Source organism: Streptomyces sp. C (assembly GCF_000158895.1).
In the GTDB taxonomy this organism is placed as follows: domain Bacteria; phylum Actinomycetota; class Actinomycetes; order Streptomycetales; family Streptomycetaceae; genus Streptomyces; species Streptomyces racemochromogenes.
On sequence record NZ_GG657750.1, the window covers coordinates 3,919,802 to 4,010,317 of the forward strand.

Genomic DNA, 90,516 nt, shown 5'->3' on the forward strand with positions numbered 1-90,516 from the left:
GCGGGTCGCCGCCCTGGATCATGAAGCCGCTGATGACGCGGTGGATATGTACGGTGCCGTCGTAGAGCGGGGCCGTGGTCTTCTGGCCGTCGGTGGGACGGGTCCACTCACGCTTGCCCGTGGCGAGCTCGACGAAGTTGCGGACGGTCTTCGGAGCGAAGTTCTCCAGCAGCTCGATCTCGATGTCGCCGTGGTTGGTCTTCAGGGTGGCGTAGAGCTTCTCGGCCACGGATCTGCCTTCCATAGTCATCACTGTCGGCCCCGATCCTCCCACGGAGGGCGGAAGGCCACGGAAATCCTCCACCCGTATGCCCTGTCGCGCATGCGCGGGCGGCGCTGCGGGGGGCATGATCCGACAAAGGGTGGAAAGGTGAGCTGTGTCCGCCACCGAGGAGGAGGATCCCGTGACCCGCAAGGACCATGTGCGCCTGGCCGCCGAGAACGCCAAGGACGCCGTGAAGCACGCAGCGGAAGTGGTGGCGCCGTATGCGGAGACCGCCAGGGACGCGGCCGCGCACTACGCGCACGAGGCGAACGAGCGGCTGGCGCCCAAGGTCTCCCACGCGGCCGGCCAGGCCTCGCTGCACGCGCGCGCGGCGTACGACAACCACTTTCATCCCAGGATGCAGGCGGCGCGCACGCACGTGCCCCCGAACGTGGACCGGGCAGCGGTGAAGGCCGTCCACCACACGCGCCTCGCCGCGCGCCAGGCGGCCGACTACACGGCGCCCCGGTTCGAGAGCGCCCTCGCGGCGAGCCGGCCGATGGCCGAGGAGGCCGCGTCCCGTTCGACGGCGGCCCTCGCGGCGCTGCGCGGCCAGGTCTCGGCGAAGGAGGTGCAGCGCCTGGTGCGGCGGCACGAGCGCAAGGCGCGGTGCGGCCGCTGGGTGAAGGGAGCCGCGCTGGTGGGGCTCCTGGCGGGCGGCGCCTTCGCGGCGTGGAAGTGGTGGGACCAGCAGTCGAACCCGGACTGGCTGGTGGAGCCCCCGGCGGCCACCGAGCTGTCCGCGCAGGACGCCGCCCCGGCCTCCTTCGACGACGAGCTGGCGGAGAAGGAGCGCGAGTCGAACGGCGGCAAGAGCGCCTGACCCGCACCGCGTGCAGGAGGGGCCCGGATCCACTCGCGGATCCGGGCCCCTCGCGCGTGCACCGCGCTAGTTCGGCAGGGTCAGCACCATCCCCGGCCGGATGAGGTCCGGGTTGGAGCCGACCACGCCCCGGTTCATGGCGTACAGCTCGCGCCAGCGGGCCTCGTTGCCGAGCTCGCGGCGGGCGATCGCGGAGAGCGAGTCGCCGGGCTTGACGGTGTACGTGCGCTTCGTGGCGGCCTGCGTCGGCTTCGGCGCCTGCTTCGGCGACACCGGGACGGCCTTGTGCGCCGCCGAGGCGGGGCTCGGCGCTGCGGGCGCCATGGGCTTGGCCGCCGGCGGGGTCGCCGCCTTGGGCGGAGCGGCGGCGGCCATCCGCTCGGCGGCCGCCTTGGTGGCGGAGGCGGCGTCCGCGTAGGAGTCCGCGTACTTGGAGCCCATGTCGGAGCCCGTCTTCGGCCCCTGCCGCTCCATCTCCCGCTTCGCCTTCTCCGCGGCCTCGTGTTCCTTCTTCTTGTCCGACTTCAGGAAATCGAAGAGTCCCATTGCGTGCGCCTCCGGCGTGCTGTTGCCCCCCTGGCCTCATGACCTCCCCCCACTGTCGTCCACCGTCGGCCGCACGGCCGGGTGACTGGGCCGTACGGGGGACGCCGGCGGCTACTGCTGCCGGGCGCGCCGGGCCGGGCGGGAGGTCTCGGCGGGCACGGCCAGCGGCCCCTGCGCGAGGCGTCCGAGGACCCGCAGCAGACACGCGCGGTCCTCCTCGGCGAGGTCGGCGAGGGCCTCGGCGTGGACCGTGTCGACGATCCGCCGGCTCTCCACGGAGACGGCGGCACCCTTCTCGGTGACCGCGATGATCCGGGCCCGCCGGTCCTTGGTGGAGGGCCGGCGCTCGGCCAGTCCGGCCTTCTCCAGGGCGTCGACGGTCACGACCATCGTCGTCTTGTCCATGTCGCCGATCTCGGCGAGCTGGGCCTGTGTGCGCTCTTCCTCCTGCGCGTGCACGAGGACGCAGTGCATGCGGGCGGTCAGCCCGATCTCGCCGAGGGCCGAGGCCATCCGGGTCCGCAGGACGTGGCTGGTGCGGTCCAGGAGGAAGGACAGGTCGGGCTCGGTCGAGGTGGATCCCATCGCAGTCATGGGACCAGCCTAACAATTCGATCCGAAAAAAATAGTCTGCAACAAAACCATCTGCTACGGTCATATCAGTTCCAGCTGAATGGCCCGCCGACGCCCGCCGATGCCCGCCGACGACGAACCGGAGAGACCCATGACCACCGCAGTTACGGAATCCCCCGCCGGGGCGGCCGCTCCGGCCCGCGGCCCGCGCTCGCGCCGCACCGCCCTCGCCGTGCTCTCGACGGGCATGCTCATGACCGTCCTCGACGGCAGCATCGTCACCGTCGCCATGCCGGCCATCCAGGACGACCTCGGCTTCAGCCCCGCCGGCCTCAGCTGGGTCGTCAACGCCTACCTGATCGCCTTCGGCAGCCTGCTGCTCCTCGCCGGCCGGCTCGGCGACCTGATCGGCCGCCGGCGCATGTTCCTCGCGGGCACCGCCGTCTTCACGGCCGCCTCGCTGCTCGCCGCCTTCGCCGGGTCCCCCGCCCTGCTCATAGCCGCCCGCTTCCTCCAGGGCGTGGGCAGCGCCATGGCCTCCGCCGTCAGCCTCGGGATCCTCGTCACCCTCTTCCCCGGGACCCGCGAACGCGCCAGGGCCATCGCCGTGTTCTCCTTCACCGGAGCGGCCGGGGCCTCCCTCGGGCAGGTGCTCGGCGGGGTCCTCACCGACGCCCTCGACTGGCACTGGATCTTCTTCATCAACCTGCCCATCGGCATCGCAGCCCTGCTGGCCGCCCTGCCCGCGCTCCCCGCCGACCGGGGGCTCGGACTGCGCGCCGGTGCCGACGTACCGGGCGCCGTACTCGTCACCGCCGGGCTGATGGCCGGGATCTACGCCGTCGTACGCGTCGAGGAGTACGGCTGGACCTCCGCGCACACCCTCGGCCTCGGGGCGCTCTCCCTGGCCCTGCTCGCCGGCTTCGCCCTGCGCCAGGCCAGGACCCGCACCCCGCTGATGCCCCTGCGGATCCTCCGCTCGCGCACCGTGGCCGGCGCCAACCTGGTCCAGGTGCTGATGGTGGCCGCGCTGTTCTCCTTCCAGGTCCTGGTGGCCCTCTACCTCCAGCAGGTCCGGGGCTACGGAGCCGCGGAGACCGGCCTCGCGATGCTGCCGGCCGCCCTGGCGATCGGCGGCATCTCCCTCGGCGGCGCGGCGAAGCTGATCGCCCGCTTCGGCGAGCGCCGCGTCCTGCTCACCGGCCTCGCCCTGCTGGTCGCCGGCCTCGCCCTGCTGACCCGCCTGCCGGTGCGGGCCGACTACGTCACCGACCTGCTGCCCGTGATGCTGCTGGCCTCCGGCTTCGGCCTGGCCCTGCCCGCGCTCACCACCCTGGGGATGTCGGGCGCCGACGAGCGGGACGCCGGGCTGGCCTCGGGCCTCTTCAACACCACGCAGCAGATCGGCATGGCCCTCGGCGTCGCCGTCCTGTCCACCCTCGCCGCCTCGCGCACCGAGGCCCTGACGGCCGCCGGTACCGCCCGGCCCGAGGCCCTCACCTCCGGCTACCACCTGGCCTTCGCCACCGGCGCCGGCCTCCTGCTGGCGGCCACCGCCGTCGCGGCCGCCCTCCTGCGCTCCCCGCGGACCCGCTGAACACGGCCCGCCGCGCCCACGAAAAAAGCCCCCCTGACCAGCGTTTGCGCTGGTCAGGGGGGCTTTCCTGAAGTGGAGCCTAGGAGATTCGAACTCCTGACATCTGCCTTGCAAAGGCAGCGCTCTACCAACTGAGCTAAGGCCCCGAGCAACTGGACGCGGACGTCCCCCGGGAAGGAGTGTCCGTTCCGCAGGACAGAGTACCCGGTGCACCCCCGCATCCCGCAAAATGATAGGGACTCCCGCCCCGCGACCACGCTCCGTAAGATGCTCGCGAGGTTCGCACCAGCGAAGGGGAGTAGGAAGAGTGGACGCAGTACAGCAGGAGGCCACGGCCAGAGCCCGGGAACTCCAGCGCAGTTGGTACGGGGAGCCGCTCGGCGCGCTGTTCCGTCGGCTCATAGATGACCTCGGTCTCAACCAGGCCCGCCTCGCTGCCGTGCTCGGGCTTTCGGCGCCGATGCTGTCCCAGCTGATGAGCGGGCAGCGCGCCAAGATCGGCAACCCGGCCGTGGTCCAGCGGGTCCAGGCCCTCCAGGACCTCGCCGGCCAGGTGGCGGACGGCAGCGTCAGCGCCGCCGAGGCCACCGACCGGATGGACGAGATCAAGAACACCCAGGGCGGCTCCGTCCTCAGCAACAGCGGCCAGACCAGCACCGGTTCCGGAGCCCCCACCGTCAAGCGCGTCGTCCGCGAGATCCAGTCGCTGCTGCGCTCGGTCGCCGCGGCCGGCGACATCATCGAGGCGGCGGACACACTCGCCCCCACCCACCCGGAACTGGCAGAGTTCCTCCGGGTCTACGGGGCGGGCCGCACCTCCGAGGCGGTGTCCCACTACGAGGCCCACCAGAACTGACACACGCGGGTGACGGGGGACGGGCGCAGCCATGGGTGAGGTCTTCGCCGGCCGGTACGAGCTGGTCGATCCGATCGGGCGGGGCGGCGCGGGCGCCGTCTGGCGGGCGTGGGACCGGCGCCGCCGAAAGTACGTCGCCGCGAAGGTCCTCCTCCAGGGCGATGCCCACATGCTCCTGCGGTTCGTGCGCGAGCAGGCCCTGCGCATCGACCACCCGCACGTCCTGGCCCCCGCCAGCTGGGCGGCGGACGACGACAAGGTCCTGTTCACCATGGACCTCGTCGCCGGCGGCTCCCTGGCCCACGTGATCGCGGACTACGGGCCGCTGCCGCCCCGTTTCGTGTGCGCGCTGCTCGACCAGCTCCTGTCGGGGCTGGCGGCGGTGCACGCGGAGGGCGTCGTGCACCGCGACATCAAACCGGCCAACATCCTGATGGAGGCCACCGGAACCGGGCGGCCGCACCTGCGGCTGTCCGACTTCGGGATCTCCATGCGCAAGGGCGAGCCCCGGCTCACGGAGACCGACTTCGTCGTCGGCACCCCGGGCTACTTCGCCCCGGAACAACTCGCGGGTGGGGAGCCCGACTTCCCCGCGGACCTCTTCGCCGTCGGCCTGGTCGCCCTGTACCTCCTGCTGGGCCGCAAGCCCGACGCGCAGGCGCTGGTGGAGCGGTTCGGGGCGCACGGCACGCCGGACGCCCCCGAAGGCGTCCCCGCGCCCCTGTGGGGCGTGATCTCGAACCTCCTGCAACCGGACCCCGGGAACCGGTTCCGGACCGCCACAGGGGCGCGCAAGGCCCTTGCCGAGGCCGCCCAGTTGCTGCCCGACCCCGTGCCCGGCGAGGAGCCGGTGGAGGTGTTCGACCAACTCGGTCCGCTTCCGGCCGGTTTCGGCCCCCAGGGGCCTGAAGTCGCCGCCGCAGCAGCACCGGTGGGTTTCGGGCCGCCGCCGGCCGCGTACGGTCCCGGGCAGCCCGCCGCGGCCTCCCCGGAGACGAGCGGCTTCCACCTGACCCCGCCCGCGGTCGCGCCTCCCGCGGCCACCCCGCCCGCCGCGTCCCCGGCGCCGCGGGCCGTCCGGTCCGGCCGGATCGCCCCGCCCCCGGCGAAGGTCACCGCCGGCATCCTCACCGCGGCCCTGCTGTGCTTCGCGGTCGGCGTCTGGGCCCTGACGCGGCTCTAGGGGGCGCCCGCAAAGTCTCGCCTGCCCCGCGACGCCCGGCACGCGCTCTCGCCGCACCGGACGAAAGCCCAAGTACGTCCAGTACGCGGGCTTCCGCCCGGCACGCCGAGAGCACGCACCTGGGGGCACCTCCCAGCGGTAGCTGGGGGAGACGCGGGGCCCGCCCTCCGGGCGGACGGCGCCACTTTGCGGACACCCCCTAGGAGGTGCCCGCCGCCCCGCCCCGGCGGGCCAGCAGGATCCATCCCCCGAGCACGAGCAGCAGCACCGCCCCCGTCCCGAAGCCGGCCCCGGCCACCACCCGCATCGCCGAGGCGTCGTCCCGCGCGGCCGCCGCCTCCGGGGCGGTGAGCCCCTCCTTCGCGGCGGCCCGGTCGGCGGCGCCGACCCCGAACCCGGCCGCGGCCAGGCCCTCCTCGTACGCCGGGGCCTTGGCCGGGCCGCCGGTCACTTCCATCCGCAGCGTGAGCGGCACCGGCGTCGCGTCCTCGGTGAACTCCCGGACCTTCCCGCCCAGGGTGACGGCGATGTAGTACCAGCCGGCGACCCGGACCGGCTCCACCTCCCGCACGCTGGAGAAGCGGTTCTCGTAGGCCACCGGCGCGGTCTTCGGCAGCGTCAGCGCCGCCTGCTTCCCGTCGTACGAGGTGCCCTCGGCGTCCACGAGCCCCCGGTACGGGCTGTACAGCGCGACGGTGAGCCCTTCGGAGGCGGAGCCGTACTCCTTGGTCATCCGCGCCCCGGCCACCTCGGCGCCGATCCCCAGCTGCTGCCCCCAGTCCAGCGGCACCCGGTAGAACCGGGTCTGGCCGGGCCGCAGGTGGTCGCGCCACACCCCCGGACCCACGGCGCGCGCGTCGTTGAAGCCGGTGCCTCCGGTACGGGCCACCGGGTTCGTGCCCGGCAGGGCCGGGGAGGCCGAGGGCCGGACGCTGGGCGCGGCGGTGGGGGCGGTGCCGGCGGCCGGGGCCGGCTCGCGCATGACGAGGAGTTCCACCGGCCAGGCCGCCCGGTCGGAGTCCTTGCCCGCGGTCCGGGTGACCTTCGCGTAGTACGTGCCCGCGCCCTGGCACTCGGCGTCCTCCGCCAGCCTCCGCTGGCCCACCGCGCCGAGCGGGACCGGGTCGTAACCGAAGGACGCCCGGCCGGGGTTGCGGGGGCAGGCCCGGCCGCCGCTGGTCATGACCTCGACCTCCAGGTGGTCCCCGTAGCCGACCCTGGCACCCGCGGGCGGCCGCAGCACGGCGGAGACGTAGACGGTCGAGGCGTCGTCGAGGCCGAGCCGGTAGACCCGCTCGCCCGGACCGAGGGTGTCCTCGTAGGGCGTACCGGCCTCCAGCAGCGGGGCGTCCGCCGTCGAGGACGCACCCCGCACCGGCTTGGCACCGGCCGCGGGCCGGTACTCCGGCAGGGCCCCGCCCGGCCCGGAGACCGCCGCCGACGGCCCTCCCGACGGCCCGGCGGCCGGGGCCGCGTAGGCCATCCCGGGCAGCCCCGCCGAGAGCGCCAGCAGCCCCAGGGCCGCCGCCCCGGCCGACGCCGTCCGGAGCCCGGGCCGCACCCGATCCATCACACCCACCCCAAATTCGCTACAGCAACCATAATCTTTGCGTAACTGAACTTCCCCGACCGGGACTTCCCCGACCGGACCTCCCCGACCGGACTTCCCCCGACCGGACTTCCCCCGGCCGGACTTGCCGCCGGAACAGCACGAAGCCCCGGCAGCAGCGGCAGCCGGGGCTTCATGGAATCAATCGTGGGGCTCACACACCGGAACCAGAGGGCACGGAGTCGGTTGCCTCCGTCCACAGGTCCTGCTCGGCACGGTCCGCCTGGATCTGGCGGTACACGAGGAGCCCGCCGATGGCGGCCAGTGCGACCAGGAGCAGCTTCTTCACGGCGCGACCTCGTCTTTCGTAGACGTTGGGGACTTCTGGCCGCCAACAATACACACCGACCGATACCGATCGGTTACCTGGGACCACCCCGGACGGCCCAACGAAGAAGACCCCCAGGCCTTGGCCTGGGGGTCTTCGACTCTGTGGGGCTAACAGGATTTGAACCTGTGGCCTCATCCTTATCAGGGATGCGCTCTAACCAACTGAGCTATAGCCCCTCCGCGCCTGCGCGCTGACTCCTGAAGATTAGCGCACAGACGCAGTGGAACCCAAATCCGCTCCCGTGGGGCTTTCCCGCAGGTCAGTCAGCGGGTCATTCGTCCTCGGCCAGCGTGAGCTCCACGCCGCCCACGAAGCCCGCCGACAGGTTGTAGATGAACGAACCCAGCGTCGCCAGAGCCGTCATCAGCACCACGTCGATCACCGCGATCACCGAGGTGAAGATCAGCACGCGCGGCAGCGACAGGAACGACTGGAGGTCGAACCCGTTGCCCTCGTTCGACCCGGTCGCCTCGCTGATGGTGCCGCCGACGGTCGAGAAGATGCCCATGGCGTCCATGACCATCCACAGCACCGCCGCCGCGACGACGGTGCACAGGCCCAGCGCGATCGACAGCAGGAAGCTGACCTTCATCACGGACCACGGGTCGGCCTTCGCCACCCGCAGCCGCGCCTTGCGCGTCCTGGGGGCCGTACGGACCCCCGGGACGGCCCCGCGCTGCGCACCCGGGCCCGTGGGCGCGGCGTAGGCCTGCGGGGGCTTCTGGGGCTGCCCGGCCCGGTTCTTGACCGGCCCCTTGGGCTGGTCCTTGGCCACTGCCTTGGGCTGGTCCTTCGGCTGGTCCTTCGGCTGGTCCTTGACCTGGTCCTTGACCTGGTCCTTGGTGCCGGCCTGGTTCTCGGTGGCCTGGTCCTCGGCCGTCTCCTTCGCCTTCGGCTGCGTCTTGCTCTGCGCCGCCGGCTTGGGTTCCGGTTCTCGGGTGTCCGTCACGGTTCCCCCCTGGGAGTCCGCGGCGGGGCCACGGGCACCGTTCGCTCCAGTCTTGGCCGGTCCGGCGCCCGTGGCTCCACTCACGACTTACTCCTCGTGCTCCCCGACCGAGGGCTCCGTGCCCCCGGCCGCCCCGGCGGCCGGTGCGTCGGCCGCCGCGGCCTCGATCTCTGACTCGATCTCGTCGGCCTCGTCAGCTTCCTGACCGGCCTCGGCGTTACGAGCGATGCCGACCACGGCATCGCGCTTGCCCAGGTTGATCAGCTGGACGCCCATGGTGTCACGGCCGGTCTCCCTGACTTCGCTGACGCGCGTGCGGATCACACCACCGCCGAGCGTGATGGCGAGGATCTCATCCGACTCGTCGACCACCAACGCGCCGACCAGCGAACCGCGGTCCTCGACGATCTTCGCCGCCTTGATGCCCAGACCGCCACGGCCCTGGACCCGGTACTCGTCCACCGCCGTCCGCTTCGCGTAGCCGCCGTCGGTGGCGGTGAAGACGAACGTACCCGGCCGGACAACGCTCATCGACAGCAGTTCGTCACCCTCGCGGAAGCTCATGCCCTTCACACCGGAAGTGGCACGGCCCATCGGACGCAGCGCCTCGTCGGTCGCCGTGAAGCGGATCGACTGCGCCTTCTTGCTGATGAGCAGCAGGTCGTCCTCGGCGGACACCAGCTCGGCGCCGATCAGCTCGTCGGCAGTGCCGTCGGCGCCGTCGGCGCCGGTCTCCCGGAGGTTGATCGCGATGACACCGCCCGAGCGCGGGGAGTCGTAGTCCTTGAGCGCCGTCTTCTTCACCAGGCCGCCCTTGGTGGCCAGGATCAGGTAGGGCGCCGCCTCGTAGTCGCGGATGGCGAGCACCTGGGCGATCTTCTCGTCCGGCTGGAAGGCCAGCAGGTTCGCCACGTGCTGGCCGCGGGCGTCGCGGCCGGCGTCCGGGAGCTCGTACGCCTTGGACCGGTACACGCGGCCCTTGTTCGTGAAGAACAGCAGCCAGTGGTGCGTGGTGGAGACGAAGAAGTGGTCGACCAGGTCGTCCTGCTTCAGCTTCGTGCCGCGTACGCCCTTGCCGCCGCGCTTCTGCGAGCGGTAGTCCTCGGTCTTGGTGCGCTTGACGTAGCCGCCGTGCGTGATGGTGACGACGATGTCCTCTTCGGCGATCAGGTCCTCGATGGACATGTCACCGTCGAAGGGCACCAGCTTGGAGCGGCGGTCGTCGCCGTACTTCTCGACGATCGCGGCCAGTTCCTCGCTGACGATCGAGCGCTGCTTCTCCGGCGAGGCCAGGATCGCGTTGTACTCGTTGATCTTCGCCTGGAGCTCGTCGTGCTCGGCGACGATCTTCTGGCGCTCCAGGGCGGCCAGGCGGCGCAGCTGCATCTCCAGGATCGCGTTCGCCTGGATCTCGTCGATCTCCAGGAGGCCCATCAGGCCCTCGCGCGCGATCTCGACCGTGTTGCTGCGCCGGATGAGGGCGATGACCTCGTCGATGGCGTCCAGCGCCTTGAGCAGGCCGCGCAGGATGTGGGCCCGCTCCTCCGCCTTGCGCAGACGGAAGCGCGTACGGCGGACGATGACCTCGATCTGGTGCTGCACCCAGTGGCGGATGAACGCGTCGATCGACAGGGTGCGCGGCACCCCGTCCACCAGCGCCAGCATGTTCGCGCCGAAGTTCGTCTGCAGGTCGGTGTGCTTGTAGAGGTTGTTCAGCACGACCTTGGCCACGGCGTCGCGCTTGAGCACGATCACCAGGCGCTGGCCGGTCCGGGACGAGGTCTCGTCGCGGACGTCGGCGATGCCGCCGATCTTGCCGTCCTTGACCAGGTCGGCAATCTTCTGCGCCAGGTTGTCCGGGTTGGTCTGGTACGGGAGCTCCGTGACCACCAGGCACTGGCGGTTCTGGATCTCCTCGACCTCGACCACGGCGCGCATCGTGATGGAGCCGCGCCCGGTGCGGTACGCCTCCTCGATGCCCTTGCGGCCCACGACGAGGGCGCCGGTCGGGAAGTCCGGGCCCTTGATGCGCTCGATGAGCGCGTCCTGGAGCTCCTCGTGCGAGGCCTCCGGGTGCTCCAGCGCCCACTGGGCGCCGGCCGCGACCTCGCGCAGGTTGTGCGGCGGGATGTTGGTGGCCATGCCGACCGCGATACCGGCGGAGCCGTTGACCAGCAGGTTCGGGAACCGCGCCGGCAGGACGGTGGGCTCCTGGTTGCGGCCGTCGTAGTTGTCCTGGAAGTCGACGGTCTCCTCGTCGATGTCCCGGAGCATCTCCATGGCCAGCGGCATGAGCTTGCACTCGGTGTAGCGCATGGCGGCCGCCGGGTCGTTGCCCGGGGAGCCGAAGTTGCCGTTGGAGTCCACCAGCGGCATGCGCATCGACCACGGCTGGGCCAGGCGGACCAGGGCGTCGTAGATGGAGCTGTCACCGTGCGGGTGGTACGTGCCCATGACGTCGCCGACGACGCGGGCGCACTTGTAGAAGCCCTTCTCGGGCCGGTAGCCGCCGTCGTACATCGCGTACAGCACACGACGGTGGACGGGCTTGAGGCCGTCGCGTACGTCGGGCAGGGCGCGGGAGACGATGACGGACATCGCGTAGTCGAGGTAGGAGCGCTGCATCTCCGTCTCGAGCCCGACGGGCTCGATGCGCAGCACGGGCTGCTCCTCCGCGGAACCTTCGGCGGTGGGGGTGGTTTCGTCGGCCATTGCTGGTCAGGAATCCTTTCAGGCGGCGGTCAGCGTCGGGCCGACTCAGATGTCGAGGAAGCGGACGTCCTTGGCGTTGCGCTGGATGAAGGAGCGCCGCGCCTCGACGTCCTCACCCATCAGCACCGAGAACAGGTCGTCGGCCTGAGCCGCGTCGTCCAGCGTGACCTGGCCGAGCACGCGGTGGTCCACGTCCATGGTGGTGACGCGCAGCTCCTCGGCGTTCATCTCGCCCAGACCCTTGAAGCGCTGGATCGAGTCTTCCTTGATGCGCTTGCCGTTCTGCTTGCCGAGCTCGACCAGGGCGTCGCGCTCGCGGTCCGAGTACGCGTACTCGAAGTCGTCGCGACCCCACTTGATCTTGTACAGCGGCGGGCGGGACAGGTACACGTGACCGGCCTCGACCAGCGGGCGCATGAAGCGGAAGAGGAAGGTCAGCAGCAGGGTGTTGATGTGCTGGCCGTCGACGTCGGCGTCCGCCATCAGGATGATCTTGTGGTAACGGAGCTTCTCGATGTCGAAGTCCTCGTGCACACCGGTGCCGAAGGCGCTGATCAGCGCCTGGACCTCGGTGTTCTGGAGGATCTTGTCGATGCGGGCCTTCTCGACGTTCAGGATCTTGCCGCGGATGGGCAGGATGGCCTGGTACATCGGGTTGCGGCCGGACTTCGCGGAGCCGCCGGCGGAGTCGCCCTCGACGATGAAGATCTCGCACTTGGTCGGGTCGTTCGACTGGCAGTCGGACAGCTTGCCCGGCAGCGAGGCGCTCTCCAGCAGGCCCTTGCGGCGGGTCAGGTCACGGGCCTTGCGGGCCGCGACGCGCGCCGTCGCCGCCTGGATGGCCTTGCGGACGATGTCCGCGGCCTCGACCGGGTTGCGGTCGAACCAGTCGTTCAGGTGCTCGTGGACGACCTTCTGCACGAAGGTCTTGGCCTCCGTGTTGCCCAGCTTGGTCTTCGTCTGGCCCTCGAACTGGGGCTCGCCCAGCTTGACCGAGATGATCGCCGTCAGACCCTCGCGGATGTCCTCGCCGGCGAGGTTGTCGTCCTTCTCGCGGAGCAGCTTCTTGTCACGCGCGTAGCGGTTGACCAGGCCGGTCAGCGCCGCGCGGAAGCCCTCTTCGTGGGTGCCGCCCTCATGCGTGTGGATCGTGTTCGCGAAGGAGTACACGCCCTCGGTGTACTGCGAGTTCCACTGCATCGCGATCTCGACCGAGAGCATGCGCTCCTTGTCCTCGGACTCGACGTCGATGACGGTCGGGTGGATCAGCTCGCCCTTGCGCGAGTTGAGGTACTTCACGAAGTCGACGATGCCGCCCTCGTAGAAGTACTTCACCGTGCGGGCGCTGGGCTCCGCCGCGTCCGCGTCGGGGTCGTCCGCGCCGACGGTGGCTTTCGCCGACTCGCGCTCGTCGGTCAGCGTCAGGGTCAGGCCCTTGTTGAGGAAGGCCATCTCCTGGAAGCGCCGCGACAGCGTCTCGAAGGAGTACTCGGTGGTCTCGAAGATGTCGCCGTCGGCCCAGAACGTCACCGACGTACCGGTCTCGGCGGTCTCCTCGTTCTTGGCCAGCGGGGCCGTCGGGACGCCCAGCTTGTAGTCCTGGGTCCAGCGGTGGCCGTCCGTCTTGACCTCGACCGCGACCTTGGTCGACAGGGCGTTCACGACGGACACGCCGACGCCGTGCAGACCGCCGGAGACGGCGTAGCCGCCCCCGCCGAACTTGCCGCCCGCGTGCAGGACGGTCAGGACGACCTCGACGGCCGGCTTGCCCTCGGACGGCACGATGCCGACCGGGATGCCTCGGCCGTTGTCGACCACGCGCACCCCGCCGTCGGCGAGGATCGTCACGTCGATGGTGTCCGCGTGTCCCGCCAGCGCCTCGTCGACCGAGTTGTCGACGACCTCGTAGACGAGGTGGTGCAGACCACGCTCGCCCGTCGAGCCGATGTACATACCCGGCCGCTTGCGCACTGCGTCCAGGCCCTCGAGGACCTGGATCGCACTGGCGTCGTAATTCTTCTCGTTGGAGTCGCCGGAATCGGCCACGAAGCGCCCTTTCTGGCACAGCGCAGCCCGTACTCCGGACCAGCGTGTGCGCCGGCGGGAGCGGCCGCGTCGATCTGCGTTGTCTGCGTTGTCGTGCTGTCTCCCGCGGATCGGGCGGGATTGCTTCCAGTCTACCGGTACCACTGACACGAATGGGGGTTTGCCGGTGCCTGAGTCCGCATGTGCCGCCCTGAACCTCCTCTCCGAGACTCCCCATATTCGGGGAGGGGCTCAAAGAGGCTCACGCGGGCGTCCAGCGCTTCGGCCTGTCAACCTCCCACTACCGTGAGGGACGCCACCCGCGCCGGCCCCGCCGGGACGCTCCGGACCGGCCCGTGAAGGGGGCTCCGAGGGGCCCGCCGGAGGGCGCCGCCAGGCCCGTCACAGGCCTGGCGGCGGCCGTGTGCGGACCGTGCGGCGGCCTCGCGCGGGCCGTCGCCGCTGGCCGGAACCCGTACGGTCGCGGAACCGGCCGGGGCCGGAACCGGCCGGGGCCGGGACCGCCGGGGGCCGGGACCCGGTCAGCCGTAGGTGTCGCCGGGGCCGGTGCTGCCCGGGGCCCGCCACGGCCCGTACCGCTTGGGGCGCCCGCCCGGTCCCTGCACCTTGATCAGCCGGACCGTGCCCTGCCCCAGTTCCGCGTTCAGCCGCGCCACCAGCTGCGGGGCCAGCAGCTTCAGCTGCGCGGCCCAGGCCGAGGAATCGCACCGCACGAGGAGTTCACGCTCCTCGTAGCGCTCCGGTTCACAGTGCGCCGCGATCTCCGGGCCGACGATCTCCGCCCAGCGCTCCATCACCCCGGCGACCGCGATCGGCATCTCCCAGCCGCGCTCGGTCCGCAGCCGGTCCAGCGCGGCCATCAGCGGCATCGGGTCCCGGCCGTCGGCGCGGGCCCCCGAGCGCAGCCCGGGCTGCTGTCGGCGCTGCTTCCCGCCCACCGCGTTGCCCCGCGCGCGGGCCTGCTCGCGCGCGGCCGCGAGGGCCTGGCGGGCCAGGTCCACCCCGGAGGGCTCCGGAGCCTTGCGCTCGTGCCGGTCGCCGTCGGTCACAGCCGGGTCACCTCACCGCCGGACACCCCGAAGCGGGTGCCCGTCAGCACGCCCGGGACGTCGTCGTCGACCGCCGCCGTCACCAGTACCTGTTCCCCGCCGGCCACCAGTTCCGCGAGCCGCTCGCGGCGGCGCGCGTCCAGCTCCGCGAAGACGTCGTCGAGGATCAGCACCGGCTCCGCCCCCTCCGAGCGCAGCAGCTCGTACGAGGCCAGGCGCAGGGCCAGCGCGTACGACCAGGACTCGCCGTGGCTGGCGTACCCCTTGGCGGGGAGGTCGCCGAGGCGCAGCAGGAGGTCGTCGCGGTGGGGGCCGGCCAGGGTCACCCCGCGCTCGATCTCCTGCTTGCGGACCTGGGACAGGGTGGCGAGCAGGACCTCGTAGAGCTCCTCGCGGGTGCGGGCTGCGCCGTTGTCGACCGGGTCGCCCGCGGAGGACTTGTACGCGAGCGCGAGCGGGCCGCCGCCGGGCGCGAGCTGCTCGTACGCCTTGTCGGCGAGCGGCAGCAGGGTGGCGATCAGGTCGAGGCGCTGGGCGAGGAGCTCGGCGCCGGCGCGCGCGAGGTGCTGGTCCCAGACGTCGAGGGTGGACAGGTCCATGGAGCGGCCGCCGTGGCGGCGGGCCATCGCGGCGGACTTCAGGAGGGTGTTGCGCTGCTTGAGGACGCGCTCGTAGTCGGAGCGGACCGCCGCCATCCGCGGGGAGCGGGCCGTCACGAGCTCGTCGAGGAAGCGGCGCCGCTCGCCGGGGTCGCCCTTGACCAGGGCGAGGTCCTCCGGGGCGAACAGCACCGTGCGTACGATTCCCAGCACGTCGCGGGGTCTGACCTGCGAGGACCGGTTGATGCGGGCGCGGTTGGCGCGGCCCGGGTTCAGTTCGAGCTCGACCAGCTGCTGGCGTTCGCCCTGGGTGACGGCGGCGCGGATGACCGCGCGGTCGGCGCCCATGCGGACGAGCGGGGCGTCCGAGGAGACGCGGTGGCTGCCCAGGGTGGCCAGGTAGCCGATGGCTTCGACGAGGTTCGTCTTGCCCTGGCCGTTGGGGCCCACGAAAGCCGTGACGCCCGGGGCGAGGGGGACCTCGGCCCGGGCGTACGAGCGGAAGTCGGCCAACGAGAGATGCGATACGTGCATACGGCGCCGACCTCCCCCGGCTTCCTGCTGTGCTCTGTGGTGCGGTGTTGCTGTGTTGCTCTGCTGCTGTCGTGCTGTGGTGCGCTTACTTCTTCTCGACCGCGTGGCCGCCGAACTGGTTGCGCAGCGCGGCGATCATCTTCATCTGCGGCGAGTCGTCCTGGCGGGACGCGAACCGGGCGAACAGCGAGGCGGTGATCGCCGGCAGCGGCACGGCGTTGTCGATGGCCGCCTCGACGGTCCACCGGCCCTCGCCGGAGTCCTGGGCGAAGCCCTTGAGCTGGTCGAGGTGCTCGTCCTCGTCCAGCGCGTTGACGGCGAGGTCCAGCAGCCAGGAACGGATGACCGTGCCCTCCTGCCAGGACCGGAAGACCTCGCGGACGTCGGTGACCGAGTCGACCTTCTCCAGGAGCTCCCAGCCCTCGGCGTAGGCCTGCATCATGGCGTACTCGATGCCGTTGTGGACCATCTTCGCGAAGTGGCCCGCGCCGACCTTGCCGGCGTGCACGGAACCGAAGTCGCCCTCGGGCTTGAGGGCGTCGAAGATCGGCTGGACCACGGCGACGTCCTTCTCGTCGCCGCCGTACATCAGCGCGTAGCCGTTCTCCAGACCCCAGACGCCGCCGGAGACGCCGCAGTCGACGAAGCCGATGCCCTTGGCCTTGAGCTCCTCGGCGTGCTTCTCGTCGTCGGTCCAGCGCGAGTTGCCGCCGTCGACGACGATGTCGCCGGGGGAGAGCAGCTCGGCCAGCTCGTCGACGGTGGACTGCGTCGCGGCCCCGGCCGGGACCATCACCCACACGACGCGGGGGGACTGCAGGCTGTCCACAAGCTCCTGCAGGCTGTGGACATCGGCGAGGTCCGGGTTGCGGTCGTATCCGATGACGGTGTGGCCTGCGCGGCGGATGCGCTCGCGCATGTTGCCGCCCATCTTGCCGAGACCGACGAGACCGAGCTCCATCAGGTGGGTTCCTTAAGCGTTGGGGCCGTCTGTACGGGGCTTCCCCGGTACCGGTGGGTTCCGGACGGTTTTCCTGGGTCGCCCGCCGGGTCCGAGCCTACGCCGGGCCATGGCTGCGGGCCGCTCCGGACGGCGCCGGGCCCGGTACTCGCGGCTGCGAGACCGGGCCCGGGGCCGGTGTACGGCGGGAGCGGGTCAGCCGGAGAGGCGGACCGGCATGATCAGGTACTTGTAGGCCTCGTCGGCCTCCGCGTCCACCGCGGGCCGGCCGCTGAGCAGCGCGGGCTTGGTGGACGTGGTGAAGCTGAGCTGGGCGGCGGGCGAGTCGATGGCGCTCAGGCCGTCCAGCAGGAACGTGGGGTTGAAGGCGATCGAGATGTCGTCGCCCTCCAGGTTCGCGTCGACGCGCTCCACAGCCTGTGCATCGTCGCTGGAGCCCGCTTCCAGGATCAGCACGCCCTGCTCGAAGCTGAGGCGGACCGGCGTGTTGCGCTCGGCGACCAGGGCCACGCGCTTGACGGCCTCGACGAACGGGGCGGTCTCGATCACGGCGACGGAGTTGAACTCCGTCGGGAAGAGGGTGCGGTACTTCGGCAGGTCGCCTTCGAGCAGGCGGGTGGTGGTGCGGCGGCCCGCGCCCTCGAAGCCGATGAGGCCCTCGCCCTGGCCGGAGCCGGAGAGCGCCAGGGTGACGGTGTCGCCGCTGGTCAGCGACTTGGCGGTGTCCAGGAGGGTCTTGGCGGGCACCAGGGCCACGGCCGAGGCCTCCGGGTTCTCCGGCTTCCACAGGAACTCGCGGACCGCGAAGCGGTAGCGGTCGGTGGAGGCCAGGGTGACGCGGTCGCCCTCGATCTCGATGCGGACACCGGTCAGCACGGGCAGCGTGTCGTCACGGCCGGCGGCGATGGCGACCTGCGCGGCGGCGGAGGCGAAGACCTCGCCGGGCACGGTGCCGGTCGCGGTCGGCATCTGCGGGAGCGCCGGGTACTCCTCCACAGGCAGGGTGTGGAGTGTGAACCGCGAGGAGCCGCAGACCACGGTCGCCCGTACACCGTCTGTGGAAATCTCCACCGGGCGGTTGGGGAGGGCGCGGCAGATGTCGGCGAGGAGCCGGCCGGAGACGAGGACGGTGCCGTCCTCCTCCACGTCCGCCTCGACGGAGACGCGGGCCGAGACCTCGTAGTCGAAGCCGGAGAGGGACAGGGTGCCCTCCTCGGCCTTCAGCAGCAGGCCCGCGAGTACGGGCACCGGCGGCCGGGCCGGGAGGCTGCGTGCAGCCCAGGCCACCGCCTCCGCGAGTACGTCGCGCTCCACCCGGATCTTCACCGGAACCGCCTCCTGCTGTTGCTCGCTCGTCTGCCGGCCTTCGTCGTCGGCCCGTCGATGCCTCGACCGATGCCGGGGACCAGTCTGACGTACGGCGCCGACAGTCGTCGCGGTTGGCGGTCAAGTCGGGAGCGAGGAGGCGGGACGGCCGTCCGGCGAGTTGTGCACAGGGCCCGCTTGAAAACCGAAACCGGCCTAACTCTCCATGGGGGTAGTAGTAGGGCCTGTGGAAACGGTGGATAAGCCCGTTCTCCCAGGTCAGCCCGCGTTTTTTATCCCCACACCCTGTGGGTGGGACCGGTGGACAACCGGGGGTGTCTGTGGAGAACGGAAAGTTCTGCACAGGCCGTCCCCAGGTGACCCTCACTACTCCACAGGTGTGTCCCCAGCTTTTCCCCAGAAGTCCACAGGGCAAACGTCGACATCCGTGTGACCGCTTTCACTCGGGGCGGTGACCGGGGGTGTGCTGTTGCCGAACAGTGGACAACGGTGTGGAGAACCGCCGGGAACCTGTGCACAGGATGCGAGAACCTGTGGGTCGGCGGTGGACAGAGGCGTGGATGAGCCTGTGGATGATTCTTCTGTCCACAGCCTGTGGATGACGCTTGCTCACAATTCCACAGGGGGTTGACCTGCCCTGATGGTTCCTCAACAGCCGCCCCTGTGGACAGATTGTGGGCGATGTGGACTGTCCTCAGGCTGTGGACGGAAGAAAACCGGGGAATCTGTGGATGACGGGCCCTCCCGGGGGCGCATTCGAACAGAGCAGGGGCGCACGGACGAAGAAGGGCGCCCCCGGTTCGATCCGGAAGCGCCCTGTCCTGAGGTTTGAGGGACCGCCAGCCGGCCCCCGTGAGGCCCGCGTCAGCCGTTCTTGATGCGGTTGGTGAGCTCCGTGACCTGGTTGTAGATCGAGCGCCGTTCCGCCATCAGGGCGCGGATCTTGCGGTCCGCGTGCATGACGGTGGTGTGGTCCCGCCCGCCGAACTGGGCACCGATCTTCGGCAGCGACAGGTCGGTGAGCTCCCGGCACAGGTACATGGCGATCTGCCGGGCGGTGACGAGGACCCGGCTGCGCGAGGAGCCGCACAGGTCGTCCACGGTCAGTCCGAAGTAGTCGGCGGTGGCCGCCATGATGTCGGAGGCGGTGATCTCGGGCGCGCTGTCCTCGCCGCCCGGGATCAGGTTCTTGAGGACGTCCTCGGTGAGCCCGAGGTCCACCGGCTGCCGGTTCAGGCTCGCGAAGGCGGTGACGCGGATCAGCGCCCCCTCCAGCTCGCGGATGTTGCGCGAGATGCGGGAGGCGATGAACTCCAGTACCTCCGGCGGGGCGTTGAGCTGCTCCTGGACGGCCTTCTTGCGCAGGATCGCGATCCGCGTCTCCAGCTCGGGCGGCTGGACGTCGGTGATCAGGCCCCACTCGAAGCGGTTGCGGAGCCGGTCCTCCAGGGTGACGAGCTGCTTGGGCGGCCGGTCGGAGGAGAGGACGATCTGCTTGTTGGCGTTGTGGAGCGTGTTGAAGGTGTGGAAGAACTCCTCCTGCGTCGACTCCTTGCTCGCGAGGAACTGGATGTCGTCGACGAGCAGGATGTCCATCTCCCGGTACCGCTTGCGGAAGGCGTCGCCCTTGCCGTCGCGGATGGAGTTGATGAACTCGTTGGTGAACTCCTCCGAGCTCACGTACCGCACGCGGGTGCCGGGGTAGAGGCTCCGCGCGTAGTGCCCGATGGCGTGCAGCAGGTGCGTCTTGCCGAGGCCCGACTCCCCGTAGACGAAAAGGGGGTTGTACGCCTTCGCCGGCGCCTCGGCGACGGCCACCGCGGCGGCGTGCGCGAAGCGGTTGGAGGCACCGATGACGAAGGTGTCGAAGAGGTACTTGGGGTTCAGCCGGGCGGTCGGCTCCAGGGGACCCGAGGTGGAGCCGCCGGAGGGCGCCGACGGCGGGGGCGCGGGCGTCGGCCGGCCGGGCGCGGGGCGCGGGGACGGCTGCTCGTACTGCTGCGGCTCGTAGCCCTGGGGCTCGTACGGCTGGGGTTCGTACGACGGGGAGTCGTACTTCTGGGGCTCGTACTTCTGGGGTTCGTAGGAGGAAGAGGACTCGTAGCCGCCCTGGTCGTACCCGCCGGGCTCGGGCTGCTGGAGGTAGCCGGGCTGCGGGGTGGCGTAGGGGTCGCGCTCGGGGAAGCCGCCGAGGCGCTGCTGCTGCCAGCCGTACTCGTCCTGGCCGCCGCGGGGCCAGGAGCCGGGCTCCTGGCGCGGCTGCTGGTACTCCGGGTAGGCGGGGCGCGCGGCCGGGAGCTGGTCCTCGCCGGCGCCGGGGCGCTGGCCGCCGTACGGCTCGTACCCCTCGCGCGGGGACGGAGCGGGCGGGGCCGGCGGCGCGGGCTCACCCGCGGAGTCGTCCACGGTGATCGCGATCCGGATCGGCCGGCCGCACTCGCGGCTCAGGGCGTCGCTGATGAGCGGGGCGAGACGGCCCTCCAGGACCCGCTTGCCCCATTCGTTGGGGACGGCGAGCAGGGCGGTGTCGGCGACGAGGGCGAGCGGCTGGCATCGTTCCACCCACTGCTTGTCCTTGGGCTCGATCCCCTGCTGGCCCTCCCCGAGCAGCTTCTCGAGCACGCGTGGCCACACTGCGGCAAGATCGGCAGGTACGTCAGCCACAGAGCACGCTCTCTCACAGGTCCCGGTCCCACGAATGTGTGGTTCTTTGGGACGGTCGGGACAAAAAATCCGGGATCAGGCAACGGTAGTCAGGCCGGTGGGTAGGGTTCAAGTCGTTGTCCACAGCCTGTGCACAGTGTGGGGCAGGGGACGCTCGGTTTGACCGGATGGCGTAGCCGCGCGTACCGTAACGAGGTCGAGTTGTCGATGGCTGCTGCCGCCTGCCTACCGATGGGCGAAGATCACTGTTTGTGATCATTTAGCGGTGTCCACTCGGGCGAACACGCGAGTTCCTCGTGGGCGCACGGTGACAGCCAGGCGATGTACCGCCACAACGATTCATTCTCTGGAGCCCCCGAGTGAGCAAGCGCACCTTCCAGCCGAACAACCGCCGTCGTGCCAAGACCCACGGCTTCCGTCTGCGGATGCGTACCCGTGCCGGTCGCGCGATCCTCGCGAACCGTCGCAGCAAGGGCCGTTCCGCCCTTTCCGCGTAACAACGCGCAGGTCGTGACGTCGTGCTGTCTCCCGAAAATCGGCTGAGGCGGCGCGAGGACTTCGCGAGCGCGGTGCGCCGAGGACGTCGGGCAGGTCGCCCGCTCCTCGTCGTCCACCTACGTACAAGCGGTGCAACGGACCCGCACGAGCCGGGGGATGCAGATCCCTCGCCGCGTGCGGGTTTCGTCGTCAGCAAGGCTGTCGGCATCGCGGTCGTCCGCAACCGGGTCAAGCGCCGGCTCCGCCATCTCGTACGTGATCGGCTGGCCCAGCTGCCCGCCGGTAGCCTGGTGGTGGTGCGGGCCCTGCCCGGAGCCGCTGATGCCGGCGTCGACGAGCTGGCCCGTGACCTGGACGCCGCCTTGGCGCGGCTGCTGGGAGGCGTGGCTCGATGAAGTACCCGCTGCTCGCTTTGATCAAGCTGTACCAGTGGACGATCAGTCCGCTGCTCGGGCCGGTGTGCCGCTACTACCCGTCGTGTTCGCACTACGGGTTCACGGCCATCGACCGGCATGGTGCGGTGAAGGGGACGGCTCTGACCGCCTGGCGGATCCTGCGGTGCAATCCGTGGTCCCCAGGTGGTGTGGATCATGTCCCACCCCGGAAACGCCCGCGTTGGCACGAGCAGCTGCGCAGTGCGTTGCGTAGATCTCGCAATGCTCAAGGAGCCTGATTAGTGGACACGATTGCCAGTCTGTTCAGCTTTATCACCACACCCGTGTCGTGGATCATCGTCCAGTTCCACAAGGTCTACGGCGCGATCTTCGGTGCGGACAGTGGATGGGCCTGGGGCCTGTCCATCGTGTCCCTGGTGATCCTGATCCGCATCTGTCTGATCCCGCTCTTCGTGAAGCAGATCAAGGCGACGCGAGGCATGCAGGCACTCCAGCCGAAGATGAAGGCGATCCAGGAGCGCTACAAGAACGACAAGCAGCGTCAGTCCGAAGAGATGATGAAGCTGTACAAGGAGACGGGTACCAACCCGCTCTCCTCGTGCCTTCCCATCCTGGCGCAGTCGCCGTTCTTCTTCGCGCTGTACCACGTGCTCGCGAGCATCGCCAACGGCAAGACCATCGGCGTGATCAACCAGCCGCTGCTGGAGAGCGCCCGCCAGGCGCACATCTTCGGTGCCCCGCTGGCCGCCAAGTTCATGGACAGCGCCGAGAAGGTCGCCGCCCTGGACGCCTCGATCACCAACGTGCGCATCGTGACCGCGGTCATGATCGTCATGATGTCGCTGTCGCAGTTCTACACGCAGCGCCAGCTGATGCAGAAGAACGTCGACCTCTCGGTCAAGACGCCCTTCATGCAGCAGCAGAAGATGCTGATGTACATCTTCCCGGTGATCTTCGCGGTCATGGGCATCAACTTCCCCGTCGGTGTCCTCGTCTACTGGCTGACCACCAACGTGTGGACCATGGGCCAGCAGATGTACGTGATCAACCAGAACCCGACGCCGGGCAGCAAGGCCCAGGACCAGTACCTGACCCGCCTGCTGAAGCACGTCACCACCCACGGCGACGTCAAGGGCCGGGGCAAGAAGAAGATCGTCGCGGCGATCGTGGCCAAGGGCCCGGACCGCAACGACAACGAGCGGAAGTTCATCACCGCGCTGACGAAGCAGGGCATGGCCGCGCAGGCGGACGGCTCCGTGATCAAGAGTTCTGAGGCCACGGCCGACTCGGACGCGGCGAGCGGCGGTGTCGCCACCAAGCGGCAGCAGCCGAAGCGGCAGTCGAAGTCCAAGCGCCAGACGCCCCCCAGCAAGCCCTCCAAGAAGTAGAAGGAGTCCCTCCCGTGACGGAAGGCACCACCACCGCCGCCGCTGAGAGTGGCGACACCCTGACCCGCCTCGAGCAGGAGGGTGAGATCGCGGCCGACTACCTTGAGGGTCTGCTGGACATCGCCGACCTGGACGGCGACATCGACATGGACGTCGAGGCCGACCGTGCCGCGGTGTCGATCGTCAGCGACTCGGGCGGCCGCGACCTGCAGAAGCTCGTGGGCCGCGACGGTGAGGTCCTGGAGGCCCTCCAGGAGCTGACCCGCCTCGCCGTGCACCGGGAGACCGGCGACCGCAGCCGGCTGATGCTGGACATCGCCGGCTTCCGGGCGAAGAAGCGCGCGGAGCTGGCGGAGCTGGGCGCGAAGGCCGCCGCGGACGTGAAGGCCTCGGGCGAGCCGCTGAAGCTGGCCCCGATGACCCCCTTCGAGCGCAAGGTCGTCCACGACGCCGTGGCGGCTGCCGGCCTGAAGAGCGAGTCCGAGGGCGAGGAGCCGCAGCGCTTCGTCGTCGTGCTCCCGGCCTGACCGGGAACGTTGTGTGTCGGCCCCGCCTGTGTCGCAGGCGGGGCCGAAGTTTGTAAGCCTGGCAGTTGAACGACACGGTTGAACGACACGGTTTTGGCGTGAGCGGTTCTGTACGGAAGGACGGTCCCCGTGACGGAGGCAGCGGAGCTTCCCGCGGCGCCTGAGGAGGCGCCCCCGGCGCCCGAAGAGGCGCGCGCGGTGTTCGGTGAGTTTTTCCCGGAAGCTGTGCGGTACGCGGAGCTGCTGGCGGACGCGGGGGTCAAGCGGGGCCTGATCGGGCCGCGTGAGGTTCCCCGGCTGTGGGAGCGGCACCTGCTGAACTGCGCGGTGCTCTCCGAGGTGGTGCCGGAGGGCGTCACCGTGTGCGACGTGGGCTCTGGCGCCGGTCTGCCCGGTATCCCGCTCGCCCTGGTGCGCCGGGACCTGAAGATCACCCTGCTGGAGCCCCTGCTGCGCAGGACGACCTTCCTCCAGGAAGTCGTGGAGCTGCTCGGGCTGGACCACGTCACCGTGGTGCGCGGCCGGGCCGAAGAAGTGCTTGGCAAGCTCCAGCCGGTGCACGTGGTGACGGCCCGCGCGGTGGCACCGCTGGACCGGCTCGCGGGCTGGGGCGTACCGCTGCTGCGTCCCTACGGCGAGATGCTGGCCCTGAAGGGCGACACCGCGGAGGAGGAGCTGGTCTCGGCGAAGGTCGCGCTGACCAAGCTGGGTGTGGTGAAGACCTCGGTGCTCCACGTGGGCGAGGGCGTCGTCGACCCGATGTCCACGGTGGTCCGGGTGGAGGTCGGAGAAAGCCCCGGTGGGGTGAGGTTCGCGGCCAAGCGGGCTAAGGCGGCGCGAGTGGGACGGGCGCGCAGGCGCCGCTGAACCCGTCGCCGAGGGTGCGTTTTGGGGCGGGTTGGGCCCTATAGGTATGGATTTCGGAGTGTCGTAGCGGGCTGAAGACTCCGTCCGGGCATCGTGTTTCACGTGAAACGTCGCTCTCTGCTGCACGGAATCATCAGCCGCGGACGTGCTGCTGCGGCCCCCCGCCCCCGCAAGGACGCGGGGGTGACGGAGTTGTCCACAACGGTGGATTCATCCACAGGAGTACGGGCCCCGCTGGTTCGCGACCCGGGTGGCATGGCAGGCTCTGTTCATCGCGAGCCCGCTGCCGAGGAGAGTGACACCGTGCGGTCCGACGCCAACCTCGCGGGGCCGATGGCCGATCCGGTCCCCGGTCCCCGCTCTGAATCGCCGGGTGAGGATGTTTCACGTGAAACATCGTCCCCGCCCCTCGTGGACAACGACGACATCGAGGACACCCCGCTCGCCCGCGCCGCCCAGCAGGCGGTCCAGTCCCTGGGGCACGCCGGCGCCGCCCTGCCGCGGCCCGCACAGACCCGGATCATGGTCGTGGCCAACCAGAAGGGCGGCGTCGGCAAGACCACGACGACCGTGAACCTGGCGGCCTCGCTGGCCCTGCACGGTGCGCGCGTCCTGGTCATCGACCTCGACCCGCAGGGCAACGCCTCCACGGCGCTGGGCATCGACCACCACGCGGATGTGCCGTCCATCTACGACGTGCTCGTGGACAGCCGTCCCCTGCTGGAGGTCGTCCAGCCGGTGGTGGACGTGGAGGGGCTCTTCTGCGCCCCGGCCACGATCGACCTCGCCGGCGCGGAGATCGAGCTGGTGTCGCTGGTGGCCCGTGAGAGCCGGCTCCAGCGGGCGATCCAGGCGTACGAGCAGCCGCTCGACTACATCCTCATCGACTGCCCGCCCTCGCTGGGCCTGCTGACGGTGAACGCCATGGTGGCCGGCGCGGAGGTGCTGATCCCCATCCAGTGCGAGTACTACGCGCTGGAGGGTCTGGGACAGCTGCTGCGCAACGTCGACCTGGTGCGGGCCCACCTGAACCCGGCCCTGCACGTCTCGACGATCCTGCTGACGATGTACGACGGCAGGACGCGACTGGCCTCGCAGGTGGCGGACGAGGTGCGCACCCACTTCGGCAAGGAGGTGCTGCGTACGAGCATCCCGCGGTCGGTGCGCATCTCGGAGGCCCCTAGCTACGGGCAGACGGTTCTCACGTACGACCCGGGTTCCAGTGGAGCCCTTTCCTACCTGGAAGCAGCGCGGGAGATCGCGCTGCGGGGGGCCGGAATCCATTACGACGCCCAGCACGCCCATCTGGGCGCGGGCATGAACAGCACGCAGAGTATGGCGGAGGGGATCCAGTGAGCGAGCGACGTAGGGGTCTGGGGCGGGGGCTCGGCGCGCTGATTCCGTCCGCTCCCCAGGAGAAGACGCCGGTGGTGGGTACCGGGTCGACGAACCCGTCCGCGGTGCCGGTGCTCCAGTCGGAGCGGGGGATCGCCGCGGCGAAGCTCGCCGCGTTGGTCCAGGCGGATGTTTCACGTGAAACATCAGTGCCGGTGGAAGTGGCGGCTGTGGAGCCGGCGAGCAAGGAGGTGGCGGGAGCGACGTTCGCGGAGCTTCCGCTGAACGCGATCTCGCCGAACCCGAAGCAGCCGCGCAACATGAAGCACCTCGACGAGGACGCGCTGGCCGAGCTGGTGACCTCGATCCAGACGGTGGGCCTGCTCCAGCCGGTGGTGGTCCGGGAGACGGAGCCCGGCCGCTATGAGCTGATCATGGGCGAGCGCCGTTTCCGTGCCTGCGGGCTGGCGGGGCTGGAGTCCATCCCCGCGATCATCCGGGCGACGGACGACGACAAGCTCCTGCTGGACGCCCTCCTGGAGAACCTGCACCGCGTGCAGCTGAACCCGCTGGAGGAGGCCGCCGCGTACGACCAGCTCCTCAAGGAGTTCAACTGCACGCACGACCAGCTGGCGGACCGGATCGGGCGCTCGCGTCCGCAGGTCACCAACACCCTGCGGCTGCTGAGGCTCTCTCCCGACGTGCAGCTCAAGGTGGCCTCCGGTGTGCTGCTGGCGGGTCATGCGCGGGCGCTCGTCTCCGTTGAGGACTTCGGGGAGCAGCTCCGCCTCGCCGAGCGGATCGTGGCCGAGGGGCTGTCGGTGCGCTCGGTCGAGGAGATCATCCAGCTGATGGGCTCGGAGCCGTCGAGCACCGTGAAGCCCAAGGGCCCGCGAGCGGGGGCGCGGGTGTCCCCGGCGCTCAGCGAGCTGGCGACCCGTCTGTCCGACCGGTTCGAGACCCGGGTGAAGGTGGATCTGGGCCAGAAGAAGGGCAAGATCACCGTCGAGTTCGCGTCGATGGAGGATCTGGAGCGCATCCTGGGAACGCTGGCCCCGGGTGAGGGCCGCGTCCTCGAACAGGGTCTCTCCGGGGAGTAGTACCCCCGCCTCGTTCCACTCGCTGCCCCCTGCTTCTTCGAGATGTCCACACTCGAAGAAGCAGGGGGCAGTGCTTACGATGTGGGCATGGGTCGTCGGCTGGTACCGCTCACGCTGGACAACCTCCAGGACCTGCCCAGGCGTTGCCGGAGCTGTGTGTTCTGGGAGCTGGATCCCGTCACCGGCGAGGCCGCCGTGAAGGCGGGTACTCCGGAGCTGGAGAAGGAGGCATGGATCTCGGCCGTCCTGCTGGACTGGGGCTCCTGTGGCCGGGTGGTCTACGTGGACGAGGTCCCGGTCGGGTTCGTGCTGTACGCCCCGCCCGCCTATGTGCCGAGGGCCGCTTCCTTCCCGACGAGCCCGGTGTCCCCGGACGCGGTGCAGCTGATCACGGGATGGATCATGCCGGGGTACCAGGGGCAGGGCCTGGGGCGGGTGATGGTCCAGACGGTCGCGAAGGACCTGCTGCGACGGGGGTTCAAGGCGATCGAGGCGTTCGGCGAAGCGCGGTGGGAGCGGCCCGCCTGTCTGCTGCCGGCTGACCATCTGCTGTCGGTGGGTTTCAAGACCGTACGCCCCCACCCGTCCCACCCCCGGCTGAGGCTGGAGCTGCGCACGACGCTGTCGTGGAAGGAAGACGTGGAGCTCGCCCTGGACCGCCTGTTGGGCGGAGCGAGGGCCCGCAAGGAGCCGGCACTGCGCCCGCTGTGAGCGCCTGGGCTTCCGGACATGCGAACGGGGCCGCCCCTTCAGGGGCGGCCCCGTTTCACGTGGTCACTGCCGACCGCACGGGGCGGCTTATCAGGCCTGCACCTCGACGAAGTCCGACAGGTCGCGCAGGATGGCGGCCTTGGGCTTCGCGCCGACGATGGTCTTCACGACCTCGCCGCCCTGGTAGACGTTCAGGGTCGGGATGGACATGACGCCGTACTTGGCCGCGGTGCCCGGGTTCTGGTCGATGTTGAGCTTCACGATCTCGATCTGCTCGCCGTACTCGGCCGCGATGGCCTCCAGCGAGGGCGCGATCTGGCGGCACGGGCCGCACCACTCGGCCCAGAAGTCGACCAGCACGGGCTTGTCGCTGCGCAGGACGGCTTCGTCGAAGTCCGCGTCGGTCACATTCTTGAGGGTGCCGGCCACAGCGGCCTCCTTCTTTTCTACGGGGTGTGGGGTGTGGGGATGGAGCCGGGTCAGACGGTCGCGGCCGCCGGCTCGGCGTCCGAGAGCGCCGCGAGGAAGCGCTCCGCGTCGAGGGCTGCCGAGCAGCCGGTGCCGGCCGCGGTGATCGCCTGACGGTAGGTGTGGTCCACGACGTCGCCGGCGCCGAACACGCCGGTGACGTTGGTGCGCGTCGAGGGGGCGTCGACCTTGAGGTAGCCCTCGTCGTCCAGGTCGAGCTGGCCGGTGAACAGCTCGGTGCGCGGGTCGTGTCCGACGGCGATGAACAGGCCGGTCACGGGCAGCTCGGAGGTCTCACCGGTCTTGGTGTTGCGCAGGGTGAGGCCGGAGAGCTTCTGCTCGCCGTGGATCTCGGCGACCTCGCTGTCCCAGGCGAACTTGATCTTCGGGTCGGCGAAGGCGCGATCCTGCATGGTCTTGGAGGCGCGCAGGCTGTCACGACGGTGGACGATCGTGACGGACTTGGCGAACCGGGAGAGGAAGGTGGCCTCCTCCATCGCGGTGTCGCCGCCGCCGACGACGGCGATGTCCTGGTCCTTGAAGAAGAACCCGTCACAGGTGGCACACCAGGAGACACCGCGGCCGGACAGGGCGTCCTCGTTGGGCAGACCGAGCTTGCGGTGCTGGGAGCCGGTCGTGACGATGACGGCCTTGGCGCGGTGCACCGTGCCGGCGGTGTCCGTGACGGTCTTGATCTCACCGGTGAGGTCCACGGCGACGACGTCGTCCGGGACGAGCTCGGCGCCGAAGCGCTCGGCCTGGTCGCGCATGTTGTCCATGAGGTCCGGGCCCATGATGCCGTCCCGGAAGCCGGGGAAGTTCTCGACCTCGGTGGTGTTCATGAGCGCGCCGCCGGCGGTGACGGCACCTTCGAAGACCAGGGGGTTGAGCGAAGCGCGTGCGGTGTACAGGGCGGCCGTGTAACCGGCCGGCCCGGAGCCGATGATGATCACGTTTCGTACGTCGCTCACGGGTTCTTTCCTCGTCTCTGCGGACTTCGTGCTGCCTACCGGGGGCCGGTGCGGACTCTCACCCCACCCAACGGATCCTACGGCGCGCACATTCCCCGCTTGGCCCCTCCAGTCCCGCAACGCGCGGCGGGCCACCCCGTGACCCCGTCAGTTGCGGGGATATGTACTGGTCAGCAGGGGCTTGTTCGGTGTTTGCGCGGGATTGTCCGCGCAGCCGGCGGCCATGAGATACGCGTCCACCAACGCGGGGTCACCCGGGTGGGGCAGTACGACGAGGTAGACGGGAGTGCCCTGGTAGCTGCCGCGCTCGGCGGCGACCGGCGGTTCGGTCCGGCCGGTGCCCAGCTGGACGCAGGGCGGGACAGCGGTCGGCTCCGGAGAGGCGAGCCGGTCGGCGGGAGCCAGCCCGGGGGAGGCTTCCTGGATCCCCATGCTTCTGTCGGTCTCGCCCGGTGCGGTCTTCGGGGTGTTCGCCGCGGCTTCCCCGGCGAGCAGCTGCCGGACGCTCTGCCGGAGTCCCTGGGCGGTGTACTCGCCGGGGGTCGCGGAGCCGGCGGAGGCCCTCGCCGTGTCGTTGCGCGTGGCGGTGTCGTGCGAGCCGGTGCCGCCCAGTCCGTTGAAGAGGACGACGGCGAGCGCGCAGGCGGCCGCCCCGGCCAGCCCGGTGAGGACGGCGATGCGGCGCCGGGCGCGCCGACGACCGGGACCGGTTGGGCCAGACGGGTGACCGGTGGGCCGGTGGGTCTCGCTGCGGCCGGAGCCGCCCGCGTTCGTCCGCGGTGTTTCACGTGAAACATCGCCCGCGGGGTGCGTCTCCGGGACGGTGGCCCCGGCCCGGGGGGTCGTCGAGTCGAGGAGCGCCTCGGCGGCGAGGGCCGCGTCGATCCGGCCTGCGATGGACGAGGGCATGCGCGGCGGCCCCGGGAGGGTGCCGAGGAGGGACCGGATCTCCTCCAGGGAGGCGAGCACGTCGGCGCAGAGCGCACAGTTCCCGAGGTGGCTGCGCACCTCGGCGCTACGGGAGGGGGAGAGCAGTCCTTCGGTGAGGTCGGAGATCTCCGATACCTCCGGGTGCCAGGTCGTGCCGGCAGTGCCGGTCATGCCGGTCGAGGGGCTCACGGTCGTCCACCTCCGCCCTTCACAGCGTCTGGATCCGGTTGTGGATTCCTGGGGTCTGCCGCAGGTGGGACGGCTGTCCCCGGCGTCCGGTTCCTTCCCCGCTCCGAGGTGGTGTTATCCCCGGCATTCGTGCGCAGATGAGTGAGCATCGGGAGGAGTTTGGCCCGGCCCCGCGCGCACCGGCTCTTCACGGTGCCGGTGGGGACGTCGAGGATGCGCGCGGCGTCGGCGACGGGGTATCCCTGCATGTCGACGAGGACCAGGGCGGCCCGCTGCTCGGCCGGGAGGGTGCTGAGGGCGGCCAGGAGCTGGCGGTGGAGGTCCTGGCGCTCTGCGGGTGCCTCGGCGGACTCGTGGGGCTCCAGCAGCCGCTCCAGGCGGTCCGTGTCGTCGAGGGGGGCGGTCCGGCGGGAGGCGGCCTTGCGGGCGCGGTCGAGACAGGCGTTCACGGTGATCCGGTGCAGCCAGGTGGTGACCGCGGAATCACCCCGGAAGGTGTGGGCGGCCCGGTAGGCGGAGACGAGGGCGTCCTGAACGGCGTCGGCGGCCTCCTCGCGGTCGCCGAGGGTGCGCAGCGCGACGGCCCAGAGCCGGTCGCGGTGGCGCCGTACGAGCTCCCCGAAGGCGTCGGGATCGCCGGCGACGTGCAGGGAAAGGAGATCCCGGTCGCTGTGCTCGCCGGTCGCGGCGTCGTCCAACGGTGAGCTCCCTCCCCTGCCTGCGTCAGCCCTTGAACTGCACGTCCGTGATGCCCTGCTTGTAGCCTTCGCCGCTGAAGTTGTCGTAGGGCGCGTACGGCATGGCCGTGATCCACAGGAGCACGTAGCGGGTCTTGACCGGCTTCTCCACGGTCAGCTTGACGCTGCTGTCCTTGGTGCTCGTGGTCGTGATCTTCTTCTTGGAGTCGGCCGACTCCGCCGCGTACAGCGTCAGGGTGGTGTGGTCGCCCGGGTACTTCAGCGCTATCGAGACCTCGCTGACCTCCTGCTCGGAGCCGAGGTCGTAGGCGATCCCGACACCGGGCTTGATCACGATCTTGGGGCCGTCGGAGAAGCTCCTGGTCCGCCAGTAGCTGGACGGGTCCCCGTCGTACGTCTTGCCGACGTCGGCCGCGTTCTGCGGGACGCCGTCCGCGGCGTACTCCTTCGCGCCCTTGATGGAGAGCGGCTTGAGCTCCTTCTTCTGAGCGGCGTCGTTGGGGCCCTGCTGCTGGGTCTGGGTGTTGTCACCGCCGCCCGACTTGCTGTGGTCCAGCAGGGTGTCGGCGAGCTGCCAGCTGCCGAGGCCCAGGGCGACGATCAGCAGGGCGGCGACGCCCCACTTCAGGGCGCGCCCGGTGCGGCTCTGCAGCGGCGGCGGGGGCACGGACGGGACCGCCTGGGTGGTCGGCAGCCCGACCGGCGCCGGACGGCCGTAGGTGCCCTGCTGGTAGGTGGTGTGCTGGTACTCCGGAGGCGCGGTGAAGGCGGGCTCCGGCGGCCGGATGCGGGGCATCTCGGCGACGGCCTTGGCCAGCTCCTCGGGGCTGGTGCAGGCGGGCTCCTGGCGGGATGCGGTCGCCCCGTCGTTGGCGAGGGCGCGCATGGCGAGCTCGCCGAGGCCCCTGTGGACGCCGGCGCGGACCTGGTCGGGGGCGAGCAGACCGACGCCCTTGGGCAGGCCGCGCAGACCGTACGCGTCGTTCTCGTAGGGCCAGCGCTGGGTGAGGGAGGCGTACAGCAGCGCGCCGATGGCCTCGGTGTCCGCCCGCTGCGGGGTGTCGCTGGTGATGCCGCGCAGGGCGGCGTTCACGGCGAGGCCGCGGATGCGGTACTGGCCGGTGGACGTCCGCAGTATCGCGCTGGGCGTCAGGCGCAGGTGGGCCAGGCCCTCGCGGTGGGCGGCGGCCATGGCCTGGGAGACCTGGCTGACCAGCTGGTAGGCCTCGTGGGGTTCGAGGGTGCCGGCGGCCAGGACCGAGGTCAGCTCGGTGGCGTCGGGCAGCCACTCGTGGACGACGTAGACGAGGTCGTTCTCCTCCACCGCGTCGAGGACCTGGACGAACCGGGGGTCACCGAGCAGGGCGGAGGAGCGGGCCGCGGCCAGGACGCTGCGGGCCCTGGGGTGGTCCGCGGGCAGCAGGTGGACGCCCACCGCGCGGCGCAGCTTCTCGTCCATGGCACGCCAGCTGCTGAACCCGTCCAGACGGGTGACGCACTCCTCCAGGCGATAGCGCCGCGCGAGCTTGTGCCCGCTGTGCAGTTCCGGCGCGGCCGCGGGTGCCGCGGCCGCACGTTCGCCGTCCTTTTCGGGCACGGGTCCGTCCGAGGCTTTTCCGTTCTTGGCGTCCACCCCGTCGGCCGTGGCCTTGGCCGCATCTGCGGCCAGCGGCTGCTCGCCGCTGTTGTGGGCCACGTCGACGGCAGCCGTGCTACGTTCCGCCACCGTCGTCCCTGCCTCCCCATCCGTTGCGCGCTGTCGGCCAGTCTGCGAAGCCATGCCAATTGTGCCCACAGTCCGCCGCTATGCACGACACACGAAGGGGGGTGACGGTTGTGCGCATCAGCGCCCCAGACGTCCGCGGACCATTCCGACCATGGAGTTGAGCTCTTCGATCCGCATCCGCTTGGCGGCGAGGAGGAACACGCCTCCCAGGGCGATGCCGCCCGCGACCAGGGCGGCGACGGAACCGAGGGCTCCGCTGCCCATGACCTGCATGACCCCGTAGGCGGCGGCGCCGCCCACCACGGCGGCCGGGACGCACGCGCCGATCAGACGGGTGTAGGTGCGCATGACGTGGGCGCCGTCGAGGTCCCCGCCGAGACGGACCTTGAGGCGGCGCCAGGCCACGCCGACGCCGACCACGTAGCCGAGGCCGTACGCGGCGGCCATGCCGACGACCGCCCAGCGAGCCGGGAGCACGAAATAGGCGAGGGCGGAGACACCGGCGTTGACCGCCGCCACGATGACCGTGTTGTAGAAGGGGGTCCGGGTGTCCTCGTAGGCGTAGAAGCCGCGCAGGACCACGTACTGGACGGAGTAGGGGATCAGGCCGAGTCCGAAGGCCATCAGGACGTAGCCGATGTTCAGGGCGTCCTTGCCCGCGCTCGCGTAGAGCAGGGTGGCCATCGGGACGCCCAGCGCGAGGAAGGCGAAGGCGCAGGGCACGATGGCGACGGCCGAGGTGCGCAGACCGTAGGAGATGTCGTCGCGGACCGCGGCGGCGTCGCCGTCGTGCGCGGAGCGGGAGATGCGCGGCAGGACGGCCGTCATGACGGAGACGGTGATGATCGCCTGCGGCATCTGCCACAGCAGCAGCGCGTAGTTGTAGGCGGTGATGCCGGTACCGCCGTGGCCCTGCTGCTCGGCGGCGGTGCCCGCCGCGGTGGCGAGCTGGGTGACGACGACGAGGCCGATCTGGTTGGCGAGGACGAAGAAGAACGTCCACTTGGCCAGGCCGGCCGCCTTGCCGAGGCCGTGGCCCTTCCAGTCGAAGCGCAGGCGGGGCTTGAAGCCCGCGTCGCGCAGGTAGGGCAGCATCGCAAGGGACTGGACGGCGAGTCCGAGCAGGGTGCCGATGCCCAGCAGGCGGACGCCCTCCGGGGTGATCGTCGCTTCCGAGACACCGGAGGTGGTGAAGCCGCCGAAGGCCCAGATGAAGGCGCCGAAGGTGGCGATGACGACGATGTTGTTGAGGACCGGGGTCCACATCATCGCGCCGAACCGGCCCCGGGCGTTGAGGATCTGACCGAGCACCACGTGGACGCCCATGAAGAACATCGTGGGCAGGCAGTAGTGGGCGAAGGCCACCGCGACGTCGAGGCGCTTGGGGTCACCGGCGATCGTCGGGGACATCATGCGGATGAACAGCGGTGCCGCGAGCACGCAGACCGTGGTGACCGCGCCGAGCAGCGTGATGACGAGCGTGAGCAGGCGGTTGGCGTAGGCCTCGCCGCCGTCGTCGTCGTTCTTCATCGCGCGCACGAGCTGCGGGATGAAGACCGCGTTGAGGGCACCGCCGCCGACGAGGACGTAGATCATCGTCGGCAGGGTGTTGGCGACCTGGTAGGAGTCGTTGAGGGTGGCGACGCCGATGGCGCCCGCGATCACCAGGGTGCGGCCGAAGCCGGTGATGCGGGAGACGATCGTGCCGGCCGCCATCAGGGCGCTGGACTTGAGCAGGCCGGCCGCCTTGCCGGCGGGCTTGGCCGGAGCCGGTGCGGCGACCGGTGGGTCCTCGGCGGGCGGGCCGGCTGCTCCGGGGGCGGCCTGCTGGTCGCGGTAGAGGTGCGTGAAGGCGTCGGGCTCGGGCTCTTCCTCGGACGCCCGGGTCACGAGCGAGTCCACTCCGACGAACTGCGTCGTCGCCGCGTGGTCGCCGTAGGGCAGGTGGCGGGAAGGGCCGTCGGGCTCCGGCGGCGGGGTCTGGGCCCAGACGTGCGGGTCGGGGCCGTGGGAGGGGGCCTGGGGAGCCGCGTAGAGCGGGCCGGCCTCCTGGTACGTGCCCGGCGGCGGCGGGGGGTGCGAGGCCCGGTCGTAGAGGGCCTCGGCCACCGGGTCCTGGGCCGACAGGTCCTGCGACCGGTAGGGGTCGTAGTCGTAGGCGTCCTGGACGTACGGGTCGTGGTCCTGTGGGGGCGCGGGCGCCGGACCCTGCCCGGGCACCTGAGCGCCCGGGGCAGTGCCCTGGGAGGGCGTTGGCCCGCCAGTGCCCTGCGCGCGGTCACCGTTGTACGGCGCGTTCATCGCAACCCCACCTCATCGTCCCCAGGCCGAACGGCCACGGCATCGCTCAACGGTCCACTGTCTCACTCGTGCCGGACCCCTCGGTGCTTTGCGGTCCGGTGTCCGTGGACTCGTCACTCGGCTGCGTGCTCTCCTCGGCGGCTGCCCGCGCGGCGACGCGCTTGCGGCTGGCGTACATCTTGATGCCCGCCAGAACGAGGAGGAGCACACCGCCGGCGATGACGAGCATGACGGTGGGAGTGATCTCGGTGGCCTCGACCGTGAACTTGCGTTCCTTGCCGTACGGCACGCCGTCCTTGGTGTACAGGCGTGCACTGACCTCGACCGGACCACTCGCGGTGGCGTTGGCGGTGAACTTTACCGTCTGGCTGTGACCGCCCTGAACGGTGACTTCCTGTTCCGATTCGCCGCTGTCGCCGAACATCAGACGGGTGGGGTTGGCGGACTTCACTCGCAGCACGAGGTTGTGGACGTCCTGGACGAGGCTGTTCTGGACGCTGACGGGAATGGTCGCGCTGTGGCCGGACAGGGTGGCGTCGGACTTGGGGACGACCTTGACCTTGTCGGTCAGTCCGATCAAGTAGGCCTGCACCTGGTCGCGGTAGGCGGCGGCCTCCTCGGGGCGGCCCCGCCAGGAAGTCGACATCTCCCGGTTCGTGGTGTTGCCGAACGGGATCTCGACGCGGTCCGGCGCCGAGAGGATGACCTTGAAGTGGTCGAGCGTGCTCTGTGTGGTGCGGATCTTCTCGAAGGCGGACACCGGAAGCTCCTGCTTGGCCAGGGCTTCCGGGTACTGGCCGGCGCCCGGCACCTGGGTCGCGGCACCGGGGTCGGGCTTCGCCGCGGCCGCCGCCTCCAGGTCGGAGGGCTGGGTCCACCGGGCCGGCTGGAGCCCGCGCAGGGCGACGGCCATCGAATCCGCCTGGCTGGCCGTCGGCCGGCGCTGCGGCGTCACCACGTAGCTGCGCGGCTCGTCGCTGTTCTGCAGGTTCAGGGCGAGGCTGTGGGCCAGGAACCGCTGCACGGCGAGCGTGGAGCTCCCGGCGGCGGCCATGTCGCCCTCGAAGGCGGTGGAGAGGTCGGCGTCGGCCACCACGGCGGTGGTGCCCGCACCGATGGGACGGGCGGCCGTCGGGGTGTAGCCGAGCGCGCCGGTCTCCTGCAGGCTGTCGCTGCGGGCCAGGACGTTGTGCGCGCCGGCCGAGGTGGCGACGTTGACGATCGCGGGGTCGATGGCGCCGTCCACCGGCCAGGAGAAGTCGGTGGAGGCGGGGACGTGCAGCACCGTCTCCACGGCCTGCTTCGCCTTGTCGGTGGCGGGCCGCAGCTGGCCCAGGGTGCCCGAGACGTCCTTGCCGTGGTGGGCCAGGGAGGCGATGTCGGGATCGGCGAAGGGCAGCGCGACGACCTTCTTGCCCTGTACGGCGGTCTCCAGGGCGCTCAGCCACTGCTCGGCGACGGCCCTGTTCCTGCCCTGTACGGGCTTGCCGTCCGGGTTGGGGCTGCGGACCCGGTAGCCCTTGGTCATGGCGTCGACCGCGGTGAGCAGGTCGGGGTCGATGACCCAGGTGACCGGCAGGTCCTTGCCGAGCGCGACCATCCGCTCCAGACGGCCGCCCGGCCGCAGCTCGTCCGCCAGGGAGTCGTCGAGGAAGACGGGGGTCTGGAGCTCGTCCGAGCCGGTCTCCGCAGTGACGTGCGTGGTGGAGACCAGCGGCCACACGTAGGTCAGCGAGGACCGCTTGGCCGCCGGCTCCGGCTGCCAGGGCAGGAAGGTCCGCTGGATGCCCAGGACCTGCTCGTGCGGGCGGCTGTCGGTCGACCCGGACAGGGAGACGCCGAGCTGGTAGACCCCGTCCGCACCCAGGTCCAGCTTGTTCACCGGCACCTTGATCGTGAACTGCTGGCCGACCTTGGAGGTCAGCGAGTCGAACTTCACGGCGAAGGCCGAGTCGATCTCCCCCGGATCCACTCCGGGCCGGAAGCCCTTGCGGTCCGACACCTCGCCGATCGCCGACCGGTCCCCCAGCCTGGGGCCGACCCGCAGTCCCACATGGGCGTTCTTGATCGTCTCAGGGCCGTTGTTGACCACGGTGCCGGAGATCGTGAGCGTGTCGCTCTTGATCGGAGCGCTCGGTGACACCTCGGTCAGCTGCACGTCGACCGAGGGGTCGGCCGCGTGCGCGGCCGGGGCGGGGGCGTAGATCAGGGCGGCCAGCACCGGTGTCCCGCTCAGCAGGACCACTGCCCGCCGCAGCCAGCGGCGCCGGGCAGGGACGGAGGCCGCCCCCTGGATGTCTGCCGCATCGGCCACGCGTTCGCCCGTCCCTCGAAGTGTCAGTGGTCGTCGGTTCTGCGTCCACGCATGGTAACGAGGTGCGCTGTGCGCGAGTGCCGCGCCTTGCTCCACACGATCGGTTCCGCTTCCCGGGCCGCCGACGGCGGGGTGGCGGTGAAACGGGGGAGCCCGCGCCGGGCGGGCCACGTACCCTTTTCTGTTGTGTCGAACGCCAACGAAGACAACCCCAGTGCCCTGAGTCAGGTGCAGCGCCGCGCGGTCAGTGAACTGCTGCGGGTCGCTCCTGTCGCCGACGAGCTCGGACGCCGGTTCCAGGAGGCGGGCTTCCGCCTCGCCCTGGTCGGCGGGTCCGTCCGGGACGCGCTGCTCGGGCGTCTCGGTAACGACCTCGACTTCACCACCGACGCGCGCCCCGAGGCGGTGCTGAAGATCATGCGGCCCTGGGCGGACTCGCTCTGGGACGTCGGCATCGCCTTCGGCACCGTCGGGGCGCAGCGCGACGGGTTCCAGATCGAGGTCACGACGTACCGCTCCGAGGCGTACGACCGGACCTCGCGCAAGCCCGAGGTCTCCTACGGCGACTCCATCGAGGAGGACCTCGTCCGGCGGGACTTCACCGTCAACGCCATGGCCCTGGCCCTCCCGGAGCAGGAGTTCGTCGACCCGCACGGCGGCCTGGAGGACCTGGCCGCCGGCGTACTGCGGACGCCCGGGACCCCCGAGGACTCCTTCTCCGACGACCCGCTGCGCATGCTGCGCGCGGCCCGGTTCGCCGCTCAGCTGGACTTCGAGGTCGCGCCGGAGGTCGTGTCGGCCATGAAGGCGATGTCCGACCGGATCGAGATCGTCTCGGCCGAGCGCGTGCAGGGCGAGCTGAACAAGCTGCTGCTGTCCGCCCACCCCCGCAAGGGCCTGGGCCTGCTGGTGGACACCGGTCTCGCCGACCGGGTCCTGCCTGAGCTGCCCGCCCTGCGGCTGGAGCGTGACGAGCACCACCGGCACAAGGACGTCTACGACCACTCGCTGATCGTCCTGGAGCAGGCGATCGACCTGGAGGAGGACGGCCCGGACCTGGTGCTGCGGCTGGCCGCCCTGCTGCACGACATCGGCAAGCCCCGGACCCGCCGCTTCGAGAGCGACGGCCGCGTCTCCTTCCACCACCACGAGGTGGTGGGCGCGAAGATGACCAAGAAGCGCATGACGGCGCTGAAGTACTCCAACGAGATGGTCAGGGACGTGTCCCGGCTGGTGGAGCTGCACCTGCGCTTCCACGGGTACGGGGACGGCGAGTGGACGGACTCGGCGGTCCGGCGCTACGTCCGCGACGCGGGCCCGCTGCTCGACCGGCTGCACAAGCTGACCCGGTCGGACTGCACCACGCGCAACAAGCGCAAGGCCAACGCCCTGTCCCGTACCTATGACGGCCTGGAGGAGCGCATCGCGCAGCTCCAGGAACAGGAGGAGCTGGACTCGATCCGCCCCGACCTGAACGGGAACGAGATCCAGCAGATCCTGGAGATCGGCCCCGGCCCGCTGGTGGGCAAGGCCTACGCGTTCCTGCTGGAGCTGAGGCTGGAGAACGGCCCGATGGACCGTGAGGCTGCGGTCGCGGCGCTCAAGGAGTGGTGGGCGGCTCAGGCTCCCCCGGCCTGACGCCTGGTCCACGGCGGCGATGTTTCACGTGAAACATCGCCGCCGGGTCGTCACCGGGAGATGTTTCACGTGAAACGCCGCCGCAGGAAGCCGGCCGTGGCCGCGTAGAGCAGGGCCACGCTGACGAGCAGGGCGACGGACCTGCCGTCGGTCGGGAGCATGAGGGAGGCCACGGCGGCCGCCCCGACGAAGGCGACGTTGAAGAGCACGTCGTAGACGGAGAAGACCCGGCCCCGGAACTCGTCATCGACCCGGGACTGCAGGACCGTGTCGGTGGAGATCTTGGCGCCCTGGGTGGCGAGGCCGAGGACGAAGGCGGCGACGAGCATCGGCCCGGGCGCGAAGAACAGCCCGAGCGCGGGCACCAGCAGGGCCGAGGCCGCCGCGCAGGCGACGATCCAGCCCAGTGGCCCGAAACGGTGCACCAGCCAGGGGGTGACGAGGGCGGCCGCGAAGAAGCCGGCCCCGGACACCCCGACGGCGATCCCCAGCAGGGCCAGCCCGTCGGACTCGTTGTCGGACCAGGAGTAGCGGCAGAGCATCAGCAGCATCACGGTCAGGGCGCCGTAGCAGAACCGCATCAGGGTCATCGCGGTCAGTGCCCGCGCGGCCTCCCGGCGGGCGACCAGGTGCCTGAGGCCCTCGGCCATGCCCCGGACCGTGAGGGCGATCCCTTCGAGGAGCGAGGGATGCTCGGGCCCGCCCCGGTGGTCGGGCCCCAGGAGCCCGATGGCCAGGCGGAGGGAGACCAGGGCCGCGAACAGGTAGAGGGTGGCGCCGAGCAGGACCACGAGGGCGTTGGACCCCGAGGCCAGCAGCCGAACGAGGAAGGCCAGCCCGCCTCCGGCGACCGCCGCGAGCGTGCCGGCGGTGGGTGAGAGGGCGTTCGCGGTGACCAGCTGGTCGGCCCGCACGACGTGGGGCAGGGACGCGGCGAGCCCGGCGAGGACGAAGCGGTTGACCGCCGTCACGGACAGGGCCGAGGCGTAGAAGAGCCAGTCGGGGACGTGGACGACGATCAGTACGGCGGTCACGCAGGCGAGCAGGGCCCGCAGCAGGTTGCCGTAGAGGAAGACCTGGCGCCGGCGCCACCGGTCCAGCAGCACTCCGGCGAAGGGCCCGATGGCCGAGTAGGGCAGCAGCAGCACCGCCATGGCGGAGGCGATGGCCGCCGGCGAGGTCTGCTTCTCGGGGGAGAAGACCACGTAGGTGGCGAGCGCGACCTGGTAGACGCCGTCGGCCGCCTGCGAGAACAGCCGCACGGCGAGCAGGTTGCGGAAGTCCCTCAGGCGCAGGAGTACGCGCAGATCACCTACGACGGGCATGAGGGCAAGGGTCACACACACCGAGGGTCCCCGGACACATCGTCCGGGGACCCTCGGTGGAAGAACGGTCGAAGACCAGGTGTCCGGAGGACCCTTGGCGCGACTAGCGCTCGACCTCGCCCTTGATGAACTTCTCGACGTTGGCGTAGGCCTCGTCGTCGAAGTACTGGACCGGCGGGGACTTCATGAAGTAGCTGGAGGCCGACAGGATCGGGCCGCCGATGCCCCGGTCCTTGGCGATCTTCGCAGCGCGCAGCGCGTCGATGATGACACCGGCGGAGTTCGGGGAGTCCCACACCTCGAGCTTGTACTCGAGGTTCAGCGGGACGTCGCCGAACGCGCGGCCCTCGAGGCGGACGTAGGCCCACTTGCGGTCGTCGAGCCACGCCACGTAGTCGGACGGACCGATGTGGACGTTCTTCTCGCCGAGCTCACGGTCGGGGATCTGCGAGGTGACGGCCTGCGTCTTGGAGATCTTCTTCGACTCCAGGCGCTCGCGCTCGAGCATGTTCTTGAAGTCCATGTTGCCGCCGACGTTGAGCTGCATGGTGCGCTCGAGACGGACACCGCGGTCTTCGAACAGCTTCGCCATCACGCGGTGCGTGATGGTGGCGCCGACCTGGGACTTGATGTCGTCGCCGACGATCGGGACACCGGCCTCGGTGAACTTGTCGGCCCACTCCTTGGTGCCGGCGATGAAGACCGGGAGGGCGTTGACGAAGGCGACCTTGGCGTCGATGGCGCACTGCGCGTAGAACTTCGCGGCCTCTTCGGAACCGACCGGGAGGTAGCAGACGAGGACGTCGACCTGACGGTCCTTGAGGATCTGCACCACGTCGACCGGGGCCTCGGCGGACTCCTCGATGGTCTGGCGGTAGTACTTGCCCAGACCGTCGAAGGTGTGGCCGCGCTGGACGGTCACGCCCGAGTTCGGGACGTCGCAGATCTTGATGGTGTTGTTCTCGCTGGCGCCGATGGCGTCCGAGAGGTCGAGGCCGACCTTCTTCGCGTCGACGTCGAAAGCGGCGACGAACTCGACGTCACCCACGTGGTACTCGCCGAACTGGACGTGCATCAGACCGGGGACCTTGGACGCCGGGTCGGCGTCCTTGTAGTACTCGACGCCCTGCACCAGCGAGGCGGCGCAGTTGCCCACGCCGACGATGGCTACGCGAACCGAACCCATTCCGGTTGCTCCCTGTTTGTTCTCGGAACGAGGCCTGCGAGATACAGGCCTCACTTTGCAGTTTCGTCGGGCGGTCCGGGTCGTCTCCGATCCCGTCCCGCCCGCTCGCTCTCGATGAGCTCGTTGAGCCAGCGCACTTCACGCTCGACGGATTCCATGCCGTGCCGCTGCAGTTCGAGCGTGTAGTCGTCCAGGCGCTCCCGTGTACGGGCGAGCGAGGCGCGCATCTTCTCCAGGCGCTCTTCCAGCCGGCTGCGACGGCCCTCCAGTACCCGCATCCGCACGTCCCGCTCGGTCTGACCGAAGAAGGCGAAGCGGGCGGCGAAGGACTCGTCCTCCCATGTGTCGGGGCCGGTGTGGGAGAGGAGCTCTTCGAAGTGCTCCTTACCTGCTGCCGTCAACCGGTAGACGATCTTGGCGCGGCGCCCTGCGAGTGAAGCGGCGAGAGCGTCTTCCGGGGCGTTCCCCGGTTCTTCGATCAACCAGCCGTTCGCGACCAGAGTCTTGAGGCAGGGGTAGAGAGTGCCGTAGCTGAACGCCCTGAACACCCCCAGCGAGGTGTTGAGCCGCTTGCGGAGCTCGTAACCGTGCATGGGGGATTCGCGAAGCAGGCCGAGGACGGCGAACTCGAGGATGCCGGAGCGCCTGCTCATCCGCCTCCCCCTCTCCGCTTCGGAGTTTATGTCGAGCTGATGTATCGGCTCGATACATCCAGACGATAGAACGGGCCGCTCGAACCGACAAGCGGTGACGGGGTGACCGGCGTCACATCACCGATTCGCACGACGCAAGTTGCCTGATTTGGGGTGAACTTCGGCACTGGTTGGGTTTTGGCCGTGCGTAGGCTGTGCGGCAGGACCACCGGGGGGAACCGGAATCACCTGCCGCTTCCAGGCCACTCGCCTGCCCGAGGAGTAGTCGTTCGATGAGCGAGCACCGCCGTAAACCGCCGCAGCCCCAGGGCGGCGGCCGCGCCGCGCCCCGTAGGGCCGTCCCACAGCGCCCCGGCCGTGGCGCCGGACCCGGCCGCGACGTCCCCGCGGCACCGCCCGGCGGACCGTATCCGGAAGCCGGGGCGCACGGGAGCCGAGCCGATGCCCGCCGGGCCGCCCAGCGGGGCCCCGCCGGCCGCGGACGCGCAGGTGGGAAGGGGGGCAGGGGCGGAAAGGGCGGCGGCCGGTTCATCGACTACCCGCGCGCCGGCAAGGTCGGCTGGAAGCGCTTCGTGCCCTCCTGGAAGCTGGTCGGCGGTACCTTCCTGGGGTTCTTCGCAGTGATCTTCGCGGGGGCCGGCATCGGCATCGCCAGCGTGGGCACCCCCGACGTGAACAAGGCCGCCAAGGCGCAGAACAACGTCTTCCAGTGGGCCGACGGCACCCAGATGGTCGCCACCGGGGGCACGACGAACCGGCAGATCGTCCCGATCGACCAGATCCCCCTGTCCATGCGGAACGCGGTGATCGCGGCCGAGAACGAGTCGTTCGAGACGGACAAGGGCGTCGATCCGATGGGCATCGCGCGCGCCGTGGTGAACATGGCGACCGGCGGCTCCACCCAGGGCGGCTCGACCATCACCCAGCAGTACGTCAAGAACACCTACCTCGACTCGGAGCAGACCCTCAAGCGCAAGGTCACCGAGCTCTTCATCGCGATCAAGCTGGGCGTCAGCGAGGAGAAGGACGTCGTCCTCGCCGGCTACCTGAACACCGCCTACTACGGGCGGGACGCCTACGGCATCCAGGCCGCCGCCCGTGCCTACTTCGGCAAGGACGCCAAGGACCTCAACCCGTCCGAGAGCGCCTTCCTCGCCTCCATGCTCAAGGGCCCGAACCTCTACAACCCGGACGGCGGCATCGGTCCCGCGGCCACCCCCGAGGCCAACGAGAAGCGTGCCCGGCTCCGCTGGGCCTGGGTGCTCGACCGCGAGGTCGCCGTGGGGCGCATGGCGCAGTCCGAACGGGACAAGTACAAGGAGTTCCCCGCCCGGGTGGACTCCGAGCAGGCCCGCGGGATGTCCGGCCAGACCGGCTACCTCGTCGAGGTGGCCAAGCAGTACGTCATGAAGACCACCGGCATCACCGCCGAGAAGATGGCGCTCGGCGGCTACACGATCACCACCACCTTCGAGAAGCCCAGGGTGGACGCCCTGGTCAAGGCGGTGGAGGACACCCGCAACGACTTCCTCGACGAGAAGAAGCGGCCCCAGTACGACACCTACGTGCAGTTCGGCGCCGCCTCCGTGGACGTGAAGACCGGGGCGATCGTGGCCCTGTACGGCGGGCCCGGCTGGGACCACAAGTACTTCGCCAACAACGCCAACACCTCCGGCGTTCCCGTCGGCTCGACCTGGAAGCCGTACGTCCTCGCGGCCGCCATGCAGTACGGCACGCAGAACTCCAAGGGCTCGGGCATCTCGGTCGACAGCAAGTACAACGCCGACGACCGCACCGTGATCAACGACCGCTCGGGCAAGCCGCTGCTCGGCTCCGACGGCCAGCCGTTCCGGCAGAAGAACGAGAGCGAGTACCCGTACGGCTACGTGACCCTGAACGAGGCGATGGAGAAGTCCATCAACGTGCCGTTCGCCCAGCTCGTCTTCGACGTCGGCCACAGCAAGGTCCGGGAGGTCGCGAAGGCGACCGGGATCCTGGAGGAGTCGATGGACAAGAACAACAACGCCTCCTTCGCCCTCGGCACCTCGACGCCCAGCGCCATCCGCATGGCCGACTCCTACGCCACCTTCGCCGCCTCCGGCACCCACCGGGAGCCCTTCTCGGTGAAAAAGGTCGTCAAGGACGGCAAGGAGGTGCCCGGCTTCGAGCCGCCCAAGGAGTCCCGCGCCATGGACGACTCCATCGCGGACAACGTCACCAAGGTCCTGCGCAACGTCGTCGAGAACGGTACCGGCACCAAGGCGAAGAAGCTGGGCCGCCCCGCGGCCGGCAAGACCGGTACCACCGACCAGAACAAGTCGGCCTGGTTCGTCGGCTACACCCCGGAGCTGTCCACCTCGGTCACCCTCTTCCGCAACGACCCGACCTCCAAGAACAAGGAGCTCATGTCGATGAACCACGTGGGCGGGGTCGACTCCATCCACGGTGGTGACATCCCGGCGGCCATCTGGACCGAGTACATGCGCGAGGCCCTCAAGGGCACCCCGGTCAAGCAGTTCCCGGAAGCCGAGGACATCGGCGTCATCGCCGACGCGGCCGGCGCCCCCCAGCCCACCCCCTCGGCCGTACCGTCGCCCTCCGTCTCGGTGTCGCCCTCGCCCAGCACCTCGCCCTCGGTGTCCCCGTCGCCGTCCGGCCACGGCAAGCCGAGCTGCAAGCCCAGGCCCTGGAACCTGAACTGCGACCCGACGGTCACCGGCGGCGCGAACGCGGGAACCGACGCCGGAACCGGCCCCGGCGGCTCCCAGGACGGCGGCACCACCACCATGCCCACCGCGACCACACGTCCCGGCCGCCCGGGCGGATCGAGCAACTGGGGCAGCATCATGGGCGCCTCCGGCTGACCCGGTCCCCGTACCGCACCCGAGAGGGCCGTCGCACACCGTGCGGCGGCCCTCCCCCGTGTACGCCGCGGTACGGCAGGATGGGCGCCATGACCAAGGTGCACGAGGACCGTCCCGTACCGCCCACCCAGCACGACGAGGTCGCCGCCGCCGGCAGCGAGTTCATCGGGGGCCCGGTCGGACGCCGCGCCCGGCTGGGCGGCCACTGGCTGAGCCCGGTCCGCGTCGTGGTCCTGGTGGTCCTCGGCATGTTCGCGCTGGGCATGGTCCAGAAGCTGCCCTGCTACGACTGGGCCTGGTTCCGGGGAGCGGGCTCGCAGTACACCCACGCCTGCTACTCCGACATCCCGCACCTGTACTCCGCCCGCGGCTTCGCCGACGGCCTCGTGCCCTACCGCGACCAGTTCCCGGACATCGTGACCGACCCGAAGTACGGCGGCATGCAGTACCTGGAGTACCCGGTGCTCACCGGGGCCTTCATGCAGGTCGCCGCCTGGATGACGCCCGGCGCCGGCTCCGTCCAGCACCGCGAGCAGATGTACTGGATGGTCAACGCGGGCATGCTGATGGCCTGCGCCGCCGTCATCGCCGTCTGCGTCGCCCGCACCCACCGCCGCAGGCCCTGGGACGCCCTGCTCCTCGCCCTGGCACCGGCCTTCGCCCTCAACGCCACCATCAACTGGGACCTGCCGGCGGTGGCCCTCACCGCCGTCGCGATGCTGATGTGGTCGCGCGGCCGGCCCCTGCTCGCCGGCGTCTTCATCGGCCTGGCGACGGCGGCCAAGCTCTACCCCGTCCTGCTGCTCGGCGTGCTCTTCGTGCTCTGCTGGCGGGCCGGGAAGTGGCGGGCGTTCGGCGCCGCGGCCCTCGGCGCGGCCGCGTCCTGGCTCCTGGTGAACGGACCGGTCATGTACTTCGCCTGGAACGGCTGGAAGCGGTTCTACGAGTTCAGCCAGGAGCGGCCCATCGACTTCGGCTCCGTCTGGCTGCTGATCTCCCAGCGCACCGGCAACCCCCTCGAAGGGGCCAACACCTACGCGACCGGGCTCACCCTCCTGCTCTGCCTCGCCATCGGGCTGCTCACCCTCACGGCCCCCAGGCGACCGCGCTTCGCCCAGCTGGCCTTCCTGGTCGTCGCCGCCTTCATCCTGGCCAACAAGGTGTACTCGCCGCAGTACGTGCTGTGGCTCGTCCCGCTCGCAGCGCTGGCCCGCCCCCGTTGGCGGGACTTCCTGATCTGGCAGGCGGGCGAGATCGCGTACTTCCTCGGCATCTGGTTCTACCTCGCCTACACGACCAGCGGGGACAAGCACCAGGGCCTGCCCCTGGAGGGCTACCAGCTGGCCATCAGCGCCCACCTGCTGGCCACGCTGTACCTGTGCGCCGTCGTCGTACGCGACATCCTGCTGCCCGAGCGCGACGTCGTACGGCGCGACGGCTCGGACGACCCCTCCGGCGGTGTCCTGGACGGGGCCGAGGACGCCTTCACCCTCTCGGAAAAGGCGAAGGCGCCGCGGTACGCGGCGCCTTCGGAGGGACAGCGGGTCGCCTGGGGCGTGGACCCCAGGGACTGACCGGGCAGGCGGGCCCGGGGACCGGGGACCGGCTCAGGAGTCGAGCACCCGGTCGAACTGCGTCGTGGTGTGGCGCAGGTGGGCCACCAGCTCGTCGCCCACCTTCGGCTCGGTCGCGTCCGAGGGCACGAACAGGATCGACACCTGCATGTGCGGCGGCTCGGCGAACCAGCGCTGCTTGCCCGCCCAGACGAAGGGCGACAGGTTCCGGTTGACCGTGGCCAGACCGGCCCGGGCGACGCCCTTGGCGCGCGGCATCATCCCGTGGAGGGCCTTGGGGGCCTCCAGACCCACACCGTGGGAGGTGCCGCCCGCGACCACGACCAGCCAGCCGTCGGAGGCGGCCTTCTGCTGGCGGTAGCCGAAGCGGTCGCCCTTGGCGACCCGGGTGACGTCCAGGACCGAGCCCCGGTACTGGGTCGCGTCGTGGTCGCCCAGCCACAGGCGGGTACCGATGCGGGCCCGGAAGCGGGTCTGCGGGAACTGCTGCTGGAGCCGCGCCAGCTCCTCGGCCCGCAGGTGGCTGACGAACATGGTGTGCAGCGGCAGCCGGGCCGCGCGCAGCCGGTCCATCCAGCCGATGACCTCCTCGACGGCGTCCGAGCCGTCGGGGCGGTCCAGCGGCAGGTGCAGGGCGAAGCCCTCCAGCCGGACGTCCTCGATCGCCGACTGGAGCAGGCCGAGGTCCTGCTCGGAGATGCCGTGGCGGCGCATCGAGCTCATGCACTCGATGACCACGCGGGCCCCGACCAGGCCGCGGACCCCGTCCACCGAGGCCACCGAGCGGATCACCCGGTCGGGCAGCGGCACCGGGTCCTCACCCCGCCGGAACGGGGTGAGGACGAGCAGGTCGCCACCGAAGTGGTCCTTGATGCTCGCGGCTTCGTACGTCGTGCCGACGGCCAGGATGTCGGCGCCCATCCGGGTCGCCTCCTCGCACAGCCGCTCGTGGCCGAAGCCGTAGCCGTTGCCCTTGCAGACCGGGATCAGACCGGGGAACTGATCCGTGATCTGCTTCTGGTGCGCACGCCAGCGCGCGGTGTCGACGTAGAGCGTGAGCGCCATGCCCGTCCGGAACCTCTCTCGAAAAACAGCTGGGTCAGCGGCGCGACATGTAGATGTCGAGCGCCTTGTGCAGCACCTTGTTGAGCGGGAAGTCCCACTCGCCGACGTACTCGACGGCCTCGCCGCCCGTACCGACCTTGAACTGGATCAGGCCGAACAGGTGGTCGTTCTCGTCCAGCGTGTCAGAGATGCCGCGCAGGTCGTAGACGCTGGCACCCAGCGCGTACGAATCGCGCAGCATGCGCCACTGCATCGCGTTCGAGGGGCGGACCTCGCGCTTGTGGTTCGCGGAGGCACCGTACGAGTACCAGACGTGCTGCCCGACGGTGATCATCGTGGCGGCGGCCAGCGGCTCACCCTCGTGCTTGGCGATGTACAGGCGCATGCGGTTGGGGTCCTCGGAGTTGAGGGCCGTCCACTGGCGCTGGAAGTAACTGAGCGGGCGCGGGCGGAACTTGTCGCGCTCGGCGGTGATCTCGTAGAGGTACTGCCAGGTCGGCAGGTCCTCGTAGCCGCCCTGGACGACCTCGACGCCGGCCTTCTCGGCCTTCTTGATGTTGCGGCGCCACAGCTGGTTGAAGCCCTTCAGGACGTCGTCCAGGGAGCGGTTGGCCAGCGGGACCTGGAAGACGTAGCGGGGCTGGACGTCGCCGAAGCCGGCGCCGCCGTCCTCGCCCTGCTGCCAGCCCATGCGGCGCAGCTTGTCGGACACCTCGAAGGCGCGCGGCTCGATGTGCGAGGCCTCGACGTCGCGCAGGCGCTTGACCTCGGGGTCCTGGATGCCGGCCTTGATGGCGGCCGAGTTCCAGCGGCGGATGACGACGGGCGGACCCATCTTCACGGTGAAGGCGCCCTGCTGCTTGAGGTGGGCCAGCATCGGCTGGAGCCACTCGTCCAGGTTCGGGGCGTACCAGTTGATGACCGGGCCCTCGGGGAGGTACGCGAGGTACCGCTTCACCTTGGGCAGCTGGCGGTACAACACGAGCGCGACACCGACGAGTTCGCCGTTCTTGTCGAACCAGCCGAGGTTCTCCGAACGCCACTCGTTCTTGACGTCGGCCCATGCCGGGACCTGGCAGTGGCTAGCCGAAGGCAGGCTCTGGAGGTACGCCAGATGCTGCTCTCGGCTGATGGTGCTCAGGGACAGGCTCATGCGGGGTGTCTCCTCCGGCGGCTTCGCTGCTATGGCGCGAAGCCTACTGCGACGGTGGCGCCACCCATCTGGGGGACAGGCCGGTGCCTGGGCCGGAGGGAGGCCGGCGCCCCGTCGCGGAGGTCCCCCGGTCAGCCCAGCCAGCCGCCGAAGAGGCCGCCGTGCGCCATTCCGAGCATGAAGCCGATGGCAGACGCGCCAAGGCCGATGATCAGCGCGAAGCGTTCGCGGGTGGTGGCGGAGATGAACTGTCCGTACAGCCCGGTCCCGATCCCGATCAGCCCGGCCCAGGAGCTGAGCAGGTGCAGATCGTGGAAGAACGCAGTGACGAACGCCACGGCGCCGAGGACCAGGGTGACCACCATGAGGGTGTCCTGGACGGGATGGGGCCTGCCGTCGGTGGAGAAGAGGGAGATCGGCGGGGGCGAGGACTGGCCGTGCATTGCCTGTGCCATCGGAAGGCACCTCCTGGCTGACGCAGAGCGGTGCGCGGCACCGCCTCCGGCCTGGGGCGGGGGGCACGGCACCGGACACACCCGATGGATACAGATTGTGGACCTCTCCTGCCGGATTTCAACCGGAAGGACGCGAGCAGGTAGTCTGTACAGCTGCGCGGTGTCTGCTCTCGGACGCCGTGCACACGCATCACGACCCTCCTGCCACGGAACGACCGTGGCCGCTGAGTCCAAAGGAGGTGGGTTCCACATGCGTCACTACGAAGTGATGGTCATCCTCGACCCCGATCTCGAGGAGCGCGCTGTCGCCCCCCTGATCGAGAACTTCCTTTCCGTCGTCCGTGAGGGCAACGGAAAGGTCGAGAAGGTCGACACCTGGGGCCGTCGTCGTCTCGCTTACGAGATCAAGAAGAAGCCCGAGGGCATCTACTCGGTCCTCGACCTGCAGGCCGAGCCTGCGGTCGTCAAGGAGCTCGACCGCCAGATGAACCTGAACGAGTCGGTTCTCCGGACCAAGGTCCTCCGCCCCGAGACCCACTGAACTCCGGTTCAGCGGTAATCGGGACCGAGTAGCACAGCAGCCCAGCAGCAATCCCCGCCGAGAGGTTCATCCATGGCAGGCGAGACCGTCATCACGGTCGTCGGCAATCTCGTCGACGACCCCGAGCTGCGCTTCACCCCCTCGGGTGCGGCGGTCGCGAAGTTCCGTGTCGCGTCCACCCCCCGCACCTTCGACCGTCAGACCAACGAGTGGAAGGACGGCGAGAGCCTGTTCCTGACCTGCTCGGTGTGGCGGCAGGCGGCTGAGAACGTCGCCGAGTCCCTTCAGCGGGGCATGCGCGTCATCGTGCAGGGCCGGCTGCGGCAGCGGTCCTACGAGGACCGTGAGGGTGTCAAGCGCACGGTCTACGAGCTGGACGTCGAGGAAGTCGGCCCCAGTCTGAAGAACGCCACGGCCAAGGTCGCCAAGACCACCGGTCGCGGTGGCCAGGGTGGATACGGCGGCGGTCAGCAGCAGCAGGGCGGTGGCGGCGGCTGGGGCGGAGCCCCCAGCAACGGGCCCCAGGGCGGCGGAGCTCCCTCCGACGACCCGTGGGCGTCCAGCGCGCCGGCCGGCGGCCAGCAGGGCGGCGGCGGGGGCGGCTGGGGCGGAAGCTCCGGCGGCTCCGGCGGCGGCTACTCGGACGAGCCGCCCTTCTAGGGCAGCTCCATCCAAACTTCTTGATCACACAGGAGAGACACAATGGCGAAGCCGCCTGTGCGCAAGCCTAAGAAGAAGGTCTGCGCGTTCTGCAAGGACAAGACCGCGTACGTGGACTACAAGGACACGAACATGCTGCGGAAGTTCATTTCCGACCGCGGCAAGATCCGTGCCCGCCGCGTTACCGGCAACTGCACGCAGCACCAGCGTGACGTCGCCACGGCCGTGAAGAACAGCCGTGAGATGGCGCTGCTGCCCTACACGTCCACCGCGCGATAAGGAAAGGGTGACCGACTAATGAAGATCATCCTGACCCACGAGGTCTCTGGCCTCGGCACCGCCGGCGATGTCGTCGACGTCAAGGACGGTTACGCTCGCAACTACCTGGTCCCGCGTGGTTTCGCGATCCGCTGGACCAAGGGTGGCGAGAAGGACGTGGCGCAGATCCGCCGCGCCCGCAAGATCCACGAGATCGCGACCATCGAGCAGGCCAACGAGGTCAAGGCCCAGCTCGAGGGCGTGAAGGTCCGTCTGGCCACCCGCGCGGGTGACGCCGGTCGTCTCTTCGGTTCCGTCACCCCGGCCGACATCGCTTCCGCGGTCGAGGCTTCCGGTGGCCCGAAGGTCGACAAGCGTCGCGTGGAGCTGGGCTCCCCGATCAAGACCCTCGGTTCGTACCAGGTCTCCGTGCGTCTGCACGCCGAGGTCGTCGCGAACGTGGGCATCGAGGTCGTCGCCGCCTAAGGGCAGCGCATGAAGGGCCGCACCCTCCGGGGTGCGGCCCTTCGTCGTTCCCGGGATGCCGCCGGGGATGTTTCACGTGAAACATCCCCCGTCACGGGGAGGCTCTCACGCCAGGGTCATCGGGTGGCTCCCGCGACCAGCCAGCGGCCTGAGCGGGCGCGTAGCTGGAGGGTGGCCATCCGGACGAACATCATCAGCGTCATGGCCCACCAGAGCGCCGTCAGCCCGCCTCCCAGGGCGGGGACCATGAGCGCGGCCGGGGCGAAGACGGCCAGGGTCAGCAGCATCGCCCAGGCGAGGTAGCGGCCGTCGCCGGCCCCCATCAGCACTCCGTCCAGGACGAAGACGACGCCGCAGACCGGCTGGGCCAGGGCCACGACGAGCAGGGCGGGCAGCAGTGCGTCCTCGACCACGGGGTCGCCGGTGAACAGCGGGATGAACACCGGACGTGCGAGGACGACCAGCAGGCCCAGGACGACGCCCGAGACCCCACCCCACGTCACCATCCGTCGGCAGACGGCCTTCGCCCCCTCGGTGTCGCCGGCCCCCAGGTAGCGGCCGATGATGGCCTGCCCGGCGATGGCGATCGCGTCGAGGGCGAAGGCGAGCAGGCTCCAGAGGGACAGCAGGATCTGGTGGGCCGCGATGTCGGCGTCCCCCAGCCGGGCCGCCACGGCGGTCGCGATCATCAGGATCGCGCGCAGGGACAGCGTGCGGACCAGCAGCGGCACGCCGGCCTGGGCGCAGGCGCGGATCCCGGCCGCATCGGGTCGCAGCGAGGCACCGTGGCGCCGGGCGCCGCGGACGACCACGAAGAGGTACGCGCCGGCCATGGCGCACTGGGCGATGACCGTGCCCCAGGCCGATCCCGCGATGCCGAGGCCGGCGCCGTAGACCAGGGCCACGTTGAGGGCGCCGTTGAGGGTGAAGCCGCCGATGGCCACGTAGAGCGGTGTACGGGTGTCCTGGAGGCCGCGGATGACCCCGGTGGCCGCCAGGACCACGAGCATGGCGGGGATGCCGAGCGCGGATATTCGAAGATACGTTTCTGCGTAAGGGGCGGCGGTCTCCGAGGCCCCGAAGAGGGAGACCAGGCCGGGTGCGCTGAGCAGGACCGCGACGAGGACCGCGGTGCCGAGCAGGAGGGCGAGCCAGATGCCGTCCATGCCCTGCCGGATGGCGGCCTGGAGGTCGCCGGCGCCGACGCGCCGGGCCACGGCCGCGGTGGTGGCGTAGGCGAGGAAGACGAAGACGCTCACGGCTGTGGTCAGGAGCGCCGCCGCGACGCCGAGGCCGGCCAGCTGGGGGGTGCCGAGATGTCCCACGACGGCGCTGTCGGCCATCACGAAGAGCGGCTCGGCCACGAGGGCGCCGAAGGCCGGCACGGCGAGTGCGAGGATCTCGCGGTCGTGCCGTCTCGCGGGCGGCTTCGCGGTGGTGGGGGCCTGTGTCATGTGCTCAATCTAATCTTCCACAGGTAATGGATACAAGGCTATTTGGATCCTTACCAAGCCTCTGACTTGGGCGTTCTTTCCGGCCCGCTGGGGGCGATCTTGAGACAGTGGCCAAGAATTTTCTCCACTGCCGCCCGGAGAAGACGAAAGTGCAGGTCAGGCCGGGTGTGTGGCGGGGGCGGGTGATTTTGTCCACAGCGTCGTCCCCCGGTCTGTGCACAGCTTCGGGCGACTTACCCACAGCATTGGCTCCGTCGTCCACATCTCATCCACACAGCCTGTGGATAACAAGATTGGCTGACGTCGCTCGCGGCCCTACCGTTGGGCGTTGCCCGACGCGCCCACAGCCGTCTCGGGTGTCCCAAATGTCAGAGCCGTGTCGTAGAAAGATTGCCACGGCGAGGTCCGCGTTGCGGACGGGAGGAGGTGGCCCGGTGAGCATGCCCGAGCCCATGGACGACCCCTGGGCCGACAGTGGTCCCAGTGACCGTCTGCCCGCCCGCTCGCGCCGGGGCGGCGAAGGCCGTGGCCGCGGGGACGACCAGCAGGACCGGGGCCGCGAGGGCGGCTCCTGGGACGGCGGAGGAGGCGGCTTCGAGCGGGTCCCGCCGCAGGACCTGGACGCCGAGCAGTCGGTGCTCGGCGGCATGCTGCTGTCCAAGGACGCGATCGCCGACGTGGTCGAGGTCCTCAAGGGCCACGACTTCTACCGGCCCTCGCACGAGACGATCTACCAGGCCATCCTCGACCTGTACGCGAAGGGCGAGCCCGCCGACCCGATCACGGTCGGCGCCGAGCTGACCCGCCGCGGCGAGATCAGCAAGGTCGGCGGCGCCTCGTACCTGCACACCCTGGTGCAGTCCGTGCCGACCGCGGCGAACGCCGAGTACTACGCGGAGATCGTCCACGAACGGGCCGTCCTCCGTCGCCTCGTCGCGGCCGGTACGAAGATCACGCAGATGGGCTACGCGGCGGACGGCGACGTCGACGAGATCGTCAACAGCGCCCAGGCCGAGATCTACGCGGTCACCGAGCAGCGGACCTCCGAGGACTACCTGCCGCTGGGCGACATCATGGAGGGCGCGCTCGACGAGATCGAGGCGATCGGCTCGCGCTCCGGCCAGATGTCCGGCGTGCCGACCGGCTTCACCGACCTCGACTCCCTGACCAACGGCCTGCACCCGGGCCAGATGATCGTCATCGCCGCCCGTCCCGCCATGGGCAAGTCGACGCTCGCGCTGGACTTCGCCCGCGCCTGCTCCATCAAGAGCAACCTGCCGAGCGTCATCTTCTCCCTCGAAATGGGCCGCAACGAGATCGCCATGCGCCTGCTCTCGGCCGAGGCCCGGGTGGCGCTGCACCACATGCGCTCGGGCACCATGACCGACGACGACTGGACCCGGCTCGCCCGCCGGATGCCGGACGTCTCGGCCGCCCCGCTGTACATCGACGACTCCCCCAACCTGTCGATGATGGAGATCCGGGCCAAGTGCCGCCGGCTCAAGCAGCGCAACGACCTCTCCCTCGTCGTCATCGACTACCTCCAGCTGATGCAGTCGGGCGGCTCGCGCCGGCCCGAGAGCCGCCAGCAGGAGGTCTCGGACATGTCCCGAAACCTCAAGCTGCTGGCCAAGGAGCTCGAGGTGCCGGTGATCGCGCTCTCCCAGCTGAACCGTGGCCCCGAGCAGCGCACCGACAAGAAGCCGATGGTCTCCGACCTGCGTGAATCCGGCTCGATCGAGCAGGACGCCGACATGGTGATCCTGCTGCACCGTGAGGACGCGTACGAGAAGGAGTCGCCCCGCGCGGGCGAGGCGGACCTGATCGTGGCCAAGCACCGAAACGGTCCGACGGCCACCATCACGGTGGCCTTCCAGGGCCATTATTCGCGGTTCGTGGACATGGCCAACACGTAGCATCCGATCATGGACGCGCTCTCTGAAGACCTGGAACTGCTCCCCGCCACCCGGCGTGCCCTGCGGCACCGGGTAGCCGTCGCCCAGCGCGAGGGCCGGTCCCCTTCGCTGGTGGCGGCCGTCGTACGCGGCGGGGAGGTGGTCTGGGAGGGCTCCCGGACCTGCGTGGAGGGCCACGGACCGGACGGCGACGTGCAGTACCGGATCGGCTCGATCACCAAGACCTTCACCGCCGTCCTGGTGATGCGGCTGCGGGACGAGGGCCTGCTGGACCTGTCGGACCCGCTGGGCAAGCACCTGCCCGGGAGCGGTGCGGACGAGGTGACCATCGCCCAGCTGCTGGCCCACACCTCGGGTCTCGGAGCGGAGACGCCGGGCGAGTGGTGGGAGCGCTCGTCGGCGGCGCTGCGGCCGGAGCTCGCGGACGTGCTCGGCGAGGAGCCGTTCAAGCACGTGCCGGGGACCCGGTTCCACTACTCCAACCCCGGTTACACCCTGCTGGGTGCGCTCGTGGAGGCGCTCCGGGGCAAGCCGTGGGAGGAAGTGCTGCGCGCCGAGGTGCTGGAGCCGCTGGGGCTCGGCCGGACGAGCGGTCTGCCGCAGGCTCCGCACGCGGGCGGCTGGGCGGTGCACCCGTGGGCGGACGTGATGATGCCGGAGCCGTCCGAGGACCTGGGGCTGATGGCGGCGGCCGGTCAGCTCTGGTCCACCACCGGTGACCTGGCCCGCTTCGCGCGGCTGCTGATGCGGGGCGACGACCGGGTGCTGAGTGCCGGGAGCGTACGGGAGATGCGTACGTCGGTGGCGCCCCCGGAGCCCGGCTCCGCCGACCTCGGCTACGGTCTGGGACTCCAGCTGGCGGACCAGGGCGGGCGCAGGCTGGTGGGGCACGGCGGTTCGCTGCCCGGGTTCGTCGCGGGCCTCTGGTTCAGCGAGGCGGACGACGTGGCGGCGGTCGTACTGGCCAACTGCACCTCGGGCGTGCCGGCCTCCACGGTGGCCGCCGACCTCGTCGCGATCGTCTCGGAAGCGGAGCCGCGCATCCCCGAGCCCTGGCGTCCGTTCAAGGAGGACGACCAGGTGCCGCTGGAGCTGTGCGGCCCCTGGTACTGGGGTACTTCGGCCCAGGTCCTGCGGCTGAACCAGGACGGCTCGCTGGAACTGAGCCCGGTCGGCGCCACCGGCCGCCCGGCCCGGTTCCGCGCCGAACCGGACGGCACCTGGACCGGCCTGACGGGCTACTACGCGGGCGAGACGCTGCGGGCGGTCAGGCGCGAGGACGGCTCCGTGAGCCACCTCGACCTCGCGTCGTTCGTCTTCACGCGCGAGCCCTACGACCCGGCGGCCCCGGTGCCCGGCGGGGCGGACCCGCAGGGCTGGCGCGGCGTCGGCTGACGCCAGGCAGGGCCGCTGACGCCCGGCAGGGCCGCTGGCCCGGCCCGGCTCAGGCGACGAGTTCGCGCTCCAGCGGGGTGCGGAAGCGGGGCGTGATGCGGGCGTCGCCCACCCACTCCGCGAGCCGGGCCGCCTCTGCGGCGACCGCCTGCTCGGCGGCCCGGCCGGGATCGCCCAGCAGCCGCCAGACGATCTCCCCGTCGGAGCGCTGGGCCCAGCCCCCGACGATCTCGCCGTTCCACCACACGGTCGGCCCGATGTTGCCCGCGTAGTCGAACAGGGCAGGACGGTGGGCGGGGTCGAGGTGGAAGCCCCGGTCCGCCCAGCCCATGGCACTGGGGTCGAGGCCGGGGAGCAGCGCGGCCCACGGTCCCGGGGCCGGCTCGGGCCCGGTATCACCGGGGCAGACGAGCGCGGTGCCGCCGTCGTCGAGGCGGACCTGCTCGGGGCCCACGGCGGCCAGGGCCTTGCGTACGTCGGTGAGGCTCCAGCCGGTCCACCACTTCAGGTCGGCCTCGGTGGCCGGGCCGTACGCGTGGAGCCAGCGGCGGGCGAGTTCGGCACGGGCCTCGGCGGCGGGCACTGCCGACCACGGCTGCGTGTGCACCCACCGGAACTGGCTGGACGTCCACGTCCCGCGCGGCCGGTCCCGCCGGATGCGGCCGTCGGCTGCCAGGAGGCGGATGACCCGGGTGGCCACACCGGTCTCGGTCTCGTACTTCTTGCCCCGGCCGATGGTGATCTTCTGCCGCAGGGCGGGCACCGCCGCGGAGAGCTGGCTGCCCGTCGCGGAGCCCAGGGCGTCGAGCGTCTCGAGGGCGGCGGCCTCGGCCCCCGCCAGCCAGTCGGCGTCGAGCCCCTGACCGTCGTCCGCGAGGTGCTTGAGGAGGGTCCGGCGTTCCTTCGCCGCGATGCCCCGGGCGGTGGACGAGTCCACGTACGGGGCCAGTTCCGTGGAGACGGCGAAGAGGGTGTTGCGCATGCTGAGCATGCGGACGAGGCTGACGTCCCCGTACAGGGCCTGTTCGACCGCGGCGGGCCCTCCGTCGGCCAGCCGGGCGCGGAGGGAGAGGAAGACGGTCGCGGCGTCCGTGGCGTGCAGGGCGACGACCGCGTCCGCGGCCCGGGCCGGGGTGGCGGCGCGGACGGAGGGGGCCAGGCGGTGCCGGCGGCCCAGCCGGTGGCGGCGCTCGGCGGTGGTGATGACGGGAAGGCCGGTGCTCATCCTCCCGATCGTAGGCCGGGCCGCCGACAGCGGCCCGGCCCTTGCTCAGCCGCTCAGAGCTGGAGCTTGAACCCCACGTGGGAGGCCGTGAAACCGAGCCGCTCGTAGAACCGGTGGGCGTCCGTGCGGGTCACGTCCGAGGTGAGCTGCACCAACACACAGCCCTCCTGCCGGGACCGCTCGACCGCCCATTCGATGAAGCGGGTCCCGAGGCCGCTGCCGCGCTCGTCGGCGTGGATCCGGACGCCTTCGATGATGGACCGGGTGGTGCCCTTGCGGGACAGGCCGGGGACGATCGTGAGCTGGAGGGTGCCCACGACGCGCTCGGCGCGGACCGCGACGACGACGTGCTGGTGGGGGTCGTCGGTCAGCCGCTTCAGGGCCGCAGCGTACGGGGCCAGGTCGTCCGGGGACTCGCGGGTGGCGCCGAGCGGGTCGTCGGCGAGCATGGCGACGATGTCGGGCAGGTCGGCCTCGGTGGCCGGCCGGATGGTGAGCTCGGGGGCTGCGGTCATGGGAGTTCTCCTCGTTTTCAGCCGGCCGCGACGGTGAGCGGGGCCCAGCGGCGGGACCAGTCGCCGGGGAGGCCCGGGATGTCCCTGGTCATGACGGCGTTGAAGGCCACGGAGCCCAGTCCGCGCTCCTTGAGCCACACGAGGAGTTCCTCGTGGCGCACGTCCACGTCGGTGCGCAGGTCCCGTCCGGTGCCGGCGGCCAGCTCGGACACCAGGGCCTTGGCGGTGGCGGTGTCGCGCGCGATCAGGGGGCCGACGACATGGGTGTCCATGTTGGGCCAGATCGAGGCGTAGCCGATGAGTGCCCCGGAGCGGTCCTCGGCGACGAGCAGCCTGTCGGTGAAGGCCGGGAGCCGGGCGATGAGGTGGGTCCGGTCGGTGCCGAACACCTCGGTGTCCAGCCGGACGATCCCCTGGAGGTCCTCGGCGGAGGCCGGGCGGACGTGGACACCGACGGGGTCGGCGGCGGCCCCGTCCGGCTCGGGGCGGAAGGCGCCCCGGAGCATCTCGGCGCGGCCGGTGGTGTCGAAGCCGAGCTCCTCGTAGAGCGGGCGGCCGTACGGGGTGGCGTGCAGGGTGAGCGGGACGCCGGCGAGTACGTCGTCGCACACGTGCTTCATGAGGTGCCGGCCCAGGCCCTGGCGGGCGTACCGGTCAGCGACGAGGACCATCCCGATGGCGGCGAGGTCGGGCTTCGCTCCGGGGTCTCCGTACCGGGTGACGACGCAGGCCGCGGCGAGTCCGCGGCCGTCGGGCGCGTCGATCCCGTAGCCGTCGCCGGCGGCGAGGAGCAGCCCCCACTTGTGGTCCTCGCGCGGCCAGCCGCGGTCTTCGGACAGGTCGGCGCAGTGACGGAGGTCTTCCGTGGTCAGTGCGCGGATCGGCAGATCGGTGAGCGGTGGTGGTGTCACCGGCCCAGATTGGATCATCGGCTCGTGGGGAGTCCAGAGAATTGAGGGATCAGCGGATCGAGGGATCAGCGAACCGAAGGATCCGGGGAGGGATCCGGGGAGGGATCAGGGCAGCCGATGTTTCACGTGAAACATCGGCTTCGTTCGACCGAGCGGATAGCCTCGGCAGCTATGACTTCGCTGCACCTGTTCGACCTCGACGGCACCCTGATGTACGGCTCGGCAGCACCGGTGGAGATCTCCCGGCAGCTCGGGGTGGACACCGAGATCGCCGAGCTGGAGCGGGCCTTCAGTGCCCGGGAGATCGGCCCGCACGAGTTCTCGGTCGCGGCCCGGGAGCTGTGGCACGAGCTGACGCCCGCGCACGTCCGGGCGGCCTTCGACGGATCGCCCTGGCTGGTGGGCATCCAGGAGGTCTGGACGGAGATCCGGGAACGCGGTGACTACTGCGCGGTGATCTCGCTGTCCCCCTCGTTCTTCGTGGAGCTGCTGCTGGAGTGGGGGGCACACGCCGCGCACGGCTCGGTCTTCCCGGCGGTGCCCTTCACCGCGCCGGTCGACGTGGCCGGGATCCTGACGCCGGAGCGCAAGGTGGAGGTCGCGGACTCGCTGTGCGCGCGGTTCGGAGTGGGCCGGGCCGACTGTGTCGCGTACGGGGACTCGATGACCGACGCGGTGCTCTTCGAGGTGGTGCCCCGCTCGGTCGCGGTGAACGCGCGCCCCTACCTGGCGGCCCGGGCCACGCACGTCTACCAGGGCCGTGACCTCCGGGAGGCATACCAGCTCCTGGGCGCGGCGCGCCCGGGAGTCGAGGCATCTTAAGGGGAAAAGGGGGTTCGAAACCCCGTTTCCTCCATTCCTCCGCCGCGCTCTCGGTCGGCTGGCACGCTGTGAAACCCGGAACCACGGATTCGAGGCCGTGGCGTGTGAGACCCGACCGAGATGCTCGAAGCGAGGCACCGCATGGACGCTCCGCCCACCAGATCGGCCAGACCGACGGGCCGGATACCCTCCGGGGGCGGTGCCCTCGAGCCCTCCCCGGACGCCGTGCTCATCCGCCGGACCCTCGCGGAGATCGCCCCCGTCGCGGACAAGGTGACCTCCTACTTCTACGCCCTGGTCTTCACGGGGCACCCCGAGGTCCGGGAGATGTTCCCGGCGGCCATGGACGTCCAGCGCGACCGGCTGCTGAAGGCCCTGCTGACCGCCGCCGAGCACATCGACGACCCCGCGGTGCTCACCCCGTACCTGCGCCGGCTCGGCGCGGGCCACCGCAAGTACGGCACCGTCTCCGCCCACTACCCGGCCGTCGGCGAGGCGCTGATCGGCGCGCTGGCCCGGTACGCGGAGCTCACCTGGGGGCCGGAAGCCGAGGCGGCGTGGGTGCGGGCCTACACGGCCATCTCGCAGACGATGATCGACGCGGCGGCGGAGGACGAGGCCAGGGCGCCGGCCTGGTGGCACGCCGAGGTGGTCTCGCACGACCTGCGCACCTCGGACATCGCCGTGCTGACGGTCCGCCCCGACCAGCCGTACCCGTTCCTCGCCGGCCAGTACACGAGCCTGGAGACCCCCTGGTGGCCGCGGGTCTGGCGGCACTACTCCTTCGCCTCGGCGCCCCGCGCGGACGGGCTGCTGTCCTTCCACGTCAAGGCCGTCCCGGCGGGCTGGGTCTCCAACGCCCTCGTGCGGCACGCCCGGCCGGGCGACGTGCTGCGACTGGGGCCGCCGGCCGGTTCGATGGTGGTGGACCACAGCACCGACAACGGGATGCTGTGCCTGGGCGGCGGTACCGGCATCGCCCCGATCAAGGCGCTGATCGAGGACGTCGCCGAGCACGGCGAGCGGCGCCCGGTGGAGGTCTTCTTCGGGGCGCGCAGCGATCACGACCTGTACGACAAGGACACCCTGCTCGGGCTGCAGCGATCCCACCCGTGGCTGTCGGTCCGCCCGGTGATCGGTGAGGGGCTGGCGGGACAGCTGCCGCAGGCGGTCGGTGAGAACGGGCCCTGGAGCTCGTACGACGCCTTCATCTCGGGGCCGCCGGCGATGGTCCGCAGTGGTGTGGACGCGCTCAAGCGGATCGGGATCCCCGGGGAGCGGATCCGCTTCGACGCGCTGGAGGAGCTGGCGGGCGTGGCCGGCTGAGCACGGCTCAGCTCGCCGGCCCTCCCGGTGCCGTCAGCCCAGGTCGGGGGCGTGCATGGCGCGCACCCCCTCGATGTTGCCGTCGAGGTAGTGGCGCAGCGAGAGCGGGACCAGGTGGACGGCGGCGATGCCCACCCGGCTGAAGGGCACGCGGACGATCTCGTACTCGCCCTCGGGCTCGTCGACCTCGGGCCCGTGGCGCAGGCCGGGGTCCATGGACGCGAGCCGGCAGACGAAGAAGTGCTGCACCTTCACCCCGGTCACTCCCCCGGAGGCGATGTGCTCGACGGTGTCGACGAAACAGGGCACCACATCGGTGATCTTGGCTCCGAGCTCTTCGTGGAGCTCCCGGTGGAGGGCCTCGACGACGGTGCTGTCGGAGGTTTCCACGCCGCCGCCGGGAGTGAGCCAGTAGGGGTCGACGCCGGGCTTGGTGCGCTTGATGAGGATCAGGTCGTCACCGTCGAGCAGGATCGCGCGGGCGGTGCGTTTGACCACGGGACGTTCGGTCATGGGAGAAGAGTGGCCCACGTCAGACCTTCCGAAACGCGCCGTCGTCCGAAACCTGAGGGGTTCACCAGCGCACGGCGGCGCGCAGCAGACGGTCGTGGGCCCGGGCGAGGTGGGCGAGCGCCAGGCTGCCCGCCCGTACGACGAGGAACCAGGTGCGCAGCGGAGGTACGGCGGGTTCCAGCAGGGAGACGACCTCACCGCGGTCCAGGGCCTCCTGGCACAGGTAGCGGGGCAGGACGGCGAGCCCGGCGCCGGCCCGGACGCATCCCAGTACGGCCCGCAGGTCCGGAGCCACGACGGTGGCGGCGGAGTCGGGCACGGAGTCGAAGACGGCGGCCCAGTAGCGGGTGACCAGGGGCAGGCTCTCGTGAACCTCCACGACGGGGATCCCGTCGAGTGCCGCGGGGCCGGAAGCGCTCAGCGCGGCGGGGTCGGCCAGGGCGGCCCAGTAGGGAGCGGCGACCAGTACCTGTTCCTCGTCGCAGAGGACGGTCGTGGTGAAGGGGCCGCCGCGCGGCCGGCCGGTGGTGACGACCAGGTCGTGCTGCCCGGCGGCCAGACCGGCGAGGTTCTCCTCGGTGCCGGGCGCGAGGACGGTCCGCAGGGTCTGGCCCTGGCCGACCAGGGGCGCGAGGGCGGGCAGTACGCGCAGGCAGAGGAATTCCGGGGGCCCGGCGAGGTGCAGGGTCCGCAGGGCCCCGGCGGCCTCCCGCTCGCTCTCGGCGATCCGCAGCAGCGCGTCGAGGTGCGGGGCGGCCTTGTGGGCGAGTTCGTCCCCGACGGCCGTGGGGGTGACGCCCCGGGCGCGCCGGTGGAACAGGGGACGGCCGAGCTGCCGCTCCAGGGTGCGGATCTGCGAGGTGACGGCGGGCTGTGACAGCCCGAGGAGCGCGGCGGCCCGGGTGAACGAGCCGGCCCGGTGCACGGCGACGAAGGTGCGCAGCAGGGCCAGGTCCATGGCGGCCCCTCTCGGTGGGGGCCTTCAACTATAAATATGCCGATAGGCCCCTGTCGTTACCGTGATTGGACTCTGACGCTGAGTCAACTAGCCTTGTCGGCGTGGTTCTTCTCTCGGGGAACCCGGGGCGGTCCGAGCCACCAGGGGGGAGGCTCGGACCGCTCTGATGCTCCCTGGGCCGGTCAGGCTCCGGCGGCCGCGGAATCGAGGGCCCGGAGCAGGTCGGCGACCAGGTCCTCGGGGTCCTCGGCCCCGGCGGAGAACCGGATGAAGCCCTCCGGCACGTCGTCGCCGCCCCAGCGGCCGCGCCGCTCCGCGGTGGAGCGGATTCCGCCGAAGCTGGTGGCGTCCTCGACCAGGTGCAGTGCGGTCATGAAGCGTTCGGCGTGCGCGCGGTCCGGGAGGGTGAAGGAGACCACCGAGCCGAAGCCGCGCATCTGCCGGGCGGCCGTCTTGTGGGAGGGGTCCGAGGGGAGCCCCGGGTAGCGCAGCCCGGTGACCTCGGGCCGGTCGGCCAGTGCCTCGGCCACCGCCAGCGCGTTGCCCCACTGGCGCCCGGCCCGCAGCTGGAGGGTGGCCAGGGAGCGGTGGGCGAGCCAGGCCTCCATGGGACCCGGGATCGCCCCGACGATCTTGCGCCAGCGGCGGACGGCCGCGGCGAGCTCCGGGTCGCGGCAGACGACGTAGCCGAGCAGCAGGTCCCCGTGGCCGGTGAGCCCCTTGGTGCCGCTGGCGACGGAGAAGTCCGCGCCCAGCTCCAGGGGCCGCTGCCCGAGCGGGGTGGCGAGGGTGTTGTCGACGGCGACCAGGGCGCCCGCCGCGTGCGCGGCCGCCACGAGACGGCGTACGTCGCAGACGTCGAGTCCCGGGTTGGAGGGGGTCTCGATCCACAGCAGCCGGGCCCCGTCGAGGGCGGCGAGCTGCGCGTCCCGGCCGGTCGGGGCGGTGCGCACGCGGACTCCGTACGCTTCGAGCTGCTCGCGGACCAGGGGCAGCGCCTGGTAGCCGTCGGAGGGCAGGACGACGGTGTCGCCGGTGCGGGCCTGGGAGAGCAGGACGGCGGAGACGGCCGCCATGCCGGAGGCGAAGACGAGGGTCTCCACCCCCTCCTCGCCGGGCGCCTCCAGTTCCCCGACGGCCCGTTCCAGCAGGGTCCACGTGGGGTTCGTGTCGCGGCCGTAGGTGTACGGGCCCGAGACCTCGCCGGGGAGGTGGAAGTGTGCGGCGAAGACCGGTCCGGGCAGTGGGGGTTCGTTCTTGGCGGGCTCGGGGAGTCCGGCGCGTACGGCGCGCGTACCGTCGCCGTACCGGTCGGCCGGGGCCGGGGTCGCGGCGGTCCCGCCGGGGGTGTGCTCGTTCACGGGGTGTGCTCCTTCACGGCGGTGCGTACCGCGTCCAGCAGACCGGTGCTCGCCGCCTCGACCAGGGCCAGGCACTCCTCGAACCCGTCGAACGGGCCGTAGTACGGATCGGGCACGTCGGCCGTGTCCGGTACGCCGGCCCGTGCGGCCGGGGCGGGCGGGTCGTAGGAGCGCAGCAGCCGGACCTTGGCGGCGGCCTCCGGGGTGGGCGCGAGCGCGCGCAGGTCCCGCAGGTGGCCGGCGTCGAGGGCGATGACCAGGTCGAGGCGGTCGAACCACGAGGCCCGGAACTGCCGGGCCCGGTGGTCCTGCTCGTACCCGGCGGCCTCCAGCACGGCGACGGTGCGCGGGTCGGCGCCGTCGCCCTCGTGCCAGCCGCCGGTGCCGGCGCTGTCCACCTCGACCAGCCCGCCGAGGCCTGCCTCGGCGACGCGGGCGCGGAAGACCGACTCGGCCATGGGGGAGCGGCATATGTTGCCGGTGCAGACGAAGCACACGCGGTACATGGGCGGTCCGCTCAGTTCTTGTCGGGCAGGGCCAGGTTCACGGCCCAGGAGACGATGGAGATGATCAGGCCGCCGAGGACGGCGGTCCAGAAGCCGTCCACGTGGAAGCTGAGGTCGAACTTCCCGGCCAGCCAGGAGGTCAGCATCAGCATCAGGGCGTTCACGACGAGGGTGAACAGGCCCAGGGTGAGGATGAACAGCGGGAAGGACAGCAGCTTCACCACGGGCTTGACGATGAGGTTGACCAGCCCGAAGACCAGCGCGACCAGGATCAGCGTCAGCGCGCGGCGGCCCGTGCTGCTGCCGTCGTCGAGCGTGATGCCGGAGACCAGCCAGATGGCGACGGCCAGGGCCGCCGCGTTGGCGAGCGTCTTGACTACGAAATTCGTCATGTGTCTGATCGTGGCAGAGAAGATCCGGGGCGGGCATCGGCAGATCAGCGGATCCCGGGGCACCACGGGCAAGAGCGAGGGGCACAGCGAAGATGAAGGCCTTCCGGCTGGACGAGCTCGAAGCGGAGCGCGCCGCCAACAACGGCGCCTATCTGCAGTTCCTGCGGGAGCGGAACATGTCGGTCGGGCTGTACGCCCTCGATGCCGGGCAGAGCGACCCGCAGCAGCCGCACCGCCAGGACGAGGTGTACCTCGTCGTGAGCGGGCGGGCGTCCATCACGGTCGGGGAGGAGACGACGGTGGTGGCCAACGGCAGCGTCGTCTACGTTCCGGCAGGGGTGCCGCACAAGTTCCACCACATCACCGAGCCCCTGAAGGTGATGGTGGTCTTCTCCCCGCCGGAGGGCTGATCCGACCCGGCCTGAGGGTCGTTCCCCTGATCCCCCTAGGGGGCGGGTCAGGGGGTTCCGAGGGCTCGCGGCCCCCTGCGCGGGGCCGCGGCCTCCTAGCATCGAGAGCGAGGCAAGAAACGGACCCGATGGCTCGCGAAGTCACGAACTCACGGGGTCACTGACGAGGAAGAGGTAGGAACATGGACGGGATCCGAGCGATGTTCGCGGGCATGCCGTGGTGGGTCAAGTGGGTCGCCGTCCCGCTTCTGGCGATCTTCGTCTTCGGCGGAGTGGTCACCTCCATCCTCGGCGCGCTGATCTCGTTCGTCTTCAAGGCGCTGCTCTTCGTCGCCCTCGTCGGCGGTCTGGTCTTCGTGGTCAAGAAGTTCAGCGGCAGCGGCAGCGGAGCGAAGACCTCCTCCAGCGAGTGGTAGGCCCCGCGCCGCAGCCTTCCCCCAACGGGTAAGGGGATTGACCCAGGCGGGGGAACGGGACCGGCCGAACCGCCCACATGACGGGAACCGGCCGATAGGGTGGCAATCCGTGCCGTTCCCTGAGGGCGGCCCCCGCAGAGCGGGCCACCCCGAGGCCCGCCGCCACCCCTGGGGGTGAGCTTTGCCTTCGGTTCACAATCCCGGTGTCCCGACCCTGATCGGTTCGGTGCAGCGGGCGTTGAGGCTCCTCGAAGCGGCGGGGTCCCATAGCGGGGGAGCCCCGGCGAAACAGCTGGCGCGCGAAGCCGGGCTCCCGCTCCCCACCGCGTACCACCTGCTGCGCACCCTGACGCACGAGGGCTATCTGCGTCGCGAGGGCGGGGTGTTCGTACTCGGCGACGCGGCCGGCCGGCTGGCGGGCGGCGGACTTCAGCAGAAACGTCGCAGCATGATCCTCGACTCCCTCGCGCACTTCCGCGACGCGGTCGGGGCCCCCGTCTACTTCGCGGTCTACCGCGAGGGTGAGATCGAGGTCGTGGGCGTCTCGGACACCCCGGCCAACCCGGCGTGCCAGGAGTGGGCCGACTTCCGCGCGACCGGCCACGCCCACGCCATCGGCCAGTGCCTGCTGGCCCAGCTCGACGAGAAGACGCGCAGGGACCACTACGACCGGCACCCGGTCGAGGGCATCACCCCCTACACGGTCCGGGACATGCACGCCCTGGAGCAGCGGATCGGCTCCCTGGAGCGGATGCAGCCGGTTACGGAGCGTCAGGAATACGCGCTCGGGACGGTGTGCGCGGCCATCCCGATCACGGCCGGCGATGCCGCCGCGACCATGGCGATTTCCCTTCCTGTGCACCAAGAAGACCGATTGCTCTATGCGGTTGATCGACTACGGAGTGAAGTAGGCGCGCTGTTGAGCACCCTCTCCTTCTCTATCAGTATCTGAAAACTCACTCCTTGTGATCTGCGGGCGCTTCCACCACCCTTGTCAAGACGGCCCTGGGGGATCATTCCTGGCCACTTCCACTACAGCGGGGTAGGCAATGCGCGAGTCCGTACAGGCAGAGGTCATGATGAGCTTCCTCGTATCCGAGGAGCTCGCGTTCCGCATCCCGGTGGAGCTCCGGTACGAGGCCCGTGACCCCTACGCGGTACGCCTGACCTTCCACCTTCCCGGAGACGCCCCGGTGACATGGGCGTTCGGCCGGGAGCTGCTTCTCGACGGCATCAACAAGCCGAGCGGTGACGGCGACGTGCACATCGCGCCCACCGATCCGGACGAGCTGTCCGACGTACACATCCGGCTCCAGGTCGGTGGCGACCGGGCCCTGTTCCGGGCCGGCGCGGGCCCGCTCGTCGCGTTCCTCGACCGGACCGACCGGCTCGTTCCGCTCGGTCAGGAGCGCAACCTCGGCGACTTCGAGGAGAGCCTCGACCAGGCGCTCGGCAGGATCCTCTCCGAGTCGCAGCACGACGAGCGGAAGGCGGGCTGAGGCGGGGGCCGGGAGGTCCCGGCCCCCGCCCCGTCCTTCAGCGCTTGCGCCGGCGCCGCCCCCGGCCGCCGCGGGCGGGCGCCGCCGGCGGACCGGCCGCCGGGCTCCCGGCCGCGCCGTCGGCGGGTCCGGGCCGGTCGGCGGAGACCACCAGCGCTGCCAGCGCCGTGGTCACCGGCACCGAGGCCACGAGCCCGATGGAGCCCACGAGGGTCCGTACGATCTCCTCCGCGACCAGCTCGCTGTTGGCCACCGTGCCCATGCTGCTGTTCGCGATGGAGAACAGCAGCAGGAGCGGCAGTGCGGCGCCGGCGTACGCCAGTACGAGGGTGTTCACCACCGAGGCGATGTGGTCGCGACCGATCCGGATGGCGGCCCGGTACAGGGCGCGCGGACCCATGTCCGGGTCCGCCTGGTGGAGTTCCCAGACGGCCGAGGTCTGAGTGACCGTCACGTCGTCGAGCACGCCCAGGGATCCGATGATCACCCCTGCGAGCAGCAGACCGCTCATGTCGATGTTCGGGTAGAGCCCGTGGATCAGCCCGGTGTTGTCGTCCGTGTTGCCGCTCAGGAACGCCCAGCCGATGAACTGCGAGCCCAGCAGCCCGATCAGCAGGAGCGAGACCAGCGTGCCGAGGACGGCCACCGAGGTCCGCGCGGTCAGCCCGTGGCACATGTAGAGGGCGATCAGCATGATCGCGCTGGCGCCGATGACCGCGACGAGCAGCGGGTTCGATCCCTGCAGGATCGCCGGGAGGATGAAGAGCGTCAGGACGCCGAAGCTGACGACGAGTGCGATGAGGGCGAAGAGGCCGCGCATCCGGCCCACCACGACGACCGCGACGGCGAAGATGCCGGCCAGCAGCGCCAACGGGAACTTCCGGTTCAGGTCGATCACCGAGTACTGGAGGTCCCGGGGCGCGTCCGGTGCGTACGCCACCACCACCTCCTGGCCCTTCTCCAACTGGCGGGGCGCGCCCGGCTGGACGATCTCGAAGAAGGCCCGGCCCTGATCCGGCCCGCTGATCACCTCGACGGTGGCCTTCTTGCACTCGCCGGTCTGGGCGGCCTGCGCCTCACGGCCCTCGGGGGTGGAGGTGTCGCCCGTGGGAGGGACCTGAGAGGCGTTCACCGATTTGCAGTCGACCTTCGCGAGAGCGACGACCTTGCCCTGCTGGGTCTGGCGGTCGAAGCCCACCCCGGTGCGCTCGTGCGCGGGGGCGCCGCCGGGCCAGAGCACGGCCATGCCGACGAAGACGGCAGCGGCGAACGGGATCAGTACGGCGGCGATCACCTTGCGCAGGTGCTTGGAGACCGGAGCGGCCGGCCCGTGACCGTGGCTGTGGCCGTGACCGTGGCCGTGTCCGGGGCTGAGTCCCGGCCCCTGTCCGGGGCCGTGTGCCCGGCCGTGGGAATGCCCGTGGGAGGAGTCCGCGGCATGCCCGTGGGACGCATGTTCGTGGCCGGCGTGGCCCATGGGCTCGGTGGGCTCGGGGGGAGGCTGCGGCGAGGACGTCACCGGCAGATCATCGCAAGAGATGAGGGGGCCCACTGTTCAGCACGCCACACACGACGCTAACGTGGGGGCTACTTTGCACAACGCGGGAGCTCGGAGCACCGGGCTGAGAGGGCGCTGATCACCGTACGCGCATGAGAATGCGTACGGGAGGAGGCTGCGTCGACCGCCGAACCTGTTACCGGGTAATGCCGGCGTAGGGAGATAGGTCTCATGACCGTTCAGGACGCACGCACGCCTGCCGTCAGCCAGGACACCGACGGCCAGACCGAGCGCAAGCCGGGGTGGCACAAGGGCTACGTGGCGGGCTCCCGCCCCGACATCCGGGTGCCGGTCCGCCAGGTCCACCTCACCAACGGCAAGGACGTGACGCTCTACGACACGTCCGGGCCGTACACCGACCCGCAGATCGAGACCGACGTCCGCCGGGGCCTCGCGCCCCTGCGCGAGAACTGGATCATCGGCCGCGGCGACACCGAGGAGTACGCGGGACGCCCCGTCCGCCCCGAGGACGACGGCATCAAGCACACCTCGCCGCGCGGGGGCCTCAAGAACCTCGACGCGGTCTTCCCCGGCCGCCCGCGCCAGCCCCGCCGGGGCCGTGGTGGCGCCGCCGTGACGCAGCTCGCGTACGCCCGCCGGGGCGAGATCACCCCGGAGATGGAGTACGTCGCGATCCGCGAGAACGTCTCCCCCGAGGTCGTCCGCGAGGAGATCGCCGCAGGCCGCGCGGTGCTCCCGGCCAACGTGAACCACCCGGAGATCGAGCCGATGATCATCGGCAAGAAGTTCCTGGTGAAGGTCAACGCGAACATCGGCAACTCCGCCGTCACCTCCTCGATCGAGGAGGAGGTGGAGAAGATGACCTGGGCGACCCGCTGGGGCGCCGACACGGTCATGGACCTCTCCACCGGCCGCAACATCCACACCACCCGTGAGTGGGTGCTGCGCAACTCCCCGGTCCCGATCGGCACCGTGCCGCTCTACCAGGCCCTGGAGAAGGTCGACGGCAGGGCCGAGGACCTGACCTGGGAGATCTACAAGGACACGGTCATCGAGCAGGCCGAACAGGGCGTCGACTACATGACGGTCCACGCCGGAGTGCTGCTGCCGTACGTGCCGCTGACCGCCCGTCGCAAGACCGGCATCGTCTCCCGCGGCGGTTCGATCATGGCCGCCTGGTGCCTCGCGCACCACAAGGAGAACTTCCTCTACACGAACTTCGAGGAGCTCTGCGAGATCCTCGCGACGTACGACGTCACGTACTCGCTGGGCGACGGCCTGCGTCCCGGCTCCATCGCGGACGCCAACGACGCCGCGCAGTTCGCGGAGCTGAAGACGCTGGGCGAGCTGAACACCATCGCCAAGCGGCACAACGTGCAGACGATGATCGAGGGCCCGGGCCACGTCCCGATGCACAAGATCAAGGAGAACATCGACCTCCAGCAGGAGATCTGCGAGGAGGCGCCGTTCTACACGCTCGGCCCGCTGACCACGGACGTCGCGCCCGCGTACGACCACATCACCTCGGGCATCGGCGCCGCGATGATCGCATGGTGGGGCACCGCGATGCTCTGCTACGTGACGCCCAAGGAGCACCTGGGCCTGCCCAACCGGGACGACGTGAAGACCGGCGTCATCACGTACAAGATCTCCGCGCACGCGGCGGACCTGGCCAAGGGCCACCCTGGTGCCCAGGAGTGGGACGACGCCCTGTCGGACGCACGGTTCGAGTTCCGCTGGGAGGACCAGTTCAACCTGGCCCTCGACCCGGACACGGCCCGTGAGTTCCACGACGAGACCCTCCCGGCCGAGCCGGCCAAGACCGCGCACTTCTGCTCCATGTGCGGTCCGAAGTTCTGCTCCATGAAGATCTCGCAGGACATCCGCCGTGAGCACGGCGGTGACCTGAAGGCCGATGAGATCGAGGCGGGCATGGCGGAGAAGTCCGCCGAGTTCGCGGCCTCGGGCAACAGGGTCTACCTGCCGCTGGCCGACTGACGGGCGGTAGGGGGTCGGCCGACGGCATTCCGGGGGGAGTCGTCGGCCGGCCTTCGCCGTTCCCTGCTGAGCCCGTGGGGTGGATGTTTCACGTGAAACAGGGCCGGACGGGCAGCGGGGGCCGGGGTCCTACTCCGCGTCGTGGTCCGGGCCGCCGAAGTCCGGGCTGGTGAAGTCCGGGGAGCTGAAACCGGGGCGGGGGCCCTGGGAGGCCGGGCCCGGGCTGGTGAAGTCCGGACGCGTGTAGCCCAGGCTGGGGATCCGTCCGGCCCCCGGCGTGCGCGGCACCGGGTAGCCCGGTCCGGCGGTCGGGTCGGCCAGGGCGTCGCGCAGGAACGGCACGATGCCCCGCTCCAGCAGTGCGTTCCGCCACGCCTCCCGGGCGCGGGAGAGCTCGTCGGGTATCGGCACGCTCTCCTCCGCCGCGACCTCCGTGGAGCTGTTGCGCAGGGCTGTGACGAGCAGCCCGACCACCGCGAACAGCAGGGCGGCCACGGTGAGCCCGCCGAAGAGCCAGCCAGCGGTCAGCATCGTCTCGGCGAAGGCCGGGGCCGGGTCGATCATCTTGAGGCAGTACCCCACCAGCAGGAAGATCAGCATGGCGGTGCCCGCAAGGACCGGTGCGAGGACGCCGACCACGGCGCTCACGCCGGCCCCGCCGTCCTGGTCCTCGCCGCCGTCCTCGGCGTTCGTCCCGGAGGCCGACAGGACCCCGTCGCGCAACTCCTCGCGCACCTTCACGTAGTGGTCGTACTCGGCGGCCGCCGCGGCGGTCAGGAGTGTGGTGGCGGCCAGGGCCATGGTGCGCAGTTGTTCGGCGTTCAGCCGTTCGCCGAGGGTGGCGAGTTCGGGCCGTTCGTCCGCGGTGCGCAGCGCCTCGTCGAGGAGCCGGTCGAACTCCGGTCGGTCTTCGGTGAGCAGGTGCGGAGCGCTGGTCATGTGCATCCCCCGATGCTCCGTACATGCCGGTATGCCCGCGTAGATCGGGGGCTCCGGCACAAACGGAGGAGAGCCTGCTACGGATAGAGCGATGGTAGAGCGCCCCTGCCACGCCGTGACAGGGGCTTTGCTGAAATACCCCGCTCCGAGAACGCTCAGTCGCGCAGAGGTAGTTGAACGACGAGCAGCTTGCCCGCCATCGTCACTCCGCCGTCCATCGCGATGGCCAGCCCGTCGGCGTACACGTGCGGCCCGTCGACGGCCTCCGGGCCGTGGGAGTCGTCGCCGTCCTCGGTGCCCACCTCGCCGAGCAGGTACGGGATGGGGCTGTGGCCGTGGACGACGCGGCCGCCGCCGTAGGTGGCCAGGAGTTCCCGTACGGCCTGGGGGCCGGTCTCCTCGTCGCGGAAGGCGAACCGCTTGGTGAACTTGCGGAAGAGGTCCCAGGTGATGTCGGCGTCGTTGCGGTTGAGCAGCTCGTGGATGGTGTCGTTGACGTCCTCGATGGAGTCGCCGTAGTCCAGGTACGCCGTGGTGTCGGAGTGCAGCAGCAGGTGGCCGTCCTGGAGCGTCGCCGCGTCGAGGCGGGACATCCACTGGAGGTGGACGTCCTCCAGGCGCTCCATGTCGGTGCGCTGGCCGCCGTTGAGGAGCCAGGCGGCCTGGAAGGTGGCGGTTCCGGCGCCGGAGGACACCGGGGTGTCGCCGAAGCGCTTGGCGCCGATCAGGAGCAGTTCGTGGTTGCCCATCAGGGCCTTGCAGTAGCCGCCGGCGGCGGCGGCCTCGGCGGAGAGCCGCATGACGAGGTCGATGACGCCGATGCCGTCGGGGCCGCGGTCGGTGAAGTCGCCGAGGAACCAGAGCCGGGCGTTGCCGGCGGACCAGCGGCATTCGGCGTCGATGAGGTGCTGGGCCTGGAGTTCCCGGATGAGCTCGTCCAGGTAACCGTGTACGTCGCCGACGACGTAGAGCGGGCCGGGGCCGGAGCCCGGGTTCTCCTGGGGGACGTACTGGACCTGCACGGTGTCCCCGGGGCCGCCGGCCGAGCCGCGGACGATGATGGGCAGGTCGCGCTGCGTGGGCGTGTAGCCGTCGGCACCGCCGTCGTCGTACTCGCCGTCGCCCGCGGTGCGCTGCTGGGGAACGGTCTCCGTGCCCGGGTGGGCGGGAGGGGCCGCAGCGGGCCGGTCGGGGGCGTAGGCGGGCCGCGGGGGCACGGGAGCGCTCTCGTCGTAGTACGCGGGGTACTCGCCGTACACGGGGGGCTCGCCGGGCAGTGCGGCGGGCGCGGTGTACGGCGCGGGTTCGACGACCGGCACCCGGAAGTCCCGCAGCGTGTCCGTCCGCATCGCGGGTCCCTGACCGGCCCCCTGAGTCATCGACCCCTCCACCACCGTCGCGCTGCCGTACACCTGCGGACCCTCCTCACCTCCGGGGTGGAGGGTCCGTGATGTCGTGCGCCCATCATAGGAATGCGGCTCGCGCTCTGTGACGCACCAGGGGTGGTGAATCCTGGCCGGAACCTCTCCTTCCTGCTCTTTTGTTCCGATTTCGGCGTTGTGGAAATCCTCGGCGGGGCCCTCGACGGGGCCCTCGGCCCCGCCCGTGTGACGGTGTGACGGTCAGTCCTGGGCCGGTGAGCGCGGCGGGCTGACGGTCGTGCGGGGTGTTCTGCGCTGCGAGGAGGTGCGGATGATCAGCTCGGTCGGCACGACCTGTTCGACGGGGCGTCCGGTGTCCACGCCCTCGATCGCGTCGATCAGCAGCTGCACGACGGCGGTGCCGATGCGGCGGGGCTTGAGGGAGAGCGTGGTGATGGGCGGTTCGGTGTTGGCGTAGACGGTGGACTCGCTGCAGCAGACGAGGAGCAGGTCCTCGGGGACCCGCAGCCCGTAGCGCCGGGCTGCGGCGAGGAGGTCGGTGCCGTTGGGGTCGAAGAGCCCGTACACGGCGTCCGGGCGGTCGGGGCGGGCGAGGAGCCGGTCGGCGGCGACGGCGCCCGCGCACGGGTCGTGGGCGGGGTAGGACTCGTAGACGGGATCCTGGCCGACGCGCTCGCACCAGTTGAGGTACGCGGTCGTGGAGAGCCGGGTGTAGGTGTCGGTGGTGGTGCCGGTGAGCAGACCGATGCGGCGGGCCCCGGCGGCGGCGAGGTGGTCGAGGAGGCCCAGTACGGCGGCCTCGTGGTCGTTGTCCACCCAGGCGGTGACGGGCAGGGTGCCCGCCGGCCGGCCGTCGGAGACCACGGGCAGGCCCTGGCGGACCAGTTCGCTGACGACCGGGTCGTGGTCGGAGGGGTCGATGACGACGGTGCCGTCGAGGGCCACGTTGGACCAGACGTCGTGTCGTGAGGTGGCGGGCAGGATGACGAGGGCGTAGCCGCGGGCGAGCGCCGCGGAGGTGGCGGCCCGGGCCATCTCGGCGAAGTACGCGAATTCGGTGAAGGTGAAAGGTTCATCCCCGTACGTGGTCACGGTCAGGCCGATGAGGCCCGACTTGCCCGTACGGAGGGTGCGGGCCGCGGCGGAGGGGCGGTACCCCAACCGGTCGGCGACCTCGCGGACGTGGCGGCGGGTGGCGTCCGGCAGCCTCCCCTTGCCATTGAGCGCGTCGGAGACGGTTGTGATGGACACGCCCGCCGCGGCGGCCACGTCCCTGATGCCGGCCCGGCCCTGTCGGCCGCCGACCCGCCGGGTGGTCTCGGTCCGGCTCACCTGATGCTTCCCTGCTGCTGTCATGGCGAGCCGATAGTAGGGCGCGGAGGGGAGGGTGGTTCGGGTGCATATGCACGCGTTGACAGGCACGATTCTGCATGGTTCGCCACCCCCAATGACCTTGGAATTGAAGGTATTTGCCGTCCCGATCTGAGGGTCGGGCTTGTCGGCGGGTACGAGCATGCCAAAACGGAGCCGTCTCGGGTCGCCCTCAACTCACCTGCACGAGGGACGCGCGCCACGGCGCAGGCCACCGGCGCACGCATATATGCGCGCGCTCCCCCTGTGTTCCTGGCGCCCGCCATTCTCGTATCGGCGGAATCCTCATAAGGTGAGCAGTATTGAGTCGACGGAGACGTCGACGGGACGGTCGAGGAGGACCTGCGGTGAGCGAGAAGAGCCCGAAGCTGCGCGCCGAGCTGGACGGCATCCCCACCTACAAGCCCGGCAAGCCCGCCGCCGCGGGCGGGGCCGTCGCGTTCAAGCTGTCCTCGAACGAGAACCCGTATCCGCCGCTTCCGGGGGTCCTGGAGACCGCAGTGGCCGCGGCCGGCCGGTTCAACCGCTACCCGGACATGGCGTGCACCGGCCTGGTGAACGAGCTGGCGGAGCGTTTCGGCGTGCCGGTCGAGCACATCGCCACGGGCACCGGCTCGGTGGGCGTGGCCCAGTCGCTGATCCAGTCCACGGCCGGCCCGGGCGACGAGGTCATCTACGCCTGGCGCTCCTTCGAGGCGTACCCGATCATCACCCAGATCTCGGGCGCGAAGTCGGTGCAGGTGCCGCTGACCGACGGTGACGTCCACGACCTGGACGCGATGGCCGCCGCGATCACCGACCGGACCCGCCTGATCTTCGTCTGCAACCCCAACAACCCCACCGGCACCGCCGTGCGCCGTGCCGAGCTGGAGCGGTTCCTGGACCGGGTGCCCTCGGACGTCCTGGTGGTGCTGGACGAGGCCTACCGGGAGTTCGTGCGCGACGCAGACGTCCCGGACGGCATCGAGCTCTACCGCAACCGCCCGAACGTGGCCGTGCTGCGCACGTTCTCCAAGGCGTACGGGCTGGCCGGCCTGCGCGTCGGCTTCGCGGTGGCGCACGAGCCGGTGGCCGCGGCGCTGCGCAAGACGGCGGTGCCCTTCGGCGTGAGCCAGCTCGCCCAGGACGCGGCGGTCGCCTCGCTGCGGGCCGAGGACGAGCTGATGGGCCGGGTCGGGGCGCTGGTGTGCGAGCGCAACCGGGTCCACGAGACGCTGCTCGCGCAGGGCTGGACGGTCCCGGACACCCAGGCCAACTTCGTGTGGATGCGGCTGGGGGAGCGGACCGGCGACTTCGCGGAGGCCTGCGAGAAGGCCGGCGTGGTGGTCCGGCCCTTCGCGGGCGAGGGCCTGCGGGTCACGATCGGTGAGACCGAGGCGAACGACCTCTTCCTGCACACGGCGGAGGCGTTCTTCAAGGAGCTGTAGTCCTTCGAGGAGCTGTAGTCCTTCGGGGAGCCGTAGCCCTTCGGGGAACTGGGCTCAGACCAGTTCCACGCGGATGGGGTCGCCGTCGCGGACGGTGGCCAGGAGGCGGGGGTCGCCGTCGAACGAGCCGAGCACGTTGCACGGGCTCGCCAGGCGGCTCTCGCCTCCGCGCGAGATGGGCGTGGGGCCGTAGGGCAGGGCGAGTGCGTCGCCCTCGGTCCAGAACGCGACCGTGCCGGGCTCGACGACCTGCTGGGCGTCGTCCTCCAGGGCCACGGAGACCCCGGTGTCGAAGTAGACCTCCTCGCCCCAGGTGTTCGCGGAGGCGGAGATCGGAAGGGCCGCGGCCAGCGCCTTGCTGGTCGGGGTCTCGTCGAGGGTCGCGGTGAGCAGGCCCGCAGGCCAGGAGATTCGAATCTGCATGGCCACATTCAACAATCTGTTGAAATTCTTGGCTAGTGGCCGAGCCGGTGGCAGACCCGGCGGCTGATCCCGTGACCGATAAAACGGACCCCGGCTGATTCGAGCCGCGGGCGGTAGGACATAATGCTTGTGAATGTGAACGCGTTCACAAGCGTGTCCTGCTTCCTCCCGCTATGGGGAGGAACCCGCCAGGCAGACTGCCCGCTGTGACCACGGCGACGACAAGGAGAAGACGACGTGGACCTAGCTTTGGCGCCTGAGACATTGGCGCGTTGGCAGTTCGGCATCACCACCGTCTACCACTTCCTCTTCGTTCCGCTCACGATCTCGCTCGCCGCGCTGACCGCCGGCCTGCAGACCGCGTGGGTCCGCACGGAGAAGGAGAAGTACCTCAGGGCCACGAAGTTCTGGGGCAAGCTTTTCTTGATCAATATCGCGATGGGTGTCGTCACCGGCATCGTCCAGGAGTTCCAGTTCGGCATGAACTGGTCCGACTACTCGCGATTCGTGGGTGACATCTTCGGCGCCCCGCTGGCGTTCGAGGCCTTGATCGCCTTCTTCTTCGAGTCGACCTTCATCGGCTTGTGGATCTTCGGCTGGGACAAGCTGCCGAAGAAGATCCACCTCGCCTGCATATGGATGGTCTCCCTCGGCACCGTCCTGTCCGCCTACTTCATCCTGGCGGCCAACTCCTGGATGCAGCACCCGGTCGGCTACCGCATCAACGAGGAGCGGGGCCGGGCCGAGCTCACCGACTTCTGGGCGGTCCTCACCCAGGACACCGCGCTCACCCAGTTCTTCCACACCATCACGGCCGCGTTCCTCGTCGGCGGCGCTTTCATGGTCGGCATCGCCGCCTTCCACCTCGCGCGCAGGAAGCACGTCCCGGTGATGCGCAGCTCGCTGCGGCTCGGCCTGGTCGTCATGATCATCGCCGGGATGGGTACCGCGATCAGCGGCGATCTGCTCGGCAAGGTGATGTTCAAGCAGCAGCCGATGAAGATGGCCGCCGCCGAGGCGCTCTGGGACGGCGAGGCGCCGGCCCCCTTCTCGGTCTTCGCCTACGGAGACGTAGAGAAGGGCCACAACAAGGTGGCCATCGAGATCCCCGGTCTGCTGTCCTTCCTGGCCAACGACGACTTCAGCTCCTTCGTCCCCGGCATCAACGACGTCAACAAGGCCGAGCAGGAGAAGTTCGGCCCCGGCGACTACCGCCCCAACATCCCCGTCGCCTACTGGGGCTTCCGCTGGATGATCGGCTTCGGCATGGCCTCCCTCGGGATCGGCATGCTCGGGCTGTGGCTGACCCGCAAGCGGTTCATGCTGCCGCCGGCGCTGCGCACCGGTGAGGACGAGGTCCCCCATCTCGTCCTCTTCAAGAAGGCGCTCAGCCCCCGGTTCGCCCGGCTGTACTGGCTCGCCGCGCTCTGGACCATGCTCTTCCCGCTGATCGCCAATTCCTGGGGCTGGATCTTCACCGAGATGGGCCGTCAGCCCTGGGTGGTCTACGGAGTGCTGCGCACCAGGGACGCGGTCTCGCCGGGCGTCTCGCAGGGCGAGGTGCTGACCTCCATGATCGGCTTCACGCTGCTCTACGCCGTGCTCGCTGTGATCGAGGTCAGGCTCCTCGTGAAGTACGTCAAGGCCGGCCCGCCCGAGCTCACCGAGGCCGACCTCAATCCGCCCACCAGGATCGGCGGGGACGACAAGAACCCCGACCGGCCGATGGCCTTCTCGTACTGAGGCTGAGGAGACCACACCATGGAACTTCACGACGTCTGGTTTGTACTGATCGCCGTCCTGTGGACCGGCTACTTCTTCCTGGAGGGCTTCGACTTCGGCATCGGTGTCCTGACCAAGCTCCTCGCCCGGGACCGCACGGAGAAGCGGGTCCTGATCAACACCATCGGACCCGTCTGGGACGGCAACGAGGTCTGGCTGCTCACGGCCGGCGGTGCCACCTTCGCCGCCTTCCCGGAGTGGTACGCGACCCTCTTCTCCGGCTTCTACCTGCCGCTGCTGATCATCCTGGGCTGCCTCATCGTCCGCGGCGTCGCCTTCGAGTACCGCCACAAGCGGTCCGAGGAGCGGTGGCAGGCCAACTGGGAACACGCGATCTTCTGGACCTCGCTGATCCCGGCCTTCCTGTGGGGCGTGGCCTTCGCCAACATCGCGCGCGGTGTGAAGATCGACCAGGACATGGAGTACGTCGGGAACGTCCTCGACCTGCTCAACGTCTACTCGGTCCTCGGCGGCCTGGTCACCCTCACCCTGTTCACCTTCCACGGTGCCGTCTTCGCCGCGCTGAAGACCGTCGGGGACATCCGGGACCGCGCGCGTGCGCTCGCCACCCGGCTGGGTGTGGTGACGGCCGTCCTGGCCCTGGCCTTCCTGATCTGGACCCAGGCATCGCGCGGTGACGTGTGGAGTCTGGTGGCGATGGCCGTCGCCGTACTGGCGCTGGTCGGGGCACTCGCGTTCAACCTGGCGGGCCGGGAGGGCTGGGCGTTCGCCCTGTCCGGGATCACCATCGCGGCAGCCGTCGCGATGCTCTTCCTGACGCTGTTCCCGAACGTCATGCCGTCCTCGCTGGACGCGGCCTGGAGCCTCACGGTCACCAACGCCTCGTCCACCCCGTACACCCTGAAGATCATGACCTGGTGCGCCGCCGTGGCCACTCCCCTGGTCCTGCTCTACCAGGGCTGGACGTACTGGGTCTTCCGCAAGCGGATCGGTACGCAGCACATCGTCGACGCGCACTGAGCGCGCTCGTCACTCCTGCCCGAACCCTGCCGAGGGGATGTTTCACGTGAAACCGATCGACCCGCGCCTGCTGCGGTACGCCCGTTCCACCCGTCTCTTCCTGGGGGCAGTGGTGGCCCTCGGGCTCGCCGGAGCGGGGCTGGTCGTCGGTCAGGCGATGCTCATCGCCGAGACCGTGGTCGGAGCCTTCGAGCGGGGCCTCGACGGCGCCGCGCTCCGGACGCCACTGCTGCTGCTCGCCGCGGTGGCCCTGGGGCGCGGCCTCGTCGCCTGGCTCACAGAGCTGGCCGCGCACCGGGCGAGCGCGGCGGTCAAGTCCGAACTCCGGGGCCGGCTGCTGGACCGGGCCGCAGGCCTGGGACCCGGTTGGCTCAGCGGACAGCGCACGGGGTCCCTGGTGTCCCTGGCCACCCGGGGCGTGGACGCGCTCGACGACTACTTCTCCCGTTACCTGCCCCAGCTGGGACTCGCGGTGGTGGTGCCGGCGGCGGTGCTCGCCCGGATCGTCACCGAGGACTGGGTGTCGGCGGCCATCGTCGTGGTCACCCTGCCGCTGATCCCGCTGTTCATGATCCTGATCGGCATGGCCACCCAGAGTCGGATGGACCGCCAGTGGCGGCTGCTCTCCCGGCTGTCAGGGCACTTCCTCGACGTGGTGGTGGGCCTTCCCACGCTGAAGGTGTTCGGGCGGGCCAAGGCGCAGGCCGAGTCCATCCGGAAGATCACCGACGACTACCGCCAGGCCACCATGCGCACCCTGCGCATCGCCTTCCTCTCCTCCTTCGCCCTGGAGCTGCTGGCGACGCTGTCGGTGGCGCTCGTCGCGGTCACCATCGGCATGCGGCTCGTCCACGGGGAACTGGACCTGTACACCGGCCTGGTCATCCTGATCCTCGCGCCGGAGGCCTATCTGCCGCTGCGCCAGGTCGGGGCGCAGTACCACGCGGCCGCCGAGGGGCTGGCCGCCGCGGAAGAGATCTTCGAGGTCCTGGAAACCCCGGCCCCCGCACCCGGCGGCGGCGCCGACGTGCCGGCCACGGGACTGCGGATCGCCCTCGACGGGGTCGAGGTGCGGTACGAGGGGCGCGGCGCGAGCTCTCCCGGACCCGTCTCGCTCGTCGTCGGACCGGGTGAGTGCGTGGCCCTCACCGGCCCGAGCGGAGCCGGGAAATCCACCCTGCTCAACGTGCTGCTGGGCTTCGTCACCCCGACGGCGGGACGGGTCCGGGTCGGGGGGACGGACCTGGCGGACCTTTCCCTGGAACAGTGGCGGGAGCGCATCGCGTGGGTCCCGCAGCGGCCGCACCTGTTCGCCGGGACCATCGCCGAGAACGTCCGCCTGACCCGGCCCGGGGCCGAGGACGAAGCCGTGGAGGCGGCCCTGCGCGACGCCGGGGCGTGGGAGTTCGTCTCGGCCCTGCCGCAAGGGGCCCGGACCCTGCTCGGCGAGGGCGGGGCCGGGCTGTCCGCAGGGCAGCGCCAGCGCCTCGCCCTGGCCAGGGCGTTCCTCGCGGACCGGCCGGTGCTGCTGCTGGACGAGCCGACGGCGGCCCTGGACGGGGAGACCGAGGCTGCGGTCGTGGACGCCGTACGCCGCCTCGCGGTCGGGCGGACCGTGCTGCTCGTGGTGCACCGGCCGGCGCTGCTGGCGGTGGCCGACCGGGTCGTGGCGGTGGGCGAGGGCGCCCCGGACAGGCCGGCCGGGGCCTCCACGGCCACCTCGGGGACGGCCTCCGCAGCTGGAGGGGGGACGGTCTCGCGCGGGTCCGCGGTGGTCGCGGGCCCCGGGGAGTGGATCCTCGGGGGCGGACCCGAGCGGACCGGACGCGGCTCGGCCGGCGGGAGCACCGCGGGCGCGGGAGCGGCCGGTGACCCGCTGCGGCGGGTGCGGGCCGTGGCCGCGGCGTGGCAGGGCCGGTTCCGGCTCGGGCTGCTGCTCGGCGCGCTGGCCGTGGGGAGCAGCGTCGGACTGATGGCCGTCTCGGGGTGGCTGATCTCCCGGGCCTCCGAACAGCCGCCGGTGCTGTACCTGATGGTGGCCGTCACCGCGACGCGGGCCTTTGGGATCGGGCGGGCCGTCTTCCGCTACGCCGAGCGGCTCGTGTCGCACGACGCCGTCCTGCGGATGCTCGCCGACCTGCGGGTCGCGGTGTACCGCCGGCTGGAGCGGATCGCCCCCGCCGGGCTGCGCGAGCAGCGTCGCGGGGACCTCCTCTCCCGGCTGGTGGCCGACGCCGACGCGCTCCAGGACTACTGGCTGCGCTGGCTCCTGCCGGTGGGCACGGCGGTGCTCGTCGGCACCGGGTCGGTGGTGTTCACCGCCTGGATGCTGCCCGGGGCGGGGGTCGCGCTCGCGGTGGGGCTGCTCGCGGCGGGGGTGGGGGTCCCGCTGCTCAGCGGGGCCTGCGCGCGGCGTGCCGAGCGGAGGCTGGCGCCCGCCCGGGGTGAACTCGCCACCCGGGTGGCCGATCTGCTGACGGGTACCGCCGAACTGACGGTGGCCGGGGCGCTGGCCGGCCGGAAGGAACGGGCGCGGGAGAGCGACGGCGTACTGACCCGGATCGCCTCGCGCGGGGCCGCGGCCAACGGGCTCGGCGGCGGGCTGTCTGCCCTGGTGTGCGGACTCACGGTGGTGTGCGCCGCGTTCGCGGGCGCGGAGGCCGTCGCGGACGGCCGGCTGTCCGGGGTGGCCATGGCGGTGGTGGTGCTGACGCCGCTGGCCGCCTTCGAGGCCGTCAGCGGGCTCCCGCTGGCCGTCCAGTACCGCCAGCGGGTGCGCCGTAGCGCCGAGCGGGTGTACGAGGTCATCGACGCCCCGGTGCCCGTCGCCGAGCCGGCCGAACCCCGGGCGCTGCCGGCCTCGCCGTTCCCGCTGCGGCTGACGGGCCTCGCCGCCCGGCACGGCGGACAGGAGCGGGACGCGCTGCACGGGCTGGACCTGACCCTGGAGGCGGGCCGGCGCATCGCGGTCGTCGGGCCGTCGGGATCGGGCAAGACCACCCTGGCACAGGTCCTGCTGCGCTTCCTCGACCCGGGCGAAGGCACGTACACACTGGGCGGGACGGACGTCCGCGCCCTCGACGGCGACGACGTACGCCGGATCGTGGGCCTGTGCGCCCAGGACGCGCACCTCTTCGACAGCTCGGTGCGCGAGAACCTGCGGCTGGCCCGGACCGGGGCGAGCGAGGAGGAACTCCGCGAGGCGCTCGCCGCGGCCCGGCTGCTGGAGTGGGCCGACGGGCTTCCGGACGGACTGGACACCCTGGTCGGCGAGCACGGGGAGCGGATCTCCGGCGGGCAGCGCCAGCGGCTGGCCCTGGCGCGGGCGCTGCTGGCGGACTTCCCCGTCCTCGTCCTGGACGAGCCGGCCGAGCACCTGGACCTGGCGACCGCGGACGCCCTGACGGCGGATCTGCTGGCGGCCACCGAGGGCCGCACCACCGTACTGATCACGCACCGGCTCGCCGGGCTGGCGGCGGTGGACGAGGTGCTCGTACTGGACGGGGGAGCGGTCGTCCAGCGGGGTGCCTATGCGGAGCTGGCGGAGGTCGAGGGGCCGCTGCGGAGCCTGCTGGAGCGTGAGCGGGAGGCCGATCGGGCGCTCGTCGGCACCCGGGGCTGACTTTCCCTCCTAAACGGGACTAACTACGCTCAAGGGCATGTCAGTGCAGGAGTCGCAGGAATCACCGGAGCCGCCGGAATCCCGTGGGGGCGCACCGGATCCGCTGGAGGCCGCCACCCAGGCCACCCGGAGCCTGCATGGGCTGTCCACGGAGCTGACCGCACGCGTCCCGCAACTGCTGGAGGCCATGCGCTCGGTCGGCACCGGCCTCGAACTGCACTCCACGCTCGACCGCATCTGCGAGACCGCCGCCGAGCTCGCCGACGCCCGCTACGCGGCGATCGGGGTCGTGGACACGGACGGCCCGGGGCTCTCGGACTTCGTCACCTTCGGCGTCAGCGCCCAGCTGGCGCGGCGGATCGGGCACCGGCCGGACGGGAAGCGCGGCCTGCTCGGGGCGCTCATCTCCCACCCGGACACCGTCCGGCTCGCCGATCTGACGAAGGACCCCCGGTCGGCGGGGTTCCCCGCGCACCACCCGCCCATGAAGACCTTCCTGGGCGTCCCGATCAGGGTCCAGGGCGAGATCTTCGGGAACCTCTACCTCGCCGAGAAGAACGGCGGCGGAGAGTTCAACGACTACGACGTCCACATGGTCCGGGTGTTGGCCACCGAGGCGGGCATCGCCATCGGCAACGCCCGGCTCTACGAGGCCGCCACCCAGCGCGAGCGCTGGATCGACGGCTCGGTGGCGGTCACCACGGCCCTGCTGTCCGGCGGGGACGCGGACGACGCCCTGTCGGTGGTGGCCGAACAGGCGCGAAGGCTGGCCGACTCCGCCGCCGGGATCGTGATGCTGCCGGCGGAGGAGGGAGGCATGGAGATCGTCGCCGTCTCCGCGGACAACCCCGCCACCTCGCTCGGCGTGGTCATTCCCGCCGAGAGCCCGGTGGTGGACAAGCTGCTGCGGGGCGAGCCGGTCTTCGTCGACGACGCCGCCGCCGACCCCCGCATGATCAGCAGGCTGACCAGTCAGTACGGACCGTGCATGATGCTGCCGCTGCACAGCGGCGGGCGGGTGCTGGGCGCGCTGGTCACCCCGCGGGCCCGCGGCAAGCGGCCCTTCACCGAGGCGGAGCGGACCCTGGCCACGCAGTTCGCCTCCCAGGCCGCCCTCGCGCTGATGATGGCCGAGGCCCAGCGCGACCGGGAGCGGCTCGCGGTGTTCGAGGACCGCGACCGGATCGCCCGGGACCTGCACGACCTGGTCATCCAGCGGCTGTTCGCCACCGGGATGATGCTGGAGGGCGCGCAGCGCAGGTCCATCGTCCCCGAGGTCCGCGACGGCGTGGGCAAGGCCGTGGACGAGCTGGACGTGACCATCCAGGAGATCCGCACCGCGATCTTCGCGCTCCAGCAGGGTCCGGCTGAGGCCCCGTCGGGGCTGCGTACCCGTGTGCTGCGGGAGATCAACATGGCGGCGGTTCCGCTGGGCTTCAAGCCCGCGCACCGCTTCGTCGGGCCGATCGACACGGTCGTCGGCGAGCTGGTCGGCAAGAACCTGATCGCAGCCCTCCGCGAGGCCCTGTCGAACGCCTTCCGGCACGCGGCCGCGTCCCGCATCGAGGTGCTGGTCGACTCCACCGCCAGCCTGCCCGACGGCCGGCCAGGGGTACGGCTGGAAGTCGCCGACGACGGGGTGGGCATGCCGGAGGGCGGCCGGCGCAGCGGCTTGCGGAACCTGCGCCGCAGGGCGGAGTCGCTCGGCGGCTCCAGCTGGTACGGATCCGGCATCGGGGAGGACGGCGGCGGGACCACCCTGGTCTGGGAGGCCCCGCTGTGATCCGTGGCGCCCGTCCGGGCGGGACAACACACCTAGCCGCGCTCGGCCAGGATCCGTTCGATGACCACGGCCACCCCGTCCTCGTTGTTGGCGACCGTACGGCCGGACGCGGCCGCGATCACGTCCGGGTGGGCGTTGCCCATCGCGTACGAGGTGCCGGCCCAGCGGAGCATCTCCACGTCGTTCGGCATGTCTCCGAAGGCGACGACCTCGGCGGGGGAGATCCCGCGTTCGGCGCAGCACAGCTCCAGGGTGCTGGCCTTGGACACGCCGAGCCCGCTGATCTCCAGCAGTGCGGTCGGGCTGGAGCGGGTGATGGAGGCGTAGGCGCCGGCGGCGGACCGGGCCAGGGCGAGGAAGTCGTCCGGGGTCATCTCGGAGTGGTGCGCGAGCAGCTTCAGTACCGGCGCCGCATGGTCGTCGTGTTCCTCGTGGAGCAGCTTCTCGGCGGTGGCGACCGTGGCGCCCGGGTCCTGGAAGAACGGCGGGTAGGCCGGCTCGTAGTTGATGCCGGTGGTCATCTCGACCGCGAAGGAGGTGCCGGGGGCGGCCTTGCGCAGCGTGTTGACGACGGTGAGGGCCGTTGCCCGGGGCAGCGCCCTGACCTGTACGAACTCCCGGCCGGCGTGGAGGTCGACGACGGCGGCGCCGTTCGCACAGATCGCCAGGCCGTGACCGTGCACGTGGTCGCTGACCACGTCCATCCAGCGGGCCGGACGGCCGGTGACGAAGAAGACCTCGATCCCGGCCTCCTCGGCAGCGGCGAGCGCGGCGACCGTGCGGAGCGAGACGGACTTGTCGTCGCGCAGCAGGGTGCCGTCGAGATCGGTGGCGATGAGCCGGGGGGCGGGGGTCGGCCCGTCGGGGCGCTGAGAAGCCGAGGTCACCGCTCCATCTTCGCCCATGGGCCCCTGCCGCCGGACCATGATCGTCCAGACATCTTTCCCCGCTTCGGCTGCGGGACGGCCCTGCGGAAGCGTCCGGACCGTCGCATGTTTCACGTGAAACATGCGCCAGACCGGACGAGCCGGGCCCTGAGGGACGCCGCGTGGTTGGTGTACGAGCCACGGACCGCCGTACGCTCGACGGCATGACCCTGCGCCTGAGCACTGTGATCCTGCCGGTACGTCCCTGGCACGAGGGAGGCCGCGACCAGTGGGAGCGGGCCGAGCGCCTCGGTTTCCACACCGCCTACACCTACGACCACCTGAGCTGGCGGAGCTTCCGCGACCAGACCTGGTACGGCGCGGTGCCCACCCTGACCGCCGCGGCCGCCGTCACCGAGCGGATCCGTCTGGGCACCCTGGTCACCTCGCCGAACTTCCGGCACCCGGTGACCCTGGCCAAGGAGCTGATGTCGCTCGACGACATCTCGGGCGGCCGCATCACCCTGGGCATCGGTGCGGGCGGCAACGGCTTCGACGCGACCGCGCTGGGGCAGGAGGAGTGGAGCCCGCGCGAGCGGGCGGACCGCTTCGCGGAGTTCGTGCCGCTGCTCGACCGTCTGCTCACCGAGCCGGCGGTCACCCACCACGGCACGTTCTACTCCGCCGACGAGGCGCGCAACATCCCCGGCTGCGTCCAGCGCCCCCGCCTGCCGTTCGCCGTCGCGGCGACCGGCCCGCGCGGTGTGAAGCTCGCGGCGAGCCACGGCCAGGCCTGGGTGACCGCGGGCGACCCCAAGCACGCCGAGGGCACGCCCGAGGAATCGCTGGCGGCCCTGCGCGTCCAGCACGGGCGCCTCGAGAAGGCCCTGGCGGAGATCGGCCGGGACTCCGACTCCATCGAGAAGGTGCTGCTGACCGGCTTCACCCCGGAGCGCGGCGCCATCCTGGAGTCCGTGGACGCGTTCGTGGACTTCGCGGGCCGCCACCGCGAGCTGGGCTTCACCGAGCTGGTCATCCACGCGCCGATCCCGGACTCCGACTTCGCCGCCGACGAGGCGGTCTTCGAGCGGATCGCCACCGAGGCGCTCGCCCAGCTGGAGGGCTGAAACTCCCCCGACGGCTCCAGCCGGGTCCCCTTGCGCGACGGGACCCGGCCGGAGCCGGTCAGGCGCTCAGCCGGTCAGGCGGTCAGGTTCGTGATGATCCGCCGCGCCTGGGGGACCACCCACTCCGGAGCCGTGCCCTCGGGCAGTGACTCGACCTCCTCCAGCAGGGCCGACATCCTGGCCGCGCCCGCCTCCGGCCGGCCCCGCTCGTGATCGGTCCACGCCGCGTTGTTCACGCACTGGAAGCGGTCCTGGAGGTGCTCCGGCCCGAGCCCCGCGTACAGAGCGGCCGCGCGCTCCCACAGCTGGATCTCCTCCAGCCGCAGGACCTCGACGGCGGCAGTGCTCAGGACGACCCCGTCGTGGGACTCCCCGGCCTCCTCCGGGGCCCGGGAACTCACCAGCCGGTCCAGCACCTGGGCCAGCTGGTGCCAGGTCTGCGCCAGTTCGGAGAGCAGTTCCGGGTCCTCGGCGTCGCCGGCCTTCAGGGCCGCCTCCAGGACTTCGGCAGCCTCGTCCATCAGGACCCGGGCCGCTGCCACGGTCTCCTCGGTGACCTCCTCGCGCATCCCCAGCCAGGCCAGCGAACGCAGGATCCTGACCTCGGAGACCACCGCGTCACCGGTCAGCCGGCGCAGCTCCAGAGCGCGCCGGTACGCGGCGACGGCCTCATCGGCGAGACCGGCGTCGGAGAGGCAGTCGGCGGCCGCCTGCGCGAAGCCCGCCTGCGGCCGGGGGTCCTCCCAGTCCTCGACCAGGTCGGCGGCGAGCAGGAACTGCTCCGCGGCGCCCCGGGACTCGCGCAGGTCCCGCAGCAGGTTCCCCAGGAAGTCCCGCGCCGACACGGCCTGTCCCTCGCCGTGCTCCAGCAGGTCCGGAAGCGCCGACTGCAGCACCTCCGCAGCGTCGGCGGTCCGGCCGTCGCGGGCGTAGGCCTGGGCCAGCATCAGCCGGGCCTGGGCCCCGCCGTCGGCGGCCAGCGCGGCCTGGTCGAACCAGTGCGCCGCCGCGAGGGCGTGCTCGGCGGCCTCCGCCGCCGCGCCCCGCCCGCGCAGCAGGACGTCCGCGAGGGTGAGGCGTACGAGACCCTGCTCCTCGGGGTCGGTCACCGCGGCGGAGTGCTCCAGGCCGGACCGCGCGGCCGCCTCGGCCTCCTCGGCCCGTCCCAGCGAGAGCAGCACCCCGGCCCGCAGGACGAGGGGGTCCGCCGCCTGCCACGGACGGCCCGCCTCGACCGCACGGTCCGCGGCGGAGGCCAGCAGCTCCAGGGCCCGTTCGGTGTCGCCCTGCGAGAGGGCCAGCCGGCCGAGCAGCTCCTCGGCCTCGGAAGCCAGGTCCGGGAGGGTCTGCCCGTAGGAGGAGACGAAGGAGGAGAGCTCGGCCACCAGCAGCCCGTGGCCGTGCTCATGGTCGCCGTCATGGCCGTGCTCGTGCTCGTGGCCGTGGCCGTGGCCGTGGCCGTGACCGTGGCCGTGACCGTGACCGTGACCGTGCTCGTTCTCGTGTTCGTGGTCCCGCGCGGCCTCCGCCGAGCGCAGGTACGGCTCCAGCCGCAGCGCGGACAGCTCCGCGACGGCGATCCGGCGGGCCCGCAGCGGCTCCGCCGCGTCCAGTGCCTCGGCGGCGCGCAGGCCCGCCGCCAGCAGCGCGCGGACCTCCTCAGGCGCGGCCCCGGCCTGCGCGGCCACACACGCCAGCCACAGTTCGGCCAGTGCGGCGCGCTCGACCTGCCCCAGCGCCCGGTAGCCGTCGCGGACGGCGGTCAGCAGCTCCGCCGCGTCCGGGGCCCCGGCCCGCGCGGCCGTCAGGGCCCGGTGGTCGGCGACCTCGGCGAGCAGCAGCGGGTGCACGTCCGGCTCGGGCAGCGCGGAGACCCGTACGGCGACCTCCGCCCAGAGCCTGTCCGCGTCCGGGTGGCCCGTGTCGCGGGCGTCGCGGGCCTGCTCCACGAGACCGCTGAACTCGGTGGCGCTGACGGGCACGGGCGCGGGGGCCGCTGCCGGGGCCGTCCCCGCCGGCTGCGGCAGCGCGGCGCTGCGCACGCCGAGGGGCAGCGTGTCGGCCAGCGGGGCGCGGGAGAGCCGCTCCGTGAGCCGCTCGGAGACCCGGGTGGTGCCGTTGCGCACGTCGAACCGCCGGGCGATGTCCAGTGCCTCGGCGCGCAGGACGCCGTGCAGCTCCTCGACGGTCTGCGCGGAGCCCTCGTACGGCACCGTCGGGTCGCATCCGTGGCCGAGCTCGATCAGCCGCCGGAGCAGGACCAGGACCCCGGCGTAGAAGTCCAGCTGGGTCTTGACGTCCACGAGCGGCCGCAGGTGCGCCCCGTGCTCGGCGAGGATCTCCACGCCGCGCGCCTCGTTGCCGGTGAGCGCGCAGAACTCGATGTGCTGGCCGATCGCCCGCAGCAGGCTCTCCTTGCCCCGGACCATCCGGTAGCCGCGCAGGTGGTGGGAGCGGGCCTCGTCGGTGCGGCCGAGGCGCAGCAGGGGGAGCAGCGACCGGGCGAGCACCCGGTGCGGTTCCTCCATGCAGGTCTGCTCGCCGGTCAGCACGGGCTCCCAGACCTCGATGGCCTTGGCGTGCTCGCCCTTGGTCGCCCAGAAGACGCCCTGGGAGTTGGTCTCGCAGGCGTGGCAGTCGCTCATGTCGTCGCGGTCGGCCGCGCGCCACTGCGCCATGGCCCGCTCGGCGCGCTCGTCGTCGCCGACGGCGTCGGCGAGGAAGTACTCGGACTGGCGTACCGCCCGCTCGCTGTAGCCGGCGATCCGGTAGCGCTTCTCCATGTCGTCCAGGTAGCCGGTGACGGAGGAGATCGGCACGTCGGGGGAGCTGATGATCTGGCCCGAGACCCACTTGAAGCGCCAGAAGAGGGAGTGGGCGTCACCCGGGCCGAACGCAGACGGGTCGCGGTCGTACTCCTGGAGCAGGCGGGCGAAGGGGACCACCATGCGGCTCCGCTCGGCGCTGTACTCGTAGGAGTCGATCTGGTTGATCAGCGCCGCCCGGTACACCCCGGTGTCACCGCAGACCTCGGCGGCGGCGGTCAGCGCCTCGGCCTGGGCGTTGCGCGCGGCGCCGTGGGGCAGGTTCCGGTTCTCGTGCAGGGCGCGCCGGATCTCGTCGGCCGTCAGGGTGCTCACTTGTCGTCCTCCTCGGAGGCTGCGGTCGGGGTGTCCGGGCTGTTGACGGGGTGGGTCGCCCATTCCAGGAGCCCGAGGAAGGCCCGGTTGAGCAGTGCCGAATCGGCCGGTCGCAGCGGCCGCTGGGACATCAGCAGCGCCTGGCCGTAGAGCGATTCGACGGCGGTGCCGGCGAGCGTCGGGTCGGGCAGGCCCGCGATCCGACGGATCAGCGGGTTGTTGTGGTTGAGGACGAGGCGGGCGCGCGGGCCGGAGCCGCGCAGGGACCCGAGGATGCCGCTCCACAGGGAGTCGGCGGACTCGAGTGCGGCGGTCCGGTCCCGCTCCTGGCGGGCCTGGCGGTCGTCGAGGTACAGCGCGGGGACGGCCACGGGCTGGAAGGCGCGCAGCACCACGTCGCAGCTCTGGGGCTCCAGCCGGGTGCGGGCCGTGGAGAGGAAGGCGGCGAGGGAGAGTTCGACGGCGGTGGGGACCGGGTCGAGGCGGTCGGTGACCGCTCCCGCGTCCAGCTCGGTGACCTTCAGGTCGGGGCGTACGGAGGGCAGCAGGGCCAGCAGGTCGGCGTCGTAGGTGTAGCCGGCGTTGACGACGCCGAGGCCGTGGGCCGCCGCGATCGGGGCGATCTGCCGGAACTCCTCGACGGTGCGCGTGAAGTGGATCTCGGAGTGGGCCGCCGTGAACTCCTCCAGGTTCATCGAGCCGTCGCTGGTCTCGAACGGCAGCCACGGCAGCATCAGGCCGAGCAGTTCGGCGTCGTGCCGGGCGAGGGACTTCACGCCGAGGTGGTGGACGCTCAGGAAGGCGGCCAGACGGTCCGGCTCGCTCGCGGCGAGCTCTGCCAGCCAGGACCGGATGCGGGCGCCGAGGGCTTCGCGTACGGCGGCGAGCGTCTCGTCGTCGTAGAGGTTCTCGCGGGAGGCGGTGGGCCGCAGGGTGTCGGTGTCGAGCACGGCGCGAACGAAGAAGGCCCAGTCCGGCAGCAGGTTGTCGGCCTGGTCGGTGAGCAGCATGCCCTTGAGGTGGACGCGGTGGCCGGCCCGGTGGGCGGGGCTGGTCGGTTCGGGGAGTACGTACGCGACTCCGCGCACCCCGGCCACCGGCAGGTCGAGGTCGATGCTGTCGAGCGGGGTGAAGCCGAAGAGCTGTGCGCAGTGGCCGGCGAGCGCGACGCGGCGGGCGGCGGGGGTGGGGTGGGCGCGGTCCCACACGGCGGGCCGGTCGGTGATGGGCCGGGGAGTGCCGCCGAGGCCGTCGTCGAAGGTGATCGGGTAGGGGAGCAGGGAGCCGTAGTCGCGGGCGAGGCGCTCGACGCGGGTGGGCTCGGTCCACTCCTCGGCGCCCGGGCGGGCTTCGAGGTGGACGGTGGTGCCGGGTTCGGGACGGGCGTCGTGGGGCAGTTCGCGCACGGTGTAGGAGCCGTCGTCCGTGGCCAGCCACTCGACGGGCGCGGCCTGGGGGTCGCGGGCGGACCGGGTGACGACCCGGATCTGCCGGGCGACGACGAAGCAGGCGAGCAGGCCGATGCCGAACTGGCCGAGGAACTGCTGACGGGTGTTCTCCAGGCCCTGGAGTTCGGCGGCGGAGGCACCTTCGCCGCGGCGCTTGGAGCTGCGGCCGATGGTGGCGAGGAGGGAGTGT

At 71.0% G+C, this 90,516-nt stretch carries 76 protein-coding genes, 2 tRNA genes, 2 pseudogenes and 1 riboswitch; of the genes and pseudogenes, 35 read left to right on the plus strand and 45 right to left on the minus strand.

Annotated features, from left to right (window positions below; all coding sequences use genetic code 11):
- Positions 1–229: peptidylprolyl isomerase (locus SSNG_RS17545; RefSeq protein ID WP_042801245.1), on the minus strand; the 229-nt coding region annotated here is incomplete at its 3' end.
- Positions 230–404: 175 nt separating this feature from the next.
- Here SSNG_RS17545 and SSNG_RS17550 point away from each other — a divergent pair.
- A complete protein-coding gene (locus tag SSNG_RS17550) occupies positions 405–1,088 on the plus strand; it encodes a DUF5324 family protein (protein ID WP_042803689.1) in 684 nt (227 codons plus the stop codon).
- Between the two features lie 66 nt (positions 1,089–1,154).
- On the opposite strand, the gene SSNG_RS42995 is transcribed toward SSNG_RS17550, so the two are convergent.
- Both SSNG_RS42995 and SSNG_RS17560 read right to left on the minus strand, forming a co-directional pair.
- Entirely contained in the window at positions 1,155–1,634 is a 480-nt protein-coding gene (locus SSNG_RS42995) for a LysM domain-containing protein (protein ID WP_007265213.1), read from the minus strand.
- Between the two features lie 111 nt (positions 1,635–1,745).
- Positions 1,746–2,228, minus strand: coding sequence for a MarR family transcriptional regulator (locus SSNG_RS17560; RefSeq protein WP_007265214.1), 483 nt, complete (start codon positions 2,226–2,228; stop codon positions 1,746–1,748).
- 130 nt (positions 2,229–2,358) lie between these two features.
- Here SSNG_RS17560 and SSNG_RS17565 point away from each other — a divergent pair, with 130 nt between their 5' ends.
- Positions 2,359–3,804, plus strand: a complete 1,446-nt coding sequence (locus tag SSNG_RS17565; RefSeq protein ID WP_042801247.1) for an MFS transporter — start codon at positions 2,359–2,361, stop codon at positions 3,802–3,804.
- Between the two features lie 73 nt (positions 3,805–3,877).
- Here SSNG_RS17565 and SSNG_RS17570 read toward each other — a convergent pair.
- A tRNA-Ala gene (locus tag SSNG_RS17570) sits at positions 3,878–3,950 on the minus strand.
- Positions 3,951–4,111: 161 nt separating this feature from the next.
- Between SSNG_RS17570 and SSNG_RS17575 the strand changes: the two genes are divergently transcribed.
- The gene (locus SSNG_RS17575) at positions 4,112–4,660 is read left to right on the plus strand and encodes a transcriptional regulator (protein WP_007265216.1); all 549 of its coding nucleotides are present in this window, start codon (positions 4,112–4,114) and stop codon (positions 4,658–4,660) included.
- A 31-nt stretch (positions 4,661–4,691) separates the two neighbouring features.
- Positions 4,692–5,843, plus strand: a complete 1,152-nt coding sequence (locus SSNG_RS17580; protein WP_007265217.1) for a serine/threonine-protein kinase — start codon at positions 4,692–4,694, stop codon at positions 5,841–5,843.
- A gap of 199 nt (positions 5,844–6,042) precedes the next feature.
- On the opposite strand, the gene SSNG_RS17585 is transcribed toward SSNG_RS17580, so the two are convergent.
- The 11 genes from SSNG_RS17585 to dnaA all read right to left on the minus strand — a co-directional run bounded on the left by SSNG_RS17585 (position 6,043) and on the right by dnaA (position 20,623).
- Positions 6,043–7,413, minus strand: coding sequence for a hypothetical protein (locus SSNG_RS17585; protein ID WP_042801249.1), 1,371 nt, complete (start codon positions 7,411–7,413; stop codon positions 6,043–6,045).
- Positions 7,414–7,606: 193 nt separating this feature from the next.
- Positions 7,607–7,741, minus strand: a complete 135-nt coding sequence (locus SSNG_RS43895) for a DLW-39 family protein (protein WP_208809277.1) — start codon at positions 7,739–7,741, stop codon at positions 7,607–7,609.
- A 144-nt stretch (positions 7,742–7,885) separates the two neighbouring features.
- Positions 7,886–7,959, minus strand: a tRNA-Ile gene (locus SSNG_RS17590).
- A gap of 95 nt (positions 7,960–8,054) precedes the next feature.
- On the minus strand, positions 8,055–8,816 hold the full coding sequence (locus tag SSNG_RS17595; RefSeq protein WP_042801251.1) for a DUF3566 domain-containing protein: 762 nt from the start codon (positions 8,814–8,816) through the stop codon (positions 8,055–8,057).
- A gap of 3 nt (positions 8,817–8,819) precedes the next feature.
- The gene (gene gyrA / locus SSNG_RS17600) at positions 8,820–11,444 is read right to left on the minus strand and encodes a DNA gyrase subunit A (RefSeq protein ID WP_007265221.1); all 2,625 of its coding nucleotides are present in this window, start codon (positions 11,442–11,444) and stop codon (positions 8,820–8,822) included.
- Between the two features lie 45 nt (positions 11,445–11,489).
- Entirely contained in the window at positions 11,490–13,511 is a 2,022-nt protein-coding gene (gene gyrB / locus SSNG_RS17605; RefSeq protein ID WP_042803691.1) for a DNA topoisomerase (ATP-hydrolyzing) subunit B, read from the minus strand.
- Between the two features lie 500 nt (positions 13,512–14,011).
- A complete protein-coding gene (locus SSNG_RS17610) occupies positions 14,012–14,539 on the minus strand; it encodes a DciA family protein (protein WP_007265223.1) in 528 nt (175 codons plus the stop codon).
- Positions 14,536–15,672: a DNA replication/repair protein RecF gene (recF, locus tag SSNG_RS17615; RefSeq protein WP_007265224.1), complete on the minus strand. Its 1,137-nt coding sequence runs from the start codon at positions 15,670–15,672 to the stop codon at positions 14,536–14,538. The genes SSNG_RS17610 and recF overlap by 4 nt, the downstream gene beginning before the upstream one ends.
- An 85-nt stretch (positions 15,673–15,757) precedes the next feature.
- Complete coding sequence (gnd, locus tag SSNG_RS17620; RefSeq protein ID WP_007265225.1) at positions 15,758–16,633, minus strand: phosphogluconate dehydrogenase (NAD(+)-dependent, decarboxylating); 876 nt, start codon at positions 16,631–16,633, stop codon at positions 15,758–15,760.
- A 195-nt stretch (positions 16,634–16,828) separates the two neighbouring features.
- Positions 16,829–17,959: a DNA polymerase III subunit beta gene (dnaN, locus tag SSNG_RS17625; protein WP_007265226.1), complete on the minus strand. Its 1,131-nt coding sequence runs from the start codon at positions 17,957–17,959 to the stop codon at positions 16,829–16,831.
- A gap of 864 nt (positions 17,960–18,823) precedes the next feature.
- A complete protein-coding gene (gene dnaA / locus SSNG_RS17630) occupies positions 18,824–20,623 on the minus strand; it encodes a chromosomal replication initiator protein DnaA (RefSeq protein WP_007265228.1) in 1,800 nt (599 codons plus the stop codon).
- A gap of 359 nt (positions 20,624–20,982) precedes the next feature.
- Here dnaA and rpmH point away from each other — a divergent pair, with 359 nt between their 5' ends.
- The 9 genes and pseudogenes from rpmH to SSNG_RS17665 all read left to right on the plus strand — a co-directional run bounded on the left by rpmH (position 20,983) and on the right by SSNG_RS17665 (position 27,444).
- Positions 20,983–21,120 carry a 50S ribosomal protein L34 gene (rpmH, locus tag SSNG_RS17635; protein WP_007265229.1) on the plus strand — a complete coding sequence of 46 codons (138 nt, stop codon included), beginning with the start codon at positions 20,983–20,985 and terminating at the stop codon, positions 21,118–21,120.
- Positions 21,121–21,141: 21 nt separating this feature from the next.
- The gene (gene rnpA, locus SSNG_RS39895) at positions 21,142–21,516 is read left to right on the plus strand and encodes a ribonuclease P protein component (RefSeq protein ID WP_007265230.1); all 375 of its coding nucleotides are present in this window, start codon (positions 21,142–21,144) and stop codon (positions 21,514–21,516) included.
- A pseudogene (yidD, locus tag SSNG_RS39900) lies at positions 21,513–21,767 on the plus strand (membrane protein insertion efficiency factor YidD); the annotation flags it as partial. The gene rnpA and the pseudogene yidD, both read left to right, overlap by 4 nt.
- A 30-nt stretch (positions 21,768–21,797) precedes the next feature.
- Positions 21,798–22,904: a membrane protein insertase YidC gene (gene yidC / locus SSNG_RS17640; protein ID WP_007265232.1), complete on the plus strand. Its 1,107-nt coding sequence runs from the start codon at positions 21,798–21,800 to the stop codon at positions 22,902–22,904.
- 14 nt (positions 22,905–22,918) lie between these two features.
- Positions 22,919–23,431: a R3H domain-containing nucleic acid-binding protein gene (locus tag SSNG_RS17645; protein WP_007265233.1), complete on the plus strand. Its 513-nt coding sequence runs from the start codon at positions 22,919–22,921 to the stop codon at positions 23,429–23,431.
- A 129-nt stretch (positions 23,432–23,560) separates the two neighbouring features.
- The gene (rsmG, locus tag SSNG_RS17650; protein WP_007265234.1) at positions 23,561–24,298 is read left to right on the plus strand and encodes a 16S rRNA (guanine(527)-N(7))-methyltransferase RsmG; all 738 of its coding nucleotides are present in this window, start codon (positions 23,561–23,563) and stop codon (positions 24,296–24,298) included.
- A gap of 255 nt (positions 24,299–24,553) precedes the next feature.
- A complete protein-coding gene (locus SSNG_RS17655) occupies positions 24,554–25,654 on the plus strand; it encodes an AAA family ATPase (RefSeq protein ID WP_007265235.1) in 1,101 nt (366 codons plus the stop codon).
- A complete protein-coding gene (locus SSNG_RS17660) occupies positions 25,651–26,733 on the plus strand; it encodes a ParB/RepB/Spo0J family partition protein (protein WP_007265236.1) in 1,083 nt (360 codons plus the stop codon). Before SSNG_RS17655 ends, SSNG_RS17660 begins: the two co-directional genes overlap by 4 nt.
- 87 nt (positions 26,734–26,820) lie before the next feature.
- Positions 26,821–27,444, plus strand: a complete 624-nt coding sequence (locus SSNG_RS17665; RefSeq protein WP_007265237.1) for a GNAT family N-acetyltransferase — start codon at positions 26,821–26,823, stop codon at positions 27,442–27,444.
- 90 nt (positions 27,445–27,534) lie between these two features.
- On the opposite strand, the gene trxA is transcribed toward SSNG_RS17665, so the two are convergent.
- The 7 genes from trxA to SSNG_RS17700 all read right to left on the minus strand — a co-directional run bounded on the left by trxA (position 27,535) and on the right by SSNG_RS17700 (position 37,041).
- Complete coding sequence (gene trxA / locus SSNG_RS17670; protein ID WP_007265238.1) at positions 27,535–27,873, minus strand: thioredoxin; 339 nt, start codon at positions 27,871–27,873, stop codon at positions 27,535–27,537.
- 50 nt (positions 27,874–27,923) lie between these two features.
- Positions 27,924–28,883, minus strand: a complete 960-nt coding sequence (gene trxB / locus SSNG_RS17675; protein WP_007265239.1) for a thioredoxin-disulfide reductase — start codon at positions 28,881–28,883, stop codon at positions 27,924–27,926.
- Between the two features lie 147 nt (positions 28,884–29,030).
- The gene (locus SSNG_RS17680; RefSeq protein ID WP_347232454.1) at positions 29,031–30,002 is read right to left on the minus strand and encodes a hypothetical protein; all 972 of its coding nucleotides are present in this window, start codon (positions 30,000–30,002) and stop codon (positions 29,031–29,033) included.
- A complete protein-coding gene (sigM, locus tag SSNG_RS17685) occupies positions 29,999–30,700 on the minus strand; it encodes an RNA polymerase sigma factor SigM (protein WP_007265241.1) in 702 nt (233 codons plus the stop codon). The genes SSNG_RS17680 and sigM overlap by 4 nt, the downstream gene beginning before the upstream one ends.
- A gap of 25 nt (positions 30,701–30,725) precedes the next feature.
- Positions 30,726–32,426 (minus strand): protein kinase family protein, encoded by a 1,701-nt coding sequence (locus SSNG_RS17690; protein WP_042801255.1) that lies wholly within the window; start codon positions 32,424–32,426, stop codon positions 30,726–30,728.
- A gap of 117 nt (positions 32,427–32,543) precedes the next feature.
- Positions 32,544–34,727 (minus strand): murein biosynthesis integral membrane protein MurJ, encoded by a 2,184-nt coding sequence (gene murJ, locus SSNG_RS17695; protein ID WP_007265243.1) that lies wholly within the window; start codon positions 34,725–34,727, stop codon positions 32,544–32,546.
- 46 nt (positions 34,728–34,773) lie between these two features.
- Positions 34,774–37,041: a DUF6049 family protein gene (locus SSNG_RS17700; protein ID WP_206731305.1), complete on the minus strand. Its 2,268-nt coding sequence runs from the start codon at positions 37,039–37,041 to the stop codon at positions 34,774–34,776.
- 186 nt (positions 37,042–37,227) lie between these two features.
- Between SSNG_RS17700 and SSNG_RS17705 the strand changes: the two genes are divergently transcribed.
- Positions 37,228–38,679: a CCA tRNA nucleotidyltransferase gene (locus SSNG_RS17705; RefSeq protein ID WP_007265245.1), complete on the plus strand. Its 1,452-nt coding sequence runs from the start codon at positions 37,228–37,230 to the stop codon at positions 38,677–38,679.
- Positions 38,680–38,744: 65 nt separating this feature from the next.
- On the opposite strand, the gene SSNG_RS17710 is transcribed toward SSNG_RS17705, so the two are convergent.
- From SSNG_RS17710 to SSNG_RS17720, 3 genes are all read right to left on the minus strand, one after another.
- The gene (locus SSNG_RS17710; protein ID WP_042801257.1) at positions 38,745–40,004 is read right to left on the minus strand and encodes an MFS transporter; all 1,260 of its coding nucleotides are present in this window, start codon (positions 40,002–40,004) and stop codon (positions 38,745–38,747) included.
- A gap of 103 nt (positions 40,005–40,107) precedes the next feature.
- Positions 40,108–41,190, minus strand: a complete 1,083-nt coding sequence (locus tag SSNG_RS17715; protein WP_007265247.1) for an inositol-3-phosphate synthase — start codon at positions 41,188–41,190, stop codon at positions 40,108–40,110.
- A gap of 50 nt (positions 41,191–41,240) precedes the next feature.
- Positions 41,241–41,843 carry a PadR family transcriptional regulator gene (locus SSNG_RS17720; protein ID WP_007265248.1) on the minus strand — a complete coding sequence of 201 codons (603 nt, stop codon included), beginning with the start codon at positions 41,841–41,843 and terminating at the stop codon, positions 41,241–41,243.
- A gap of 572 nt (positions 41,844–42,415) precedes the next feature.
- On the opposite strand from SSNG_RS17720, the gene SSNG_RS17725 reads away from it, so the two are divergent.
- Positions 42,416–44,707 (plus strand): transglycosylase domain-containing protein, encoded by a 2,292-nt coding sequence (locus SSNG_RS17725; protein WP_241695075.1) that lies wholly within the window; start codon positions 42,416–42,418, stop codon positions 44,705–44,707.
- Positions 44,708–44,796: 89 nt separating this feature from the next.
- Positions 44,797–46,281, plus strand: a complete 1,485-nt coding sequence (locus SSNG_RS17730; protein WP_128637007.1) for a glycosyltransferase 87 family protein — start codon at positions 44,797–44,799, stop codon at positions 46,279–46,281.
- A 33-nt stretch (positions 46,282–46,314) separates the two neighbouring features.
- Here SSNG_RS17730 and SSNG_RS17735 read toward each other — a convergent pair whose 3' ends face one another.
- From SSNG_RS17735 to SSNG_RS17745, 3 genes are all read right to left on the minus strand, one after another.
- Positions 46,315–47,346 (minus strand): alanine racemase, encoded by a 1,032-nt coding sequence (locus SSNG_RS17735; RefSeq protein WP_007265251.1) that lies wholly within the window; start codon positions 47,344–47,346, stop codon positions 46,315–46,317.
- Positions 47,347–47,380: 34 nt separating this feature from the next.
- A complete protein-coding gene (locus SSNG_RS17740; protein ID WP_007265252.1) occupies positions 47,381–48,499 on the minus strand; it encodes a peptidoglycan bridge formation glycyltransferase FemA/FemB family protein in 1,119 nt (372 codons plus the stop codon).
- A gap of 131 nt (positions 48,500–48,630) precedes the next feature.
- Positions 48,631–48,954 carry a hypothetical protein gene (locus tag SSNG_RS17745; RefSeq protein ID WP_042801259.1) on the minus strand — a complete coding sequence of 108 codons (324 nt, stop codon included), beginning with the start codon at positions 48,952–48,954 and terminating at the stop codon, positions 48,631–48,633.
- 250 nt (positions 48,955–49,204) lie between these two features.
- Here SSNG_RS17745 and rpsF point away from each other — a divergent pair, with 250 nt between their 5' ends.
- From rpsF to rplI, 4 genes are all read left to right on the plus strand, one after another.
- Positions 49,205–49,495, plus strand: a complete 291-nt coding sequence (gene rpsF / locus SSNG_RS17750; RefSeq protein ID WP_007265254.1) for a 30S ribosomal protein S6 — start codon at positions 49,205–49,207, stop codon at positions 49,493–49,495.
- 72 nt (positions 49,496–49,567) lie between these two features.
- On the plus strand, positions 49,568–50,155 hold the full coding sequence (locus SSNG_RS17755) for a single-stranded DNA-binding protein (protein WP_007265255.1): 588 nt from the start codon (positions 49,568–49,570) through the stop codon (positions 50,153–50,155).
- A 42-nt stretch (positions 50,156–50,197) separates the two neighbouring features.
- Positions 50,198–50,434, plus strand: a complete 237-nt coding sequence (rpsR, locus tag SSNG_RS17760) for a 30S ribosomal protein S18 (RefSeq protein ID WP_005315025.1) — start codon at positions 50,198–50,200, stop codon at positions 50,432–50,434.
- 18 nt (positions 50,435–50,452) lie between these two features.
- On the plus strand, positions 50,453–50,899 hold the full coding sequence (gene rplI / locus SSNG_RS17765; protein ID WP_007265256.1) for a 50S ribosomal protein L9: 447 nt from the start codon (positions 50,453–50,455) through the stop codon (positions 50,897–50,899).
- Positions 50,900–51,015: 116 nt separating this feature from the next.
- Here the strand turns inward: rplI and SSNG_RS17770 are convergent, their stop codons facing one another.
- Entirely contained in the window at positions 51,016–52,353 is a 1,338-nt protein-coding gene (locus tag SSNG_RS17770; protein WP_007265257.1) for an MATE family efflux transporter, read from the minus strand.
- A gap of 452 nt (positions 52,354–52,805) precedes the next feature.
- Between SSNG_RS17770 and dnaB the strand changes: the two genes are divergently transcribed.
- Together dnaB and SSNG_RS17780 are read left to right on the plus strand one after the other, a co-directional pair.
- The gene (gene dnaB / locus SSNG_RS17775) at positions 52,806–54,269 is read left to right on the plus strand and encodes a replicative DNA helicase (RefSeq protein ID WP_042803698.1); all 1,464 of its coding nucleotides are present in this window, start codon (positions 52,806–52,808) and stop codon (positions 54,267–54,269) included.
- Positions 54,270–54,278: 9 nt separating this feature from the next.
- Complete coding sequence (locus tag SSNG_RS17780) at positions 54,279–55,664, plus strand: serine hydrolase domain-containing protein (RefSeq protein ID WP_007265259.1); 1,386 nt, start codon at positions 54,279–54,281, stop codon at positions 55,662–55,664.
- A 49-nt stretch (positions 55,665–55,713) separates the two neighbouring features.
- On the opposite strand, the gene SSNG_RS17785 is transcribed toward SSNG_RS17780, so the two are convergent.
- Genes SSNG_RS17785 through SSNG_RS17795 form a run of 3 tightly spaced genes read right to left on the minus strand, consistent with a single transcriptional unit; the run spans position 55,714 to position 58,315 of the window.
- Positions 55,714–56,889 (minus strand): winged helix DNA-binding domain-containing protein, encoded by a 1,176-nt coding sequence (locus SSNG_RS17785; RefSeq protein WP_007265260.1) that lies wholly within the window; start codon positions 56,887–56,889, stop codon positions 55,714–55,716.
- Positions 56,890–56,942: 53 nt separating this feature from the next.
- On the minus strand, positions 56,943–57,404 hold the full coding sequence (locus SSNG_RS17790) for a GNAT family N-acetyltransferase (RefSeq protein ID WP_007265261.1): 462 nt from the start codon (positions 57,402–57,404) through the stop codon (positions 56,943–56,945).
- A 17-nt stretch (positions 57,405–57,421) separates the two neighbouring features.
- Positions 57,422–58,315: a GNAT family N-acetyltransferase gene (locus SSNG_RS17795; RefSeq protein WP_007265262.1), complete on the minus strand. Its 894-nt coding sequence runs from the start codon at positions 58,313–58,315 to the stop codon at positions 57,422–57,424.
- A gap of 171 nt (positions 58,316–58,486) precedes the next feature.
- On the opposite strand from SSNG_RS17795, the gene SSNG_RS17800 reads away from it, so the two are divergent.
- Entirely contained in the window at positions 58,487–59,137 is a 651-nt protein-coding gene (locus SSNG_RS17800; protein WP_007265263.1) for a haloacid dehalogenase-like hydrolase, read from the plus strand.
- 213 nt (positions 59,138–59,350) lie between these two features.
- A pseudogene (locus SSNG_RS17805) lies at positions 59,351–60,463 on the plus strand (globin domain-containing protein); the annotation flags it as partial.
- Between the two features lie 33 nt (positions 60,464–60,496).
- On the opposite strand, the gene SSNG_RS17810 reads toward SSNG_RS17805, so the two are convergent.
- The 5 genes from SSNG_RS17810 to SSNG_RS17830 form a co-directional block, all read right to left on the minus strand.
- Entirely contained in the window at positions 60,497–60,976 is a 480-nt protein-coding gene (locus tag SSNG_RS17810) for an NUDIX hydrolase (protein WP_007265265.1), read from the minus strand.
- A 61-nt stretch (positions 60,977–61,037) separates the two neighbouring features.
- Complete coding sequence (locus tag SSNG_RS17815; protein WP_007265266.1) at positions 61,038–61,934, minus strand: LysR family transcriptional regulator; 897 nt, start codon at positions 61,932–61,934, stop codon at positions 61,038–61,040.
- Positions 61,935–62,116: 182 nt separating this feature from the next.
- A complete protein-coding gene (locus SSNG_RS17820) occupies positions 62,117–63,295 on the minus strand; it encodes a cystathionine gamma-lyase (RefSeq protein WP_007265267.1) in 1,179 nt (392 codons plus the stop codon).
- Positions 63,292–63,801 carry a low molecular weight protein-tyrosine-phosphatase gene (locus tag SSNG_RS17825; RefSeq protein WP_007265268.1) on the minus strand — a complete coding sequence of 170 codons (510 nt, stop codon included), beginning with the start codon at positions 63,799–63,801 and terminating at the stop codon, positions 63,292–63,294. Before SSNG_RS17825 ends, SSNG_RS17820 begins: the two co-directional genes overlap by 4 nt.
- Positions 63,802–63,812: 11 nt before the next feature.
- Positions 63,813–64,193, minus strand: coding sequence for a phage holin family protein (locus SSNG_RS17830; RefSeq protein ID WP_007265269.1), 381 nt, complete (start codon positions 64,191–64,193; stop codon positions 63,813–63,815).
- Between the two features lie 92 nt (positions 64,194–64,285).
- Here SSNG_RS17830 and SSNG_RS17835 point away from each other — a divergent pair, with 92 nt between their 5' ends.
- The 4 genes from SSNG_RS17835 (at position 64,286) to SSNG_RS17850 (ending at position 66,518) form a co-directional block, all read left to right on the plus strand.
- A complete protein-coding gene (locus tag SSNG_RS17835) occupies positions 64,286–64,603 on the plus strand; it encodes a cupin domain-containing protein (protein ID WP_007265270.1) in 318 nt (105 codons plus the stop codon).
- A 191-nt stretch (positions 64,604–64,794) separates the two neighbouring features.
- On the plus strand, positions 64,795–65,019 hold the full coding sequence (locus SSNG_RS17840; RefSeq protein ID WP_042803700.1) for a DUF5326 family protein: 225 nt from the start codon (positions 64,795–64,797) through the stop codon (positions 65,017–65,019).
- Between the two features lie 181 nt (positions 65,020–65,200).
- A complete protein-coding gene (locus SSNG_RS17845; protein ID WP_007265272.1) occupies positions 65,201–65,971 on the plus strand; it encodes a helix-turn-helix domain-containing protein in 771 nt (256 codons plus the stop codon).
- Positions 65,972–66,068: 97 nt separating this feature from the next.
- Entirely contained in the window at positions 66,069–66,518 is a 450-nt protein-coding gene (locus SSNG_RS17850; protein ID WP_007265273.1) for an SsgA family sporulation/cell division regulator, read from the plus strand.
- 37 nt (positions 66,519–66,555) lie between these two features.
- Here the strand turns inward: SSNG_RS17850 and SSNG_RS17855 are convergent, their stop codons facing one another.
- Entirely contained in the window at positions 66,556–68,070 is a 1,515-nt protein-coding gene (locus SSNG_RS17855) for a YibE/F family protein (RefSeq protein ID WP_206731306.1), read from the minus strand.
- A 39-nt stretch (positions 68,071–68,109) separates the two neighbouring features.
- Positions 68,110–68,254: riboswitch (TPP riboswitch) on the plus strand.
- Between SSNG_RS17855 and thiC the strand changes: the two genes are divergently transcribed.
- Positions 68,248–70,035 (plus strand): phosphomethylpyrimidine synthase ThiC, encoded by a 1,788-nt coding sequence (gene thiC / locus SSNG_RS17860; protein ID WP_042801272.1) that lies wholly within the window; start codon positions 68,248–68,250, stop codon positions 70,033–70,035. It overlaps the preceding riboswitch by 7 nt.
- A 129-nt stretch (positions 70,036–70,164) precedes the next feature.
- On the opposite strand, the gene SSNG_RS17865 is transcribed toward thiC, so the two are convergent.
- From SSNG_RS17865 to SSNG_RS17875, 3 genes are all read right to left on the minus strand, one after another.
- Entirely contained in the window at positions 70,165–70,980 is an 816-nt protein-coding gene (locus SSNG_RS17865; RefSeq protein WP_007265276.1) for a hypothetical protein, read from the minus strand.
- Positions 70,981–71,129: 149 nt separating this feature from the next.
- Positions 71,130–72,323 carry a metallophosphoesterase gene (locus SSNG_RS17870; protein ID WP_241695076.1) on the minus strand — a complete coding sequence of 398 codons (1,194 nt, stop codon included), beginning with the start codon at positions 72,321–72,323 and terminating at the stop codon, positions 71,130–71,132.
- Positions 72,324–72,596: 273 nt separating this feature from the next.
- The gene (locus SSNG_RS17875) at positions 72,597–73,712 is read right to left on the minus strand and encodes a LacI family DNA-binding transcriptional regulator (protein ID WP_007265278.1); all 1,116 of its coding nucleotides are present in this window, start codon (positions 73,710–73,712) and stop codon (positions 72,597–72,599) included.
- Between the two features lie 362 nt (positions 73,713–74,074).
- Here SSNG_RS17875 and hisC point away from each other — a divergent pair, with 362 nt between their 5' ends.
- Positions 74,075–75,154: a histidinol-phosphate transaminase gene (hisC, locus tag SSNG_RS17880; protein WP_007265279.1), complete on the plus strand. Its 1,080-nt coding sequence runs from the start codon at positions 74,075–74,077 to the stop codon at positions 75,152–75,154.
- A 54-nt stretch (positions 75,155–75,208) separates the two neighbouring features.
- Here hisC and SSNG_RS17885 read toward each other — a convergent pair whose 3' ends face one another.
- Positions 75,209–75,577 (minus strand): cyclophilin-like fold protein, encoded by a 369-nt coding sequence (locus SSNG_RS17885; protein ID WP_042801275.1) that lies wholly within the window; start codon positions 75,575–75,577, stop codon positions 75,209–75,211.
- A 237-nt stretch (positions 75,578–75,814) separates the two neighbouring features.
- Here SSNG_RS17885 and SSNG_RS17890 point away from each other — a divergent pair, with 237 nt between their 5' ends.
- The 4 genes from SSNG_RS17890 to SSNG_RS17905 are packed head-to-tail and all read left to right on the plus strand — an operon-like array spanning position 75,815 to position 83,745.
- Entirely contained in the window at positions 75,815–77,320 is a 1,506-nt protein-coding gene (locus SSNG_RS17890) for a cytochrome ubiquinol oxidase subunit I (protein WP_007265281.1), read from the plus strand.
- A gap of 18 nt (positions 77,321–77,338) precedes the next feature.
- Positions 77,339–78,340 carry a cytochrome d ubiquinol oxidase subunit II gene (cydB, locus tag SSNG_RS17895; protein ID WP_007265282.1) on the plus strand — a complete coding sequence of 334 codons (1,002 nt, stop codon included), beginning with the start codon at positions 77,339–77,341 and terminating at the stop codon, positions 78,338–78,340.
- 46 nt (positions 78,341–78,386) lie between these two features.
- Entirely contained in the window at positions 78,387–81,962 is a 3,576-nt protein-coding gene (gene cydD / locus SSNG_RS17900) for a thiol reductant ABC exporter subunit CydD (protein ID WP_007265283.1), read from the plus strand.
- A gap of 37 nt (positions 81,963–81,999) precedes the next feature.
- A complete protein-coding gene (locus SSNG_RS17905) occupies positions 82,000–83,745 on the plus strand; it encodes a GAF domain-containing protein (RefSeq protein ID WP_007265284.1) in 1,746 nt (581 codons plus the stop codon).
- 32 nt (positions 83,746–83,777) lie between these two features.
- Here SSNG_RS17905 and SSNG_RS17910 read toward each other — a convergent pair whose 3' ends face one another.
- Entirely contained in the window at positions 83,778–84,650 is an 873-nt protein-coding gene (locus SSNG_RS17910) for a Cof-type HAD-IIB family hydrolase (RefSeq protein WP_042801277.1), read from the minus strand.
- A 185-nt stretch (positions 84,651–84,835) separates the two neighbouring features.
- Between SSNG_RS17910 and SSNG_RS17915 the strand changes: the two genes are divergently transcribed.
- The gene (locus SSNG_RS17915) at positions 84,836–85,738 is read left to right on the plus strand and encodes an LLM class flavin-dependent oxidoreductase (RefSeq protein ID WP_042801279.1); all 903 of its coding nucleotides are present in this window, start codon (positions 84,836–84,838) and stop codon (positions 85,736–85,738) included.
- Positions 85,739–85,812: 74 nt separating this feature from the next.
- On the opposite strand, the gene SSNG_RS17920 is transcribed toward SSNG_RS17915, so the two are convergent.
- Together SSNG_RS17920 and SSNG_RS17925 are read right to left on the minus strand one after the other, a co-directional pair.
- Complete coding sequence (locus SSNG_RS17920) at positions 85,813–88,878, minus strand: hypothetical protein (protein WP_050779658.1); 3,066 nt, start codon at positions 88,876–88,878, stop codon at positions 85,813–85,815.
- Positions 88,875–90,516: HSP90 family protein (locus SSNG_RS17925; RefSeq protein ID WP_007265288.1), on the minus strand; the 1,642-nt coding region annotated here is incomplete at its 5' end. The genes SSNG_RS17925 and SSNG_RS17920, both read right to left, overlap by 4 nt.

Bases quoted from the DNA above. Each gene is read 5' to 3' on its own strand.
- SSNG_RS42995 (WP_007265213.1), bottom strand. From the start codon at position 1,634: ATGGGACTCTTCGATTTCCTGAAGTCGGACAAGAAGAAGGAACACGAG.
- SSNG_RS17560 (WP_007265214.1), bottom strand. From the start codon at position 2,228: ATGACTGCGATGGGATCCACCTCGACCGAGCCCGACCTGTCCTTCCTC.
- SSNG_RS17565 (WP_042801247.1), top strand. From the start codon at position 2,359: ATGACCACCGCAGTTACGGAATCCCCCGCCGGGGCGGCCGCTCCGGCC.
- SSNG_RS17580 (WP_007265217.1), top strand. From the start codon at position 4,692: ATGGGTGAGGTCTTCGCCGGCCGGTACGAGCTGGTCGATCCGATCGGG.
- SSNG_RS17585 (WP_042801249.1), bottom strand. From the start codon at position 7,413: ATGGATCGGGTGCGGCCCGGGCTCCGGACGGCGTCGGCCGGGGCGGCG.
- gyrA (WP_007265221.1), bottom strand. From the start codon at position 11,444: ATGGCCGACGAAACCACCCCCACCGCCGAAGGTTCCGCGGAGGAGCAG.
- recF (WP_007265224.1), bottom strand. From the start codon at position 15,672: ATGCACGTATCGCATCTCTCGTTGGCCGACTTCCGCTCGTACGCCCGG.
- gnd (WP_007265225.1), bottom strand. From the start codon at position 16,633: ATGGAGCTCGGTCTCGTCGGTCTCGGCAAGATGGGCGGCAACATGCGC.
- SSNG_RS17655 (WP_007265235.1), top strand. From the start codon at position 24,554: ATGGCAGGCTCTGTTCATCGCGAGCCCGCTGCCGAGGAGAGTGACACC.
- SSNG_RS17665 (WP_007265237.1), top strand. From the start codon at position 26,821: ATGGGTCGTCGGCTGGTACCGCTCACGCTGGACAACCTCCAGGACCTG.
- murJ (WP_007265243.1), bottom strand. From the start codon at position 34,727: ATGAACGCGCCGTACAACGGTGACCGCGCGCAGGGCACTGGCGGGCCA.
- SSNG_RS17710 (WP_042801257.1), bottom strand. From the start codon at position 40,004: ATGCCCGTCGTAGGTGATCTGCGCGTACTCCTGCGCCTGAGGGACTTC.
- SSNG_RS17715 (WP_007265247.1), bottom strand. From the start codon at position 41,190: ATGGGTTCGGTTCGCGTAGCCATCGTCGGCGTGGGCAACTGCGCCGCC.
- SSNG_RS17720 (WP_007265248.1), bottom strand. From the start codon at position 41,843: ATGAGCAGGCGCTCCGGCATCCTCGAGTTCGCCGTCCTCGGCCTGCTT.
- SSNG_RS17730 (WP_128637007.1), top strand. From the start codon at position 44,797: ATGACCAAGGTGCACGAGGACCGTCCCGTACCGCCCACCCAGCACGAC.
- SSNG_RS17735 (WP_007265251.1), bottom strand. From the start codon at position 47,346: ATGGCGCTCACGCTCTACGTCGACACCGCGCGCTGGCGTGCGCACCAG.
- SSNG_RS17740 (WP_007265252.1), bottom strand. From the start codon at position 48,499: ATGAGCCTGTCCCTGAGCACCATCAGCCGAGAGCAGCATCTGGCGTAC.
- SSNG_RS17745 (WP_042801259.1), bottom strand. From the start codon at position 48,954: ATGGCACAGGCAATGCACGGCCAGTCCTCGCCCCCGCCGATCTCCCTC.
- rpsF (WP_007265254.1), top strand. From the start codon at position 49,205: ATGCGTCACTACGAAGTGATGGTCATCCTCGACCCCGATCTCGAGGAG.
- SSNG_RS17755 (WP_007265255.1), top strand. From the start codon at position 49,568: ATGGCAGGCGAGACCGTCATCACGGTCGTCGGCAATCTCGTCGACGAC.
- rpsR (WP_005315025.1), top strand. From the start codon at position 50,198: ATGGCGAAGCCGCCTGTGCGCAAGCCTAAGAAGAAGGTCTGCGCGTTC.
- rplI (WP_007265256.1), top strand. From the start codon at position 50,453: ATGAAGATCATCCTGACCCACGAGGTCTCTGGCCTCGGCACCGCCGGC.
- SSNG_RS17770 (WP_007265257.1), bottom strand. From the start codon at position 52,353: ATGACACAGGCCCCCACCACCGCGAAGCCGCCCGCGAGACGGCACGAC.
- dnaB (WP_042803698.1), top strand. From the start codon at position 52,806: ATGGACGACCCCTGGGCCGACAGTGGTCCCAGTGACCGTCTGCCCGCC.
- SSNG_RS17780 (WP_007265259.1), top strand. From the start codon at position 54,279: ATGGACGCGCTCTCTGAAGACCTGGAACTGCTCCCCGCCACCCGGCGT.
- SSNG_RS17785 (WP_007265260.1), bottom strand. From the start codon at position 56,889: ATGAGCACCGGCCTTCCCGTCATCACCACCGCCGAGCGCCGCCACCGG.
- SSNG_RS17790 (WP_007265261.1), bottom strand. From the start codon at position 57,404: ATGACCGCAGCCCCCGAGCTCACCATCCGGCCGGCCACCGAGGCCGAC.
- SSNG_RS17800 (WP_007265263.1), top strand. From the start codon at position 58,487: ATGACTTCGCTGCACCTGTTCGACCTCGACGGCACCCTGATGTACGGC.
- SSNG_RS17810 (WP_007265265.1), bottom strand. From the start codon at position 60,976: ATGACCGAACGTCCCGTGGTCAAACGCACCGCCCGCGCGATCCTGCTC.
- SSNG_RS17815 (WP_007265266.1), bottom strand. From the start codon at position 61,934: ATGGACCTGGCCCTGCTGCGCACCTTCGTCGCCGTGCACCGGGCCGGC.
- SSNG_RS17825 (WP_007265268.1), bottom strand. From the start codon at position 63,801: ATGTACCGCGTGTGCTTCGTCTGCACCGGCAACATATGCCGCTCCCCC.
- SSNG_RS17830 (WP_007265269.1), bottom strand. From the start codon at position 64,193: ATGACGAATTTCGTAGTCAAGACGCTCGCCAACGCGGCGGCCCTGGCC.
- SSNG_RS17835 (WP_007265270.1), top strand. From the start codon at position 64,286: ATGAAGGCCTTCCGGCTGGACGAGCTCGAAGCGGAGCGCGCCGCCAAC.
- SSNG_RS17850 (WP_007265273.1), top strand. From the start codon at position 66,069: ATGCGCGAGTCCGTACAGGCAGAGGTCATGATGAGCTTCCTCGTATCC.
- thiC (WP_042801272.1), top strand. From the start codon at position 68,248: ATGACCGTTCAGGACGCACGCACGCCTGCCGTCAGCCAGGACACCGAC.
- SSNG_RS17865 (WP_007265276.1), bottom strand. From the start codon at position 70,980: ATGCACATGACCAGCGCTCCGCACCTGCTCACCGAAGACCGACCGGAG.
- SSNG_RS17870 (WP_241695076.1), bottom strand. From the start codon at position 72,323: ATGCGGACGGACACGCTGCGGGACTTCCGGGTGCCGGTCGTCGAACCC.
- SSNG_RS17875 (WP_007265278.1), bottom strand. From the start codon at position 73,712: ATGACAGCAGCAGGGAAGCATCAGGTGAGCCGGACCGAGACCACCCGG.
- SSNG_RS17885 (WP_042801275.1), bottom strand. From the start codon at position 75,577: ATGCAGATTCGAATCTCCTGGCCTGCGGGCCTGCTCACCGCGACCCTC.
- cydB (WP_007265282.1), top strand. From the start codon at position 77,339: ATGGAACTTCACGACGTCTGGTTTGTACTGATCGCCGTCCTGTGGACC.
- SSNG_RS17905 (WP_007265284.1), top strand. From the start codon at position 82,000: ATGTCAGTGCAGGAGTCGCAGGAATCACCGGAGCCGCCGGAATCCCGT.
- SSNG_RS17910 (WP_042801277.1), bottom strand. From the start codon at position 84,650: ATGGGCGAAGATGGAGCGGTGACCTCGGCTTCTCAGCGCCCCGACGGG.
- SSNG_RS17915 (WP_042801279.1), top strand. From the start codon at position 84,836: ATGACCCTGCGCCTGAGCACTGTGATCCTGCCGGTACGTCCCTGGCAC.